This is a genomic window from Candidatus Krumholzibacteriia bacterium, from assembly GCA_035268685.1.
Lineage (GTDB): Bacteria > Krumholzibacteriota > Krumholzibacteriia > JAJRXK01 > JAJRXK01 > JAJRXK01.
In genome coordinates this window covers 1-97,244 of sequence record DATFKK010000036.1, presented here as the reverse complement: position 1 = coordinate 97,244, position 97,244 = coordinate 1, and the positions used below count along the sequence as shown (strand labels likewise).

General features: G+C 68.5%; 84 protein-coding genes and 1 riboswitch. Of the genes, 54 read left to right on the top strand and 30 right to left on the bottom strand.

The features are described from left to right. The 3 genes from VKA86_03980 to VKA86_03970 all read right to left on the bottom strand — a co-directional run. Positions 1-2,575: efflux RND transporter permease subunit (locus VKA86_03980; protein ID HKK70352.1), on the bottom strand; the 2,575-nt coding region annotated here is incomplete at its 3' end. Further along, positions 2,572-3,531, bottom strand: a complete 960-nt coding sequence (locus VKA86_03975) for an efflux RND transporter periplasmic adaptor subunit (GenBank protein ID HKK70351.1) — start codon at positions 3,529-3,531, stop codon at positions 2,572-2,574. The genes VKA86_03975 and VKA86_03980, both read right to left, overlap by 4 nt. A 357-nt stretch (positions 3,532-3,888) precedes the next feature. After that, positions 3,889-6,375, bottom strand: a complete 2,487-nt coding sequence (locus VKA86_03970; protein HKK70350.1) for a prolyl oligopeptidase family serine peptidase — start codon at positions 6,373-6,375, stop codon at positions 3,889-3,891. Positions 6,376-6,720: 345 nt separating this feature from the next. Between VKA86_03970 and VKA86_03965 the strand changes: the two genes are divergently transcribed. The 4 genes from VKA86_03965 to pyrC all read left to right on the top strand — a co-directional run bounded on the left by VKA86_03965 (position 6,721) and on the right by pyrC (position 10,050). Further along, on the top strand, positions 6,721-7,293 hold the full coding sequence (locus tag VKA86_03965; GenBank protein ID HKK70349.1) for a hypothetical protein: 573 nt from the start codon (positions 6,721-6,723) through the stop codon (positions 7,291-7,293). A gap of 39 nt (positions 7,294-7,332) precedes the next feature. Continuing rightward, positions 7,333-8,520, top strand: coding sequence for a THUMP domain-containing protein (locus tag VKA86_03960; protein HKK70348.1), 1,188 nt, complete (start codon positions 7,333-7,335; stop codon positions 8,518-8,520). Between the two features lie 88 nt (positions 8,521-8,608). Then, on the top strand, positions 8,609-9,019 hold the full coding sequence (locus VKA86_03955; protein ID HKK70347.1) for an NFACT RNA binding domain-containing protein: 411 nt from the start codon (positions 8,609-8,611) through the stop codon (positions 9,017-9,019). Further along, on the top strand, positions 9,016-10,050 hold the full coding sequence (gene pyrC, locus VKA86_03950; GenBank protein HKK70346.1) for a dihydroorotase: 1,035 nt from the start codon (positions 9,016-9,018) through the stop codon (positions 10,048-10,050). The genes VKA86_03955 and pyrC overlap by 4 nt, the downstream gene beginning before the upstream one ends. On the opposite strand, the gene VKA86_03945 is transcribed toward pyrC, so the two are convergent. Then, positions 10,047-10,502 (bottom strand): SRPBCC domain-containing protein, encoded by a 456-nt coding sequence (locus VKA86_03945; GenBank protein HKK70345.1) that lies wholly within the window; start codon positions 10,500-10,502, stop codon positions 10,047-10,049. The two genes, pyrC and VKA86_03945, sit on opposite strands and share 4 nt — an antisense overlap. A 303-nt stretch (positions 10,503-10,805) precedes the next feature. On the opposite strand from VKA86_03945, the gene VKA86_03940 reads away from it, so the two are divergent. Together VKA86_03940 and VKA86_03935 are read left to right on the top strand one after the other, a co-directional pair. Further along, on the top strand, positions 10,806-11,768 hold the full coding sequence (locus VKA86_03940) for a hypothetical protein (GenBank protein ID HKK70344.1): 963 nt from the start codon (positions 10,806-10,808) through the stop codon (positions 11,766-11,768). Positions 11,769-12,024: 256 nt separating this feature from the next. Then, complete coding sequence (locus VKA86_03935; protein HKK70343.1) at positions 12,025-12,450, top strand: bacteriohemerythrin; 426 nt, start codon at positions 12,025-12,027, stop codon at positions 12,448-12,450. Between the two features lies 1 nt (position 12,451). Here the strand turns inward: VKA86_03935 and VKA86_03930 are convergent, their stop codons facing one another. After that, entirely contained in the window at positions 12,452-13,810 is a 1,359-nt protein-coding gene (locus VKA86_03930; GenBank protein HKK70342.1) for a M23 family metallopeptidase, read from the bottom strand. Between the two features lie 100 nt (positions 13,811-13,910). Continuing rightward, positions 13,911-14,402, bottom strand: coding sequence for a DUF309 domain-containing protein (locus VKA86_03925; GenBank protein HKK70341.1), 492 nt, complete (start codon positions 14,400-14,402; stop codon positions 13,911-13,913). 65 nt (positions 14,403-14,467) lie between these two features. Here VKA86_03925 and VKA86_03920 point away from each other — a divergent pair, with 65 nt between their 5' ends. Then, complete coding sequence (locus tag VKA86_03920) at positions 14,468-15,304, top strand: NAD-dependent epimerase/dehydratase family protein (GenBank protein HKK70340.1); 837 nt, start codon at positions 14,468-14,470, stop codon at positions 15,302-15,304. 3 nt (positions 15,305-15,307) lie between these two features. On the opposite strand, the gene VKA86_03915 is transcribed toward VKA86_03920, so the two are convergent. From VKA86_03915 to VKA86_03905, 3 genes are all read right to left on the bottom strand, one after another. Beyond that, complete coding sequence (locus VKA86_03915; protein ID HKK70339.1) at positions 15,308-15,760, bottom strand: DMT family transporter; 453 nt, start codon at positions 15,758-15,760, stop codon at positions 15,308-15,310. Between the two features lie 44 nt (positions 15,761-15,804). Continuing rightward, positions 15,805-16,746 carry a hypothetical protein gene (locus VKA86_03910; protein ID HKK70338.1) on the bottom strand — a complete coding sequence of 314 codons (942 nt, stop codon included), beginning with the start codon at positions 16,744-16,746 and terminating at the stop codon, positions 15,805-15,807. Positions 16,747-16,816: 70 nt separating this feature from the next. Beyond that, positions 16,817-17,599, bottom strand: coding sequence for a DNA-formamidopyrimidine glycosylase family protein (locus VKA86_03905; GenBank protein ID HKK70337.1), 783 nt, complete (start codon positions 17,597-17,599; stop codon positions 16,817-16,819). 235 nt (positions 17,600-17,834) lie between these two features. On the opposite strand from VKA86_03905, the gene VKA86_03900 reads away from it, so the two are divergent. After that, the gene (locus VKA86_03900) at positions 17,835-18,434 is read left to right on the top strand and encodes an HdeD family acid-resistance protein (protein ID HKK70336.1); all 600 of its coding nucleotides are present in this window, start codon (positions 17,835-17,837) and stop codon (positions 18,432-18,434) included. A gap of 25 nt (positions 18,435-18,459) precedes the next feature. On the opposite strand, the gene VKA86_03895 is transcribed toward VKA86_03900, so the two are convergent. Then, positions 18,460-18,939: a YbhB/YbcL family Raf kinase inhibitor-like protein gene (locus tag VKA86_03895; GenBank protein ID HKK70335.1), complete on the bottom strand. Its 480-nt coding sequence runs from the start codon at positions 18,937-18,939 to the stop codon at positions 18,460-18,462. Between the two features lie 295 nt (positions 18,940-19,234). Here VKA86_03895 and VKA86_03890 point away from each other — a divergent pair, with 295 nt between their 5' ends. The 5 genes from VKA86_03890 (at position 19,235) to VKA86_03870 (ending at position 23,904) form a co-directional block, all read left to right on the top strand. After that, the gene (locus VKA86_03890) at positions 19,235-19,912 is read left to right on the top strand and encodes a hypothetical protein (protein HKK70334.1); all 678 of its coding nucleotides are present in this window, start codon (positions 19,235-19,237) and stop codon (positions 19,910-19,912) included. A 151-nt stretch (positions 19,913-20,063) separates the two neighbouring features. Then, complete coding sequence (locus tag VKA86_03885) at positions 20,064-20,372, top strand: MTH1187 family thiamine-binding protein (protein ID HKK70333.1); 309 nt, start codon at positions 20,064-20,066, stop codon at positions 20,370-20,372. Positions 20,373-20,382: 10 nt separating this feature from the next. Next, the gene (locus VKA86_03880) at positions 20,383-21,147 is read left to right on the top strand and encodes an ABC transporter ATP-binding protein (protein ID HKK70332.1); all 765 of its coding nucleotides are present in this window, start codon (positions 20,383-20,385) and stop codon (positions 21,145-21,147) included. Then, entirely contained in the window at positions 21,144-22,751 is a 1,608-nt protein-coding gene (locus VKA86_03875; protein ID HKK70331.1) for a hypothetical protein, read from the top strand. Before VKA86_03880 ends, VKA86_03875 begins: the two co-directional genes overlap by 4 nt. A 1-nt stretch (position 22,752) precedes the next feature. Then, positions 22,753-23,904, top strand: coding sequence for an alpha/beta hydrolase-fold protein (locus tag VKA86_03870; protein ID HKK70330.1), 1,152 nt, complete (start codon positions 22,753-22,755; stop codon positions 23,902-23,904). A gap of 9 nt (positions 23,905-23,913) precedes the next feature. On the opposite strand, the gene VKA86_03865 is transcribed toward VKA86_03870, so the two are convergent. Both VKA86_03865 and VKA86_03860 read right to left on the bottom strand, forming a co-directional pair. After that, positions 23,914-25,209 (bottom strand): ATP-binding protein, encoded by a 1,296-nt coding sequence (locus VKA86_03865; protein ID HKK70329.1) that lies wholly within the window; start codon positions 25,207-25,209, stop codon positions 23,914-23,916. 9 nt (positions 25,210-25,218) lie between these two features. Continuing rightward, the gene (locus VKA86_03860; protein HKK70328.1) at positions 25,219-25,920 is read right to left on the bottom strand and encodes a response regulator; all 702 of its coding nucleotides are present in this window, start codon (positions 25,918-25,920) and stop codon (positions 25,219-25,221) included. Between the two features lie 219 nt (positions 25,921-26,139). Here VKA86_03860 and VKA86_03855 point away from each other — a divergent pair, with 219 nt between their 5' ends. Next, positions 26,140-26,715, top strand: coding sequence for an outer membrane beta-barrel protein (locus VKA86_03855; GenBank protein HKK70327.1), 576 nt, complete (start codon positions 26,140-26,142; stop codon positions 26,713-26,715). 61 nt (positions 26,716-26,776) lie between these two features. On the opposite strand, the gene VKA86_03850 is transcribed toward VKA86_03855, so the two are convergent. Together VKA86_03850 and rnd are read right to left on the bottom strand one after the other, a co-directional pair. Further along, positions 26,777-27,517: a sulfotransferase domain-containing protein gene (locus tag VKA86_03850; GenBank protein ID HKK70326.1), complete on the bottom strand. Its 741-nt coding sequence runs from the start codon at positions 27,515-27,517 to the stop codon at positions 26,777-26,779. Beyond that, positions 27,514-28,692 (bottom strand): ribonuclease D, encoded by a 1,179-nt coding sequence (rnd, locus tag VKA86_03845; protein HKK70325.1) that lies wholly within the window; start codon positions 28,690-28,692, stop codon positions 27,514-27,516. Before rnd ends, VKA86_03850 begins: the two co-directional genes overlap by 4 nt. Before the next feature lie 250 nt (positions 28,693-28,942). Here rnd and VKA86_03840 point away from each other — a divergent pair, with 250 nt between their 5' ends. Further along, complete coding sequence (locus tag VKA86_03840; protein HKK70324.1) at positions 28,943-30,103, top strand: ATP-dependent 6-phosphofructokinase; 1,161 nt, start codon at positions 28,943-28,945, stop codon at positions 30,101-30,103. 7 nt (positions 30,104-30,110) lie between these two features. Here VKA86_03840 and VKA86_03835 read toward each other — a convergent pair whose 3' ends face one another. Continuing rightward, complete coding sequence (locus VKA86_03835; protein ID HKK70323.1) at positions 30,111-31,481, bottom strand: FlgD immunoglobulin-like domain containing protein; 1,371 nt, start codon at positions 31,479-31,481, stop codon at positions 30,111-30,113. Continuing rightward, on the bottom strand, positions 31,478-33,529 hold the full coding sequence (locus VKA86_03830) for a TonB-dependent receptor (GenBank protein ID HKK70322.1): 2,052 nt from the start codon (positions 33,527-33,529) through the stop codon (positions 31,478-31,480). The genes VKA86_03835 and VKA86_03830 overlap by 4 nt, the downstream gene beginning before the upstream one ends. Before the next feature lie 147 nt (positions 33,530-33,676). Continuing rightward, positions 33,677-33,805: riboswitch (cobalamin riboswitch) on the bottom strand. Positions 33,806-33,990: 185 nt separating this feature from the next. On the opposite strand from VKA86_03830, the gene VKA86_03825 reads away from it, so the two are divergent. Both VKA86_03825 and VKA86_03820 read left to right on the top strand, forming a co-directional pair. After that, positions 33,991-34,722, top strand: a complete 732-nt coding sequence (locus tag VKA86_03825) for a cytidylate kinase-like family protein (GenBank protein HKK70321.1) — start codon at positions 33,991-33,993, stop codon at positions 34,720-34,722. Positions 34,723-34,775: 53 nt separating this feature from the next. Further along, positions 34,776-36,392 (top strand): hypothetical protein, encoded by a 1,617-nt coding sequence (locus tag VKA86_03820; GenBank protein ID HKK70320.1) that lies wholly within the window; start codon positions 34,776-34,778, stop codon positions 36,390-36,392. On the opposite strand, the gene VKA86_03815 is transcribed toward VKA86_03820, so the two are convergent. Beyond that, positions 36,393-37,355, bottom strand: coding sequence for an L-lactate dehydrogenase (locus tag VKA86_03815; GenBank protein HKK70319.1), 963 nt, complete (start codon positions 37,353-37,355; stop codon positions 36,393-36,395). A 151-nt stretch (positions 37,356-37,506) separates the two neighbouring features. Here VKA86_03815 and VKA86_03810 point away from each other — a divergent pair, with 151 nt between their 5' ends. Beyond that, positions 37,507-38,100: a hypothetical protein gene (locus tag VKA86_03810; GenBank protein ID HKK70318.1), complete on the top strand. Its 594-nt coding sequence runs from the start codon at positions 37,507-37,509 to the stop codon at positions 38,098-38,100. Positions 38,101-38,146: 46 nt separating this feature from the next. On the opposite strand, the gene VKA86_03805 is transcribed toward VKA86_03810, so the two are convergent. From VKA86_03805 to VKA86_03780, 6 genes are all read right to left on the bottom strand, one after another. Next, complete coding sequence (locus VKA86_03805; GenBank protein HKK70317.1) at positions 38,147-38,725, bottom strand: tetratricopeptide repeat protein; 579 nt, start codon at positions 38,723-38,725, stop codon at positions 38,147-38,149. A gap of 13 nt (positions 38,726-38,738) precedes the next feature. Next, entirely contained in the window at positions 38,739-40,082 is a 1,344-nt protein-coding gene (locus VKA86_03800) for a PLP-dependent aminotransferase family protein (protein ID HKK70316.1), read from the bottom strand. A 175-nt stretch (positions 40,083-40,257) separates the two neighbouring features. After that, positions 40,258-40,923: a hypothetical protein gene (locus tag VKA86_03795; GenBank protein ID HKK70315.1), complete on the bottom strand. Its 666-nt coding sequence runs from the start codon at positions 40,921-40,923 to the stop codon at positions 40,258-40,260. A gap of 82 nt (positions 40,924-41,005) precedes the next feature. After that, the gene (locus VKA86_03790; protein ID HKK70314.1) at positions 41,006-41,611 is read right to left on the bottom strand and encodes a DinB family protein; all 606 of its coding nucleotides are present in this window, start codon (positions 41,609-41,611) and stop codon (positions 41,006-41,008) included. Then, on the bottom strand, positions 41,608-41,985 hold the full coding sequence (locus VKA86_03785) for a cupin domain-containing protein (protein HKK70313.1): 378 nt from the start codon (positions 41,983-41,985) through the stop codon (positions 41,608-41,610). The genes VKA86_03790 and VKA86_03785 overlap by 4 nt, the downstream gene beginning before the upstream one ends. Next, a complete protein-coding gene (locus tag VKA86_03780; GenBank protein ID HKK70312.1) occupies positions 41,982-42,752 on the bottom strand; it encodes a PRC-barrel domain-containing protein in 771 nt (256 codons plus the stop codon). Before VKA86_03780 ends, VKA86_03785 begins: the two co-directional genes overlap by 4 nt. 296 nt (positions 42,753-43,048) lie before the next feature. Here VKA86_03780 and VKA86_03775 point away from each other — a divergent pair, with 296 nt between their 5' ends. The 13 genes from VKA86_03775 (at position 43,049) to VKA86_03715 (ending at position 59,169) form a co-directional block, all read left to right on the top strand. Continuing rightward, positions 43,049-43,603, top strand: a complete 555-nt coding sequence (locus tag VKA86_03775) for an HD domain-containing protein (GenBank protein HKK70311.1) — start codon at positions 43,049-43,051, stop codon at positions 43,601-43,603. 134 nt (positions 43,604-43,737) lie between these two features. Continuing rightward, complete coding sequence (locus tag VKA86_03770) at positions 43,738-44,226, top strand: superoxide dismutase [Ni] (GenBank protein ID HKK70310.1); 489 nt, start codon at positions 43,738-43,740, stop codon at positions 44,224-44,226. 176 nt (positions 44,227-44,402) lie between these two features. After that, the gene (locus VKA86_03765; protein HKK70309.1) at positions 44,403-45,818 is read left to right on the top strand and encodes a NapC/NirT family cytochrome c; all 1,416 of its coding nucleotides are present in this window, start codon (positions 44,403-44,405) and stop codon (positions 45,816-45,818) included. Then, positions 45,818-47,005 carry a hypothetical protein gene (locus VKA86_03760; protein HKK70308.1) on the top strand — a complete coding sequence of 396 codons (1,188 nt, stop codon included), beginning with the start codon at positions 45,818-45,820 and terminating at the stop codon, positions 47,003-47,005. Before VKA86_03765 ends, VKA86_03760 begins: the two co-directional genes overlap by 1 nt. Positions 47,006-47,285: 280 nt before the next feature. Continuing rightward, positions 47,286-48,665 (top strand): MmgE/PrpD family protein, encoded by a 1,380-nt coding sequence (locus VKA86_03755; protein ID HKK70307.1) that lies wholly within the window; start codon positions 47,286-47,288, stop codon positions 48,663-48,665. Continuing rightward, on the top strand, positions 48,662-50,614 hold the full coding sequence (gene lysF, locus VKA86_03750) for a homoaconitase (protein ID HKK70306.1): 1,953 nt from the start codon (positions 48,662-48,664) through the stop codon (positions 50,612-50,614). The genes VKA86_03755 and lysF overlap by 4 nt, the downstream gene beginning before the upstream one ends. A 17-nt stretch (positions 50,615-50,631) precedes the next feature. Next, positions 50,632-51,819 carry an isocitrate/isopropylmalate family dehydrogenase gene (locus tag VKA86_03745; protein ID HKK70305.1) on the top strand — a complete coding sequence of 396 codons (1,188 nt, stop codon included), beginning with the start codon at positions 50,632-50,634 and terminating at the stop codon, positions 51,817-51,819. A gap of 217 nt (positions 51,820-52,036) precedes the next feature. Next, on the top strand, positions 52,037-52,489 hold the full coding sequence (locus VKA86_03740) for a cytochrome c3 family protein (protein HKK70304.1): 453 nt from the start codon (positions 52,037-52,039) through the stop codon (positions 52,487-52,489). 189 nt (positions 52,490-52,678) lie between these two features. Continuing rightward, positions 52,679-54,073 carry an efflux transporter outer membrane subunit gene (locus VKA86_03735; GenBank protein ID HKK70303.1) on the top strand — a complete coding sequence of 465 codons (1,395 nt, stop codon included), beginning with the start codon at positions 52,679-52,681 and terminating at the stop codon, positions 54,071-54,073. Further along, the gene (locus VKA86_03730; GenBank protein ID HKK70302.1) at positions 54,070-55,230 is read left to right on the top strand and encodes an efflux RND transporter periplasmic adaptor subunit; all 1,161 of its coding nucleotides are present in this window, start codon (positions 54,070-54,072) and stop codon (positions 55,228-55,230) included. The genes VKA86_03735 and VKA86_03730 overlap by 4 nt, the downstream gene beginning before the upstream one ends. Positions 55,231-55,265: 35 nt before the next feature. After that, on the top strand, positions 55,266-58,322 hold the full coding sequence (locus VKA86_03725; GenBank protein HKK70301.1) for an efflux RND transporter permease subunit: 3,057 nt from the start codon (positions 55,266-55,268) through the stop codon (positions 58,320-58,322). A 56-nt stretch (positions 58,323-58,378) separates the two neighbouring features. After that, complete coding sequence (locus tag VKA86_03720; protein HKK70300.1) at positions 58,379-58,888, top strand: hypothetical protein; 510 nt, start codon at positions 58,379-58,381, stop codon at positions 58,886-58,888. Beyond that, positions 58,873-59,169, top strand: coding sequence for a hypothetical protein (locus VKA86_03715; GenBank protein ID HKK70299.1), 297 nt, complete (start codon positions 58,873-58,875; stop codon positions 59,167-59,169). Before VKA86_03720 ends, VKA86_03715 begins: the two co-directional genes overlap by 16 nt. Positions 59,170-59,303: 134 nt before the next feature. Here VKA86_03715 and VKA86_03710 read toward each other — a convergent pair whose 3' ends face one another. Next, entirely contained in the window at positions 59,304-60,173 is an 870-nt protein-coding gene (locus tag VKA86_03710; protein ID HKK70298.1) for a hypothetical protein, read from the bottom strand. Positions 60,174-60,326: 153 nt separating this feature from the next. Next, the gene (locus VKA86_03705) at positions 60,327-60,848 is read right to left on the bottom strand and encodes a GNAT family N-acetyltransferase (GenBank protein HKK70297.1); all 522 of its coding nucleotides are present in this window, start codon (positions 60,846-60,848) and stop codon (positions 60,327-60,329) included. Positions 60,849-61,036: 188 nt separating this feature from the next. On the opposite strand from VKA86_03705, the gene VKA86_03700 reads away from it, so the two are divergent. The 3 genes from VKA86_03700 to VKA86_03690 all read left to right on the top strand — a co-directional run bounded on the left by VKA86_03700 (position 61,037) and on the right by VKA86_03690 (position 64,673). Then, a complete protein-coding gene (locus tag VKA86_03700) occupies positions 61,037-61,501 on the top strand; it encodes a hypothetical protein (protein ID HKK70296.1) in 465 nt (154 codons plus the stop codon). 327 nt (positions 61,502-61,828) lie between these two features. Continuing rightward, the gene (locus VKA86_03695) at positions 61,829-62,260 is read left to right on the top strand and encodes a peptidylprolyl isomerase (GenBank protein HKK70295.1); all 432 of its coding nucleotides are present in this window, start codon (positions 61,829-61,831) and stop codon (positions 62,258-62,260) included. Positions 62,261-62,402: 142 nt separating this feature from the next. After that, the gene (locus VKA86_03690) at positions 62,403-64,673 is read left to right on the top strand and encodes a CDC48 family AAA ATPase (GenBank protein ID HKK70294.1); all 2,271 of its coding nucleotides are present in this window, start codon (positions 62,403-62,405) and stop codon (positions 64,671-64,673) included. Between the two features lie 5 nt (positions 64,674-64,678). Here the strand turns inward: VKA86_03690 and VKA86_03685 are convergent, their stop codons facing one another. Then, positions 64,679-67,111 carry a hypothetical protein gene (locus VKA86_03685; protein ID HKK70293.1) on the bottom strand — a complete coding sequence of 811 codons (2,433 nt, stop codon included), beginning with the start codon at positions 67,109-67,111 and terminating at the stop codon, positions 64,679-64,681. A 377-nt stretch (positions 67,112-67,488) separates the two neighbouring features. Here VKA86_03685 and VKA86_03680 point away from each other — a divergent pair, with 377 nt between their 5' ends. Both VKA86_03680 and VKA86_03675 read left to right on the top strand, forming a co-directional pair. Continuing rightward, the gene (locus VKA86_03680) at positions 67,489-68,013 is read left to right on the top strand and encodes a cytochrome P460 family protein (protein HKK70292.1); all 525 of its coding nucleotides are present in this window, start codon (positions 67,489-67,491) and stop codon (positions 68,011-68,013) included. A gap of 79 nt (positions 68,014-68,092) precedes the next feature. Then, positions 68,093-69,052 (top strand): plastocyanin/azurin family copper-binding protein, encoded by a 960-nt coding sequence (locus VKA86_03675; GenBank protein ID HKK70291.1) that lies wholly within the window; start codon positions 68,093-68,095, stop codon positions 69,050-69,052. Positions 69,053-69,088: 36 nt separating this feature from the next. Here VKA86_03675 and VKA86_03670 read toward each other — a convergent pair whose 3' ends face one another. Continuing rightward, positions 69,089-70,054, bottom strand: coding sequence for a glycosyltransferase (locus tag VKA86_03670; protein HKK70290.1), 966 nt, complete (start codon positions 70,052-70,054; stop codon positions 69,089-69,091). A 229-nt stretch (positions 70,055-70,283) separates the two neighbouring features. Between VKA86_03670 and pepT the strand changes: the two genes are divergently transcribed. From pepT to VKA86_03640, 6 genes are all read left to right on the top strand, one after another. After that, positions 70,284-71,543, top strand: coding sequence for a peptidase T (gene pepT, locus VKA86_03665; GenBank protein ID HKK70289.1), 1,260 nt, complete (start codon positions 70,284-70,286; stop codon positions 71,541-71,543). An 87-nt stretch (positions 71,544-71,630) separates the two neighbouring features. Further along, entirely contained in the window at positions 71,631-72,152 is a 522-nt protein-coding gene (locus tag VKA86_03660; protein ID HKK70288.1) for a hypothetical protein, read from the top strand. Between the two features lie 157 nt (positions 72,153-72,309). Continuing rightward, the gene (locus VKA86_03655) at positions 72,310-73,680 is read left to right on the top strand and encodes a sulfatase (protein ID HKK70287.1); all 1,371 of its coding nucleotides are present in this window, start codon (positions 72,310-72,312) and stop codon (positions 73,678-73,680) included. 23 nt (positions 73,681-73,703) lie between these two features. After that, entirely contained in the window at positions 73,704-75,107 is a 1,404-nt protein-coding gene (locus tag VKA86_03650) for a sulfatase (protein HKK70286.1), read from the top strand. 36 nt (positions 75,108-75,143) lie between these two features. Beyond that, positions 75,144-76,967, top strand: a complete 1,824-nt coding sequence (locus tag VKA86_03645; GenBank protein HKK70285.1) for a cation:proton antiporter — start codon at positions 75,144-75,146, stop codon at positions 76,965-76,967. Positions 76,968-77,040: 73 nt separating this feature from the next. Further along, positions 77,041-77,697, top strand: coding sequence for a hypothetical protein (locus tag VKA86_03640; GenBank protein ID HKK70284.1), 657 nt, complete (start codon positions 77,041-77,043; stop codon positions 77,695-77,697). Positions 77,698-77,704: 7 nt separating this feature from the next. On the opposite strand, the gene VKA86_03635 is transcribed toward VKA86_03640, so the two are convergent. Next, positions 77,705-78,595 (bottom strand): hypothetical protein, encoded by an 891-nt coding sequence (locus VKA86_03635; GenBank protein ID HKK70283.1) that lies wholly within the window; start codon positions 78,593-78,595, stop codon positions 77,705-77,707. A 114-nt stretch (positions 78,596-78,709) separates the two neighbouring features. On the opposite strand from VKA86_03635, the gene VKA86_03630 reads away from it, so the two are divergent. Then, a complete protein-coding gene (locus VKA86_03630) occupies positions 78,710-80,230 on the top strand; it encodes an alkaline phosphatase (protein ID HKK70282.1) in 1,521 nt (506 codons plus the stop codon). Further along, positions 80,227-81,657: an FAD-binding oxidoreductase gene (locus VKA86_03625; GenBank protein ID HKK70281.1), complete on the top strand. Its 1,431-nt coding sequence runs from the start codon at positions 80,227-80,229 to the stop codon at positions 81,655-81,657. Before VKA86_03630 ends, VKA86_03625 begins: the two co-directional genes overlap by 4 nt. 7 nt (positions 81,658-81,664) lie before the next feature. Here the strand turns inward: VKA86_03625 and VKA86_03620 are convergent, their stop codons facing one another. Then, entirely contained in the window at positions 81,665-82,537 is an 873-nt protein-coding gene (locus VKA86_03620; protein HKK70280.1) for a hypothetical protein, read from the bottom strand. Continuing rightward, a complete protein-coding gene (locus tag VKA86_03615) occupies positions 82,537-83,313 on the bottom strand; it encodes a sulfite exporter TauE/SafE family protein (protein ID HKK70279.1) in 777 nt (258 codons plus the stop codon). The genes VKA86_03620 and VKA86_03615 overlap by 1 nt, the downstream gene beginning before the upstream one ends. A 151-nt stretch (positions 83,314-83,464) precedes the next feature. Between VKA86_03615 and lipA the strand changes: the two genes are divergently transcribed. The 10 genes from lipA (at position 83,465) to VKA86_03565 (ending at position 97,086) form a co-directional block, all read left to right on the top strand. Beyond that, positions 83,465-84,391: a lipoyl synthase gene (gene lipA / locus VKA86_03610; GenBank protein HKK70278.1), complete on the top strand. Its 927-nt coding sequence runs from the start codon at positions 83,465-83,467 to the stop codon at positions 84,389-84,391. Further along, on the top strand, positions 84,360-85,763 hold the full coding sequence (locus VKA86_03605) for an ATP-binding protein (protein ID HKK70277.1): 1,404 nt from the start codon (positions 84,360-84,362) through the stop codon (positions 85,761-85,763). The genes lipA and VKA86_03605 overlap by 32 nt, the downstream gene beginning before the upstream one ends. A 1-nt stretch (position 85,764) precedes the next feature. Then, on the top strand, positions 85,765-87,114 hold the full coding sequence (locus VKA86_03600) for a sigma-54 dependent transcriptional regulator (protein HKK70276.1): 1,350 nt from the start codon (positions 85,765-85,767) through the stop codon (positions 87,112-87,114). A 224-nt stretch (positions 87,115-87,338) separates the two neighbouring features. Continuing rightward, positions 87,339-88,451, top strand: coding sequence for a hypothetical protein (locus tag VKA86_03595; protein ID HKK70275.1), 1,113 nt, complete (start codon positions 87,339-87,341; stop codon positions 88,449-88,451). Positions 88,452-88,535: 84 nt separating this feature from the next. Beyond that, entirely contained in the window at positions 88,536-89,852 is a 1,317-nt protein-coding gene (locus VKA86_03590; protein ID HKK70274.1) for a hypothetical protein, read from the top strand. A gap of 167 nt (positions 89,853-90,019) precedes the next feature. Continuing rightward, entirely contained in the window at positions 90,020-92,596 is a 2,577-nt protein-coding gene (locus VKA86_03585) for a M6 family metalloprotease domain-containing protein (GenBank protein HKK70273.1), read from the top strand. 125 nt (positions 92,597-92,721) lie between these two features. Continuing rightward, entirely contained in the window at positions 92,722-93,009 is a 288-nt protein-coding gene (locus VKA86_03580; GenBank protein HKK70272.1) for a 4a-hydroxytetrahydrobiopterin dehydratase, read from the top strand. A 123-nt stretch (positions 93,010-93,132) separates the two neighbouring features. Then, the gene (proS, locus tag VKA86_03575) at positions 93,133-94,578 is read left to right on the top strand and encodes a proline--tRNA ligase (protein HKK70271.1); all 1,446 of its coding nucleotides are present in this window, start codon (positions 93,133-93,135) and stop codon (positions 94,576-94,578) included. A gap of 46 nt (positions 94,579-94,624) precedes the next feature. After that, positions 94,625-95,920 carry a hypothetical protein gene (locus VKA86_03570; protein ID HKK70270.1) on the top strand — a complete coding sequence of 432 codons (1,296 nt, stop codon included), beginning with the start codon at positions 94,625-94,627 and terminating at the stop codon, positions 95,918-95,920. A 44-nt stretch (positions 95,921-95,964) separates the two neighbouring features. After that, positions 95,965-97,086: a PQQ-dependent sugar dehydrogenase gene (locus VKA86_03565; protein ID HKK70269.1), complete on the top strand. Its 1,122-nt coding sequence runs from the start codon at positions 95,965-95,967 to the stop codon at positions 97,084-97,086. Positions 97,087-97,244 lie beyond the last annotated feature (158 nt).

Here is a 97,244-nt window from a genome sequence, read left to right as displayed (position 1 = left end):
CGATCGCGAAGCGAAGGCTCGAGAACGAGGTCTGCATCTCCTCGTCCTGGCCGGCGATCTCGGTGGTCAGCCCGGCTGGAAGTGCGGTCTCGTCGACCGCGGTGCGAACGTCGGCGATGGCGTCGCCCAGGCTTCGCGCCTCGATGTCGGCGCTGATCAGTGCGGCACGCTGCTGCTGGACGCGATGGATCTCGGCCGGACCTCGGTCGAGGTCGACGTCGGCCACCGCGAGCAAGCGGATGGGCCCGTCCGGACCGGGAACCACGAGCCGACGGACGTCTTCCCGCGAAGACTCGGTCACGCCGGCGTTGCGGATCCGCACGTCGATCTGGCGGTCCTCCTGCTTGAACGTGGTCGGGACCGCACCCTGGACGCGATCGCGCAGAGTCTGCGACAGCGCGCCCAGGTCCAGGCCGAGCGCGGCGAGGCGGTCGCGGTCGAAGACCACCTGCAGTTCGGGATTGCCCGCTTCGAGGGAACTGCGCACGTCACGCAGGCCGTCGACGGTTTCGAGTTCCCGGACCAGCTCGAGCGAGGTGTCGCGCAGCAGATCGAGGTCGTCGCCGAAGATCAGGACCTCGATCGGTGTCTTCATGGTGAAGTAGCTCGGTCGCCCGATCTCGACGCGGAGTTCGGGGATGTCGCGGAAGGTCTCGCGCAGCGTCTCGATCACCGCGGCCTCGGCGCGGTCGTTCCCGCGGTCGGCCATCACCACGTTCAGCTGGGCCAGGTTCTCGGCGCGGGTCTGCAGGGACATTCCGCCGCTGACCACGCGGCTGCCGACCGTGGTGTAGGCCATGCCGACGCGGTCGTCATCGGCGGCGGCCGACTCCATCGTCCGGACCACGTCGTCGGTCGCGGGCAGCGAGGTTCCCTCGGGCATGTTCACCTCGACGTAGAACTCGCCCTGGGTGAGCTGCGGGATCAGCTCCGTGCCCATGCGCCCGATCGCGAGGATCGAGGCGGCGAACAGGCCGAAGCCGATCAGCAGAGTGACGACGCGCGCGCGCAGCGCGCCGCGCAGAAGTCCGTCGTAGCCGCGCGAAACCGCACCCATCGTGAACAGAGGGCCTTCGAGTTCGCTCTTCGTGCCCACGGCCGCCCGCACCCGGCCGCCGATGGCGCTGGCCATCGGGATCACGGTGATCGCCACCACGAGCGAGGCGAGCAGCGAGAAGGTCACGGTCAGGGCCTGGTCCCGGAACAGCTGTCCCGCCACGCCCTCCACGAACACGATGGGAAGGAACACCGCGACGGTGGTGAGGGTCGAGGCCACGACGGCCGCACCGACTTCGCTGGTCCCCGCGACCGCAGCGCGGGCGAGGTCGAGGCCGCGCCCGCGCGCGCGATGGATCGACTCGAGCACCACGATGGAGTTGTCCACCAGCATCCCGATGCCGAGGGTCAGCCCACCCAGGGACATGATGTTCAAGGAGATGTCCATGCGGTACATCAGCACGAAAGTGGCCACGACCGACAGGGGAATGGACAGCGCGATGATCAGGGTGCTCCGTAGATCGCGCAGGAACAGCAGCAGGACGACGATCGCCAGCACACCGCCGATGAGCGCAGCGCTGCGGACCTCGGCGATGGAGTTCTCGATGAAGGTGCTCTGGTCGAAGAGCACGGTCATCTCCATGCCCGGTGGCAGCTTGCCGCCGTTCCAGTCCGCGATGCGGTCCTGCAGCGAGCGCGCCACGGTCACCGAGTTGGCGTCGCCCTCCTTGTAGATGGAGATCTCGACCGACTCCTCGCGATCGACGCGGGTGATCTCCTCGCGCTCCTTCGTGCCCATCCGCACGTCGGCCACGTCGCGAAGACGCACCGAGGCGGCCTCGTTCTGGAACACGACCAGATCGGCGATCTCCTCCACGGTGTCGAACTCGTTGACCGTGCGGACCAGGTACTGCGACTCGCGGCCGCGCAGCGCTCCGCCGGGCAGGTTCACGTTCGAGGCGCCGACCACACCGCGCACCCGATCCAGGGGAATGCCCAGGGCGGCCAGCCGCTCCTGGTCGATCTCGATCTGGATCTCGTCCTCGAGCCCGCCCTTGACCTCGGCGCTGGCGACGCCGCGAAGGGTCTCGAAGTCCTGCTTGATCTGGCGTTCGGACAGCCGACGCATGGCCACGAGGTCGTCGCTGCCGTGCACGGCCAGCCGCACCACGGGATCGAGCGACGGATCGAATCGCAGGACGATGGGATCGTCGGCGCCCTCCGGGAGGATCAACCGGTCGAGCTTCTCGCGGACCTCCATGGACAGCATGTCCATGTCGCTGCCCCATTCGAACTGCAACGTGACCTCGCTCACACCCGGCCGCGACACCGACCGCATGGTGGTGAGGCCGCGGAGCACGCCGACCGCCTCTTCGACGGGGCGCGTGACGAGGGTCTCGATCTCCTGGGGCGCGGTGTCGGGGAAGTCGGTCTGAACGGTGATGGAGGGATGGCTCATGTCGGGGAAGAGCTCGATCGCCAGGCGCTGGTAGCCCACCACACCGAACACGACGACGGCGAGCGCGGCCATGATCACGCTCACCCGGCGCCGGACGGCCAGAGCGATGAAGTTCCTCATCGAGCCCGGGCCTCGCCCGTAGTGTCCTCCTCGAGCACGCGCACTCTCTGCCCGTGGCGCAGCGAGCGTTGGCCCTTGATCACGACGTGTTCACCGGGATTCACGCCGTCGACGATCTCGACGTGTTCGTCGTCGGAGAAGCCCGTGCTCACCGCGCGGCGCTCGGCCTTCCCACCGGCCTCGACGAACACCACGGTCTCGCCCTTCTCCGTGACCACGGCGTTGCGCGGTACCAGCGTGCGGCCCTCACGGCGCTCGGTCACGATGTGCACTTCGGCGAAGTCGCCGGGACGGACCGAGGCCGGGTACTCGGGGATCTCGACGGTCACCTTGATCGTTCCGCTGTTGGGGTCGATCACGGGACTCACGCGGTCGATCCTGCCGTCGAGGCGGGTTCCGTCACTGTCGAGCACGAGCTCGACGGTCTGTTCGGTCTGCAGCCGCCGGAACTCCTTGCTCGGCACGTGGACTTCGGCCAGCAGGGGATCGAGGTCGGCCACACGGAACAGGGGAGTGCCCACGCTCACGTTCTGGCCGGGATCGACCAGACGCTCCACCACGCGTCCGCGGAACGGCGAGCGCACCGTCGTATAGCTCAGTTCCAGCGCGGCGAGTTCCTCGTCGGCCTCGGCGCTGGCCAGGTCGGCCTCGGCGGTGTCGAATTCCTCCTGGCTGACCAGACGCTTGTCGACCATGTCCTCGAGACGTTCGAAGCGGGCGCGCAGGTTCGCCGTGCGCGCCTTCGCCTGCTTCACGCGGAGCCGGTACTCGTCGTTCTCCACCTGCAGCAGCGGCGCGTTGGCGTCGACCGCGTCGCCCTCCTCGGCGCGCAGTCCCTGGACCACGCCGGACACGCGGGCCAGGATCTCGGCCTCGGCGTCGGCGCGAAGGGTTGCGGTGGCGGCGTAGGTGCTCGCGATGGGGCCCCTGATGGCCGGGACGATCGCGATCGGCACCGGAGGTTGCTCGGGTCTGCCTCCGCCCGGTCCTTCCGAGCCGCCCCGGCTCTGGCTCTGGGCGTTGCTGTCGTCGCCGCAGCCTGAGGCTCCCAGGGAGAGAGTGGCGATGGCGAGGAGGGACAGGGCGAGACGGGGGCTTCTGCGGGTGCGCATGGATTTCGATCGCCAGAGTTGGGGGGCGGAGGGCTCCGGCGCGGGCCGCCGGGCACGGTCTCGTGTTCGCGAGGTGGGGTCTCCTGGATCCAAACGGAAGCAGAACGAACCCGCGGGCGCATGGTCCCACCGTGAACTTTTCTTCACATGTCGACGTCCGGGGGCCGCCGGAACGTCGGCGGCCCCCGTGGAGGTCCGGACTCAGCGCTCGCCGGAGGCCTCACCGGCCCGCTGGAGGCCGTCCGGAAGAGGATCGCCCTTCACGTACGTCTCCAGCCACCGTTCGGTTTCCCACATCATGTGGAGCACGGACTCGCGGGCGCGGTATCCGTGGCTCTCGTGGGGCAGCATGACCAGTCGGGCGGTGCCTCCCAAGCCCTTCAGGGCGCCGTAGAAGCGCTCGCTCTGGATGGGGAAGGTGCCCGAGTTGTTGTCGGCCTCGCCGTGGATCAAGAGGATCGGCTCGTCGACCTGGTCGGCATGCATGAACGGAGACATGCTGAAGTAGACGTCGGGCGCCTCCCAGAACGTCCGTTCCTCGGCCTGGAATCCGAAGGGCGTCAGCGTGCGGTTGTAGGCTCCGCTGCGGGCCACGCCCGCCGCGAACAGGTCGCTGTGGGCGAGGAGGTTCGCGGTCATGAAGGCCCCGTAGCTGTGGCCGCCGATGGCCATGCGGTCACGGTCGCCGACACCGCGATCCACCAGGACGTCGACGGCCGCCGCGGCACTGGACACGAGCTGCTCGACATAGGTGTCGTTCGGTTCGTCTTCGCCCTCGCCGATGATCGGCATGCCCGGGTCGTCGAGCACGGCGTAACCGCGGGCCACCCACATGACCGGCGACCACCACCCGATCCGCACGAAGCGGTACGGGGAGTCGGTGACCTGACCGGCGGCGTCGGCGCTCTTGTACTCGGTCGGGTAGGCCCACAGCAGTGTGGGCAGGGGACCGTCCGCGTCGGGATCGTAGCCGGCGGGTGTGTACAGCGTGCCGGTCAGCATGACGCCGTCCTCGCGTTCGTAGCGGATCAGCTCCTTCTGCACGCCCCGCAGTTCCGGCGTGGGATGTTCGAAGAAGGTGACCTGCGTGGCCTCGTCGTCGTCGAGGTCGCGGACGACGTAGTTCGGCGGCTGGTCGGTGGTCTCGCGGCGGGTCAGGATCCGCTCGCCGCGATCGTCGAGCACGGCCATGGGCATCTCGTAGTACGGTGCCTCGCTGCGGAACAGACGCTCGGTGTCGCCGGTCTCGAGGTCGTAGCGGTCGAGGAAGGGGCGGTCGCCCTCCTCGCTGGCGCCGTCACCGCTCATGAAGAGGTAGCGGCCGTCGGTCTGCAGGACCTCGCGGCCGTACTCGTTCGTCACCACCAGCGGTTCGCCGGGATCGTTGTAGCGATCCTCCCAGTTGTGATCGATCACCAGCTGCGGATCGCGGTCGGGATCGCCCGGAGCCACGCGCCACGCGCGCTGCGAACGAGTGGGCCACCACCACGACACGACCATGGCCAGGTCGTCGTCGCCCCAGTAGATCCCGCCGAAGCGCTGCTCGAGGGCCGCCAGTTCCACCGGTTCGCCGGCGAAGGGAGCGTCGAGCGCGAAGACCTTGTCGCGCAGTTCGGCCTCGGCGCCGGCATCGCCGCCGTCCTGTGCCTCGACGAACACCAGGGTCGACGGGACGTCGTGGCGCCAGCGGTGACCGCGCGGCCCGGTCTCGGTGCTCCCGAAGGCGATGGGGATCGAGTCCTGCAGCGGTTTGTCGGCGAGCTCCCGCACCAGGTTCCCCTCGGCGTCCCAGACCTGGACCTTCCGCGGAAAGCGACTCGCGGGGACGAGATAGCTGTACGGCTGGTGCACGAACTCCACGAGCACGTACCGGCCGTCGGGCGAGGGGTCGATCTCACGGTAGACGGCCGGCTCCCCCAGCAACTCGATCCCCCCGTCGAGGTCGACCCGCGCCATCTGCGAGGTGAAGTAGTGGTCGAACAGGGCCTCGTCGTGAGCGTTCTGGAGAAGGTCCTGATAGGTACGTGCCGGTGTGGTGCGACCCAGGTTCTCCTGCACCGTCGGGCCCGTGGGAACGCGGGGTTGCTCGGGTGCCGATCCGCGATCGGCGGGAACGAGGGGCACGAGGACGGATCGACCGTCCGGGGCCCATCGGGGCGCGATTCCCGCGGCCATGTTCAGGCGCGGACCGACCAGACGGCGTGCGCGGGCCTCTTCGAGATCGGCGACCCAGAGCTCGATGCCGTCGCGGACCGTGTTGGTGAAGAGCACGCGGCGCCCGTCCGGGGACCAGCGCGTGTTGCGGATCCGCGGCTTCTCCGGGAGGCCCTGGATCGATCGCTCGTCTCCGCCCTCGATCGGCATCACACCGAGATCGGCGATCTCCCAGCCCCGGCTCGGCCCGTTGGTGGCCGGCTTGATGCGGTAGCCCGCCAGGCGGAGCTCCTCTTCGGCGAGTTCGGAGATCGACGGAAGGGCCGGAACGTGCAGCAGCAGCATGATCTCGCGATTCGGCGAGAGGCTCACCCACGGTGGATCGGACGCGTCGACCAGGTCGACCAGCACGTCGCTCGGCGTCCGGTAGGGCAGACCGTCCGTGCTCGCGTTCACAATTCCGTGATCTGCCGGTCCGGGGTGCGATCCGAGTGTCACCACGAGGGCGATCGTGAAGATTTTTCGAAAGGACATGCATTTCTCCGGGATCTCAGGGGCTGGAGCGCCTCGACGGCGCCGGCGGGGATCGCTTCGACCCGGCCGCAGCAAGAAGGTAGGGTGAAAGCGCGGCCAAAAGCTCGCGATGGCTCCGCATCGTTCGCAACAGGGCGTTGAACGCCGACGAACGTCCATGGTACGGTGCGTCGGGCGGAATTGGTGCTGGCTTTTTCGAGACGACCTCCGCAGCTCACCACACCGGCCGGCTTCTCCATCCGTCCACGGCTCCCGTCGCCCAGGCGTTCGCCTGTCTACGATACGCGTCAGGGCTTTCCACGTCCCGCGGAACGGCGGGGCCGATATCACGAAGGAGTGAGCTAAATGAGCAACAGGGTAACGTTCTTCCTGGCGCTGTTCGCCGTGGTGGCGTTCGCCAGCACTGCTTCGGCGCAGATCCCGCAGTCCGACTGCCAGCTCGGCGTCTATGCCGATGAGGGTGGAACGATTCAGACCTTCGAGCCGACCCAGGGCGAGCCGTTCACGGTGAACGTCGTGATGCGGGTCGAGGGCCTCGTGACCGCCGTCGCCTTCCAGCTGTTCATCCCCGGTCTCGATGACGAGGTCTTCCTGCTGGGAGAGTCGTTCGGGATCCCGGGCAAGGGCCTCAACATCCCGACGCCGGGTGGCTACAACGTTGGAATCGGCGAGTGTGCCATCGGCTTCAACGGTTTGCCGATCGTGATCTCGCGGCACACCCTCCTCATTCCGGGGGAGCCCACCAACGCACGCACGATCTCCCTGGGTCCGAACATCGATTCCGATCCGGAGGCTCCGCTGTTCAGTGTGTGCACGGGTGACATCTTCGCGTGCACCATCACCGACAACCTGCTGCTGGCGGCTCCGGTCGACACCGAGGATTCGAGCTTCGGTGCCGTGAAGAGCCTGTACAACTAGCCAGTCGTCACGGACCGTGCGATCGTGGGGGTGGAGGCCTTGGCTTCCACCCCTTCGTCGTTCCCGGTCGACCCCTTCCACGCCGCGGCTCGCTTGTTCCTGCACGCTTCCACCCATCGATACTTCGCCGTCGTCGGTGAGGGCCTCGAGGCCACCGCCGCGCGTGAACTGGAACGCCACGGTGCGACCGACGTGTCTCCGACGCGCCGAGGTCTGCACTTCGTGGCCACGCCCGACGTGTTGGCGCGAGTCGTCGTATGGGCACGAGTGGTGGGTCGGATCCTGGCTCCGCTGGAGAGCTTCGCCTGTCACAGCGACCGCTACCTCCGCCGCCGCGTGACGGCGATGCCCTGGGAAGAGCTGATGGATCCCGACACGAGCTTTGCCGTGTCGGCCACGCTGGTGCAGAGTACACTGCGTCACACCCAGTACGCGGTGCAACTGACCAAGGATGGGATCTGCGACCGTTTCCGCGACCGGACCGGTCGACGGCCCGATGTCGACCGACGTGCCCCCGATCTGCGGGTGCACGTGCACGTGCAGCGCAACAAGGCGACTGTGTCCCTGGACTGTGGAGCCGGTGCCCGACACCGGCGCGGGTATCGGACGGCGAGCGGTGACGCGCCGCTCCCCGAGACCGTTGCCGCCGCCTTGTTCGAGGTGGCGGGCGACGACGGACGTGCTCCTCTGCTCGACCCGATGTGCGGTAGCGGCACGCTGCTGGCCGAGGCACTCCTGCGTCGTCGCGAGGTCCCTCCGACCTTCGCGGTCGAACGCTTCGGTTGCGAGCGGTTGCCGGCGATCGGGGACGAACGCGTGGCCCGGGCCCGCGCCTCTGTCACCCCCCGCCACGGCAATCCGCCGACCCTGCAGGGAAACGACGTCGACCCCGACGTGCTCGAGACCGCGCGTGCCAATCTGCAGCGCGTGCCCTTCGGAGAGACGGTGTCGCTCACGCACGGCGACTTCCGGGATCATCCGGGTCTGACCGACGGACTCGTGGTCGCGAATCCCCCGTACGGTGTGCGTCTGGGCGATCGTCGCGTCGCCCAGGACACCGTACGGGCCCTCGGTGACTTCCTGAAGACGCGGTGCGCGGGATCGACGGCGTGGCTCGTCCTGGGCGACCGCGAGCTGCTGAAGCACGTGGGTCTGCGGACCGCTCGACGCATCCCCGTGCGCATCGGTGGTCTGGACGGCCGCTTCGCCCGCTACGATCTGTACTGACCGCGATCCACTCTCGTCGGACCCTACCGTTGGCCTACACTGTGGGTCGAGTCAGCGTGAGTCCGTTGCAGCCCTTCGAGGATCCACCGTGAACGACCGACGACCACGACCCCCGAAGGCCTGGGAGTACGAACTCCCCGGAGGATGGACGGTCCTCGCCGGCCGGACCGACGCCGACAACGACCGGTTGAGCCTGAAGGTCGCTCGCCCCGACGACTGGTGGTTCCACGTGCGCGGGATGCCCGGCAGCCACGTGATCCTGCAGGCGGGCAAGGGCGAACCCGACAAGGCGGCCCTGGAGGCCGCCGCAGCCGTGGCCGCGTGGCACAGCAAGGCGCGTCGCGGTGGCGTGGTCGCGGTGTCGTGCACCCGGGCCCGATTCGTGAAGAAGCCACGTGGCGCGAAGCCCGGCACGGTCACCATCCGCAAGGAGACCGTGCTCAAGGTGCGGCCGGCCCTTCCCGACGGCGCCGATTCCGAGGAGTCCTCATGGAGTTGACCCGAGAGATCACGCTGCGACGTCCCTTCGACGCCCACGTCCATCTGCGCGACGGTGCCGCGCTCCGGACCGTGGTGCCCCACGTGGCGCGTGACTTCGGGCGGGCCCTGGTCATGCCGAATCTGACACCGCCGGTGACGACCACCGACGCGGCCCTGGCCTACCGCCAGCGCATCCTGCAGCACGTGCCCGCGGGTGCGGACTTCGAACCGCTCATGGCCCTGTACCTCACCGACAGCACCTCGCCCGCGGAGATCGCCCGGGCGGCGGAGACCGACGGTGTCGTCGCGGTGAAATCGTACCCGGCGGGTGCGACCACCAATTCCGACGCCGGGGTCACCTCGATGGACCGCGTGGGCGACGCCCTGGCCGCGATGGAGGAGCACGGGTTGCTCCTGCTGGTGCACGGCGAGGTCACCGCTCCCGACGTCGACGTCTTCGATCGTGAGGTTCGTTATCTCGACGAGGTGCTCGCGCCCGTGGTCGAGGCCCACCCACGATTGCGCGTGGTGCTCGAGCACGTGACGACGCGGGAGGGCGTCGACTTCGTCCGCGCCGCGCGCGACGGCGTGGCGGCGACGATCACCGCACACCACCTGCTCTACCACCGCAACCACATGCTGGTCGGGAGGATCCGGCCACACCTCTACTGTCTGCCCATCCTGAAGGCGTCGCCGCATCGCGATGCGTTGATCGAGGCGGCGACCGGTGACGACCCGCGATTCTTCCTGGGCACCGACTCGGCGCCGCACGGTCGGTCGGCGAAGGAGTGCGCGAGCGGATGCGCCGGATGCTACACGTCGCCGCTCGCCCTGGCTCTGTACGCGGAGATCTTCGAGGACGCGGGTGCGCTCGAACGTCTCGAGGCCTTCGCCCACACACGGGCGACCGCCTTCTACGGTCTGTCCGAGCAGCCGGGGACCGTCACGCTGCGCCGGGAGGACTGGGTGTGCCCCGCGGCCTATCCCTTCGCCGACGAGGACGTCGTTCCCCTGCGTGCGGGGGAGACGCTCCGCTGGCGCGTGGTCTAGCCCGCCGCGGCTTCGCGACGACCGAGCTCCCGACCCGTCTCCAGCCAGGTCTTCAGCGCACTCAGGGCGCGGGGCCACCCGGCGAGGGTCTCGTGCCAGCTGTCGTTGCGTTCGTCGAAGCCCACGTGGGTCACGACCAGCCGGCAGAGACCGTCTTCCGGATCGATCCGGTAGCGCACGCGTGTCGCGGGGTCCTCGTGAGCGCTCAGCCGGAAGCTGTGCAGCAGACTGCGCTCGTCCTCGCGTTCGAGGATCTCACCCGACATCACGGCGCGCCGTTCCGGGTCCTCGGGCCGCACCCAGTGGATCGCGTCGCCGGGACGGCCGTCGGTGAGGACGCGCAGGCCGTGGGCCCAGTGTGGCGTGACGTCGGGGTCGAGCAGCGCGTTCCAGAGGTCCGCGGGCGTGGATTGCACGTAGAAGGTGAAGACGTGATCGAGGTCACCGGACACGTTGGATCTCCTGGAGCGTCAGGGACATACGGGACTCGACCCCTTCATACCAGAGCCGAGGGGTCGGAGCCAGCCCGGGCTGCAGGACGCCCCGGGCGTCATGCGCCGGTCGTGCAGAGTGCATCCGCGCAGGGGGGAACGTGCCGAGGGAGCGTGGTGTCCCGTGGTGGCGGACGGCGCCGGCGAAGCGCCGCTCGTGGTCGGCCCGTGCGGGAGGATCGGCTCTCCGGCGTTCGCACGGCCCTTGCTGTACGGACAGCGGGGAGGAATCCGAGGCGTGTCGTCGCGGAGCAACGAAAGACCATGATGATGACCCAGTCCCTGCTCCTGGCGGGCATCGGAGCAATCGGCGGCGTCGCCCTCGCGGCGACGGCCGGGTTCGTGCGGGCTCGCCGCCGACAGAGGCGGCGCAAGCGGCGCGAGCAGCTGAAGTCGCTCGGCAAGCGCGAGCACCTGGACCTGATCGGCGGCAACCTGCCGTCCGACCTCGTCGATCTCGCCGCCCGCTTCCGCGGCGAGGTGCACGGGATCGACCTCGACGACGTGATGATCGGGAGCGACCGCGAAGGTCGGCACTGGCTGGCGAGACGGAAGGTCGACGGAGCGCACCATCAGGTCTTCGGCTTCGAGATCCGCGGCGAGTTGAACGTCCGCGGACTCCACGTGGAGCCGGTGCCGCAGACCATCCCGGTGTCCCGGTGGCAGCGATTGCTGCGGCGTCGGCCCACGACCGGTCGCCTGAATCTGCGTGTGCAATGGACCTGCGAGGCCCGCCGCGTGGCCGACGAGCTGACGCGCCGTTCGGTCGACCGTTGGTTGAAGGAGGTCGCCGCGAGTTGTGGCCCTGACGGGAAGACCCCGGTGGGGCTGGAGATCCACGCCGATCACGCGTGGGTCCACTCGCTCGTCCCGCTCGAGGGCGTGGCCTTGATCGAGTTCATGCGCCGCGCGCGTGAGATGCGCCGTCTGGTGCTGGACGAGGTGATGCGCCGTCCTGCCACCCTGGCGACTCCCGCGCGACGGAGTACGGCCGAGCAGGCCGACCACGACCGTGCTGCGAAGGAGGACACGCGTCCCGTGTTCACGGTGCCGGCGGCCGAGGGTGCCGAGGCCGGCCCGGGGGCGGAGACGGTCCAGCTCAGTGCGGTCGATCTACTGCGCGAGAGTCCCGATCCACGGGGACGCTCCGGGAGACGCCGCGCGGTGAACGACGATTTCGAGATCCCCGAACCCGAGGAGCGGGTGACGCTGATCCGACCCCGGTAGGCCGCCGGAGAGCGTCTCGGCTTCCTCCCCGCCGACACCGGCGGTGGACCGGAGTCGCCCGGCGCACCGGCCCGAGGACTCGGGGATCTCGAGACTTCTGGCGCGACGGACTACACGGTCGTGCCGGGCGGCGGCGGGAGCGCGAGGACGCGATCCCGCCGCTGTCACGTCCGGGCCTCAAGGTTTCGCCACCGCCACCGAAACCCAGAGGACGAGGCGGTGGCCGTCGCAGTGGCGGCTGGCGAGGAGGGGAACCGTGCAGATCGAGTTCGACGAGCGGATCCGTACCGGCATCCCGGAGATCGACGAGCAGCACCAGCGCCTGGTGCAGATCTACAACGAGCTCGACGACGCCTTCCGGGAGGGCCGGGCCAATCGGCAGATGAGCGAGATCCTGGCGCGCCTGTACGACTACACGAAGACGCACTTCGAGCACGAGGAGAGACTGCTCGAGGAGTGCGCGTGGCCCGATCTCGCCCAGCACCAGTTCGAACACCGGCGGCTGGCCGAGAGGCTCCGGTCCTTCGTCGTGCGTCATCGGCGGAGTGGCGAACGGGTCTCGGCGGAAGTCGTCGAGTTCGTCCGGCGATGGGTGGTCGGTCACATCATGGACTGCGACCTGCGCTACGCCGACCACGTCAAGGAGCGACTGGCGCAGGTGTCCACCTCGACCGTCGACTGATTCAGCGTCCGGCGCCCTCGCTGCCCTCCGCGGCCTCCTGCAGGGGGGCCTCGATGTGATCGCGGATCCATGCCGTGTCCCACCACTGCAGCGGCGTGACCGGCTGGCCGCCCACGACGACCTCGAAGTGCAGGTGATCGCCGCCGGCCAGACCCGTGGCCCCGGTCCGGGCGATGATCTTGCCCTTCTCGACCTGTTCGCCGATCTCGACGTCGAGCGACGAGCAGTGCCCGTACAGGGTGAGCAGGCCCTGTCCGTGATCGAGGACCACCGTCTCTCCATAGAGCGTCAGGGGACCGGCGTGGACCACGGTCCCGGTGTTCGCGGCGGGGATCGGGGCCCGCGCGGTCGAGGCCAGGTCGTAACCCTGGTGCACCTGCGTGTCGAGACCTTCGCCGTCGATGCGGTAGGTGCGCCGGATCCCGAACACCGAGGTGCTCCGGCTGTTGGGTAGCTGGAGGAAGGGACCTTCCCACTGTCGTAAGGGTCCGCTGGCCGCCGCGAGCCGGTCGCGTTCGGCGGCGGCCTCGGCGCGGAGGTCGCGACTCACGTACAGGAAACCCTCGAGCAGGGCCTGGTCATCGGTGGTGTCCACGTCGGGGAGCAGCACGGGAAGTTTCTCGCGGAGCCAGCGGTGGCTCAGGTCCACCGAGCCCGTGCGGACGTCCGGTGCGCGGAGCACCACGGGCAGTTCCCGCACGGCGCGGTTGCCCGCCGCGTCCACGGCCACCGCGACGGGGAACTCGTCGGCGGGGTGATCGATCGGCAGGGCGTAGAGCGCCAGGAACTGGTGCGGAAGTTCCTGGCGGGCGTAGGCCCGGTAGTCGCGCTCACCGGCCTCGACGCGCACCTCGGTGGCGCCGCGACTCCGCAGGACGGCGATCGCCGAACCACCGGGCCGCGGGTACCGGGTGGCCGCCTCGATCTCGAGCCGCGGTGGAGTGAGGTCGATCATCACGGGCATTCGAGCGCTCGGCGTGTCGGCGTCGCCGCGCGGGCGCCAGACGTCGTCGCCGGCATGCACCTCGAGGAGGGCTTCTCCTTCGCGCAGGCCGTGGCCCTCGAGCCGGAACGCCACGTCCAGTCGGCCGGCGGCGGTGTTCAGGGAGTCCTCGAACACCAGGGCGTCGACGTCGCCCTGGAGGATCCGCACCTGCACATCGCGCACGCTTCCCCGCGCAGCCTGCAGCTCGAGTCCGAACTCCAGTCGGCGTCCGACCTCGAAAACGGAGCGGTCGAGTTCGGCCGTCGGGAGCGGAGTCGACTGCTGCCACCACAGCAGGCCGGCTCCGCCGACGAACAGGACGAGGACGACGACGACGGTCGTGATCAGCCCACGCGGGCTCGTATTGGTAGCCATGGCGGCAGCATGTCCCCGGTTCGGGAGGTCGTCAACGGCGGGCGTCGGGTTCTCACGCAACGGTGTGCGGCGAGTTCCCGTCGAGGCACCCCGGAGGGCGTCATAGGAGATAGATCCGTGGGGGCCGGTCTCCACCGAACGCGAAGCGTCCCAGTTCGGTGGCCAGACGTGAGACCTGGACGCCCATGTACACCCGCCCGGCCTCGCGTTCCACGGTGCGCAGGCGTTCGGACGCGCGACGCGCCAGACGCGAGCGCCCCTTGTCGCGTCCCAGACGGTGCTGGACCCCGGCCGCCGCTGCCTGGATCAGGGCCTGCAGGTGTTCGCGCTGGACGGAATCGCCGGAAGCGTGCCACAGGGCCTCCCAGACCTCGTGGGCTTCCCAGTGGTAGTCGTGGTTGTAGAGGTCGATGCCGTAGAGATAGTCCTCGCACTCGGCGTAGAGCCCGGGGTTCGGCGCGACGACCTCGATCTCCTCGACACCGTGGGAATGGCCGTCGGGGTGCCGCGTCGGATGCGGGTCTCGCCCCGGTAGGTAGGCGTAGGCCGGAAACGGGCGCCGAGGCGCGTAGCGGTCGCCGGAGGCGGGCACGTGGGTCTCCCGGAGAACGGTCGGCGCAGGGTGTCGGGACGATGGATCCTGGGTACCTTGCCCCCATGCGACACACCGATCAAGACCGACCGATCGAAGACCTGGTGATCGTGGGCAGCGGATTCGTGGGAACCGCCCTCGCCGAGCGCCTGCGCGAGAAGGGCCTGGTCGAGCGCCTGCGGGTGACGACGCGCTCCGACGAGCGCCGGGCCGCACTCGCCGACCGCGGTCTCGACGCCCATGCGGTGGATCTCGCCGACCGCGACGCGCTGCGCAGCGTGGTCGACGGAGCCACGCACGTGGTGTTCAGCGCGGCTGCCGGTCGCGGGGGCGACTACGGGGCCGTCTACGACCGCGGAAGTGCGCACCTCGTCGACGCGCTCGGCGGTGCCCATCTCGTCTACACCTCGTCGACCGGCGTGTACGCCGCCAGCGATGGCTCCTGGGTCGACGAGGACTCACCACGGGTGCCCCGCGAAGGTCGCGGCGGCGCCCTCCGCGCCGGCGAGGACCACGTACTGGCCGCCGGCGGCGCCGTCCTGCGACTGAGCGGCTTGATCGGGGCGACACGCGGTCCGCACCGTCGGGTCGGGGCGCTGGCCGGCACCGAACGCGACGACGGCGACGCCTGGCTGAACCTCGCTCCACTTCCCACGGTGCTCGACGCGCTCGAGACCGCTCTCCTGCGTCTGCACCGGGGAGTGGTGAACGTCAGCGCGGCCGCACCGTTGCGGCGACGCGACTTCTACGATCGTGTCCTCGCCCGCGCCGGGGCCGAGCCGATCCGTTGGTCGGAGACGCCGGCCGATGCACCGCGTGGTCGACGCGTCCGCGTCGATCGGTTGCGGACGGTTCTCGACGTCGAGCCCCTCCCGCTGGACCTGGACCTCCTCTTGGGCTGAGCCTCAGCGTTTCCAGCTGGCGAGTGCCGTCCCGGCCAGTGCGATCATCGCTCCGACCACCCGCAGTGGGTGGGCCGGGATCCGCTCCACCAGTGCGTCCCAGAACAGGCTGGCCACCACTTGTGCGACGAGGACGCTCAGGATCACCTCGAGCGCACCCAGTCGGGAGAAGGCCCACGGGAGCCCGGCCACGATGGTGATGCCGAGCACCCCCGGAACGAAGCCACGCCACCAGGCGAAGTGGCCCGGAGCATCGGGCCAGCGCAGGAACTCGGGGAAGAGCTCGGGTCGCCACCGCACCAGCGCGTAGAAGACGATCGCCAGCCCCAGCACCACGGCGCTGTTCAACAGCACGGAACCGGCCAGGCCCCAGTGGTCGGCGATCTGACGGTTCATGCCTGCCTGCACCACGACGGCGAAGCCCACGAGGACGGGCAACAGGAACATGGGACTCATGCGCGATCTCCAGTGCGTCGACGTGATGCGTCGCGGGTCCTCGGTCAGGGAGTCCGGGCGGGACGGGGCTCGAGGCCCAGATCCTCGAGGCGCGCGCGTCCGGCCGGCTCGTTGAGCTGCCAGTAGGGCATCCGTCGACTGGCGACCATCTCGGCGGCCTGACCGTACGCGTTCTCCCAGCGCACGATCCGATGCGGCGCGGTGGCTTCCACCCAGATCCTCCAGATCTCGCGGCCGTTGACGGTGATCCACCGCTCCTCGACCTCGAAACTTCCGGCCGGGACCTCGATCGTCGTCGGGGATCCGGCGCGATGGAACGTGGCATTGGTCCACGAAGGATCGGTGTGCGTCAAGCGCGCACGTTTCGCCGCGGTCAACATCGGGCGCTCGGTGGAGCCACCGGGAGCGAGGAAGGGTCCGGCGAGTTCACGCGCCCACAGCAGGACTGCGTCCTCGGTGAATCCGTTCTCCGGCAGGTCCAGACGCCGCTGCTGGTCGGCTTCGCCGTCGAAGTAGCTGTGCAGTGTGTAGTCGAGGTGGTCCTCGTGGGCGATCCATTGGATCCACGCATGGCCGCACCACTCCTGCATGCTGTGACTGAGCTTGGTCACGTGTCCGCGCGGATGGCCGTCGCGCTCGACGAGCGAGACGAAGGTGCTGGTCATGAGGTTGTAGTCGTAGACACCGGTCGGGAAGTCCTCGACCAGGTTCAGCTTCATCACGGGGTAGGTGTCGGACTCCGGATGGTTGCCCGGGTCGGCCTTCACGCGCAACGAGTGGCTGAAGGTCTCGGTGACGAAGATCGCCACCGCGGTTCCCGAGCGCTCGTGTCCGTAGCGTTCGAAGGTCAGGTCGTAGCTGGCGAGCTCGGCCCGGCCGTCTCCCCAGTGCGACCAGAACGCGTCGGCGAAGCGGGAGGTCGGATCGAGTTCGGCCCGCGCGATGACGGGCACCAGCAGAAGGACGACGAAGACGACGTGACGCATGACGGCTCCCCCGGGGGCTTGGTGGTGCGCTCGGAGAAGGTAGACGGAAGAGGATCGGCGCGCAGCGTGCTCAGGGAGCGGGTTGACATCGAGGACACACGTAGCTCGTGCGGCCGGATACGCTGCAGGTCTCGATCGGTCCGTCGCAGCGAGGACATTCCGCGCCCTCCTCGCGACGCGGGGTCAGGTAACCGCGGGGGAACTCTCCGGGGTCGGCCCCGTGATCGGTGGTCACGCGCAGCACGCGACGCATCACACGGTGGAGAGCGTGCAGTTCGTCGGTGTCGAAGGTGTCGGTCGCGCGACGCGGGTGCACACCGGCCTGGAAGAGGATCTCGTCGGTGTAGACGTTCCCCAGGCCGGCGATCCGCGACTGGTCCATGAGCTTCGACTTGATCATGCCGGAACGGCCCCGGATCCGCGCGACGAAGGTTTCTGCATCCAGGTCGTCACTCATGGCGTCGGGGCCGAGATCGTGGTCCTCGACGAAACGGTCGACGTCCTCGGTGAACCCCACGCGGCCGAGCATGCGGCGGCTCGTGTACAGCAGGCGGTGGTCGCGGTCGAGATCGAGGACCAGCCGGGCGTCGTCGGAATCGCTGTCGTAGATCAACTCGCCGGTCATTCCGAAGTGCAGCACCAGCCATCCCGCGTCGCCGCCGCGCAGGAACAGGTACTTGCCGTGCCGGCGCGAGTCGTCGAGACGCTGGCCGTGGAGGCGTTGGGCGAGCCGCTGCCTCGTGACGTCCTCCAGGATCCGTGTGTCGCTCACCGAGGTGTGCTCCACGCGGTGCCCGCGGGCGGTGGTGTCGAATCGGTGCCGGAAGGTGTCGACGTCGGGGAGTTCGGGCACGGCGGACCTCCGGGGTGCGAGGGAACGCCGAAGCGTGGGTGCTCCGGCCCGGACGATCCACCCGAGGGGGTGCGGACGGATGCCTGGGGAGATCGCCCAGGGAAAGGTCCCCATCGCGGACCGGGGAGGCGGTCCCATGGGAAGAAGCGTGCCGGCGTGCTGAGCTGTGGTCGTCGGCGCTCGGGAGCGTCGTACCTCCGTTCCGGCTCCCACGACGAGACGAGGAGATCACTCCATGACTTCCCTGCACGGTCCGAGCCCGCTGCCCGAGTCGAGTTTCCGGTTCTACGGCGAGTTGGCGCGCCACTGGAAGTGGATGGCGGGACTCGGCGCCCTGGCCATCGTGCTGGGCCTGATCGGACTCATGGTCACGGTCACCCTCACCCTCGCCAGTGTCCTGTTCTTCGGAGCCCTCTTGATCTTGGGGGGAATCTTCCAGGCGCTGCACACGGCCAAGTGCGACGGATGGAGGAGCAAGGCCCTGCACGCCACGATCGCGTTGCTCTACGTGGCCGCGGGTGCCGTCGTCTTGATCGATCCCGTGTTCTCGTCGGCCTTCCTCACGCTGCTGCTCGCCGCTGCCGTGTTCCTCGTCGGTGCGCTGCGTTTCGCCATGGGGCTGCAGATGCGCGGCCGGCCGGGATGGGGATGGCCCGTCTTCGGCGGGATCCTGGCCATGTTGCTCGGAATCCTGATCTTCGCCCAGTGGCCATCGTCTGCGCTGTGGGTGATCGGGGTGTTCATCTCGGTCGAGCTCCTGGTGCACGGCTGGTCGATGATCGCCGTGTCGCTCGCCGCCCGCGAGGCTCACCGGAGCGCCGACGAGGGCGCCTGAGCGCCGCTCGCCGGCGGGAAGGATCTCAGGATCGGCGTTCGAAGGTCCCGACCAGTTCGCCGTAGTCGATCACATGATCCAGCATGACCTCGAGCACGGTCTGCGGATCGGCCCCCGGTTCGAGATCGAGGGTCTGGTCGAGGGCGTAGGCCTTGAAGTGGAGTTCGTGCACGCCGTCGCCGACCGGAGGCGCGGGTCCCTCGTAGCCGGCGTCTCCCGAAGTGTTCAGCCCCTGACGCGCACCCGGCGGCCGTTCCGGTCGGGGGGAGACGCGGATTCCCTCGGGCAGCGAACGCACGCCGGGCGGGATTCCGTAGACGAGCCAGTGGACCCACGGGTGCGGAGTCGGCGCATCGGGGTCGTAGGCCAGCAGGACGATCTCCTCGGCCCCTTCGGGCACCCCCTCGATCTCCAGCGGTGGCGAGAGGTTGTCGCCGTCCTGGGAGTACTCCACGGGAATCCGATCCCCGTGGTCGAAGGCTTCGCTCGAAACTCGCATGTTCATGGAGGCTCGTCTCCTTGCTCGCTCCGTCGGTCGGAGGGTGGGATCCGGAACTCGGGGAGGTTCTCCGCGTAGGCTCGTGCCGACCGCCGCCTCCCACCCGTGTCGGTCCCGACCCTACGCGGAGCCCTCGTCGGTGACGCATGGGGGCAGGGCTGAATCGCGGATGGTGGCACCGGCCGACGTTGACACGGCCCCGACGTGCCCTGTTAGTGTCGTGGATCCAGTATTTCCAGGGTGTTGACTGTTCCTTTTCCGCTTGTCCAGTGGCATCCGATCCAAGGAGCGTATCCGAGACATGTTCGATCCGAACCTTTCGACGAAGACGATTTCCCGCGCTGGGCGCCCGCTCGCCGCGGGTCTGTTCGCCCTGGTCGTCGCGCTGGGTGTCCTCGCGTCGTCCGCGGTCGCCCAATCGGAGGCCCAGGGCGAGGGCGAGTCCCGCCCGCCCATGCAGATGCAGATGCCGCAGGGCGAGAACCCCATGCAGCAGCTCCAGCAGATGCGGCAGCAGATCCAGCAGCTGAACATGGAGCTGATCGACATCCAGGAGAACACGCTCGAGAACGAGCCGGCGCTGGCCGAGCGCCGTGACGAACTCGTGGAAATGGTCGACGAGAAGATGAAGCAAGCCGGTCACCAGCCCGAGGCCACGCGCGAGTCCATGGACGAACTCCAGGCGCAGCTCGAGAGCGGCGATCTCTCGCAGGCCGAGCAGCAATCGGTGGCGGAGGAGCTCCAGCAGGAGCAGCAGGCCTTCCAGCAGGCCCAGCAGCAGGCCATGCAGAACGAAGAGGTCGCCCAGCTGCGCGAGTCGCTGAACCAGGACCTCGTGACGGCCATGAAGGAGCAGAACCCGCGCACCGAGGAGCTGATCACCGAGCTCCAGCAGACCCAGCAGCGCTTCCAGGCCATGCTGCAGGAGGCGATGCAGGAGCGCATGGGCGGTGGCGGAGGCATGCCCGAGGGCCAGTGACCGACCGCGGTGGAACGATCGTTCCGATTTCGAGAACGGCCTCGTCCGGCGGGACGGGGCCGTTCGTGCGTCGTGTCGCCGGTGGTGATTCCGGGTCGGCGGTCTGCTATCCTGCCCCGGCTCCGACGATCCCCGCGTGAGGGAGGACGGCATGAAGGTCATCGCCGACCTGTGTGTGGTGCCGGTGGGTGCCGGGACGAGTGTGTCGCGCCACGTGGCCGCCTGCGAGCGCGTGCTGGCCGAGGCCGGGCTCGAGCACCGCATGCACGCCTACGGCACGAACATCGAGGGCGAGTGGGACGCGGTCATGGCCGCGATCAAGCGCTGCCACGAGGTCGTGCACGAGATGGGGGCGCCGCGCATCTCCACCACGCTTCGCCTGGGCACGCGCACGGATCGCGACCAGACCATGGGCGACAAGATCCGCAGCGTCGAAGAGAAACTCGCCTCCCGCGAGTGAGTCCGACACGATGATCGAGACCCGCGGTCTGAGCCGCGTGTACGGCGCGGTGCGCGCGCTGGACTCCGTCGATCTCGACCTTCCCTCCGGCCGGGTCGTGGGTCTGCTCGGCCCCAACGGTGCAGGCAAGACCACCCTGCTGAACATCGTGACCACGCTGCTCGCACCGAGTGCGGGGCGGGTGCACGTCGACGGGATCGACGCGACCCGCGACCCGCTCGAGGTGCGGCGACGGATCGGCTACGTGCCCGAGCACGGCGCGGTCTACGAGGGGCTGACCGCCGACGAGTTCGTCGAGATGGCCGGGGTGGCACACGGACTCGACCTCGATCTGATCCGAGCGCGGGTCGATCGTCTGTTCGATCACTTCGAACTGCACGAGGCACGGCACCGTCGCCTGGGGACCTTCTCCAAGGGCATGCGCCGCAAGGTGCTGGTGTCCACCGCGGTTCTGCACGATCCGCGCGTGGTACTGCTCGACGAGCCCCTCGACGGCCTCGACGTCCCCAGCCAGGACCGGGTGATCGCGCTGCTGCGCGATCTGGCGGCCGACGGGCGCGGCGTCCTGCTGTCGAGCCACGTGCTCGAACAGGTGAGCGAGATCTGCGACCACCTGGTGGTGCTCGCCGAGGGGCGCGTGGTCTGGCAGGGGGACCTGGTCGACCTGCGGGCGCGCTACGAGGGGCTGTCGGTGCGTGAGATCTTTCGCGAACTCACCGTGGGCGGCGAATCGCGGGCCAGACGCCTGGCCGACCTGCTCGGAGACGCGGTATGAACGTGGCGGCCTGGTTCGGGGCCGATCCCGGGCGGGTCGGCGCGCTGATCGGCTTCCTCGACCGTGCGCGCGAAGGCCGTCTCGCGCTGCTGGTGGAGCGCGAGAAGTCCAGCGTGTTCGGTCCGGCGCTCGTGCGGACGCTCTCGCTGGTCGGTGCGGCCCTGCTCGGACTGTTCGTGGGCGGGATGCTGGTCCTGGCCACCGGACTGCCCGGCATCGGTCTGGTCGTCACCGTGCTCGGCCTCCTGGTGTCGAGCGCGGTGGTCTTGATCCACGGGATCCCCCTGCTGCTCGACACCGACGACGCGCAGGTGATCGGGCACTGGCCGGTGACCGCGCGGGACGTGGGGGCCGCGCGCATGCTCTTGCTGCTGCGCGGCGTGCTGGAGGCCACGCTGGCCTTCGCCACCGTTCCCTGTGCGGTGCTGCTCTTCGTGGGAGCCCCACGCGTCCTGGTGGGAGTGGTCACCGCCGGTGCGGTCGTGGCCCAGGCGGTGCTGGTCACCGCGTTGCTCGCGCTCGCGCTCCTGCTGCTGCGCCGGACGTTCGGGCGCCGCCGCGCGCAGAAGATCGTCGGTGCCGCGTTCTTCGTCGTGTTCTTCCTCGGCGCGACCGTGATGCCCACGCTCGCCGACCGGGCCGAAGCCTCGGGGGCGGGGCCGCCGGCGTGGGGTTGGGCGCTGCTGCCGCTGTTCTGGTGCATGGTCTGGCCGGTGCTGTTCGAGACGTCGTGGGCGGTCGGTGCCGGGGTCGCACTCGGCAGTACGTTCGGAACCGCGGCGCTCGTGCTGCTGACCGTGCGCTCCATCGCCGGCGGGGGCCGGGCCGACCGCGTCGAGGCACGGCGGTCCTCGGACACGCGCGGACGGATCCGTTGGCTGGAGATCCTGCTGTGGCCGTGGATGCCGGGGATCCGGGGGCTGGTGCCGCGGCGCCTGGTCGTGGCGCACCTGCGCGACGACTGGCGCGTGCTCCTGCGATTGTTCCACGCGCCGTTGATGTTCGTCGTGGTGATCGTGGGGCCGCTGCACGACGTCGGTCCACTGGCGATCGTGGCCGATCGCGACGGCTTCCGCTGGTTCCACCTCTTCGTGATCGTGATGGCCTCGGTCGGCGTGGCCAACATGGTGGCCCTCGTCAGCAGTTCGCAGCGGCGGGCCTCGTGGGTCCTCGTGGCCTCCCCCGTCGCGCACGGACCGTGGGCGGCGTGGCAGCGCGGCATGGCGCGGGCGACCTCCGTGCCCTGGGCGGTGCTGATCGTTCTCGGACTGCACGTGGCCGCGGGATCGACGCCCTGGCGCGTCGTCGACGACCTCGTCGTCGTCCTGTTGACCCTCGAGGTGGCGGTGCGGGGGATCCAGCGCGTGCAGTGGCGCGCGCCGTTCTCCCTCGATCCGAGCTTCGTCGACGGTCGCTTCGTCGCCGCATCGGTGTTGTCGTCGATGACGGTGCTCCCCGCCACCGTGGCCTACCTGGCCTTCGTACACGCGAAGTTCGCCTGGGCTCCGCCTCTGACGTGGGCCATGCTCCTGCTGGCCGTGGTGCTGCTGGACCGATCCGCGCGACGGGCCGAACCCATGACCCCGACCTGGGCCGATGCATGACATGCGGATACTGCTCGCGTTCGTCCTGGTGTTCCTCGCGGTGGAGGCCGGGGCCGTGACCGTCACCCTGCGGGTCACGGTCCCCGAGACCACACCGCTGGACGCCACCGTCTTCGTCACGGGCAACTTCCAGGACTGGGATCCCGGCGATCCCGACTTCGCCCTGACGCCGGTCGACGACCGGGTCCACGCGATCGATCTGGAGTTCCAGCCCGGCACACGGATCGAGTTCCGGTTCACGCGCGGTTCGTGGGGCACGGCCGAACGCGATCCTGCCGGCGGGGAGATCACGAGCCGGCGGATCACCGTGGACGAGGGCCGTGTCCACGAGCTCGCCGTGCCGCGCTGGGCCGACACCGAGATCGTGCGCACGCTCACCGGCGACGTCACCGAGCACACCGTCGACGATCTGCTCGACGGTCGTCGCGTGTGGGTCTACCTGCCCCCGGGCTACCGCGAGTCCGATCGCACGTATCCCGTGCTGTACATGCTCGACGGGCAGAACGTCTTCGACGTGTCGACCAGCTTCGCCGGCGAGTGGCGGGTCGACGAGACCTGCGAAGAGCAGATCGCCGCCGGGGCGATGCAGCCGATCGTCGTGGTGGCCCTCGACAACGGCGGCGCCCGGCGGGTGTTCGAGTACACGCCCTCGACCGACGCCCGGCGCGGGATCGGCGGCGGGGCCGACGCGCACTTCACGGCGATCGTCGACACCCTGATGCCCTGGGTCGAGCGCAGCTACCGCGTGCGGACCGGCCCCGCCGCGACCGGTTTCGCGGGGTCGTCGCTCGGCGGACTCATGGCGTTGGTGGCCGCGCTCGAGCACGACGACCATTTCGGCCGCATCGGGGCGATCTCGCCGAGCCTGTGGTGGGACGAGGGCGTGATCCTCGATCGCTTCGAGCAGGCCCCGAAACCCGACGTCCGCCTGTGGGCCGACATGGGCACCGAGGAGGGCAGCGACGTCCAGGGTAGCGGGGCCTACGTCAGGGATCTGCGGGAACTCCGGGCGACGCTCCTGGACGAGGGCTTCGTCGAGGGCGAGGACCTGATCGTCCACGTCGACGAGGGCGGCCGGCACCACGAGGAGGCGTGGGCCCGGCGCTTCGGGGACGTGCTGCGCTTCCTGTTCCCTCCGGACGACGGTCGCTGATCCGGCGGCTCAGGCGGTTCTCGGCCAGCGCACGGTGAAGCGGCATCCGCCGAGGTCCGAATCGGTCAGCTCGACCCGGCCTCCGTGGGCTTCGGCCACGCGGCGCACGATCGCCAGGCCCAGCCCGAAACCTCCCGAGTCGCGGCTGCGGCTCGTGTCGAGGCGGGCGAAGGCCTCGAACACGCGCTCGCGCTCGTCGACCGGAATGCCGGGGCCGTCGTCGTCGACCGCGACCACCACGTCATCGCCGTCGGTCCGCGCCGCGATCCGCACGTGGTGGCCGCCGTGACGATCGGCGTTGTGGACGAGGTTCTCGAGGGCCCGTGCGAGGTGGCGGGGGTCGAAGCGGACCGGTCGGCCGTCCTCGATCGCGCAGTCGAGTTCGACCTGCGCGGCGGTCTCGGCCACGAGAGTGGCGTGGAGTTCTTCGATCCACGGCCTGAACGCGTGGGGCTCCAGCTCGAGATCGGGCGCCGTGCGGTCGAAGCGCGCGTAGACCAGCAGTTCCTCGACCAGCGCCTCGAGGTCGTCGAGGTCGCGGCGGAGTTCTCGGGCCGAGCGTTCGCGGGTGGACTCGTCACCGGCCGACTCGACCATCTCCAACCCGAAGCGCAGGCGCGAGATCGGGGTCCGCAGTTCGTGCGCCACCGCGTTCGTGAGTTCGCGGTGCGAGGTGATCAGTTGCTCGATGCGATCGGCCATGCGGTTGAAGCTGGTGGCCAGCGGAGCGAGCGGGGAGTGGCGTCGGGTCGTCGCGCGGGATTCGAAGCGTCCCTCGCCGAACGCCGCGGCGGTCCGTCGGAAGCCGCGAAGTTCACGGGCGAAGGGAAGCGCCCAGAGCGTCGTGGCCACGCCCAGGAAGCCCAGCACGAGCGCCCAGGTGAGGAAGTCCACCGAACGACCGACCTGCGGTGCCGGGAACGGACCCATGACCAGCACCCGGTCGGTGTCGCCGATGCGCCGCCAGAACTGGTCGTAGCCGGTGCCCACGACCAGCGTGCCGGCGCGTAGTTGCTCGCGCTGGGCCGCCGAGACGCCGGCTTCGTCGATCGTGGCCAGCTCCAGCGGATAGCCGAAGTCGGGCTGCAGCTCCTCGATCCGCTGCGACCATTCGGCCGGCGGGATCGAGCCCAGGTCCTCGGTCACCAACTCGAAGGTGCCTCGCATCAGTTCCCGGTAGTAGCGGTCGTAGTCCTCGCGGAAGGGTGCCGACGCGAAGTACTCGACCAATGGCACGGCCGCGAACCACACCAGCACCAGGACGAAGACGAGGAACAGGTAGTAGTTGAGGAACAGACGACGCACGGGACGGCCCTACCAGGCGTCGGGGACGAAGAGGTAGCCCCGGCGCCACACGGTGCGGATGCGCTGCGGGTGCGACGGCTTCGTTTCGAGCTTCTTCCGCAGGCGCGAGATCGCGATGTCGACCGAGCGATCGACCCCGTCGTACTCGAGGCCACGGAGTTCGCGGAACAGCCAGTCGCGCGAGACCACCTCGCCGGCGCGGGCGGCCAGGAGGTGCAGGAGTTCGTACTCGTTCGTCGTCAGCTCGACGTGTCGTCCGGCGAGTTCGACCGTCCGTGAGGTGGGCACGATCCGCAGCGATCCGAACTCGAGGGTGCCGTCGTGGGCCGCCTCGGCCCGGGGACTCGATGCGGTCCGTCGCAGGAGGGCGCGGACGCGCGCGAGCAGGACGCGCGGCTCGACCGGCTTCTTCACGTAGTCGTCCGCACCCACTTCGAGGCCGGCGACCTCGTCGACGTCGTCCTCGCGGGCCGTCAGGATGAGGATCGGGCCGTCGTGGTCGGGGCGGATCTCACGGCAGACCTCCAGGCCGTCGCGGCCGGGGAGCATGAGATCGAGGATCAGCAGGTCCGGACGCTCGGCCCGGATGCGTTCGGCCGCCGTGTCGCCGCGGGCCTCGACGGCGACCTCGAAACCCTGTCGGCCGAGGTAGTCGCCGATGAGCGAGGCCAGGCGGTGATCGTCTTCGACGAGCAGTATGCGGTGTCGCACGGGTCCTCGGAGTGGATGGATCGCAGGATCGTCGGCGCGGGGACCGGAGCCGAGGGCGACGCCCCCGTCGTCGGGCTACAGAACGATACAGTTTCGAACAGTTCCACAACAGCATCGAAGGTCCGTGCTGCCTAGCCTTCGCATCGGATCGGCGAGGCCGCAGCGATGGTCGCCGGCGGCTCCGATCCCCGGACACCATCCCGTGCTGGAGGGACAGCCATGACACGCCTCGTCACGATCCTTCTCGTCGCCCTCGCCGGAATCACGGCCGGGCAATCCCACGCCTCCGATCGCTGGAGCTGGGAGCTCCGAACCGGCCTCGACCCCGTCGCGGGCGATCTCGGCGGCTCCGACCTCGGGACGGGCGCCGGTTTCGAGGCCACCCTGGCCTATCGGATCCAGCCGCACCTCGCGGCCTACGCGGGTTGGGGCTGGCACCACTTCGGCACCGGGGACCGGCTCACCGACGGCTCGCTGGAGCAGACGGGGTACAGCTTTGGCCTGCAGTTCGTTCATCCGGTCGGCGGGGGCCGCCTCGGGTACTTCGTCCGCGGTGGGGCGGTGCTCCGGCACTTCGAACTCGAGAACGCCGACGGCGACGTCGTCGACGACTCGGGACACGGCTGGGGTTGGGAGCTCGGTGCCGGGCTGGACATCGCCCTGGGCGGTGCGTGGAGTCTGCGTCCCGGCCTGACGTACCGCTCCCTCGCGCGGGACGTCACGATCGAGGGGGAGGGCCTCGGCGTCGAGGTCGGAGGCGTCGACCTCGAGATCGGGCTGGCCCGCTCCTTCTGAGTGCCTTGCCCGCAGCCGGATCCTTCCCGGTGGGGCCCGGTCGTCGGACGACGGCCGGGCCTCAGGCCGAGAAGCCGTACCGCGCGGCGACTTCGCGGCATCGTGCCACCGTCTCGTCCGACAGGTACTCGCGATACCCACCGATCCGTCCGCGGCGTACCTTGCGGCTCTCCGGATCGTCGCCGCTCTTCTGCGAGAGCATCATGTGCTGGAAACGACCGGTCGATTCCAGTGCGCGCATGCGGTCGAAGGACGACTGCTCGACCACGGTCTCGATGTCGTCGACGTCGAGACCGTGGGACTCGAAGAGGGTCGAAAAGGCCTCGACGGGATCCCTCCGTGCATGCTCGTAGGTCAGAACGACCGTGTCGTCCCGGCCCTCCAGCGCGTCGAGCCACCCGCGGTTGAAGGCACAGATCTTGGGCACGCCCAGTCCCTCGTGCAGGACGAAGTCCTCGATGTCGCGGTCGGGCATGCGTCCCGAGAGCTTGAAGGGGATCCAGCGCTTCCACCAGCGGAGGCTGCCCGCGGGCATGTCCTTGCGCAGCACCTGGAAATAGAACGACACCGCGGTGTCGATCGGATTGCGGTGCATGAAGACGGTCGAGCGTCCCTCGACGAGACCCAGGTCGGCGCCCTCGAAGCGACGACCCAGCTCACGACTCGTGGTCCCCGAGCCCGCATGGGTGAAGTGCGCTTCGAGTCCGACCAGATGGAAGACGTAGCGCAGCCAGGTGCGGCCCGACTTCGGGTGCGAGACGAAGATCGGCGGGCGGGGGCCCGTGGTGTCGTGTGCGGTCAAGGCTTTCCCACGGGGATGAGGCGGAGCCGCCCTCGGCCCTCCTCCACGGAAAGCGCGAGTCGGCCGTCGAGGAACTGCTCGAGGTCACGGCCGACCATCTCGTAGCGCCAGCCGGATCCCAGCGGGTGGCCGTCGCGCGAGCGCTTCTGGCGGTGGGCCAGGGCGAAGGCGGCGATCTGCTTCTTGTTGCCCAGGTAGCTGGGCGCGATGCTCTTCTCGCGGGCGCGGTACTTCACGAAGGTCGCCAACAGGTCGACGGTCACGTTGAGCTCGGGGTCGTCGTCGTGGACCTTGGGCAACTTCGGATGCTCGTCGGGAGGACAGGCCAGGCCCCGGGCGACGGCGGCCAGGATCTCGTCGGCGCCGCGCTCGATCTCGCGGTGGTGCAGACGGCGCAGTTGCTGGAGGTCTTCCACGGTCTGCGGATTGCGGCGGGCGAGGTCGACGAGGACGTCGTCGGCGACCACGCGCATCCGGGGTACGTTGCGGGCCGCGGCCGCTTCCTCGCGCCAGATCGCCAACTCGCGTAGTACGGCGAGCTGCTTGCCCTTGAGGGACCGATGGCGCGAGACGCGGAGCCAGAGCTGGCCGGGATCCCTCTCGTAGTTCTCCCGCTGCTCGTAGAATCCGAGCTCCTCGTCGAGCCAGGGCCGTCGTCCGCGGTTCTCGAGTTCGGAGTCGATCTCGTCGTAGAGCTGGTGCAGGTACAGGACGTCGTCCAGCGCGTACTGCGCCTGGGCCTTGCTCAGCGGTCGTCGCGACCAGTCGGTCGTGCGCTCGCCCTTCTTGAGGTGGACGCCCGTGATCCGGCGTACGACGTCGGCGTAGCCCGGTTGCTCGCCCATGCCCAGCAGTGCGGCGGCGATCTGGGTGTCGAACACGTTCGCCGGCACCAGGCCACCGCTCTCGGCGAAGGCGATCTCCATGTCCTGCATGCCGGCGTGGACGATCAGCTCGACGGCCGGATCGGCGATCAACTCCCAGAGGGGTGAGAGGTCGTCGATGGCGAGTGGATCGATCAGGACGGCCCGCTCGCGGGTGGCCGCCTGGACGAGCTGGAGCACGGGCCGGTAGGTCCGTTCCCGCTCGAACTCCATGTCGAGGCCCACAAGGCCCTCGGCGCGGGCCTGGCGGCAGAATCCGGTCACTTCGTCGGTGTGTGCGAGCAGTTCCATGGAATCGAGGGGCGGGAAGGGGAACGCGGCGGGCGGACGACTCAGGGTAATGCGTCGGCGCGGGAACGTCACGCCGGGGCTTGCGGTCGCAGCGAACTTGTGAGATCGACAGGGGACCCGGTGGGCGCCGCGCCGAGCCTCCCGTAGGCTCTCGCGGCCCCCCTCGCCGGCGCGCCCGGGCGCGGCCGGAAACCCTCGCAGACCCAGCCTGACGGCGGCGGACCCGGTCCGCCGCGAATGGGAGGACGCCATGAAGCGGATCGGGATCCTGACCGGAGGCGGCGACGTCCCGGGCCTGAACGTCGTCATCAAGACCGTCGCCGACCACGCCTTCGCGAACGGACAGGAGGTCCTGGGAATCCGCAACGGCTGGAAGGGAATCGTCCACGTCGACCCCGACGACCCCGTCTCGGTCCAGCGGTACACCGCTTCCCTGAACTCACGCGACGTGCGTCCGATCGACCGCTCGGGCGGGACCATTCTCCACAGCGCGAGGACCAACCCGGGCGACATGCGCGAGAAGGACCTCCCGGCCGGCTTCGACGCCACGGACTACCCCCAGAACGACAAGGGGCGGCGCGACCTCACACCCGTCGTGATGCGCAATCTCGAGAAGCTCGGCGTGGACGCCCTGGTGGTGACGGGCGGGGATGACACACTCGGCTACGCCGCCAAGCTGCACGCGGCGGGCTTCCCGATCGTCGGCGTGCCCAAGACCATGGACAACGACGTTCGGGGCACCGAGTACTGCCTGGGTTTCTCGACGGCGATCACACGATCGGTCGATCTGATCCACCAGGTCCGCACACCGGCCGGGAGTCACGAGCGTATCGCGATCATCGAGCTCTTCGGTCGCAACAGCGGGGCCACCGCGCTGTACGTCGGAATGCTCTCGGCCGCCGACCGCGTGTTGTTGAGCGAGGTTCCCTTCGAGCCCGAGAAGGCCGCCGACCTGCTCGCAGCGGACCAGGACGCCAGTCCGAGCGACTACGCCGTGTGCGTGATCAGCGAGGGCGCCTACCCGAAGGCCGGTGCTCCCTTCGAAGGGGGCGAGGAGGACGCCTATGGTCACAAGAAACTGGGTGGTATCGGCGAGTGGTTCGCCAAGCAGGTGAGGGCCCACACCGGGCGCGAGACCCTGCAGCAGAAGCTGGCCTACCTCATGCGGTCGGGCTCACCCGACTCGCTCGACCGCATGGTCGGCCGGGCCTACGCCACGCTCGCCTACGATCTCCTGAAGAACGACCGCAGTGGTCACATGACCGCGCTCGTCGACGGTCAGTACCGTGCCGTGCCGCTCGAGGTGGTGCGGGGTGGGGCACGGCCCTGCAACATCGGTGATTACTACGACGGTGCCGAGTACCGCGTGCGCATGGAGAAGGTCGAGGGCCGCTCGATCATGCTGCCCTAGCGGGAGCTCAACGCACCAGTGTGAGCGGGACGGCCGTCACGTCGTCCCGTCCGCGCAGGCGGGCCCGGTAGATCCCACTGGCCGCGGGCCGTCCCTCGGAATCCATGCCGTTCCAGATCGCGGTCCCGGCTTCCAGCGCCAGTGTCCGAACTCTTCGCCCCCGCGCGTCGACGATCTCGACCACCCCGTCGTGCTCGGCGCCGTCGAGTCCGATCGTCACCCGCGGATTGAAGGGATTCGGGTGGGCCGCGAGCCGGGCAGGGCGCGTGGGAACGGGTGCGCCGGTCGGGACCCCTTCGATCAGCGTGGCGTCGAAGGGTGGCAGCCCGACGTCCAACGGACCGCTCAACAATTGGGCCGTGGAGGCGTCGTACACCCGGATTCCCGGATTCGACGGCGTGCGGTCGCCCACGAAGATCCGACCGTCGCGCGACAGCTCCAGATCGCTCAGGAGGAAGCCGCTCGTGCACAGCACGGTGTCGGTGCGCTCGCCGGTCGTGGGATCGAAGCGCACCAGACAGGTGTTGAAGGTCGGGTCGTTGATCAGGGCCCATCCCGTGGCGTCGTCCACCAGCGCGACGTCCAGCAGGTCGCCGTCGAGGCCGGCCTCGGTCAGCACCGGTCCTTCCGAGCGCAGGGTGAAGGGATGGATCCGTTCGAGTCCGCCGTCGCTCTGTTGGAACGAGCCCGCGCCGATCATGAACAGGCGCTGTCGGCCCGGATCGTACTCGAAGCGCCAGTAGGGATTCTGGATCTGTAGTTCGATGCCCTGTACGCCGGGGGCCCCCGGATCGGCGTCGACCAGGGTGTCGGTGTTCGTGTCGATCACCGCGATCGTCGACGCGCCGGTCACCGCCCACGGCGTCACGCGCCGATCCACGTTCTGCAGGGTGACGAACACGCGATCGCCGACGCGGGCGATCTGATCCATTTCGACCAGACCGTCGGCCACGGCGAAGGCGGACAGGTCGATCGTCCCGAGCGTCGTTCCGGTGAAGGGGTTGCAGATCAGGAGTTCGTTGCTCTCGTACAGCGTGACGTAGGCACGATCGTCGCCGACCAGTTCGAGGTCGCGCGGGTTGAGGCCCGTTCCGCTCACGCCGAACTGCGTGACCACGCCGTAGTCGTCGGCGGCGTCGAGCACGAGCACGTTGTCGGCGAACAGGCGGTTGATCACGAACACGAAGCCGTTCTGCTGGCGGACGACGGCATCGCTGTGGACCTGGAACTCGTCGGCCACCGTCGGATAGCCGCCGTCGATTCCGATCCGTCCGGTGCTTCCCACGACCTCGAAGGTGGTGGTGACCACGAAGAGTTCTTCGGTCGCCCCTGCCCGGGAGCTCAGGAGGAGGGCGAACGCGATCAACAGGATCTTCATCGTCCACCCGCCTGCAGGCTCAGCGAGACCTGACGTCCGGGCAGGGGATCACCCAGGAAGTCGTGGACCTCGGCGTCGGAGACGTTGTCGACCCGCCCGTGCAGGGCCCAGTCGGAGCTCAGTCTCCAGCGGAGTCCGATCGAGCCGATCACACGTGCGGGGACGGCCAGGCGCTCGCCGGTCTGCTGGTAGTTCTCGCCCATCGCGAACAGGTCGAAGTCGGCACGCAGGTGTCCCACGTGCAGGCTCTGTTGCAACTCCACCTCGATCCCGGGCCGGAAGGGCAACTGCTTCCCGCCGGCGACGGTGTCGTCGGTCCGGTCCTCACTCCAGAGGCGGGTGATGGCCGCACGGAATCCGAAGGGCCCGAATCGACCGAAGTCGGCCTCGAATTCGAGGCCGCGGATCTCGGCGCGACCCAGGTTCCGGGCCCGGGCGGTGACCGGCGAGGTCTTCACGAAGGTGATCAGGTCGAAGGCGTCGTTGGCGAAGGCACTCAGGGCGAAGCGCCGCCCCTCGAGTGGGCGTGACCAGACCAGGCCCACGTCGCGGTTCACACCCTCTTCGGGACGCAGGTCGGGGTTCGCGGTGGTCGTTCCCCGGTCGCCGAAGAGCTCGAGCAGCGTGGGGACACGACGGTAGACTCCCAGGTTCGCCTTCAGCGACACCTCGTCGCTGATCGCGTAGCGCGTCCCGAACTGGGCGGTGTAGGCGAACAGTCCCGTCCTCTGTTCGTCGCCACGCGGCAGGGACTCGAGCGACGAACTCTCGTTCCACCACTGCTCGTGGTGCTCCACGCGGACTCCGGGCGACAGCAAGAGGCGGTCGCCGAGGACGCGCCACTTCGGTTCGAGGGCAGCGGTGGTGGTCCAGCGCCACTGGGGTTCGCCCTCGCCGTCGAGGAGGGCTTCGTCGACGCTGCGGAGCCGCGCGACCCGGCTCTGGACGTTCCAGACGGTCGGCCCGAAGGGTCTCGCGGCGCCGCTCGCGTTCAGGCCCACGGCGTGCAGCACGTCGACGCGGTCGCGCGGGGTCCCCGACAGGTCGCCGCCGAGGTCGCGGACGGCCTGTCGTTCGGTCCGCTGGTGGAGGGAGACCTCCCGGAGGACGCCGCGGGCACGCCGTTCACTGCGCCAGGCGATCTGCGCGTGGTGCGTCAGCGACCGGCTCCGTGCGGTCTCCGACTGGAGTACCCCACGTCCGGGCAGGCCCTGTTCGCGCGTGTCGAGGATCTCGCTCAGCCGTAGCGTGCCTCCGAAGGCGGGACGGCTGAGCTGCAGTTGTCCGCCGAAGCCGGTGGCATCGTTGTTGACGCGGCCGACGACGCGATCGTCGTCGGGGTTGTAGGGCGTGCGGCGGTCGTCGAGGTAGTCCCAGTCGTTCTCGCTGCGCACGAATCGACCGCGTGCCGCGACCGACCAGTCTGCCAGTCGCCACGCACCACCCCCCTCCGCGTTCCACGTGTCGAAGGAACCACGCGTGAGCGAACCGTTCCAGCTCTCGCGTCCGTCGAGGCTGTACAGGTGGATGGCGCCTCCGAGCGAGCCACCGCCGAGCACGAGGGGAGCGCTTCCACGGTAGACCTCGATCCGTTCGAGGTGGGCCAGGTGGAGGTCGGCCAGGTCCACGGCTCCGCTGTCGGGTCCGTTCAGGAGCACTCCGTCGAGGTAGATCGGGACCTGCGCCGGTGTCGATCCGCGCAGGCTGACGGTCGCGTGTCCGCCCACGCCTCCGCTGTCGCGCACGTGCACACCGACCGCGCGCGAGAGGACCTCGGCGGTGTCGTAGGACTCGCCGCGCCAGCTCGAGGCTTCGAGCACGCTGGCGAAGCCGGTGTCGCGATCCACGCGACCCTGGGCCGTGATCCGACGTCCACGCACCTCGAGCACGGGTGCCACGAGATCGCCCGTCGAGTCGGCGTCGACGGTGGTCGGGGATGCTCCGGTCGTGGAATCGGCGTCGGCGGCTCTCGCCGCCGGGATCGTCGTTCCTCCGCACGCCAGTGCGAACAGACCGAGGAGCAGCCCCCGTGCGCGCGTGTTGGGCATGGCCCATCACCGCCGGAGGTTGCGTCCCGGTAGGTCGGTACGGTCGGTCGCGCGCAGCAGGGGTGACGGCCGGTGGGAGTGCCCACCTCCGCGTGCGCGAAACCCACCCTTCCTTCCCCCGAAGGACCAGGTGGAAACGCCCGGGGTCGGTCTCCTGGCTTCCGGCTCGAGCCGGCTCTCCGCGCCTTCCCAGAACCCGTGTTCCAGTGGCGTGTGCGGAGGCCGTCGCCGGTCACAGTGGCGGGGCCGCGCTGGAATCGCACCAGCTTCCCGGTTGGACCCGCCGGGCGTCGGTTTCGAGTGGCAGGACCATAACGGCTCCGCCGGCGGCGGGCAAGCCGCGGCACGGGGTTGGTGCAGGTTGATCAGAGCGGGAAGGCCCCGCGGCGGTGCTACACTGGAGGTGCAGCCGGACTCCACGCTCCGCGCTGTGGCGCGGGGCCCCGAACGGAGGCTTCGCCATGGACGACTCGCTCGAGATCCCCGCCGTGCAGCGCATCGTTTCACGGCAGTTGAACAAATGGGCCATCGAGGCTCGCGCCGCCGACGAACGCCGGGACTTCGGTCCTCGTCGGCGTGTACCGCCCGTCTCCCCCTGGATCACCATTTCCCGTGAGCCGGGATCGGGAGCGCGAGAACTGGCCGAAGTCCTTTCCCGGCGCCTCGGATACGACGTCTACGGCCGCGAGTTGCTCGAGCGCATGGCCGAGGGCGGTCCGATCGCCCGGGCCGCGTTCGAGCGGGTCGAGCGCGGTCCCCACGATTCGCTCCGCGAAGCCGTGTTCCTCTCGTTGGACCGCGCCTATCCGGGTCACTACACCTACCTCAAGCGTCTGGTGGCGATCGGGACCGCGCTGGCGGCCCGTGGCAACGTGATCCTGATCGGCCGTGGTCTGCACTTCGTCCTGCCGAGAGACCACGGGCTCTGTCTCCGTCTCGTCGCCTCGCCGGAGCGCCGGATCGAGAACGTGGCGAAACGGCGGAAGTGCACGGCGCGCGAGGCGGAACTGTGGATCGAGCAGGCCGACCGCAGTCAGAACGAGCTCGTGCGCCACATCCTGCACCAGGACCTGCGGGACGTGCACGCCTACGACATGGTGCTCGACACCGAGACGCTCGGCGTCGGCACCTGCGCGGATCTGATCGGGATCGCGCTGAAGTCGATTCCGCGGACGATGACGGTGGAGGCCTGACGGCGGCCCAGGTTGCCCCTTCCGGGAGGGCCGGCTTGTGCTAGCCTTCCGGCATGATGGTCCCGGAATTCCTCGCGGCCTCGCGCCGAGCGCCGGTCGCACTGGTGTGTCTTCTCCTCGTCGTCTTCGTGATCGTGGTCTGGCGCAACGCCTGGCTGGGAGACGACGCCTTCATCTCCTTCCGCGTGGCCGAGAACCTCGTCGAGGGCTACGGCCTGCGTTGGAACGTGGCCGAGAGGGTGCAGGCCTTCACGAATCCGCTGTGGACCCTCGTGGTGGCCGGCGGGGCATTCTTCACTCGCGAGTTCTACTACACCTCGCTCGTGCTGAGTCTGGTCGCGACGATCGGTGCGGTGCTGCTCGTGGTGCTGCAGGCCCGTGGTGCCTGGGCGGCGGCGGCGGCGGTCGGCCTGCTGCTCTCGTCCCGTGCGTTCGTGGACTATTCGACCTCGGGGCTGGAGAACGCTCTCGGACATCTCCTGCTGGCCGCGTTCCTGGTCGCGGTGTTGCGCGGTGAGCCGGTCGGACGGCGGTTGCTGCTGGCCTCGGTGCTGGCGGCGTTGCTGATGGTCAACCGCATGGACATGCTCCTGATCGTCGCGCCGCCGCTGGTGTGGAGCGTGGTCCGTGCGCCGTCGCGTCGGCGGGCGCTGGCGACGGTGGCCCTCGGAATGACGCCCTTCGTGGCGTGGATGGTGTTCGCCACTCTCTATTACGGGTTCCCGTTCCCGAACACCGCCTATGCCAAGCTCGGCGCCGGGATCCCGCGCGCCGAGCTCTGGGCCCAGGGCCTGCGCTATGTCGCCAACTTCGCGCGGCACGACACGTTGGCCCTCGTGACCCTGATCGGGGGAATCGTCGTCGCGGTCCGGGCGCGCCGCGGCATGCCGATCGCGATCGCGTTGGGTGTCGTCGCCTACGTCGTGTACGTGGTCAACGTCGGCGGTGACTTCATGCGGGGTCGTTTCTTCACGCTGCCGATCCTGGCCTCCGTGGTCCTGGTCCTGCACGTCGGGGCCGCCTTTCGACCGCGATGGGCGATGGTGGTGCTCGCCGTGGCCCTGGGCTGGTCGGTGCTGGTCCCCTCGAGTCCACTGCGAACCGACCCCAGGTCCTACCTCGACCTGCCCGAAGACGCGCGGTTCCTGGACGGGCACGGCATCGCCGACGAGCGTAGCTTCTACTTCCGTGGCACCAGCCCGATGCTGGCCGGCGGCCGCGGAGAGATGCCGGCACACGAATGGGCCGACTGGGGCCGACGTGCGCGCGACCAGCGAGCCACGGGGATCGCCGTGGTCAGCGCGGCCGGCATGCGTGCCTTCTTCGCCGGGCCACGTGTGCACTTCATCGATCGCTACGGCCTGGGCGATCCTCTCATGTCGCGGCTTCCGCCGGATCCCGCGCGCCCCTGGCGGATCGGGCACATCCATCGCGAACCGCCCGAGGGTTATCGGGAGACCCTGAAGAGCGGCGTGAACCAGATGCAGGACGATGCCCTGGTGGACCTGGTGGGGATCCTGCACGTCATCACCCGGCATCCGGTGTGGTCCTGGGAGCGCCTGCGCACGATCTGGGACTTCAACACCGGACGCCACGCACGACTCGTCGACATCGTCGGTGCGCGGCATGTCGAGCGCAGGCGCATGGCGGAACGCCGGAGCCCGAACTGATCAGGCCTCGGCCGCGTCCTCGGCATGGAGATCGTCGATCGCGCGGCGCACGGTCCGTGCCGACGCCTCCAGTGCGTGCTGCTCGTCTTCCTGGAGCTGCAGTGGATGCGGCGCTCCGATCACGCCGTCGCCGCCGATCACGTGGGGCATGGAGATGGTGACGTCTTCGACCCCGGCGATCTTCGCCCGAGGTGTGCACACGGTGGCGATCGCCCGGCGATCGTTCAGGACGACTTCCGTCAGATGCGCGAGTGCACTCGCGACCCCGTAGTAGGTGGCGCCCTTTCCCGCGATGATCCGATAGGCGGCGTTGCGAACGGCGTCTTCGACGTGACGTCGGTCGTCGTCGCCGAGCTCCGGTCCGCGGCGCTTCACGAACTCGTCGAGCGCGATTCCGCCGACGCGTGCCGTCGACCACGCCAGGACCTCGCTGTCGCCGTGTTCGCCCACCACGTAGGCGTGCACGTGCCGGGAGTCGATGCCCAGGTGTCGGCCGAGCAGTGCCCGGAAGCGTGCGGTGTCGAGCATGGTTCCCGATCCGATCACACGTCGCGACGGAACTCCGAAATCGGCCGCGAACTCCGATGCCACGTGGGTCATCACGTCGACCGGATTGCTGGCGATGATCAGCAGCGCGTCGGGGGCTGCGCTCAGGACCGAGGGCACGACGTCGCGGAAGACCCGGGCGTTGCGGGCGAGCAGGTGCAGGCGGGTCTCGCCCGGTTTCTGTCCCACGCCGGCTCCGATGACGACGACGCGGCTGCCCCGCAGGTCGTCGTAGTCGCCGGCGCGGACCTGCAGGGGTTCGGCGAAGGGTACGGCGTGCAGGATGTCGTCGGCCTCGGCTTCGGCGCGCTCTCGGTTCACGTCGACCAGGACGACCTCTCGGCCCACGCCGCGCGCGACGAGAGCGAAAGCCACGGTCGAGCCGACGAATCCGGTTCCTACGATTCCGACCTTCATGGGCGTCTCCTCGAGGGGGAGCTCCAGATGAAGAGCAACGACGAATCTGCGTCGTTGGCAAGGCATGGGTTTTCGTTGTCGTGAGCGGTTCGGGGTGGGACCATCGGCTGGTATCCGTTCCGGCCGCGATCTCTCACCGGAAGATGAAGCGATGCTCCGAGTCGCCCGGGCCCTCCTCGTCCTGTGGACGCTGGCGCTCCCGTCGTCCTCTCTCGCCTTCGACGGCCAGCGCGAAGGGTTCGTGCTCGGCGGTGGCCTCGGTGCAGGTCTGGTCAGTTTCGAGCAGGAGATCTCCGGAGGGGGACTGACGGTCAGCACCGAGCGTCAGGAGGAGGGGGCCCTCGCCACCGGGTTCGTCATCGGGGCCGGATTGAACGAGACCACCGTGCTCGCCTACAGCGCCCGCGTCAGTTGGTTCTCGATCGTGAACCTCCGCGGTGACGACGTCACCGTGACGCACGCTCTCGGAACCGTGGCCCTGACCCAGTACCGGCGACCGGTCGCACCGTCCTTCTACTACTCCATGGGGGTGGGCTTCTCGACCTGGGACCTGCCCTTCGAGGAGGACTCGGGCGATCCCTGGATCGGGCTCGGTCTGCGCGGCGGCGTGGGCTACGAGTTCCACTCGCACTTCGCGGTGGAGCTCTCGCTCGGTTGGGGCGAGCCGAGTACCGAAGAAGGTGGCTTCGACGTCTCGTCGAACGCGATCAGCGTGAACGTCGTTCTGGTGGGGCTGGCCTACTGAGGCCGACGCCGGGCGGGTGCGCGGACACCCGCCCGCATCGCGTGGCTCAGGACGACCCGTCGTTGCCGTTGACGTAGTGCTGGGCCGCGGCGTCGTCGGGATTCTTCAACAGCACGGTCTGGAACTGCTCCTGGGCTTCGTCTTCCTTGCCTTGTCGCTGGTAGATCACGCCCAGGTGGAAGTTGCCGATGGTGAAGTTCGGGTAGCGATCGAGGAGTTCCTGGAAGGTGGCCGCGGCGTCGCCGAGGTCGCCCCGATGGTACAGAGCATTGCCCAGCCAGAAGTAGCTGAGCTGCAGGTCGCCGTCGATCTCCAGGGCCTTGCGCATGCACTGCACGCACTGGTCGAAGTCGGCCAGGTAGTAGTGGGCCACACCGAGGTCGTGCCAGAACGTGGCGTTGTCCGGCTCGAGTTCGCAGGCGACGTTGAGGTGTTCCCGTGCCCGTCGCAGATGGCCCTGCCGCAGGTGCAGGTTGCCGAGGTGCTTGCGTACCAGGGCTTCGTTCTCGCCCTTGTCGCCCGCCTCGACGATGTCCTCGAAGGCCTGCACGGCCTTGTCGAACTCACCGCGCAGCTCGAGTCCCATGGCGAACGCCAGCCGTCCTTCGGCGTCATAGTCGGTCATCGTACGGCCTCCTCTACTCGAGCACTTCGTGCAGCGCGAGATTCAGTGGAAGATGCGTGAGGGCGTGATCGCTGCCGGTGGTCAGACCTTCGCTGAATCCACGCACCTCGGCGGTGTCGGCCTTCGGGGCCGGGTTGTCGGTGATCAACTGGTCGATGGCGTCGCTCAGTCGCTTGACCGCGATCACGAGCTGGTCCTCGCTCGGGTACGAGAAGTTCAGCCGTAGCGTGTTGTGGCCGCCGCTGTCGCAGTAGAAAGCGTTGCCGATCACGAAGGCCACGTTGCGCTCGAGCGCGAGGCGGAACAGATCTCGCGCGTCGAGGTGCTTGGGAAGCGTCATCCACAGGAACATGCCACCCTCGGGGTTGGTCCAGCGGACGCCCCAGTCGGGATCGACGTGCTCGGACAGCGCGGTCAGCATGATCTCGCGCTTGCGGGCGTAGAGTTCGCGTGTGCGTTCCAGACGCGGCCACAGGTGCCCGCCCTTCACGTACTCGCGGGCGATGATCTGATTGAAGCTGCTCGTGCACAGGTCCACCGGTTGTTTGGCCATGACCAGGCGTTGGATCACCTCGGGGTGGGCCAGCACGTATCCCAGGCGCAGTCCGGGGCAGAAGACCTTGGAGAAGCTGTAGAGCGTGATCACACGCCCGTCGCGGTCGAGTGCCCCGAGGGCCGGGGGCGTTTCGCCGATGTAGCGCAACTGCCGGTACGGATTGTCCTCGACGATGAGCAGGTCGAACTCGCGGGCGATGGAAAGGACCTCGTGGCGTCGTTCGACGCTCAGCGTGACCCCCGCCGGGTTCTGGAAGTCCGGCACCAGGTACAGGAACTTCGGATGCACGCCCTCACGCCGAAGTGTGAGGAGACGGTGCTCGAGCAGGTCGGTGCGCATCCCCTCGTCGTCGAGAGGGACACCGCTGAGGCGCGCGCCGCAGGCGACGAAGGCACCGAGTGCGCCCAGGTAACTGGGCAATCCGCACACGACCGTGTCTCCCGGCGCGATGAACACACGTGAACACAGGTCGAGCGCCTGCTGGCTGGCCGTGGTCACCAGCACGTTCTCGAGCGCGACGTTCTCGCAGCCGTCGGCCTCCATCAGACCGATGAGCTCTTCGCGGAGTCCGACGTCGCCCTCCGTGGGCCCGTACTGCAGGGCCGCCGGACCGAACTCGTCGAGGACACGCTGGGTGACCTCCTTCAGCTCCGGCACGGGAAAACTCGCCGGGGCGGGCAACCCGCCGGCGAGGCTGATCATGTCGGGTTTGGCGATCAGCTTGAGGAGTTCGCGGATCTCGTTGCGCGTGGCCGTCCGCGCGGAGTCGGACAAGAACTTCTGCAGCCGTGTCGCGTCCATGGCGCCGTCCTCGGTGGTAGGTCGCCGGTCGCTGATGCGAACGGATCAGGGCGTACGTCGACACCCTGGGAGAAAGGACACCGACAGGATATTCCCTCGCTCCGGGGCGAGGGAGGGTGATTCACGAATTCGATGTACCGCGCGAGTCGACCTCACGGCTTTGGAGCCGCAGCGGTCAGTGGACCACGACGACCAGACCGGCCGACCCGTACAGCCCCTCGTGATCCCACGTGGCCGCGGCCGGCCCGCCGGTGATCCGTTGCAGCACCGCGGTGCCCAACGTTCGCTCGTCGCCGAAGGTGTAGCCCGCGCGCAGGATCAGTCCCAGTCGATCGGTGAGGTCGACCCCCCCGACCCCGTACAACCGTGCCAGGTCGATCGAGACGTCGAGAGGGTCGGTGGAGGTGATCCGTGACGTGAAACGGAGGCGTCCGTCGGTGACCAGGCGCACGTAGCCGAGGCCGATCCCGACGAAGGGATCCTCCCACGACCACGGGGCCAGTCTCAGGTGGGCCTCGGCGAAGACACCGAACTCGTCGGCGTCGAGATCGAACTCCACGTCTCCCGCTCCGAACGCGCTGTCGTAGATTCCGCCGACGGTCCGTCGGTGGTGGGCGTAGTGGCCCCCGACGCGCAGACCATAGGGGAGTCGCACGCGGAGCTCGGTGCCCAGTGCGGGCACCGTGGTGTCGATCTCTTCGGTCGCCACGTTGGCGGAGGTGGCCGCGCTGCTGCTCGCGTGGACGGAGCCGGTCAGTCCGAGACGCACCTCGACCGCACGCGCTCCGTCCGGTGTGGCCAGGAGAAGGCCGACGACGAGCGACAGGCACAGTCGGAACACGACGACTCCGGAGGTTCGAGGGCCGTTCATGATGCGACTGTACGACGATCGTTCGTCTCCTGACCAGCTCGAAGAGTGGCGATCAGTTTCCTTCGAGCGCCTTCTCCGCCTGCTCCAGGTGCCGGCGCTCGTGGCCGCACACGATCCGGAAGGCGGTGTCCAACGAGATACGGACGACCGGAACGAAGGGAGACCGGACATCGACCGCACCGAGGTCGAGTCCCTCCGCCGCCTCGAGTCGGCGGGCGTAGTCCTGCCGTTTCTCCTGGAACCGTACGCGCGGGTCGGTGGGGTCGTCGTTCTCGGATCGGGCCGGTTCGACCGCGGAGTGGGGTCGCCGAGGGCGGATCCGGGCCGGTGCCGGGATCCGCAGCCGGGCCGGGGGCTCCAGCCCGTGCAGGAGGATCCGCTCGAGGACGTTCGGTTGAGGCTTCCGTGCGGCGTCGGCGTGTTCGGCGGGGCGCGCGTGGGTGACCGCTTCGTCGATCACCTCCAGGTAGGCGTCGCCGGCGCGGACGAGATGGTCGAGACACTCGCCGACCGACCATCGTTTCGGCCGGGGGCGTTCCCACAACTGCGAGGGGGTGAGCGATCCCGCGATCGCGACGGCGCGGTCGCCATTCGCCTTCAGTTCGTCCCAGCGCTCCCGCAGCGTGGGGTGGTCGACGTCGGGTGCGGGATCGATCACGATCCACGCGGCCCCGTGTCGGGGTCCTCGTCACGGGCGTGGATCTCGGCCGGCGGAGACGTCGCCTCGACCGCGGTGAAGGTCTCGAGGACCCGGTAGGTGTGCTCGGCACCGGCCGGGATCACCCAGCTGTCGCCCGGCTCGAGGATCGCGACCTGTCCTTCGATCTCGAGTTCGGCGCGCCCAGCGACCACGAAGCCGACGGTCTCGTAGTCGCGGCGGCGTGGCTCCTTCGACGTGGTGGGAGGCAGCTCGTCCCACAGCCGCATCGACATGGACTTGCCCGTGACCAGGTGGCGCTGTCCCATCGTGCCCTGTGGCGAGTGCGAGGCGTCGACCTTCTTGATGCTCGTGTCGGTGCGCTCGGGGTTCATGGCGATCCCTCCGCGGGTCGGGTTTCGTGGAGTCGGGACGCGGTGCGTCCGTAGTGTTCGAGCAGCCGACGGCGGTACGCCTCGTCGACGCGGGTGGAGGCCTCGAAGCCCGGTGCCCGGCCCACTGCTTCGCAGTCGAGGTCCAGGCGGACCACCGGCTCGACCCAGTCGATCGCTTCCGTCCAGTCCGGGGCAATCAGGATCCGGCGTTCCTCGGCCGGGGCCACGGTGTCCACCACGAGGTACTGGATCTTCCAGGTCTCGTCGTCGTAGGCGAGATCCGACACTCTTCCGACCCGCTGTCCTTCGCATTCGACGGCGTACCCCAGCAGTTCCTGCGCGCTCCGCAGGTCGGCGCCGCTCCCGGTCTCGCCGGTCTTCTCCCCGGAGACCCCGGACCGCAGCGGGGTGATCGGCGCGGTGGCACCGAGCTGGCTCGAGGTCGTCAACCAGAAGGGCTGCCAGGTGGGATCCCCCACGTGTTCCATGTTGCGCTTCGAGACCGCGTCGTCCTCGATCGCCGTCGGGCTGTTCTGCATCTGCCGCCGATCGAAGCGGGTCCGCATGGTGCGGTGTTCACGGTCGACGGAGTCGAGTGCAGAAGGAGCCAGCAGGACGGTCAGTCCGGGCAACCATGCCGAGACGTCGGCGGTGAGGTAACGAACGACCCACTCCACATCTTCGAAGTACAGGTCCTGCAGCGGGCCCAGGGGGCCGTCGGCAGCTCGGAGTTCGAAGTCCGTGAGTTCGAGCATGGTGCGGATCATCGAGGCCTCCTGGCACGCGTCCGGGTCACCGGGCGGATTCACGTGGATCATGGCCGGGGTCCGGCCGCGGAACGTTCCACAGTTTGCGTCCGGCCGGTCGCGATGACGTCCCGGTGGACGGTGGCGGGAGCCCTGGGACGCACTCGTGGGTGGGGTGGGGGATTCCCCGAGACGCTCCCCTTTCCGGTCCGGAGTGGAACGGTGATCTCACGATTCCGGCGTGTCGTCGGCGCGTCCGCTATGCTTTGCTCTCGCAGTGGATTCCGGATGCTTTCCCGCCGCGATGGAGACACGCGATGACCGCCGTCACCCGGGCCGATCTCGAGGATCTCTGGCCGGAGCTGGGCTGGATCGAGAACGAGGATCTGCGCGAACGCGTCGCCCGTACCTGGGAACTCGCCTTCGAACGCAGTCCCCTGACCCCCGACGACCTCCGGCAGATCCCCTTCACGCTGCGCGTGCAGAACTGCACGGCGACGTTCATGGAACACAAACGGTGCGTGGTGCACATCGCTCGACGCAGCGCCGAATCGATGCAGGACTTCCTGGGGCGCGCGCTGCGGATCGACCTCGACACCGTCGTGGCGGGGGCGATCCTCGCCGACGTCGGAAAGCTCCTGGAGTACGATCGGATCGACGGAATCGCGGTGCAGAGCGATCGTGGCAAAGCCCTGAGGCACCCCTTCACCGGTGTGTCGCTGGCCATGGAGTGCGGGATCCCGGACGCGGTCTGCCACGTGATCGCCACGCATGCCGGCGAAGGGGACATGGTGGGTCGTTCTACCGAAGCCTGTATCGTCCACCACGCCGACTTCATGAGCTTCGAGCCCTTCGGCAACCCGCCGAACTGACGAGCCGGAGGACCCCCAGACGGCGTCCCGGGGAAGGAGGGGGCCACGGCGTGGTGCGCGTGGCGTCCCCTCGCGCCTCGGCCTAGACTGCATGGCACGCAACGAGAACCCGTCCCCCCACGAGAGGTACTCCCATGCGCCGTGCCCTGAGCGCCGCCCTGTTGCTCGTCCTTCTCGCTCCCGCCACCGTGCGCGCCCACTGCGAGATCCCGTGCGGGATCTACGGCGACGCCATGCGCATCGAGATGCTGCGCGAGCACGTGACCACGATCGAGAAAGCCATGAACCAGATCGACGCCCTGACCGCCGAGGGCGACAAGAACTACAATCAGATCGTGCGCTGGATCACCAACAAGGAACAGCACGCCGTCGAGTTCCAGCACATCGTCAGCCAGTACTTCCTGCACCAGCGGATCAAGCCGGCCGGTGCCGACGACTCGGACTACGTGAAGCAGCTCACACTGCTTCACGAGATGCTCGTGCACGCCATGAAGTCGAAGCAGACCACGGAAACGGCGCACACCGAGAAGCTCGACGAGCTGATCTCGGAGTTCAGTGCGGCGTACTTCGGCCCCGAGGAGCTCGAGCATCTACGTGATCATCGTCTCGGCGAGAGCGAGTGATCCCACCGATCTGATCCACATGCATCATGGGTTCGATCGGCCGAGGCTGGTATAGATGGAATGCCTCGCGCAGTGAATCGAGAGCGTGACGCCGGGAGCCACCTGTCCTCGACCAGGCTTCCGCGTCGCGCGATCCGGCGCCCATTCCGGTGGGTGCTCGACATATCGGAGGACTCATGCCCATCCCCGCGATCTCCCGCTTCGCCTCGTGCGTAGCGGGATTCCTCGTTCTGCTCCTGACCTGTCCGGTTCTCGCCCAGCCCGTGACGGGGGTCCTGCCCGAGGAGGAACTCCGGGCGATCCCCTCCGGGGACGACGCCCACGGTCAGTTCTCCTACGACGACTTCCAACCTGCCCAGCAGTGCACCGGCTGTCATCTGGACATCGCCGGGCAGTGGCGCCGCTCGCTCATGAGCCAGGCCTACACGCACCACTGGGACGAGATCGAATACTTCCGGCTCGCCGTACCCCACGCCGAGCGGAAGGAGAAGGTGGCCGAGGTGAAGCACGGCTGCAACGGCTGCCACGCGCCCGTCTCGTTCCTCGCGGGCGACACCCCGCCGCCGCGGCCCGGTGAGGGGAGCATGGCCGACGAGGCCGTGAACTGTGACATGTGCCATCAGGTCGTGGGTTTCGCCGGAGAGGTTCCCCACAACTACAACTACCTCGTGAAGCCCGGTCGCACGAAGTGGGGCGGGCGCGAGGGCATGGAGTCGCCGCACCACCTCACCGCCAAGAGCGAGTTCATCCAGAGTGCGGAGTTCTGCGGGACCTGCCACAACGAGAAGAGTCCCTACGACGTCTGGGTGAAGAGCACACAGCTCGAGTACGCCGAGGGTCCGTACCCGGACATGGGGATCACCTGTCACGACTGCCACATGCCGCCGGGGCACGGGCGCCTCGCGATCATGGGGGCCGAGGTGGTCGACGATCGGCGGAACCACCTCTTCCACGGTGCCCATCACCAGAGCAAGCTCGCCGGTGTGGTCGAGATGGTCATGTGGACCGAGCATCCTGAGTGTCTTCCCGGCGATCCGGTGACCCTGAAGCTGGCGCTGTTCAACGGCAAGGCCGGGCACAAGGTGCCTTCGGGCTCGGCCGAGGAGCGACAGCTGTGGGTGACCGTCCACGCCGTCGACGCCGATGGCAATCGGTATCACCTCCCGGTCGAGAAGAAGGGCTTCGAGGGCGAGGAGCAGACCATCACCAGCAACGAGCTGGCCTACCAGGACATGGGCGAACCTCTGGACGATCCGGACTTCGCCGGCCTGCCCCGGGACTCCACGGCCTACGAAGGCGACCGGATCTTCTGCCTGCCCTACTTCGACGAGCAGGGTCGCCGCACCATCATGCAGTGGAACACGGCGAGCCTGGGGACCGACTACCGGATCGCGCCCCGAGAGACCAAGACCGAAACCTATCTGTTCACGGTCCCGCAGGACGTGCCCTACGGGGAGCTGCGGTTCGAGGCCGTGCTCCGCTATCGCAAACTCGTGAAGTCCGTCGGTGACTTCCTCGACGTCCCCGCAGAGGAGACCGAGGCCGTCGTCGTCGGCGAAGCCGATACTTCCGTCGAGGTGGTGAACTGGTGATGAAGACGACGAAGAACCTTGTGTTCCCGATGATCGCGGCACTGGTGCTCGTGAGTACCTTCGTGTCCGAGGCGAACGCGATACCCGCCTTCGCCCGCAAGTACAATCTCTCGTGTACGACGTGCCACGCGCCGGCTCCGCGTCTGAAGGACTACGGTGACGAGTTCGCCGGCAACGGCTTCCGTCTTCCCGACGGCGAGGAACCACGTCGAGCCTACCAGGACACGGGCGACCCGGAGTTGTTGCTCCAACGCGACCTGCCCCTGGCCGTGCGTCTGGACGCCTACGGCGTCTACGAGACACGGGAGGACGACGAGAACGTCCCCGATCTGCAGGTTCCGTGGGGTATCAAGCTCCTGAGTGGTGGCAGTGTGATGGACGACGTGGGCTACTACGTCTACTTCTACATGGCCGAGGAGGGCGAGGTCGCCGGGGTGGAAGACGCCTACCTGCACTTCAACGATCTCGGGGGGCAACCTCTCGACGTGATGGTCGGTCAGTTCCAGATCTCCGACCCCATGATGAAGCGCGAGCTGCGCCTGACCTTCGAGGACTACGAGATCTACAAGGCGCAACCCGGAGGATCGGTCGCACGGCTCACCTACGATCGTGGAGTGCTGGTCACCTACGACACGCCGATCGGTCTGTCCCTCGTGGGTGAGGTGGTCAACGGCAACGGCCTGGCCGCCGCGGAAGACGGAGGAGACGACTTCTTCGATCGTGACCCAGACAAGGGCTACCTCGGGCGCCTGGTCTACGCGGCGGGTCCGGTCACCGCGGCCGGAACCTACTACGCCACGACCGAGGCCCTGAGCGCGAGCGGTACCGGCTTCGAGAACGATGTCGAAGTCTTCGGTCCCGACGTGCACGTGGGCTTCGACAAGGTCTCGGCGAGCGTGCAATACCTGCATCGAACCGACAGCGACGCCACGGGCTCGGGATCGGAGATCGAGACCGACGGCGTGATCGGCGAACTGACGATCATGCCGGCCGGTCCCGACGGCATGGATGCCGTCGTCCTCTTGTACAACTGGATCGACTCCGACGACGACGCCACCGACTACGAGACGGTGACCGCGTCGTGGTCGCATCTGCACGCCCGGAATCTGCGGATGATCGCCGAGCTGACCTACGACCTCGAGATCGAGGAGACACGCGCGGTCGTCGGCTTCACGGCTGCGTTCTAGCGTACTCCCCGTACGTGTGCCCCCCGGGGCGGAGGGACCCGGTCGGATCGTCCCTCCGCTCTGCCTGCCCGGTGCACGTGCATCACGGCGACGCGCGAGCTCACATTTTCGGCCCGACGGCCTGCGCGGTTCTCACAGTTCCACGCTGTCGACCGTGGTGGTGGCGGTGCCACGCTGGGTCTCATCTCCGAATCCGACGGACCGGGGGCGTCGTGGCGATCGCCTCCGTGTCCGGCTCCTCTGCGTACGTCCGGCCGCGTTCCGGACGGAAGGGTTCGCAATGTCCGACACCGTCACCGCGACCATGGCCCGGTGGGCTGCCGGCCTGCGCTTCGACGACATTCCACCCGAGGTCCTGCACCAGGCCAAGCGCTTCCTCCTGGATTCGGTGGGGTGCGCGTTCGGTGGATTCCTGCAGGAGGACTGCGGGATCGCATTGGATGTGCTCGCCGAGTGCGCGGGCACCGGTGAGTGCACCGTCCTGGCCAGTGGCGAGAAGGCCGATCCCGTGTCGGCCACACTCGCGAACGCGTTGATGATCCGTTCCATGGACTACAACGACATCTACTGGCGGCAGGATCCGGTGCATCCGAGCGACGTGATCCCGGCCGCCATGGCCGCCTGCGAACGTCAGGACCTCGATGCACGCGATCTGCTGCTGGGAGTGGTGCTGGGTCACGAGTTCGAGATGCGGCTGGCCGAGGCCGCCTTTCCCGGGATCAGGGAACGCGGTTGGCACCACGCCACCCTGACGGCCGTCGTCTCCCCGATCGTAGCGGGCCGGTTGCTGGGACTCGACACCGAGCGCATCCAGCACGCCATCGGCATCGCGGCGTCGCACAACGCGACCTTCGGAGCGGTCACGGCGGGCGAACTGACCATGACGAAGAATTCGGTCGACCCGATGGCCACCCAGTCGGGAATGACGGCCGCGCTGCTGGCCGAGCGGGGGTACACCGGCCCGCGGCACGTGATCGACGGCAAGGAGGGGTTGGTGCACTGCCTGGGACCGGAGTGGGATCTCGACGTGCTGACCGACGGACTGGGCGAGACCTGGCGGATCGAACGATGTGGCATGAAGGCCTTTCCGACCGAGGCGCTCACCCACGCGCCGATCTCGGCCACGCTCGACATCGTCCGCGACAACGATCTCGCACCCGACGAGATCGAGAGCGTTCTGGTCCGAACGACGGCGCGCGCCGCGGACATCCTCGCCGATCCCAGCAAGTACGATCCGCAGAGCAAGGAGACGGCCGACCACTCGTTGCCCTACGTGATCGCAGCCGTCCTCGTGGACCGGAACGTCACCCCGGCGCAGTTCACGCCCGAGAGGATCGCCGATCCGGTGTTGCGGGCGCAGCTGGGCAAGGTGGAGGTCATGCCCGATCCCGACGTCGAGGCCGTGTTCCCCGAGCTCCAGCAGGCGGTCGTGAGGATCCGGACCAAGGACGGGCGCGAGTTCTCCGAGAAGCTGGACCACCCGAAGGGTGATCCTCGCAATCCCCTGAGCGATCACGAGATCGAGGCCAAGTTCGACGCCCTGTCCGATCCCGTCCTCAGTGAGATCGCCCGGAAGCGAGTGAAGGAGACGGTCTGGATGCTCGACGACTTCGGCTCGGCGCGGAACTTCATGTCCCTTTGTCAGAGGGACCGGTCGTGAACACCGTCGGCGGCCAGACCCTGGCCGAGAAGATCGTCCAGGCGCACATGACGCGCGGACCGCGGCGCCGGATCCGTGCCGGCGACGTCGTCGGTCTGTGTCCCCGGCACGTCCTCACCCACGACAACACGGCCGCGGTCATCGAGAAGTTCCGTGCGATCGGCGTGGGCAGGATCCACGACCCGACCCAGCCCGTGTTCGCGCTCGACCACGACGTCCAGAACCGCAGCGAGGCCAACCAGCGCAGGTACGCTTCGATCGAGGGCTTCGCGCGCGGCCACGGCGTGGACTTCTACCCCGCCGGCACCGGCATCGGCCATCAGATCATGGTGTCGCGCGGCTACGTGGTTCCGGGATCGTTGTGTGTGGCCAGCGATTCCCACGCCACCACGTACGGTGCACTGGGTGCTCTGGGCACGCCGATCGTCCGCACCGACGCCGCGGCGGTCTGGAGCACCGGTACGTTCTGGTGGCAGGTGCCGCGGACCCTGCGGGTGGAACTTCGTGGAGAACTGGCCACGGGAGTGGCGGGCAAGGACGTGATCCTGGCCCTGTGCGGCATGTTCGCGGCCGGTGAGGTGCTGAACGCGGTCGTCGAGTTCACCGGCGACGGCGTCGCCTCGCTCGGCATGGACGCGCGGCTGAGCATCGCCAACATGACCACCGAGTGGGGTGGGCTGGCGGGAATCTTCCCCGTGGACGAGGTGACCGTCGACCACATGCGTCGAGTGCGCAACGCCCTGGCCGCGTGTGGGGAACAGCGTTTCTGCGAGGCCGATCTGATGCACTGGTCCACCGACCCTCCGGCTGCCGACCCCGATGCGGTCTACGCCGGTCGCATCGAGTTCGATCTCTCGACCCTGCGGCCCGTGGTCGCAGGTCCCGACAGCGTCCGCGCCCTGGCCACGGTGGCCGAGGTCGGTGCGCGACACACGAAGATCGACAAGGCCTATCTGCTGGGTTGCGTGAACGGGAGGCTCGAGGACCTGCAGGCCGCGGCACGTGTTCTGAGGGGGCGTCACGTGCACGACGGGGTGTCGTTCTACGTGGCGGCCGCGAGTGCCGACGTGCAGGCGGCGGCCGAGGCCGACGGGACCTGGCAGACGCTGCTCGACGCGGGCGCCCACGCGTTGCCGCCGGGTTGTGGGCCGTGCATCGGTCTGGGCGAGGGATCGCTCGAGCCGGGCGAGGTCGCGATCAGCGCGACCAATCGCAATTTTCCAGGACGCATGGGTTCGCGCGACGCGAGGGCCTTTCTGGCCGGTCCCGCCGTCGTGGCGGCCTCGGCGCTCGAGGGCGAGATCACCGCGCCGTCGGGCGTGCGGACCGAGGGGCCGGTGGCGACGGCCCGGTTCGAATGCGGTGTGGAGACCGACGCCGCGCTCGTCGAACCGGTCGAGATCCTCGAGGGCTTTCCCGAGCGCATCGAGGGTCGTGCGATCGTCGTGCCCGCCGACGACCTCGACACCGACGCCATGTACGGAAAGGACCACACCTACCGTGACCTGAGCGCCGGGGAGATGGCCCGTGTGGTCCTGGAGAACCACGACCCCGACTTCGCCTCGATCGTTCGCGAGGGCGACGTCCTGGTCGGTGGATTCGGCTTCGGCACCGGCAGCAGCCGCGAACAGGCCGCCACCGCACTCACCGCAGCCGGGATCCGGTTGGTCATCGCTGGGAGCTTTGCGCAGACCTTCCTGCGCAACGCGTACAACAACGGCCTTCCCTGCATCACGTGCCCCGAGTTCGTCGAGTCCATCCGCTCGGTGCGCTCCGCACAGGACCTCCGCACCGTCGTCGCCCCGGCGACGGTGACCGTCGACTTCGTGGCCGGCGTCGTCCGCTACGACGGTCGCGAGTATCCCTTCCCACCGATGGGCGAGCTTCCCCAGTCGCTGGTGGCAGCGGGAGGAATCGAATCCATGATCCGGCGCGAACTGAAGTTCTGACGAGGAGGTTCGCGGTCATGGCCAGGCACACCGTCGTCACCATGCCCGGGGACGGGATCGGTGCCATCGTCCTGCCCGAAGCGGTCCGCGTCCTCGAGAAAGTGGGCTTCGACGCCGACTACCTCCACGCCGACATCGGCTGGGAGTGCTGGAGGCGCACCGGCGATCCGCTGCCCGACGCGACGATCGCTCTCCTGGAACGCCACCGGCTCGGCCTCTTCGGTGCGATCACGAGCAAACCGAAGAAGGAAGCCGCCGAGGATCTCGACGCGGATCTGCGCGACCACGGCTTCGACTACTCCAGTCCGATCGTCGGCCTGCGGCAGCACTTCGACCTCGACGTCTGCATCCGCCCGTGCCGTAGCTTCGCCGGCAATCCACTGAACTTCGTCCGCCGCGGGAGTGCCGAGCCGATCGACGAACCCATGATCGACGTGGTGATCTTCCGTCAGAACACCGAGGGCCTGTACGCCGGCATCGAATGGACCGATCCCCCGCAGGCGGTGCGCGATGCCCTGTCCCTGCATCCGAATTGGCGACGCTTCGCCGAGACACCGGAAGAGGATCTGGCCGTCTCCGTTCGCCTGTTCACGCGCCGCGCCGTGCGCCGGATCCTGACCGCCGCCTTCGGCTACGCGCGTGAGCACGGGTACCGCTCGGTGACCGTGTGCGAGAAGCCGAACGTGCTGCGCGAGACCGGCGGCATGATGGTGGAAGAAGCCGGGAAGGTGCACGCCGACTTCCCCGAGATCGAGCTCCGGAGTACGAACGTCGACGCGCAGATGATGTGGCTGACCCGGAACCCCGAGGACTACGGGGTGGTCGTGGCCGGCAACCTTTTCGGCGACATCGTCAGCGATGCCTTTGCCGGGCTGGTGGGGGGGCTGGGCTTCGCGGGTTCGGGGAACATCGGCGACGACGTGGCGGTGTTCGAGCCCACGCACGGTTCGGCGCCCCGGTACGCCGAGCTCGAGCCGAGCATCGTGAATCCCATTGCCATGATCCTGTCGGCGGCGATGCTGCTCGACCACGTCGGCGAGACCAGACGGGCCGAGGCGGTGCGCCGCGCCGTCGGCGACGTCGTGGTCGAGGGCAGGGTCCGCACCTACGACATGATGCGTCTGCCGGGAGGCCCCGATGTGGTGGGACGGGGCGCGGCGACCACCCAGCAGGTCACCGACGCGATCCTGGCGCGACTCCGGTGACGATCGGAGACCGGGCGCACTTCACGGAATCCTGACGTTATGTCGGAATCTTCCCGTGTCACTTCCGTGCGGATCACCGAATCGGTACAGCCTCACTCTAGGAATTTCACGATCTGAGCGTAGGCTCAACGAGGATCGCGGCGTTGGTCGGGAAGATTTTGATCACCGTTTTCATCTCGCACCCGCGACCCTCTTTCCGAACTCGGAGGAACCAACCATGATCGATTCCAGAGGTATCCGCACCGCGGCTTTCGCATGTCTCGCCGTCGCCGCCGTGTTCGCCCTCGTCTGGGGCGCGACCTACGTGCCGGCCAATGCTGCCGAAGAAGAAGAGGGCGGTCTGCCGGACGTCATGACCCTCGACGGCTGTGGCGAGAAGAAGGGGCTCGTGGAGTTCCCGCACACGGCCCACTTCGAAGTCAGCGACTGCGTCACCTGCCACCACACGACCGAAGGCCTGACGCTCGAGAACGTCGCCGAGACCGAGGTCGAGACCTGCGTGTCGTGCCACTTCGAGCCCGCCGGGGACGGTGTGCCCGACTGCTCGTCGATGAGTCTCAAGAAGAACGCCTACCACATCAGCTGTGTGGGTTGCCACAAGGACATGGACACGGGCGAAGAGGCTTACGCCGCGCCGACGCGTTGCAACGACTGCCACGCGAAGGACTGAGTGAACGACGCGGTCCGGGCCGTCGCCCCGGTTCCGCCGAGTCCGAAAGAGACGCCCGGTCGCCGTGAGGTGGCCGGGTGTTCTCGTTGGCGGCGGGGTCACGGTCCGAGTCGTGTCGGATATGACGAACGCGCACTTCCCGCTATGATGTGCGGGTCGCACTCTCCCGTCCCCGGCCGAATGCCGACGATGCCTTCCCGCGCCCCGCGCCGCACCACCGCACTGCTGTGGATCGCCCTCCTGGCTGCGTGCGGACCCTCGCCGACGCCCGTCGACACCGGCGTGAGCGCCCCCGAGCGCTTCGCGCGGACCGGCGCGGAGCCCCCTTCCGCCCGCTGGTGGACCGACTTCGGAGCCACGGCCCTCGACTCGCTGGTCGACAGCGCTCTCGAATCGAACCTCGACGTCCGGACTGCACGGGAACGGATTCGCGAGGCCGATGCCGTTCTGGGAATCGAATCCGCCCGGCGTCTTCCCTCGCTGGACGCCACCGCGACGGGTGAGCTGCGCGAAGGCGAGGGATTCGTCTTCGGCGAGGAGATGTCGCTCGGTCTCCGATCGAGCTACGAACTCGATCTCTTCGGTGCGGTCGACGCCTCGGTCGAGGCCGATCGCTTCCGCGCGGCCGCCGTCCGGGCCGACCTGCGCGCGGTGGAACACGTCGTGGCGGCGGAGGTCGCGTCGACGTGGTGTCGCGTGGTGGAGGCCCGCAGTCAGGTGGATCTCCTGCGTCGGCAGGAGGAGACGAACGTCGCCGTGCTGGAGTTGCTCGGGGCTCGCTTCGGCAGCGGCCGGATCCGTAGCGTGGACGTCCTGCGCCAACGTCAGCTCGTGGAGTCCACGCGGGAGCGGATCCATGAGGCCGAGGGTCGCCTGCGCACGTCGGAGCATGCGCTCGCGGTGCTGCTCGGACGGCCGGCCGGCAGTGCGATGGCAACGGGAACGGTCGAGCTGCCGGCTCTGCCACCGCTCCCGGCCACGGGCGTTCCGGCCGCGCTGGTCGAGCGCCGGCCCGACGTGCGCCGCGCCTGGTTCGACGTGCAGGCGGCCGATCGCGATCTCGCCACGGCGATCCGTGAGCGGTATCCCCGGATCGATCTCACCGCTTCGATCACCACGACTGCATCGGAGCCGTCCGGTCTGTTCGAAGACTGGATCGCGCGGCTCGCGGGGGACCTGTTGGCGCCGATCTTCCGCGGTGGGGCGCTCCGAGCCGAGGTCGAGCGGACCGATGCCGTCCGCGCCCAACGCCTGTTCGACTACGTTCAGGCCGTTCTCGAGGCCTTCCGCGAGGTCGAGGACGCGCTGGTCCTCGAGCAGAAGCAGTCGGAGCGGATCCGCAGCCTCGACCGGCAGATCGAACTGGCCGTGCAGTCCTACGAGCAGCTGCGCAGCCAGTACCTGAACGGTCTCGGCGGCTATCTCGACGTCCTCACGGCCCTGACCGAGACGCAGGAGCTCCGCCGGGCCCGACTGGCCGTGCAGCGCGCACGTCTGGAGACGCGCATCGCCCTGTACCGCGCGCTCGCGGGGCCCATCCACGATCCACGAGTTCCCGACGCCCAGGAAGGGCAGAGCCGATGAAGAGGACCCTGATCATCTGCGTGGCGATCGTCGCGGCGGGGGCCGGTGCGATTGCCATCCTCTTCGCCACCGAACCCGAGGCGAAGCGCGAAGGAGCCACGAAGCAGACGGCGATGCTCGTCGATCTGCTCGAGGTCCGTCGGGGGACCTATCGCCCCACGGTCGTGGTCACCGGGGTGGTCGAGCCGGCGCGCGACGTCGTGGCGGCCCCGCGGATCGAGGGGCAGATCGTGGAGGTCGCACCGTCGTTCGAGCCCGGGGGCTTCATCGACGCGGGCGAGTTGCTCGTGCGCATCGATCCCAGCGACTACCGCAACCAGGTGCGGCAGCGGCGTAGCGATCTGGCGCAGGCCCAGGCGGACCTCGACGTCGAGATGGGGCGGCAGAACGTGGCGCGCCAGGACTACGAGCTGCTCGACACCGAACTCGAGCCCGGCAACGAGGCGCTGGTGCTGCGCGAGCCCCAGCTCGAGACCGCGCGCGCCCGGGTCGAGGCCGCGCGCGCGGCGCTGGAACAGGCCGAGCTGGAACTCGAGCGCACCACGGTGCTCGCGCCCTTCGACGCCCACGTGCTCGAGCGCACCGCCGACCTCGGGTCCCACGTGCGGCCGGGCGACACCCTGGCGCGGTTGGTGGGTGTCGACACCTACTGGGTCGTCGTGGCCGTTCCCGTGCCGAAGCTCGACTGGCTGCGCTTCCCCGAGGACGGCGAAGCCGGGGCGCGGGTACGGGTGCGCAATCGCACCGCGTGGCCCGAGGGCGCGTTCCGCGAAGGCCGTCTGCATCGGCTGATCGGCTCGCTGGAGGGCCGCACGCGTCTCGCGCGGGTGCTGGTGACGGTCGACGACCCACTCGTGCGCGAAGACGGCGACGCGGATCGTCGGCCGCTGATCCTCGGCTCCTTCGTCGAGGCACGGATCGAGGGCCGGCCCGTCGAGGGAGCGGTCCGTCTTCCGCGCGAGTACCTGCGCGCGGACGACACCGTGTGGGTGATGCAGGACGGAGCACTCGACGTCCGTGACGTCCGGATCGAGGTGCGCGACCAGCAGTACGTCTACGTGAGCGAAGGACTCGAGGACGGAGACCGGGTGGTCACCACGAATCTCACCACCGTCGTCGACGGGGCCCCGCTGCGCACCGCCGAGGAGTCGTCGTGAGCGACGACCGCATCGCGCCCGGGCCGATCGCGTGGATGGCGCGCAATTCCATCGCCGCCAACCTGCTCATGATCGTTCTCCTGGCCGGGGGGTTCTGGACCGCGCAGCGGATCCAGAAGGAGGTCTTCCCGCAGTTCCAGCTCGACGTGGTCGAGGTGAGCGTCGTGTATCCGGGTTCGGCGCCGGCCGAGGTCGAGCAGGGCATCCTGCAGCCGGTCGAGGAGGCCGTGCGCGGAGTGCAAGGGATCAAGGAGATCACCTCGACCGCGCGCGAGGGGTCGGGGTCGGTGTCGATCGAACTCGTGTCGGGCGCCGACCGCATGAAGGCCTTCCAGGACATCGACCAGGCCGTCACCCGGATCCGTACCTTCCCCGACGACATCGAGGAGCCGGAGGTCCGGCTGCAGGCCGAGCAGCGCGACGTCATGGAGATCGGTCTGTACGGCGACGTCGACATCTGGACGCTGCGCAAGCTCGCCGAGAGACTGCGCACGCTCCTGCTGAGCGACCCGGCGATCACGCAGGTCGAGATCGGCAACGTTCCCGACTACATGACGCACGTCGAGATCCCACTGCACACGCTGCGCGAGTACGGTCTCACGCTGGGCGACGTGGCGCGACTGATCGCCGAGTCGAGCGAGGACGTGCCGGCCGGCTCGGTGGAGACGGCGAGTGGCGAGATCCTGCTGCGCGTGAAGGAACGCAAGCAGTGGGCCGAGGAACTCGGACGCATCGAGGTGGTCACGGCGGCCGGCGGGGCGTCCGTCACGCTCGCCGATCTCGCTTCGATCCACGACGGCTTCGAGGAGACGGGCTTCCACGGCCAGTTCGACCAGCAGCCCTCGGTGGAACTGCAGATCTACCGGATCGGCCAGCAGTCGCCGCTGGACATCGCCGAGGCGGTCGAACGCGTCCTCGCCGACTTCGAGACCACGCTGCCGCCCGGTGTGGACACCCGGATCGACAGCAACGCCGCCGACGACTACCGCGAACGCCTGGGTCTGCTGATCGAGAACGGCATCCTGGCCGTGATCATCGTGGTCACGATCCTGGCCGTGTTCCTCGAGGTGCGGCTGGCCTTCTGGGTGATGATGGGCATGGTGATCTCGTTCGTCGGCGGGATCCTCTTCCTGCCGATGGTCGGGGTCAGCATCAACATGATCTCGATGTTCGCCTTCCTCGTGGTGCTCGGGATCGTCGTCGACGACGCGATCGTGGTGGGCGAGAACGTCTTCGAGTACCGGCGCCGTGGCATGGGCCACCTCGAGGCGGCCGTGGCCGGGGCCCGCGACATCGCCCGCCCGGTGACCTTCAGCATCATCACCACCGTGATCGCCTTCGTACCGCTGCTGTTCATCCCCGGAACCACGGGCAAGTTCTGGTGGCCGCTGCCGGCGGTGGTGATCACGGTCCTGCTGGTGTCGTTGTTCGAGGCCCTGTTCATCCTGCCCGCGCACCTGGCCCACACGCGCAGCGGGGGCCAGGACAATCCGGTCGCGCGCGGAGTCGGGCGCTGGCAGCGCGCCTTCGCCCAGTGGGCCGAGCGGATGGTCGACACGCACTTCCGCCGTGTCCTCGACGTGAGTCTTCGCAATCGCTACGTGACCTTCGTCACCGCGGTCACATTGCTGGCCGTGGTGGGCGGCTACGGCTACAGCGACCACATGGGCATCATCATGATGCCCGAGGTGGCCGCCGACGAGATCGAAGCGGGGGTCTCGCTACCGGTCGGCACGACCACGGACCAGGCCGCGCGTGTGGCCGAGGAAGTGACCGCGTCCACCCGCCGCATGTTCGACGAGCACGACCTGTACGAGGTGGCCGAGGGGATCAAGACGAACGTGCGCGGGCAGAACTTCATCGACGTGGAGATCGTGATGAAGCCGCCCGATCAGCGCGACATGACGGCGGGCGAGGTCATCGAACTGTGGCGCGAGGAGATCGGCGACATCGAAGGGGTGGACCAGATCACCTTCGAGGCCGAGCGCGGTCCCGGCGGATGGCAGCAGGACATCAGCGTGGACCTCAGCCACAACGACGTCGAGGTGCTCGCCGCCGCGAGCCAGGACTTCCTCGAGACCATGGAGGAGTTCGAGGCCACGCGCGACGTCAACGACAACTACGACAAGGGCAAGGAACAGTTCGACTTCCGGCTGCGGCCCGAGGCGCGGACCCTGGGCCTGACCTCGGCCGAGGTCGGACGCCAGGTGCGCGACGCCTTCTACGGGGCGCTCGCCATGCGGCAGTTACGCGAGACGAACGAGGTCGAGGTGCGCGTGAAGCTGCCCCAGGAGGAACGCAAGAAGCTCGAACGCCTCGAGGACTTCGTCGTGCGCACGGCGGACGGCACCGAGGTTCCGCTGCTCGACGTGGTCAGCGTGCGCCGGACCGAGGCCTTCACCAGCATCGATCGTCGCGACGGTCGGCGCATCGTGACCGTCGGCATGGACGTCGAGCCCAAGAGCGCGATCAGCCGCGTGATCTCGGCCATCGATCGCGACGTGTTGCCGGCGCTGCGGGCGGATCATCCGGGGATCACCTGGAGCTTCCAGGGCAGCCAGGCGGAGATGCGCGAGTCCACGCAGGCCCTGTGGGGAGGCTTCGGGCTGGCCATGTTCGTGGTGTACGCCCTGCTGGCCGTCGCCTTCGGCAGCTACCTGCAGCCTCTGATCGTGATGATCGCCATTCCCTTCGGGATCGTGGGCGCGGTGGTGGGCCACATCCTGCTCGGCTTCGACCTGTCGCTGATCAGCCTCATGGGAATCATCGCGCTGGCCGGCGTGGTGGTGAACGACTCGCTGATCATGATCGACTACGCGAACAAACAGCGGCGCGAGCACGGCGCCTTCGACGCCATCCATGCGGCGGGCATGCGGCGTTTCCGGCCGATCATGCTCACCACGGTGACCACCTTCGGAGGACTGACGCCGATCATCCTCGAGACCTCGCGGCAGGCGACGTACCTGATCCCGATGGCGATCTCGCTGGGCTTCGGGATCGTCTTCGCCACGGCGATCATCCTGGTGATCGTGCCGTGCCTGTACATGATCCTCGAGGACGTGATGCAGAAGGTGCGGCCCGTCGCGGGGTGACCTGGGTCGGATTCGTGGTAGGATCGTGTTCTGCTTCGTCCCCCGAGTGCTGTCACATGGTCTCGAGATTCGTGGTTCTGGCCCTCTGTGTCCTCGTCGGCGTGCCTGCGGGTGCGCAGGTCGAATACCTGGACAACGGTGTCGTCCGCGTGGGCGCCGACCTCTCGCGCGGGGGTGCCATCTCGCACCTCGGCGAGAGCGGATCGTCGCGCAACGTGGTGAACATCCGCGACCTGGGCCGTTACGTGCAGCAGTCCTACTACTCGGGGCCCGATCCCTACCTGCCCGACGGTACGCGCCAACATCCGGCCTACGCGGGATGGGGCTGGAATCCCGTGCAGGCGGGTTCGGTGTACCGGAACGCGTCGACCACGCTGGAGCCGTGGACCCGCAACGACACCCTGTACGTGAAGAGCGTGCCCAAGCAGTGGGCGCTCGACGACGTCGACACCGCCTGCACCATGGAACAGTGGATCACGCTCGAGGCCAACCGGGTGAACGTGCGCAACCGGTTGGTGAGCGCGCGGCCCGACACGACCGGCAGCACTGCGTGCCGCGCAACCTGAGCGACGACGCACCGCCCTACGGCGGGGCGTGGACCCTGCGTCTCGACGCGCCCGACCCGCAGGTGATCCTGCCGCCGGCGCACTGGAAGGCCGAGCTCGTTCCGGCGATCGAGATCCGGGCAGCGCACCGGACCGGCGACGATCGAGCGCAACTGTTCTTCGCCGCCCCGGGAGAGAGTTTCGGTAGTGGCCGGGCGATCGAGGTCCCGGTGATCGCCGATGGTGTCGCCCGCTCCTACACGGTCGACCTGTCGCGTCCGGGACCTATCTCGTGCGGGTAGGTGCGGACGAGGTCTCGCGGACGCGCAAGGTCGTGTTGCTGCGCTGAAGAGGATGCGTGAACGCGCGAAGGGCGCGTCCGCGGCCCGGGAATCGCCGATCCCGGGCCGCGTGACACGGGGCCGCGGCCCGGGGATCAGTCGATCGACGCCGAGGTGATCCCGCCACAGGGCAGCGTCTCGCTGCCGTCCGCCACGGGCACGCCGTTGTCGAGCATCTGCCACGACGCGCTGGGCGAGCCGTCGTAGGTGACGGCCACGGACCACTGGGCGAAGTCGAACGTGACGGTGCCGGTCGGGCAACCACCGGGCGTGGTGGGTGCATCCACGTTCATGTCCCAATCCATGGAGAAGTCGTAGGAGCTCGCTCCCTGTCCGGTGTCGGTCGACGTGCTCACGACCTGCGATCCGCTGCTGTCCACGCGGAGGATCGACGAGTCGAGGCCGGTCACGGTGGTCTGGGCGGTGTAGTCCATGTCGAGCGTGGTCGTCGTCGTGTTGCCACCCTGATCGGTGAAGCTGAGGTCGAAGCCGAACACGGCGTCGAGGTCGTAACTCATCGATGTGGTCGAGGCGTCGGGCTCCTGTTGGGGATTCGCCATGGCGTCGAGGAACCGAAGGGTCCCCGTCATGTCGATCGAGGACGACGACCCACCTTCGGCGAAGCTCTCGACGTAGGTGTAGTTCCACTGTCCGGACTGGTCGTCATAGGTCCTCGACTCGGTCGGGTCGTCGGCCGCTGCCTTCTCGAAGGGGAAGAAGCCTCCGCCGAATCCGGTGAGGGCGCTGCTCCCGTTGGTCGCCAGGTCCTGGACCGAGACGACCAGATCGGTCGCGAGCTCGACGGTGGTTCCGACCTGCTCCTCGGCGACACCCTGGGGGACGTCGGCGTCGTTGCCTCCGGTGGGACCGGTGCCACCGTCGTCGTCGTCACCGCAACCGGCGAGCAGGATCGTTCCACTCAGGAGAAGGGTCGCCGACAGCGACCCGAGCGTGCGCATGCGCATGGATTCCTCCGGGATCATGGGGTACGTCCACGGACCGGGACCGTCGTCGGGGCGCAAGGGTCCGTGGTGGTTCGGGAGCCTGGAACCTAGCACCAACCGTGCCGGGCGTCACCGCTCTGGATCCCGGCTCGGGATCGGTGGCAGCGGTACCCTTCAGGTGTGGATCTGGTCGGGGGTGGCCTCGAACACGACGAGATCGGCCCCGTAGACATGACGCATGCCGGCGCGGACGAAGCCGATCTTCTCGAGCACGCGGATCGAGGCTTCGTTGTCCTCGCGCGTGACCGCCACCAGGCGTTCGAGGCCGATCGTCTCGAATGCGTGCCGGGCGAGTGCACGGGCGCCCTCGGTGGCGTAGCCGCGGCCCCAGTGCTCGGGGAAGAGACGGTAGCCCAGTTCGATCTCCGGCCCGTTCTCGAGAGGGCTGAGCACGAACCATCCGACGACCTCGGACGTCCGTGTGGCCTCGGCGGGGAAGACGCCGAAGCGCGGATCCCTGGACTGCTCCTCGAGCAGCTCCGTGATTCTTCGTTCCGTCGCCTCACGGTCGTCGGGAGGGCGGATCTGACGCATGACCTTCGGATCGGCGTGTAGATGGACCATCCAGTCGACGTCGTCGGGCTGCAGACGGCGCAGACGCAAGCGGGATGTACGCAGGACGACGGACGGACGCATGGACACCACTCCCGACGCGGGCTGTCGAGCAGTCTAGCAGACGTTCGGCCGGAGCGAAGCCCCGCGATGGTCGTCCGCACCGGAGCCATTGACGAATTCGTTCGGTTCATCGGATGATCCCGTTCCGGGACTTCGATGTTCCCGAACGAAATCTCGCGCCCACCTGCGTGCTCGACCGGAGGTCTCCCGTGTCCGAAGCGAAGGAACCTCGTCCCGGAGCGGCCGGACCCGGCCGCCCGACTCCCGTGCACCTCTGGATCGTCGGTGTCCTCGCCCTGTTGTGGAACGGCTTCGGCGCCTACGACTACCTCATGATCCAGACCGGGAACGCGGCCTACACGGCCGAACTCACCGCGGAGCAACTCGCCTACTACGAGGGGTTCCCGGTCTGGGCCACGTCGGTCTGGGCGATCGCCATCTGGGGTGCCGTGCTCGGATCGGTGTTGTTGCTGCTTCGTAAGAAGCTCGCGGAGCCGGTGTTCCTGGTGGCATTGATCGCACTGCTGGTCAATACGGTCCGGACCTCGGTCAGCGGCGCATGGGAGCTCATGGGCGGATCCCAGATGATCGCCTTCAGCGCGGTGATCGTCGTGGTCGCGGTGTTCCTGTGGCTGTATGCACGGGCGATGCGGGTGCGTGGCGTGTTGCAGTGACACGATCGGAAGTCCGACACGGAGCACGCCGTCGGCCGGCTTCCCGGTCCGAGTTCCAGCTCCAGTCGCGTGGGCCGAACCGGAGAGCGCCGATGGCGGAGGTGTGATCTCGGGCTCGTTCGCGGATCCGACCACCGCCGCGCGAGTGCTCCCCGGCCTGGGGTCTTCCCCCATTCATCGCCCCCGGCCCTTCCGGACGAACTTCCGGGGTCGCCTTTACACGACGAACTCTCGTGTTACCCTGCCTGACCCGCAGCGGGTCCGTCCCCGGTCGATCCGCGGTCCCGGCGACCCGGACCCCCAGCACGCACGCGCATTGGAGACGCCATGGAACAGGTCAAGACGGGCGACACCGTCAGCATCCATTACACGGGAACGCTCGAGGACGGGACCGTCTTCGACAGCTCGCGCGAGCGCGACCCGCTGCAGTTCGAGGTGGGGTCGGGACAGATCATCCCGGGACTCGACAGCGCACTGCCGGGCATGAGCGAGGGCGAGACGAAGAAGGTCACGGTTCCGCCGGAGGAGGCCTACGGCCACATCAATCCGGACGCGAAGCAGGCCGTGCCGCGCAGCAACATCCCCGACGACATCCCGCTCGAGATCGGCACACCGCTCCAGGTGCAGACGCCCCAGGGGCAGACGGTGCCGGTGAAGGTCGACTCGGTCACCGACGACACGGTCGTGCTCGACGCCAACCATCCGCTGGCGGGCGAGACCTTGAACTTCGAGGTCGAAGTCGTGCAGATCGGGGAGTGACCGGGCGTCGCGCGCACCCCCCGGGGGGCCATGACGACAGAGGCGGGATTTCCCCGGACCCCTGATCCGGGTCGGATGGCGTACCTCTGCTGCGAAAGGTCGATGTTGTCGACCGTTACCGCGCAGCCCCAGGAGGTCCGCCATGTCCCCCCAGCAGACGCAGAACGCGATCCGTCTGAAGGTCGCGGAGATGCGCCAGAACGACGTCGGCAAGGGAATCGTCCGATTGGGACCCGAGAGCATGCGGGCACTCGGCCTCGAGCGCGGGGACGTGGTCGAGGTCGAGGGCAAGCATCTCACGGCCGCCACCGTCGTTCCGGTCGAGCAGGAGGACGTGGGACTCGAGATCGTGCGACTGGACGGTCTCACTCGGCACAACGTCGGTGTCGGCATCGGTGAGCATGTCGAGATCCGTGAGGCCGAGTGGAGTCCGGCTGCCCGTGTGGTCGTGGCGCCCGCCCAGAAGGGGCTGCGTGTGGCCGGCACGGGCGAGGCCCTACGCCCCACTCTGTTACACCGTCCCGTGCTGTCGGGCGACCTGGTGTCGACGAGCGTGTTCCGGCGACCACGGCAGAGCGTGGGCACCGACGGCTACCGGGACGACTTCTTCCGCGACTTCTTCGAATCGCCGGCCTTCGGTCTCATGGAGATCCGGCTGACCGTGGTTTCGACCAAGCCCCGCGGCGTGGTGCGCGTCACCCCGGAGACCGAGATCGAACTCGCGCCCGAGTACACCGAGGTGCGCGAGGACGAGGGCCACGTCATCACCTACGACGACATCGGCGGACTGGACCACGCCGTGGCCAAGGTCCGCGAGATGATCGAACTTCCGTTGCGGCACCCCGAGCTCTTCGACCGTCTCGGTATCGAACCTCCGCTGGGCGTTCTGCTGCACGGCCCACCCGGAACCGGCAAGACCCTGCTGGCCCGGGCCGTCGCCCACGAGACCGATTCCTACTTCGCCGTCGTCAACGGGCCCGAGATCATGGGCAAGCATTACGGCGAGTCGGAGGAACGACTGCGGCAGGTCTTCGAAGAGGCCGAGAAGAACGCCCCGGCGATCATCTTCATCGACGAACTGGACTCGATCGCCCCGAAACGGGGTGACGTGAGCGGGGAGACCGAGCGCCGGATCGTCGCCCAGCTGCTCACGCTGATGGACGGACTGAAGGCTCGACGCAACGTCGTGGTGATCGGGGCCACGAACCGCATCGACGCGGTCGACGAGGCCCTGCGTCGCCCGGGTCGCTTCGATCGTGAGATCGTGGCCGGGATTCCCGACCAGGACGGCCGATTCCAGATCCTGCAGATCCACACGCGCGGCATGCCTCTGCACGAGGACGTCGACCTCGAGGGGATCGCAGCCCGCACCCACGGTTACACGGGGTCGGATCTCAGCGCATTGGCCCGCGAGTCCGCCGTGGAGACGCTGCGCCGGATGCTTCCCGAACTCGATCTCGAGCAGAACACCATTCCGAGCGAGAAGCTCGAGCAGCTCGAGGTGACCAACGCCGATGTCGACGAGGCCTTCAAGGAGATCCAGCCCTCGGCGCTGCGCGAGGTCATGGTGGAGATCCCGCGTGTCACCTGGGAGGACGTCGGCGGGCTCGAGAACGTCAAGCGGGCGCTGAGCGAGATGGTCGAGCTGCCGCTGCAGGATCCGGGTGCGTTCCTGCGGTTGGGGATTCGCGCGCCGAAGGGGATCCTGTTGTACGGGCCGCCGGGCACGGGCAAGACGCTGGTGGCGAAGGCCGTCGCCAACCAGGCGGGGGCGAATTTCCTCGCCGCACGCGGCAGTTCGCTGCTGTCGAAGTGGTACGGCGAGTCCGAGAAGAAGATCGCAGAGCTCTTCCAGCGTGCGCGGCACGTGGCGCCAGCCGTGATCTTCTTCGACGAGCTCGACTCGCTGGCGCCGGTGCGTGGCGGGTCCTTGGGGGAGCCCGCGGTGACCGAGCGCGTGGTCAACCAGATTCTCAGCGAGCTCGACGGTGTCGAGGAACTTCAGGGCGTGTGCATCCTCGGCGCGACCAACCGCCCCGACCGGGTCGATCCGGCTCTGCTGCGCCCCGGCCGACTCGACGAGATGGTCTACGTTCCGATGCCCGACGCCGAGCAACGGCGCAAGATCTTCGAGGCGCAGCTGCGTGGCATGCACGTCGGCGACGACGTCGACCTGGATGATCTGACCACCCGTACGGCACGATTCAGTGGGGCCGACATCGCAGGCGTGTGCACCCGTGCCGGCATGCTGGCACTTCGTACCGATCCACGGGCCGAGCGTGTCGGCCACGAGGAATTCCTCGCCGCGATCGAGGAGACCGTGCCCTCGGTCACGGCCGAGACCGAGGCCCAGTACGAGCAGATGGCCAAACGGCTGAAACAGGACACGCTGCGGATCGGTTTCGAGCGCTAGGACGGCTACTCGTCGTTCAGTCCCCATCGCGTGAGCAGGATCCAATCCATGACCGCGTCGAACTCCGCACGCTCGAAGGTGAGGGGATTGAAGCCCCAGATGTAGTCCTCGGTGAGCAGCGTGCCGCCCTGCTTGGTGCGTTCGCGGAGGTACTGGGTGCTGGCGATGGCCACGGGAGCATGGGTGATCGTCGAAGTCGACCGGCGCGCGAGCGTCACCGCGGGGCAGTCGTCGACCAGCTGTCCCGATCCCGGGGGCGACTCGGTCAGGTTCACCAGTCGTTCCTGCACACCGACTCGATAGCGCTCGGGAAGGTCCTCCGGCTCCATCACCTCGGCATTGTCGACGTCCATCCGGGCCACGGCCAGGAACATCGGCGTCTGGCACTCGCGGGGACTCACCAGGACCGGCCGGTTGGCCGCGTTCACGTTGTAGAACTCCTCGGCGCCGAGCGCGGCGAGGTTCTGACGGTCGAGGAGCTGCGGGTCGACCGTCGTGTCGCCGGCGCGCAGACGGATCTCGGTCGGGCGAAGGTGGGTCACCTCCTGGACCGTCGGACGGAACTCGGAGACGAAGTCCGGGGAGACGCGCGCGTACGTGTAGCTCTCACACCCGATCCGGCGACGGCGCGGCGCGCCGTCGCGTTCGCCGTACACCCTGAACGGGCGCACCCAGTCGATCGTGTCGAGGCACCACGAGGTGTACGCATAGCGGAGTGTTCCCACGTTCACCGTGCGGCCCTCTGCATCGACGATCGTGCCCAGTCCGTTGTTGCCCCCGTCGGAGGTGTTCAGCACGAGCGGCATGGGGAAGTCGGTGAAGTCCGAGGTGTTCGTCTGCACCGATTGCATTGCTGCCGCCGGCCCGGCCAGCATGACGTTCCCCACGAACTTCTGGTAGACCTGCAACCAGTTGAAGCGGGCACCGCGTGGGTTCGGCGGTGCGAATCGGGTCGTCATGAACGATGACTGTCCCGTTCGGACCAACCAGATCACCGCGCGGTAGTCGTTGAGCAGCGAGAAGGTCAGACGGTTCGCGTCGGTGGCGGTGTCGATCATGTCGCTGGCCGAGGCGAATCCCTGGACGCGCAAGAGCGTACGGCGCCACTCCTCGTCCCACTGCTGGTCGATGCGGCGGATCGGGGTCGGGATCTCGCCGCCTCCGGTGTCGTCGTCCACCACCAGGAGCGGTCTCTGGTCCTTGCGGGCCTTGATCTGGATCACCTGGAACTGATAGCTGATCCGCGAGACCGATCCGGAGTTGTCGCGTACCTGCAGGACGAAGTTCGGAGATCCCTGCGAGAATCCGGTCGGCCGCCGCGCGGTGCGCCAGCTCGGTCCCCAGGGAACGGACCAGTTCGGGTCTTCCTCGTCGTTCGGGTCGACGACCCCGAACCCGTAGCGGAAGGCTTCGATCACGCCGCCGTAGCTCTCGGCTTCGGCTCGCCAGGAGAAGTCGAGGGGCTGGCCGGCCACGATGTCGAAGCGCAGCAGTGTCGAAGTTCCGGCGCCCACCGTGGTTCCCAGGTTGCTCTCGGTGACCGTGAGCAGGGGAAACTTGTTCCGTGTCGTCTTCACGTGGCGGACGTTCACGCCCCAGTCGAAGGTGGGGGTGACGGCTCCGGCCACGTCCCGGGCCTGCACCGCGAAGATGTACGAAGTGCCCACGGGTTGTTCGAGGATGCGATAGCGTTTGACCCGTCCGCTGTCCTGGCCGGCTTCGTAGGGAATCCACTCGCTCCAGGCGGTCTCGGGCGCCGAGGCCACTGGATTCGAGTCGCGGAACTGTGTGTCGGTGAGGCAGCGGTCGTCGGGTCCGCCGATCTCGATCAGCAGGTAACGCACCTCGGCCACTCCGCCGCGGGTGTCGTCCGGATCCTCGGCCGTCCAGCCGAACGACAGGGCCAGCGGGCCCTCGACGCACGACGGTGTCGCGGGGACGGTGGGCCGATCGATCTCGATCTTCGGGGCCAGCGTGGTGGCCGTGAAGCTGACGTGCGCAGGGCTGGGGTCCCGGCGACCGCGGTCGTCGACGGCGCGAACGAGGAAGGTGTGCGTCTGCCAGTAGCGGACGTCCTCGACGTCGTCGATACCGGGATTCTCGACGTCCGGTCCGAAGTCCGGGATGTCGGCTGACACGACGAAGGTCGAGTCGGTGGACTCGGTGTAGTTCCAGGTCCCGGTGGTGTCGCTGGGTGAGAGGATCCCGTCGGATCCGTTGTCGGTGATGATCCACTCGTAGCCGTCGACGGTGCCGTCGAGGTCGCTGCCCGACCAGAACAGGGTGATGCGGAAGGTCGATGCGCCGAGGTTGGGTGGCGTGGCCTCGACCTGCGTGTCGGGCGCGGAGTTCGGCACGCGTTCGCCGATGAGCGCTTCGTCGGCGCAGCCGGCCGCGAACAGCACGAGGGCGAGGGTGGAGGCGATGGCTCGGTGCATGGTGGCCGCCGGAGCGGGACGTCGATTCGGATCCGGGAACGGCGTGAATGTGCGTCCGCGATCCAGCGGGTGTCAACGGGATCGCGGGTAGGGGCGGCGTCCGTGCCTCCGGCGACAGACGGAGCTGTACGACGGTCCCCGGAGCCGCTGGCTTCGCGCGAAGTTCGGACCCGGACACCCGATCCGGGTTGCTCCTCCCATGGGCCCTCCCCCAGACGGGGAAGGGCAGTCCCCATGGAGTCGTGGGTCGGGCCCCCGCGCCCGAACCCGGGCGCACTCCCGCTGTCGACGACCCTCCGTCACGTCGAGACTCCCGTTCCGATCCGGTCGGCGCTTGCGACGCCGGCCCGACCCCTTCGAACGTGGGAGTCACGAACATGCGCATCACGTCGATCACCGTCACCGTGGGCCTCGGCCTCCTGCTGGCCGGAACGCTCATCGCGGTCGAACCGGGAGCTTCGGCTTCGGAGAGCCACGGAGGCTCGAGCTCGATGGCCCCGGAGCCGGCCGAGTTATGGAGCTGGCTGGACGACGCCGAGTACGAGCACTGGGCACCGTATCCCGGGCTGCCGGCGGGCTTCTACGAAGGGAGCCGGCCCCACGGTGCCCTGCTCAAGACCTACGTGAATCGGGTGGGTGCGGCGAACCCCGATGACCCACCGCACGGCACGATCATCGTCAAGGAGAACTACTCGCCCGAAGAGGAACTCGCGGCGATCACGGTGATGAAGCGAGTCGAGGGCTACGACACCGAACATCGCGACTGGTGGTACGCCAAGTACACCGCCGCCGGCGAGGTCGCCGAGCAGGGTGGGAACGAGGTGGCGGGACGGGTTCCGTCGTGTCGCTCTTGCCACGCCAATGCCGGCGGGAACGACTACGTATTCGCCAACGATGAGTGATTCCCGGCGGCGGCAGTGCGGTGTCCCTCGGTGTCCACGTTCGTCCCCGTCTCCACGGCGTTCGTGGAGGACACCCACCGTGTGGGCGTTCGCACTGTCCGCCGCCGCGGTCGCATGCGTGCTCTGGCCCGTCTCCGCGCCCGCCCGTGATGCGGCTCCGCGGGACACGGTCGTCGTCGAGATGACCGACACCCTCGAGTACGCGCCGGAGCACGCCACGGTCGCGGTCGGCGGTACCGTCCGTTGGGTCAATCCCGGGTCGGTACCGCACACCGTGACGGCCGACTCCTCGAAGGCAGCCGACCCCTCGCACGTGTCCCGGCCGCGCAACGCGCCGCCCTTCGACTCGGGCAACGTCGGGCCGGGAGAGAGCTACACGCGGACCTTCGAGGTGCCGGGCGACTACACCTACTTCTGCATTCCGCACGAACGGGCGGGGATGGTGGGAACGATCCGTGTGCTCGCCGAGGGCGAGGTCGCGTCGGACGCTCCGGTGGAGGGCGAGGCCGGCCAGGCCGACGAGGAAGGGCCGGCCTTCCACCTGGGCGCGCACGTGCCTCCACGGCACGACGAGGTCCGTTCCCCCGACACCTTCGGGCTCCGGGTGATTTCGTGGCTGGGGACCTTCCACCCGCCCGTCGTGCATTTTCCGATCGGCCTGCTCGTGGCCGCGGCTCTGGCGGAATTGCTCGCGATGAGCGGTCGGTGGCACGAGACGAGCCTGCACGCCGCACGCTTCTGCCTCTGGCTGGGCGCTGCGAGCGCAGTGGTGGCGGCCGTGCTCGGATGGTTCTTCGCCGGCTTCCGGATCACCGACGGCGCGTGGATGCTGACCGCACACCGGTGGGCGGGGACAGCGCTCGCCGTCGGGGCCGTCGTGGTCGTCGCGATGGGGGAGCGTGCGCGGCTCGCACGAACCGGTCCACGGGCGTATCGCGTGGCGTTGTTCGTGCTCGCGGTCGTCGTCCTGGCCACGGGGTTCGTCGGTGGCGCCATGATCTACGGCCTGTCCGCCCACGCGTGGCCGGGGTCGAGTTGAGCGAGTCGGCGATCGTACGGTACCGGGTGGGTGAGGTCAGCCGCGAAGATGCGTGCGGATGCGCGCGACCAGACGGTCGACGATCGGGAGCGTGGTCACGAGAGCCTTCAGCGATCTCCAGCTGCGCTGGTGACGGAATGCGTGACGGTAGTGTGCCCGCGCCTCCGGGAAACGGTACTGGTTGCTGAACGCCCACCCCGCCGAGAAATGATTGCTGCCGATACGTTGCCCGAGGTCGCGCCGGCTTCCGGGATCTGCCACGCGGTTCCTCTCACGCTCGAGAACGACGATTCTCGCCAGGGGATGGCGGGCCGAACTCTCCTGCATCAGGCCGTTCCGGTGGACCCGGTACCTGTGGAGCGGTTCGTCGAGGTGAAGGCACTGTGTGACGGCGGCCACCCGGAGCCAGAGGTCGAAGTCCTCGCTCGAATCGAGGGATTCGTCGAAGCCGCCGGCGTCGCGCAGAACCGAGCGGCGGATCGCGACACCGGACATTCCCACGAAGTTCGCTCGATGCAGGCCTCGGAGCATGCGCCCGGGGTCATAGCCACCTCCTTCGCGCGTACCCCCCTCGGCGACCCAGCGGAGCGTCCGGAAGCGGGCCAGGAACGAAGGCCGGACCACGTTTCCCGACGCGTCGATCACCTCGAAGTCGGTGAACACCATGCCCACGAGAGGTCGGGCGTCGAGGACGGTCATCTGCTTCGCGATCTTTCCGGGAAGCATGACGTCGTCGGCATCGCAGAAGAACACCACGTCGCCGCGGGCGTCGGCGACCCCGACGTTCCGTGGGCGCGAGGGGGCGCCACTCCTCGGAATCCGGTGGTGACGGACTCGTGGGTCGGAGCGGGCCTCGACCACCGCCCGTGGATCGTCGTCGGATCCGTCATCGACGACGATCACCTCGAGATCGTCGAACGACTGCGACAGGACGCTGTCGAGCGCTTCCCCGAGCGTGTCCGCAGCATTGTAGCAGGGGATGACGACACTGACGCGGGGCACGGTGCCCTTTCCCGGACGACGACAGGAGCGCTGTTGGCAGAGCGTGGCTCGCGGCGTCCTCGCTCGTGTCCATGATCATAAGCGATCGGGACGGTGCGCACCAAGCGATCGGCCGATCCACGGATCGTGGGGACGTGTCCAACGGAAACGTGATCCCGCCCGTGGACCCTCTGGAGATGCCCTCGCCGTCTGTCTACACTTCGCTCCGACCCAAACCGGAGCGCGAACCATGAGCCGAGTCTTCGACGACCCACGAGCTGTCCTCGATTCCACGGATCTGCTCGATCGCTTCCTGCGCTACGTGCGCATCGACACGCAGAGCGACGAGTCCAGCGACTCGTGTCCGAGCACCGCGAAACAGTTCGATCTCGCGCGGCTGCTCGAGGAAGAACTGCGGAGCCTGGGGCTCGACGACGTCGTCCTCGACGACAACGGCTACGTCACGGCGCGACTCCCGGGGACACGCGAGGGCCGGATCGGCCTGGTCGCGCACATGGACACCGCGCCGCAGTTCACCGGAACCGGCGTGGATCCGCAGTTGCACGAGGACTACAGCGGCGGACCGATCGAGATCGGCAACGGGCTGCGGCTGGATCCCGAGGACAACCCCGAACTCGAGCAGTGCATCGGTGACACCATCGTCACCACCGACGGAACCACCCTGCTCGGCGCCGACGACAAGGCCGGCGTGGCCGCGATCATGAGTCTGCTCGAGGTGTTGCAACAGAACCCGGAGATCGAGCGGCCCACGATCCTGGTCGGGTTCACGCCCGACGAGGAGATCGGGCGAGGGGCACACCGCTTCCCCTTCGAGCGCTTCGGCGTTCCCGCCGCCTTCACGGTCGACGGGGGCTTCCCGGGGGAGATGAACGTCGAGACCTTCAGTGCCGACAAGGCACGACTGACCTTCGAAGGCGTATCGGTCCACCCGGGACGCGCGTACGGCAAGATGGTGAACGCACTCACGTGGGCCGGCAAGTTCCTGGCACGGCTACCGCTCACCGAGGCACCCGAAGGGACCCGCGACCGCGAGGGCTTCTACCACCCACTCGCCGTGAGCGGCGACGCCGCAGCCTGCCATGTCGATCTCATCGTGCGGGACTTCGACGACGACACCCTGGCGGAGCGGGGCCGCCGTCTCATGACGATGGCCGAGGGGCTACGGGCCGAGGAGCCTCGGCTGAAGGTCGAGGTCGAGATCAGCGAGCAGTACCGGAACATGGCGAACGACCTCCGCGACCGTCCGGAGATCGGCGAGGTGCTCGAGCGGGCGATCGCGGCGACCGGGCTGCAGCCGCGGGTGGTTCCCATCCGGGGCGGGACGGATGGCTCGCAGCTCACGGCGAAGGGGTTGCCGACTCCGAACCTCTTCGCCGGCGGTGTGAACTTCCACGGTCCCCAGGAATGGATCAGTACGCGGGCCCTGGGTCTCACGACCTGCGCCCTGCTCAACCTGGTCCAGATGTGGGGGCAGCCGGCAAGGGTCTAGCCGCGCTTCGGCGTTGCGCCGATCGGGGGCCGGACCTACACTTCGCCGTCTTGCCGTTCCCCCTCGATCTCTTCAAGGAGAGGTTCCATGCACCTGCGTACCCTCGTGGTCCTCGCCGTCGCCCTGGTCTGCACGACGGCCACCGTGGCTTCGGCCCAGACACCCGTGTCGTTCGGCGGCCAGCTGAACTACGCCGACGACTTCGATCTGGGCATCGGAGCCCGTGCGGTGATGGGGACCGGGGAGTTCGTGGAGAACACCCGTGCCATGGCCAGTTTCGACTTCTATTTCCCCGACGACGCCGGCAGCGCCGATGTGAGTTTCTGGGAGATCAACATCAATGGTCACTACATGATCCCGATCGAGAACTCCCCGGTGGGTGTGTACGCCGGGGGCGGACTGCACATCTACAACGTGTCGGTCGACTTCGACGAGAGCGAGTTCGGACCCTTCGCCGATTCGATCGACAACGACGACAGCGGGGTGGGCCTGAACATCCTCGGTGGCGTCGACTTCGACGCCGGCCCGTCGGTGACGCCCTTCGCCGAGCTGAAGATCGAACTCGGCGGAGCCGAGCAGTTCATCCTGACCGGTGGCGCACGCTTCTAGCCCCGGATCGGTTCGACCGCGTTCGACGGGACCCGTGGCCGGCCGGCCGCGGGTCCTCGTCGTGGGGGGTGACCTTGCGGGGGGAGCCGGGCCCGGGCTATCGTGACCGCCGCAGGGCGCGACGGCGCCCGATCCCGTCAACCCTCCGGAATCCGGCGTGGCTGTCCTTCGACGCACCTTCCTGCTCGTCGCTCTCGTGGCCCTTCTCGCATGTGGAGGGCCGAGCGACGACACGTCGCCGCCCGACGTCGTCCTGATCTGCCTCGACACCCTGCGCGCGGACCGGCTGGGCAGCTACGGTCGCAGTCCGAGCATCACCCCTCACCTCGATGCCTTCGCCGGCAGGTCCACGCGCCATGCCCGCACATGGGCGACCTCTCCGTGGACCCTGCCGTCGCACGCGTCGATGTTCACCGGACAGCACGCCTTCGAGCACGGAGCACGCACCGTGGCGCTCGAGGACACCGCAGCCGTGCAGAACAACAACGTGGTGCCGTTGAGCGAGAACGCGCTCACGCTGGCCGAGCGTCTGCAACGCATGGGGTACCGGACCGGGGCGATCGTCGCGAACGAGGCCTACGTCACGCCGCGTTACGGGATGGACCAGGGCTTCGAGCACTTCGACGTCTCGATGCGCTTCGCGCCCGCGCTGAACGCCGCCGCCGAGGCCTGGCTACGCCACGACGACGACCGGCCCGACTTCCTGTTCCTCAACTACATGGACACGCACCGACCCTACAACCTGACCCCGCGCGAGGGATTCGTGACCCCGAGGTCGCCGCAGGAAGGGGTGCGATTGTTGAAGTCGCTGTACCCCCGGGTCCTCGACGGCGACGACCCCGAGAAGAACCTTCGACGCCTGCGCGATCTGTACGACCTGTCCGTCGCGAACCTCGACGCGGGTCTCGGGGACTTGTTCGAACGACTGCGCCGGCTCGAGCGGTTCGATGACGCCCTGATCGTGGTGCTGAGCGATCACGGCGAGTTCCTGGGTGAGCACGATCTGATCGAGCACTCGAAGGACGTGTACGAACCGGTGCTGCGCGTGCCCCTGATGATCAAGGGACCGGGGCAGACCGAGGGGCGGGTGGAGTCCGGGGAGACGAGCCTGGTGCACGTGCCCCATCTCGTGGCGCGTCATCTCGAGGTGCTGCCGGCCGAGGCCTTCCCCTACGCATGGCCCGGGTCGGCCGTGCTCGCCGAGAACCACTTCACGCGGATCAAGGACCTGCGCTCGGCGTGGGCCGATCGCTTCGATCGCAGTCGCCGCGTGATGATCGAGTGGCCGCGGAAGTACATCCACTCGAGCGACGGCGACCACGAGGCCTACGATCTGGTCGAAGATCCGCACGAGCAGGTGGATCTGACCCGGATCGAACCCGACGCCGTGGACGATCTGGCCGAGGTGCTCGAGTTCCGACTGGAGAATCCGCGGGCCACCTTCGAGCAGATGAACGACCGGGCGGTCGCGCCACCGGAGCTCGACCCCGAGGAGATCGAGCGGCTCCGGTCGCTGGGCTACTTCTGATTCGTCTTCCCGAGAGGCCCGTCATGGTGCGTTCCCGGCTCGTCCTGGTCTTCGTCGTGCTGCTCGTGGCGTGCGCGCCGCGTGTCGAGTCGCCGTTGCCTCCGCTCGAAGATCTGAACGTACTGCTCATCTGCATCGACACGCTCGGTGCTGGTCACGTGGGGGCGCTGGCTCCCGAGGACGAGCCGGGTCTCGACACGACACCGAATCTCGACGCACTCGCACGAGGCGGCGTGTTGTTCACGCGGGCGCAGGCGCCGGCGCCCTGGACCCAGCCGAGCGTCGGTTCGCTCTTCACCGGGTTGACCCCTTCGCACCACGGCGCCATCCACCTGATGGATTCCCTGTCCGACGAGCACACGACACTGGCCGAGTGGATGAAGGCCCGTGGGAAGCGCACGGGCGGTGTGATCAGCCACTTCCTGATCGATCGCGAACTGGGGTACGCGCAGGGTTTCGACCGCTACGACGAGACCCCGATCGCCGGTCACCGGGGAGTGTCGTCGCGGGAGGTCACCGACCGTGCGATCGCCCAGCTCGAGGCCATGGCCGGCGACTCCTTCTTCCTCTTCGTGCACTACTTCGACCCACACAACGTCTACGTGCACCACCAGGACTTCTCGCGCAGCGACTGGTACGACGGTCCCGCGCGGCACTGGGATCCGCGGATCAACGAGCTGCGGCGCCGGCGCCACGACATGTCCCCCGACGATGTCCGCTACTTCCGCGACGTCTACCGCGAGGAGGTCGCCTTCACCGATCACCACGTCGGACGATTGCTCGACGCCGTCGAGCGCGCCGGTCTGCACGACGACACGTTGGTGATCGTGGTCGCGGACCACGGCGAGTCGTTCATGGAGCAGGGTTGGATCGGGCACACGCGCTATCTCTACGACACCTTCGTGCACGTCCCGATGATCATGAGCCTGCCTTCCCACCTCCCGCCCGACACGGTGAGGGCGCCGGTGTCCCTGGTGGATGTGCCGGTCACCCTGCTGGACCTGGGGGGTGAGGACGTCGGGTCGGGCTTCGACGGAGACTCGCTCGTGCCCCTCCTGGCCGGCGCCCCCGAATCCGAGTGGCAGCGCCGGCCGCTGTTCGCCGAGGTGTCGTTCCTGGTCGACGGCGACGAGCGCGACCCCCAGGTGATCGAGAAGGAAGCCTTCCTCACGGCCGTGACACGCGAAGACTGGAAACTGATCCACGATCTGGCCGCCGGGAGCTGGGAACTCTACGACCGATCGGACGACCCCTACGAGCGAGACGATCTCTACGACCCCGAACACCGAATGGTGCGCGAACTGCGCCCCCTTCTGCAGGAATGGGAAGAGGGAAAGACCGCGACCTGGGGCCGGGAGTTCGTCGATCTGGACGCCCTGAGTCCCGAGCAGCTCGAACGTCTGCGCAGTCTGGGCTACGTGGACTGACTTGACACCCTTCGGGGGTGGGCGGACGCTGCGGCCATGGAATCCATCGTACAGAGCCTGGCGGGGATCGTCGTGGCCGGCGTGCTGGCCCAGTGGATCGCGTGGCGAGCCGGCCTGCCGAGCATTCTTCTGCTCCTGGCGGTGGGGATCCTCGCCGGCCCGGTTCTCGGGTGGCTGGATCCCGACGCTCTCTTCGGCGACCTGCTGCTCCCACTGGTCTCGTTGTCGGTCGCGGTGATCCTGTACGAGGGTGGTCTGAGCCTGCGTCTGGGGGAACTCCGCCACGTCGGCACCATGGTCCGGAACCTGTGCACGATCGGAGTCGTCGTCACGTGGGCCGGGGGCACGCTCTTCGCGCGGTGGTGTTTCGACGTCCCCTGGAACATGGCGCTCCTCCTCGGTGCCCTGTTCATCGTCACCGGTCCCACGGTGATCGGCCCGATGCTGCGGCAGATCCGCCCCCACCGCAGCGTGGGAACCGCGCTGAAGTGGGAGGGGATCGTCACCGACCCGCTGGGTGTGATGGTCACCATTCTCGTGTTCGAAGTGATCCTGCACGGCCTCGAAGGGGCGAATCCGGTGCGGGGGGTTGCCTTCACGCTCGGAATGGGGAGCCTCTACGGAGTGCTGGCGGGTCTGGGCATGGGCTTCCTGCTGCGCCGTCACCTGCTTCCCGACCATCTGCAGAACCCGGTGTCGCTCATGCTCGTATTCGTGGTCTTCGGCGCGAGCGAGCAGTTGCAGCCCGAGTCGGGGCTGTTGGCCGTCACGGTCATGGGCGTGACCCTGGCCAACCAGCGTCGGGTCGACATCCGCCACATCGTCGAGTTCAAGGAGAGCCTTCAGGTCCTGTTGCTGGCGGTCCTGTTCGTCCTGCTGGCCGCGCGGATCGACCGCGAGATGCTGCTCGAGATCTCGTGGCGGCACGTGCTGTTCCTGGGGGCCCTGGTGGTCGTCGTGCGACCGGTTTCCGTCCTGCTGAGCGGCCTGGGCACGCCCATGGCATGGCGGGAGCGATTCTTCGTGGCGCTCGTCGCCCCGCGGGGGATCGTCTCGGCTGCTCTGGCATCGGTCATCGCGCTGGAGTTCGCCGAGCACGACGTCGCCGACGCGGCAATGATCGTGCCCCTGGCCTTCTTCGTGATCGTGGGGACCGTGCTCGTCTACGGAACCGGTGCGCCCTTCGTGGCACGGTGGTTGGGTGTGAGCTCCGCCGCCCACAAGGGCCTGTTGATCCTGGGCGCGCACGAGTGGGCGCGTGCCCTCGCCGAGACCTTGCAGCGTGTCGGCGGCGACGTCCTACTGGTCGACACGAACCGCAATCACGTGGGTGCGGCGCGGATGACCGGACTCGAAGCGGTGGGCGAGAACATCCTGACCGAGGGGGCGCTGGAGGACATCGATCTGTCGGACCGAGGGGTCTTCCTGGCGCTGACCCCGAACGACGAGGTGAATTCGCTGGCCTGTGTCCGTCTGGCCGAGGTCTTCGGGCGCGCGAACGTGTACCAGCTCGAGACGGCCGACGCGACGGAGGGCGAGGACGAGCTCGAGGTGGGAGGAAGGCGGCTGTTCGACGAGGACGTCACCTACCGATCCATCACGCGCCGGCACCGCGAGGGGTGGGTGTTCAAGTCCACGCGGCTCAGTCAGGACTTCACGATCGACGACTACCACGAGCTGTACGGGGCGGACGCGCTGCCGCTGTTCGTGGTGTCGGAGGACGAGTCGATCGTCCCCTTCGATTCGAAGCTGCCGTTGCAGGCGCGCGAGGGGCAGAAGCTCGTGGGACTGGTCCCGGGCGATGCCGATCCTCCCGGCCGGGCGCGACGGCGCGACGAGGCACCGACCGACGAAGGGTGACGCGTGGGGCTTGCCCTGGCGCGGGCGCTGTCGCTACCGTTCGTGGAACCGAACTCTGGCCACGAGGAACTCCATGCGCACACTCTGTTCAATCGGTCTCGTCGCGATCCTGTCGTGGTCCGTCGTGGGGTGCAGTGACGACGACGACGTGGTGGGGGTCGGTCCCGACGACGGCGACGGGCCGACGGTGCCGACTTCGCCCTCCGAGTGGCTCGATGCCTTCGAGGCGGCCTGGGGGCAGCGTGATGCGCAGGTCTACGCGGATCTCCTCCACCCGCTCTTCGTGTTCCGTCTCGCCCCGGCCGATGTCGATGCGATCGGACTCGCACCGACCTGGGATCGCACGACGGAACTCGAGGCCTTCGCCGGACTGTTCTCCGATTCCACGGGGACCGGCCCACCGGTGGAATTCTTCCGGATCCTCGAGATCGATCTCGATGGGCAATGGACCGAGGACCTGGCGCCGGACGTGGCGCCCCAGGCCGACGTACGCGCGGTGCTCGCGCTGCGGGCGACCGCCGATTTCGGCGCAGACTCACGCGACGTCGCCGGGCTGCAGCGCATGTACCTGGCGCGCGAGTCCACGATGGTCGACGGCCAGGCCGTCGATTCGTACCGCCTGGTCGCCTGGGACGACCTCGGGGTGCCGGGATCCCGAGGTCCCGCGGCGCGCGCGAACGACACGATCAGCTGGACCGCGCTGAAGGCGATGGTGCTTCCCGTCCGCTGAACTCGTCTCACTCCAGCCGCAGGTCGTCGACCCTCAGGACGAGTGGCCGAGGCGTGTTCGGCGTACCGAACAGGACCACCGTCTTCACCGCGCTCAGGTCCAGGTGTCGATCGCGCGGCCCCTCACGGATCGCACGGAGCGGGATCGTGACGTCCCGCCATTCCGCGTCCACGCGGACCCGTGTCTGGAAACGGTCGTGGTACGTCCCGTCGTGGAGCACGTCGTCCACCCGGATGGCGACATCGGTCGGGACGTCGCCCTCGGCTGCGATCCGGAAGGACAGTCGGTCGTAGCCGGACCAGTCCGAGGGGAACTCGCGCACGATGAGGGCGGGGTAGTTCCCCTCGATCAGCGTCAGCCGGGCGTGGCCCTCCGAATCGAAGCGCAGGTCGCCTCCGCGCGTGGCCAGGAAGAGGCGTTCCCACGCCTCTTCGAAGTCGTGCAGAACGGGGAAGCGCGCCTGCCGGGCGTCCAATGCGCGCAACGTGGAATACAGCGGCGACAAGGCCGCCCCGGTGCCGATGACGGCTGCGACCACCAGCAGCGTGCGTGCGGGCAGCGTCCGGACCCACGGCACCGCGGCGGCAGCGGTGCCGATGGCGATGCCGAGCAGATCGCGAGCGAAGTCGAAGGGATCGGAGTCCCGGGGCGTGAACTTCTGGATCCCCTCGGTGCCGACGGCCAGTGCGAGAGCGAAGGCCAGGGCGAGGCCGAGGTGGGTCCAGCGTCGCGTCGCGGGCGCCGAGCGTTCGATCGCGTGCAGCAGGACGAATGTGAACACGGCGAAGCCGATCGCGTGCAGGGCGTCCTGGAGTTCGCTGGTGAGGATGCCTTCACGTGGGAGTGGAGCCACGGCCAGACCGAAGGCGACGACCACGGCCGCGAGGCCTGCCGGCACGCGCGATGAATTCCACGTCAAGGGGGCCTCGATGGGTTGGGAAGGGCGAAGCGCTCGTGTAGACTACCGATTCGCGCCGTTCGGGTCGATCGTCGTCAGGAGAGGTACACGCGGATGCGCCTTCAACACCTCGCTCTCGTCCTCGGTTCCCTCGTGACCGCCGTCGGCTCGGCCTGGGCTCAGTCGCAGTCGCAGTCGCAGCCGGCCAACGTGATCTTCGTCCATCCCGACGGCGCGGCGCTCAACTCGTGGAACGCCGCGCGGACCTACTGGAAAGGTCCCGACGGGCGATTGGCGTGGGATCTCATGCCGGAGATGCTGGTCTACCGCGGGCACATGTCCGACCGTCTGGGGGCGACGTCCAACGGCGGAGCCACCGCCCATGCCTTCGGGCAGCGTGTGAAGGGGGGCGGCTCCTTCGGTCGCGACGGATCACGGGAGGAATCGGTCGAGATCACCGCGGCCTCGGGCTATCACGGCAGTGTTCTGCGGGAGGCGGCCAACACCGGTCACCCCGTGGGCCTGGTCAACGACGGTGACCTGCCCGAGCCCGGCACCGGAGTGTACTGGGCCGAGGCTTCGCACCGCGACGAGGCGAACGAGATCGCCCGACAGTTCGTCGACGGACGTCCCGGATTCGAGGACGTCGACGTGCGCCCGGTCGTCGCCCTGGGTGGGGGCGAGGCCTTCTTCCTTCCCGACGACGCCCCGCCGTGCGGTGACCGGATCACTCCGGACTGCTACCTGCACGTCGACCCGCTGAGCGGGGATCGGGCCGCGCGCGAAGACGGTCGCAACCTGGTCCGTGAACTCCTCGGCGACGGTTGGGTGGTCCTGCGGACCCGAGCCGGGTTCGAGGACTTCGCGCGGCGTCTGCGGGCCGAGCCCGGCTGGACGCCGCGCGTGCTCGGGCTGTTCGCGGCCGAGGACGTGTTCAACGACACGACCGAGGAACGCATGGTCGCAGCGGGTCTGGTACGCGACGAACCGTCGCGGCTCGATCCGCGCGCGGGTCGGTTGATCACGCACGGCTCGCCACCGGGGACGCCTGGCTACGACCCTCCGCGTGCCGAGGAGATGCACGACGTCGCGCTCGAGGTCCTGCGCCGGCACGCGGAAGCCGCGGGCAAGCCCTTCCTGCTGGTCAGCGAGGTCGAGAGCACCGACAACTTCGGCAACAAGAACAACGCTCTCGGCACGCTCGTCGGTCTTCGCAGCGCAGACCGGGTGATCGATGCCAGTCTGCGCTTCGTGCGGCGCAACCCACGGACCTTCGTCCTGACCGCGGCCGACAGCGACGGCAGCTCGCTGCAGGTGGTGTCGCCGCCGCGGTCGACCGTACGCGTGAATCCGACCGGACGGTCCGAGGACGACGTTCGGGTTCCGACCGACGGGATGCTCGGACGCGACACTGCACCCTTCGTGGCCAGCGCCGACGACAGCGGCCGCGAGATGGAATTCACCGTGGCCTGGATCGGCACCGTCGACGTCCACGGGGGCATCCTTTCGCGCCTGGCCGGATGGCGCGCGGAAGAAGTGCACGGACGGTATGCGTCGAGATTCACGAACACCGACGTGTACGCGGTGACACGCGCGATCCTGTTCGGTGAATCTCTGGGCGCGGGCACGCGATGAACGATTCCGCGCTGCTCGGAGCCCTGCGTGCCGACGTCGGCGAGTCGGCGGTCCTGACCGTCCCCGAAGACCGCGCGCCGTACGAGAAGGGCTGGCGCTACGGCGAAGGGCGGGCCCGGGCGGTGGTGTTGCCGTCGTCGACGGAAGGGGTCGCAGCCGTCATGCGCCGTTGCGCCGAGCACGGCGTGCGGCTCCAGCCGATGGGAGCGAACACCGGTCTGGTCGCAGCCTCCAATCCCGACGCCAGCGGCGAACAGCTCGTGATGGGATTGCAACGGCTCGACCGTATCGTCGGGATCGACCCGGTGGACCGCGTGGCCGTCGTCGAAGCGGGCGTCGGTCTGGGCACTCTGAACGAGGCGCTGCGCGAGTACGGCCTGTGGTATCCGATCGATCTCGGGGCCGATCCCCAGGTCGGGGGAATGGTCGCCACCAACACTGGCGGGACCCGCCTGGTCCGCTACGGTGACGTGCGCAGCAACCTGCTGGGCGTCGAGGTCGTCCTCGCCGACGGAACCGTGATGCGGCGTTTGCAACCGCTCCGCAAGAACAACACGGGTCTGGATCCCGCCCAGCTCTTCGTGGGCACCAGCGGCAGCTTCGGCGTCATCACTCGCGCAGCACTGGATCTCGCGCCCCTGCCCGTCCAGACCACCACGCTGTTGTTCGCGATCGACGAAGGGGCGGTGGCGCTCGACCTGCTTTCGCGTCTGGAACGCACCCTGGGTGACTTCCTGGCCGCATTCGAGGTGATCAGCCGCGAGGCGATCGAGGTGACGGTGCGCCGCGGTTCGCGCGTGCGCGATCCCTTCCCCGATCGCGACCCGTCCATGGTCGCCCTCGTCGAGTTCGCGACGAGTTGCACCCCCGAGCGACTCGATCTGCCGACGCTCGTGCTGGGCACCGTGTCCGGCGTCGCGGCGACGGTCGCCGGGGTCGACGACGACGCCATCCTGCTCGAACAGGACGACGCCTTCTGGCACCTGCGGCACTCCGTGACCGAGGCGATTCGTCTGGAGGGCGAGGTCCTGGCCTTCGACCTGTCGGTCCCGCGGTCGCGACTGGCCGAGTTCTCGGAGGCGATCCGCCGGCGCGTGGCGGAACGGTGGCCGAGCCTGCGGGTGTGCGACTACGGCCACTGGGGGGACGGGGGTACCCACGTGAATCTGCTGATCGATCCGAACGATCCCGCGACGCGCGATCTCCGTCCGGGCTCGGAGTCCTGGCTCTCGTTGCAGGACTCGATCTACGCCCTGTGCGTGGAGGACTTCGGGGGCAGCTACAGTGCCGAGCACGGTGTGGGGCCCCACAACCAGCGCGTGTACGATCGCTACGCCGATCCCGCGACCGTTGCCGTGAGCGACGTGTTGAAGAGGCACTTCGATCCCGACGATCGTCTGGGCACCGTGCGCTGGGGACGCCCCTGAGGCGGGATCACTCCGTCTTGCCGGTCCGGATGGCCTCGTGGGCGTCCACACCGGACTCCAGGGCTTCGTAGTCGAGCTGACTGCCGCGCAGACTGTGCGGGATCAGGTAGACGGCGAGCATGACGGCCGTCGCGACGAGGATCATCGCCCGTCCGGTCCAGCGCGGGCGCAACGACGGACGCACGGCGAGCGCGATCGCCGTCGCTGCCCAGACCACCCACATGAGCAGCGTCTTGTTGTCGGTGAGGTCGCCGCCGAGCGGCCAGCCCGTCCAGTAGGCACCGAATGCGTACTTCTGCACGACCGGGCCCAGGATCATTCCGCCCAGGGTGAGGCCGACGGCCGTCAGCGGGACCAGCCAGCGGGTCTCGTTCCGGCCGGCGACGGAAGCCAGGGCCGCGCGGACGCCCAGTAGCATGCTCAGGAACATCATGACCACGTGGGGGAGCAGGGCGGCGAGGGGAACCGGGTCCTTGTAGCGCAGCACGGGCGGGTCCTGACCCGGTGGCAGGAGCAGGTCCTGCCCTGCGTGGGTCCGGACCAGCAGGTGGTACTCGAGCTTGCCGGCGGCGGGTTGGACCGGGAGCTCGGCGGTCCCGTCGGGACCGAAGGCGACGCGGCTGGGAGGGTCCTCGGAGGGGTAGCGTTTCCAGACCAGCCACACGCGATCGACGTCGGCATGCGCCGGCCAGGTCACCGTGGCCGGAGCATCGGTGGTTGCCGAGCGCGGCAACTCGACCTCGACGGTTTGTCCCGCGACGTCGACCGTCACGTCCAGGGGGTAGGTCGGTCCCGTACGGCGTTGGTAGGTGGCCGCGGCCAGCATGATCAAGAGGGCGAGGATCCAGAGAACCACACCGGTCGAACGCTTCGAAGCCATCACACTCCCGCCACGAATCCTTCGTACACCAGGCGCAGGGTGAACAGTACCAGCAGGGCGACCACCACCCGGCGCACCCACAGCGCCCCCTGTGCGAGCTGGACGTGGGCAGCCGACCAGGCACCCGTGGTGCTGCCCAGGGCGAGCGCCGCCCCGGCGGCCCAGTCCACGGTCCCGGTCAGTCCGAAGACCGTCAAGGCCACCAGTTGGGCGATCAGCACGGTCGCGACCTTGATCGCGTTCGTCCGGATCAGGTCGAAGTGGCCGACCGAGGTGAGCACCGCGATGATCACGAAGCCCAGGCCCGCCTGGATGAAGCCCGCGTACAATCCCATGCCGAGGAAGCTGAGTACGAGTTGCCAGGTGACCCCGTCGGTCCGCGGCTTCCAGACCTCGCGCGCGGGCTTCCTGCGCAGGATCGCCCACAGCGAAACCAGCATGACACCGACGAGGATCCGACGGAAGAGGGTCTCGTCGATGTCGATCGCCAGCCAGGCGCCCAGGAGCGATCCCGGGATCACCACGAGCGACAATCTCAGCACCGTCCCCAGGGGCAGCACGTGTCCCTGATGGAAGGCGGTGGTGGCGGCGATGTTCTGGGTGATCAGACCGATGCGGTTGGTGGCATTGGCCACCGGCGCGGGCATTCCGAGCCACAGCATGATCGGCAGCGTCAGCAGCGAGCCCCCGCCGGCGAACACGTTCATGAAGCCGGCCACGAAGCCCACGACGGCCAGGACGACGATCTGACCCCATTCGGTCGCGAAGGAATCCATGGTGGCTCGGCGCTGCGGCCGCAGGGGCCGTCTTGTCAATGTCCAGGGCCTGGACTACCGTGCGCACCATCCACGATCGTCGGCCGGATTGCCAGGGTTCAGATGTGATCGTGGCCCCGGGCCGCCGATTCCGCCCCCGAACGAGGCCACCGTGCGTCGATCCACTGCCGAGTCCGATCCCGCCCCGCGCCCCCTTCGGCGCAAGCACCGCATGGGCGATCCGCGGCGGGGCAAGCCCTCGTGGCTGACCATGCGCTCGCGAACGGGCAAGGACTACTTCGAACTCAAGCGTCTGTTCCGCGAGCAGGGGCTGAACACGATCTGCGAAGAGGCCAGGTGTCCCAACATCGGCGAGTGCTGGAACGCACGGACCGCCACCTTCCTGATCCTGGGCCACCAGTGCACCCGGCGTTGCACCTTCTGTGACGTGGGTTACGGGTGGACGGGCGAGGTCGATCGTGACGAGCCGCGCCGCCTGGTCGACGCGGTGCAGGAGATCGGGCTGGACCACGTGGTGATCACCTCCGTCGATCGCGACGACCTGGACGACGGTGGGGCCGCGGTGTTCGTCGACCTCGTGGAGCGTCTGCGGGACCAGTGTCCCGACACGAAGATCGAACTGCTCGCGCCCGACTTCCGCGACAAGGTCGGCGCGCTCGAAGCGGTGCTGGCCGTCGGCGCCGACGTCTTCGCGCACAACCTCGAGACGGTCGAGGGCCTGTACGCCGGCGTGCGCCCCCGCTCGAGCTACCGCGGTTCCCTGGAGGTGCTTCGTCGGGCGCACATGCATCGCCCGCGGCCACTGGTGAAGACAGGAATCATGGTCGGTCTGGGAGAGACCGAAGACGAACTCGACCGCCTGTTCGACGACGTGGCCGGCGCGGGTGCGGACATCCTCACCGTGGGGCAGTACCTGCAGCCTTCGGCGAGACACCACCGCGTGGAGCGGTTCTACGATCCCGAGGACTTCGATCGCATCGCCGAGCGTGGTCGTCGCGCCGGCATCGCGTGGGTCGAGTCGGGTCCCTTCGTACGCAGCTCCTATCATGCCGCGGATCAGACCCAGGCGCTCGGCTGATCCGGGTGTGCCCGGGCGGCGGGCGCAGGTCCTGGGCGCCCTGACCCTGGGTGTGCTCGTGGCGATCGCTTCGGGCGCGGGGCTCTGGACCATCTACGAGCGCAGTCGCGAAGCACTCGACCGCGAGATGGGCGAGCGCCTCCTGCTGATCGCCGAGGAGGTCGCGGCCACGGCGGCGCCCGAGAGTCTGACGCAGTGGACTCTCGAGGGAGAGGACCTTGATCCCCTGCGGCCGGCCGGTCTCCGGGCGCACCTGACGGACCTGGCTCTGCGGCGTGACGTCAACTACGTCGTCGTGTATTCCTTCGAGGGCACGGTTCTCCTCGACACCTCCGGTCTGCGGACACCGGGCAGCCCCGACGACTTCCTGTTCGGCGAAGCCTTCCTGGCCCTGTCGTCGCTCGAACCGGTTCATCTGCCCACCCGCGCGACCGAGCAGGACGAGTACCTGAAGGCGGCGTTCTGGCCGATCCTGGATTCCGGTGGCTCCGAGGCGGAATTGCTCGGCCACGTCGCGGTCCACGCCGCTCCGGACTTCTTCGACACCCTGCGCACGCTGCGGGGAACCCTGGTGTTCGTCGGTGTCGCTCTCGTGGTGCTCCTGACGACGGCGGTCGCCGTGTATCTGTTCTACGCCCAGCGGCTCGCCCGTGCGCACGCGGCCCTGGCACGCAGCGAACAACTGGGTGCGATGGGCCGAATGGCGGCGGGAATCGCCCACGAGATCCGGAATCCCCTGGGGATCATCAAGAACACCGCGCAGTTGTTGCGCGAGGAACTCGACGATGCCGGCGTCGACAGCGACCTCGTCCGCTACATTCCCGAAGAGGTCGATCGACTGAACGAGACGCTGACCGGTTACCTCGAGTTCGCCAGGGACGCGCCCCTTCGCCCCGAGACCGTGGATCTGGTGCGGCTGGTACGACGGACGCTGAAGTTGGTCGAGCGCGACCTGCAGAGCGCGGGGGTGGCGGTGAGGTCCAACCTGGACTCCGTCGATCGGCTGGCGCTGTGGGCCGATCCACGCCGTCTGCAACAGGTCGTCCTGAACCTCGTACTGAACGCGGTGCAGGCCATGCCCGAGGGTGGTACGCTCGACCTGCGACTCGACTCGGTGGACGGTCGCGTCGCGCTGCATGTGCGGGACACCGGCACCGGCATGGACCCTGCACGGGCGCAGGATATCTTCGAGCCCTTCGTCACCAGCAAGGAGAAGGGTTCGGGACTCGGACTCCACGTGGTCCAGCGGATCGTCGAGGACCACGGGGGCCGGATCGAGCTCGAGACCGAACCCGGACGGGGCAGTACCTTCACGGTGGATCTTCCCGTCCCCGACGACGTCCGCTCGGTCGACGTCGCGCAGGAGGACTGACGTGGCCCGGATCCTGGTGGTGGACGACGAACAGCGCATGTGCGACGTGGTCGCGCGATCCCTCGGCCGACGCGGACACGACGTCCGCACCGCTGCGAACGGCCGCCAGGCCCTCGCGGAACTGGACGAAGCCCCCGCCGACATCGTGTTCACCGACCACCGGATGGACCCGATCGACGGCATGGAACTCCTGCAGCGCATCAAGGCCGGTCGGCCGCAGACGGCCGTGGTCATGATGACCGCCTACGGTGAGGTCGAGACCGCGGTCGCGGCGATGAAGGCCGGTGCGGCGCACTACCTGAACAAACCGGTCGACCTCGACGAGCTGAACCTGCTCGCCGATCGGCTCGTGCAGCAGAGCGAGATGAAGACGGCGCAGGCGCGTCAGCGCGAACTGCACACACGCACGGCCGAGAAGTGGGACATGGTCGGCGAGAGTCCGGCCATGCACCAGGTGAAGGAGTTGATCCTCCGCGTGGCGCCCACCGACGCCACGGTGCTCATCCGCGGCGAGAGCGGCACGGGCAAGGAGCTGTGCGCCAAGGCCATCCACCGGCACAGCCAGCGCGCCGGCGGGCCCTTCGTGCCGGTGAACTGCGCGGCGATCCCCGATTCGCTGCTCGAGAGCGAGTTGTTCGGTTACACCAAGGGGGCCTTCACGGGCGCCGACCAGGACAAGAAGGGGTTCTTCGAGCTCGCGCACGGTGGGACGATCTTCCTCGACGAGCTCGGCGAGGCGAATGCCGGCGTGCAGAGCAAGCTTCTGCGTGCGCTCGAGGAACGGAAGTTCATCCCCGTGGGGGGGCGCAGCGAGATCGAGGTCGACGTGCGGATCGTGGCGGCCACGAACAAGGACCTCGAGCGGTTGATCGACGACGGCGACTTCCGCGAGGATCTCTACTACCGCTTCAACGTGTTCCCGGTCGACCTGCCGGCGCTGCGCGATCGACTCGAAGACATCGAGATCGTCGCCGCGCGCCTGATGACCGATCTCGGCCGACGTGACGAGCGACTCTCGCCGGAAGTGCTCCGAGCGCTGCGGGCGCACTCGTGGCCCGGAAACGTCCGCGAGCTGCGCAACACGCTCGAGCGTGCGCACATCCTCGCCGGCGACACGGCGCTTCGGCCCGAACACGTGGTGCTCCCGCGTTCGCGCGGATCGGGTGCGAAGGTCGGCGACGAGCCCGTCGACCTGAACCTCGAGGAGCACGAGCGTCGTCTGATCCGTCTCGCCCTGCGGCGGGCCGCGGGAAACAAGACCCAGGCGGCCGAGATGCTCGGCCTGACCCGGCGTGCCCTCTACTCGAGGATGGAGCGGCTGAGGATTCCGATCGACGATCCGGGGACCTGATCCGCATCGGGGCGCCCCCCAGGGGACACGCTTGTACGCTGAGGGACACCGTGAGCCCGTCCGCTCGACCTTCCCCGACGTTGATCCCGGGCGGTGCATCCCGCAAACTGTTGCCGACGAAGGATTTGTCACCTCGGCCGGGCCGGGTCCGGACGCTTCCGGCGCCGGGAACGGACCGTGCATCCCCCTTCGATGTACCTGGGGATCACCCGACGAGGTTCATCATGGTCCGCCGACGACACCATCACCGCTGCCTCTCCTCCCGCCGGATCGCGTCCCGGACGCTGTCGCTGGTCGCGTGCGTCGTGGTCCTCGTGGGATCCGCGGGGTCGTCCGACGCGCAGAGCTTCGAGTTCCGGGGATTCCTGGAGCGCCACAGCAGGGTAGAGCGTGAACTCGAGCGCACCCAGGACCTGTGGGTCGAGATCAACGGGCGCGCCACGCAGTCGAACCTCCCTGCTGTCCGAGAGCTCGTGGACCAGGCGCGGCGGATCCAGGTGCGGGCCAAGGAGGCCCTGCGCGCGGCCGAGGACGCCTTCCGCGAGTCCGGCGACACCGCCCTGAGCCCGCAGGCGAACCTGCACCTGCGCAACAGTCTCACCTTCACGCTGCGTGCGCGGGACCTGACCACGCGGGCGGCTCGTCAGTTGAGGGAGGACCTGAGCCAGGAGGAGAACGCGCGGCGCACCCTGGAGCGCGCGCGGCAGCAGCTCGAACGCGCCGACGGTGGCGACGAGCGTCTCCGGGCGCAGGCTGCGCAACTCATCGATCGCGCGGGGTTCCAGTGGCGCGACGGTCGCTTCGAACAGGCGCTGCGGTTGGCCCAGAACGCGCTGACCGTGCTGCAGACGCTGCGCGAGCGTGAGGGCGATGCCCCGGACACCGAGCGGGTGGCGGCATCGCTGCAGCGGGCACGGGAGCGGTTCGAGCGCATGCGCGGTGGGGGACTCGTGGCCGAGGCCGAGGCGAAGATCCTCGAACGTCTGCTCGAACGCGCCGCGGTCGCCCTCCGCAACGGTCGCCCACGGGAGAGCGCGCAGCAGATCCTGACCGCCCGTCGCGTGATGGACGAAGCCGAGCGGTCCGGCTCGCGGGCCGGCAGCCGCACCGAGCGAGCCCTGGACCGCCTCGATGCCCAGATCGAACGGATCCGCGATCGCTTCGGGAACGACCTCCCCGATCCCGCCGTCCGTCTCCTGCGGCAGGCGGCCGAGGCGCGGGACAGGGCCCGACGGGCACTGGAGGACGACGACGAGTCACGTGCCCAGCAGCACATCCGCGCCGCCGCCGATCTGCTGGCCCGGCTGCAACGCCAGGTCGGCCGAGGCCGCGGCTAGACCTCGACGCGCCACGAGGTCGTGTCCACGGCTTCCCGCCGACCGGGGTTCGGCGGGAGGGCCCCCTTCCCGCCCCGTGTCGACGTGCGCCCGATCCTGCCCTTGTTCCTGCTGACCACGTTGGCCGCGTCGGAGGTCCCGGCCGAGGTGCGGTGGCAGCCCCGTGCGACCTTCGAGTTCGGCGTCGACAGCTTCGCCCAGATCTACCGCCTGACCGAGTTCGCCAGCGAGTCGCTGCTCAGCGACGAGAGCACGCTGCGCACCGAGACCGACGTGTTCACCGAGCTGCGCGGTGCCGCGGAGTTCGGACTGCGGGTGGGCGACCGTGATCGCGGCGCCGACCTCCGCACCCGTTTCTCGGCCGGCACCGACACCTGGCGTGGCGACGCGACCTTCGACGTGGATCTGCGCGACGAGGTCCAACGCCTCGACCTCCAGTTGGACTTCGAGGGGCGTCGCTTCCGCGACGACACCGACTACGCGCTGAGCTCGGACGTCGGCGAAGGACGGCTCCGTGCGCACTGGCGTTGGGCGGCCCACCAGGGCTGGGAAGTCGGTCTGCGCACTCGAGGCCGGGTGACGCGCTACGAGGATCCCGGTGAGTTCGAGATCGACAACGAACGCTTCGATCTCGCCCTCACGAGTCAGCTGCGGGGAGGCCTGGGCCAGTGGCTCGATCTGGAGATCGGTCTCGGTCGTCGATCGGTCGACGACTTCGCGTCGACCTCGGAAGAAGGACAGGAGGTGGGACCGGCGCTCTTCGCCTACGACCGGTGGTTCGGGCTCGCCGAATGGTCCCACGACACGGCCGGGCCCTGGCGACTGGCTCTGGTGCACTGGATCGAGCGCCGCGTGTACGACGACGAGGAACAGCGCAGCTCGCTGCTGAATCTGGTGGTCGAGCCCGAGGTGCGCCTGCGAGTCGACGAGGACTGGGAGCTGCGATGGCGCTCCGCCATGGAGTGGCTGGACTACGACGAGAGCCGCGATGCGTACTACGACCTCGCCCTGGGCCGGACGGGCGTCGCCGTCGCGCGCCGCTGGAGCACCTGGGAGTGGAGCGTGGAGCCTCGTCTGAGCTGGCTGAGTGCCCCCGCGCCCAACGAGGACGAGTACGTCCAGCCGAGCCTGGTGGTCTCGTTCGACGGCTTCGGCGGAGACCGTCTCTTCCTGTCGGTGAGCGAGGAACTGGGGCATCGGGACTACCGCGAGCCCCTCGGTGGCGGCCTGGACCTGTACAGTGACTACTGGTTCCTGAGAAGCACTGTACTGGCCAGCTACCGGATCAGCGCTTCGACATCGGTCGAACTGTTCCTGAGCGACGAGCCGGAATCACACCGGGACGAAGAGGACGACGCTCGACTGACACTGGTCACGGCCACCCTTCGTGTGCGAATCTAGACGCACGCCTGTTGGGACAGTAGAACCCCCATGGCCCCCGTCTCCGAAGCCCCGTTCCGTGTTCGACCGCGACCCGGAACGCGACGTGTGGCGCGCCGACTGCAGTTCTGTGCAGTGCCTCGGTCGGTGTGTGTTCGTCGTCAGGTCCCGAAGTTTCCGGAGGCTCCATGCGACGGCCCGTCATCGCCACCACATTCGCGGTTCTGCTGACGATCCTGACCCAGTCGTCGGGTTCGATGGCGCAGTTGTGCGCGCCTCGACCCGGTGTCGAGCTGCCTCCCGCCGCGCGGGAGCTCATGGAGCGGGACCCCCGCGCCTTCTCCTTCGGCCACGCCTGGATCGGGGTGGCCGAGCGCGCGGCGGCGGCGCGGGCAGCGCTGGCCGACGGCGCCCTGGCCCGTGGAGCGCAGACCGCGGTCAGCGGGAACTACTCGGTGCCCGTGTTCACCGTGAGCTTCGCGGACACCGACACCGTGCCCTGGAATCCCGCGGACCTCGAGCAGCGCCTGTTCGACGCCCAGGGGGCCAGCCTCACCGACTTCTACCATGAGATCAGCGGTGGTCGCGCGAGTGTCGGCGGACAGGTGATCGGCTGGACGCAGTTGAACGAGGACGAGAGCTACTACGCCGGCGCGTCGAACGGGCTGAGTCCGGCCGACGCGAAGATCGGAGAACTGATCGCCGAGACGATCACCGCGCACGATGCCACCGTGGACTTCGGTCAGTTCGACAACGACGGTCCCGACGGAATCCCCAACAGCGGTGACGACGACGGTCGGGTCGACTTCGTGGCCTTCGTGCACCCCGCCTTCGGGGGGGAGTGCGGTGGCGACAATCCGCACATCTGGAGCCATCGCTGGCGGTACCCGGCGTGGGCCCAGGTGCCCCTGCAGACCAACGACCTCTCACCGAGCGGCGAACCGATCGTCATCGACGACTACGTCATGCAGCCCGGGCTCGACTGCAACGGAGTCGACATGATCCAGATCGGCGTGTTCTGCCACGAGTTCGGCCACGCCTTCGGCCTTCCCGATCTCTACGACACGAACGGCGGTGGCGCCAACGGCGTGGGCCACTGGTGCCTGATGGCGTCGGGGAACTGGAACCGCCCCGAGTCTCCCGCGCACATGAGCGCGTGGACCAAGGCCGAGCTCGGCTGGGTGGACGTGATCGACATCGGCCCCGAGCCCGTCGTGACCGACGTCGCGCCGGTGTTCGATTCGGACACCGTGTACCGCTTGCCCTTCGACCACGACCGCTGGCGGGTCCGGACCGACTGCGCGATCGCCGGAGACGCATCCATGGCCCTGGGGGCGACTCTCGACGAGAGCACCGCTCGTGGATGGGTCGAGCCGAAGGGCTACGGCAATCGCTGGGTCGAGACGGTGGCGCGTGACTTCCACTACGACGGCAACGGCCCGGTGACGCTGAGCTACGACTACGCCGTCGACACCGAAGGAGGCTTCGACTTCGTCTTCGCGATCGTGGAGGTCGACGGTGTGGAGGCCCAGCTCGACGTCTACGACTGGACGAGCAGCGGAACCGCTACGCACGATCTCACCGCTCTGCTCGGCTCCGGCCCGGTCGACTACCGCGTGAAGTTCCGCTTCCGGTCGGACACGGCCTTCTCGAACGAGGACGGTGCCTACGCGTCGAGCTGCGCGGCCTTCGCCTTCGACGAGGTCTCGGTCGTCGGTGGGGGCGAGTCGTACGCGGCCGACTTCGAGGAACATCGCGAGGGGTGGTACTGCCCGCGCAACGAGACCGACAATCCGGTCGACGAGTACTGGCTCGTGGAGAACCGCCGCCGTCGTGGATTCGACGTGAATCTCAAGGCCGAGGGCCTGCTGATCTACCACGTGGACGACGCGGTGATGAAGTCGCGGTACGGCAACAGCGGTGGGACCGACGATGCCGCCGCCCGTGGCATCGTGGTGGAGGAGGCCGACGGTGCCTACAACCTGCTCGCCCTGGGATCCGCGAACCGCGGTGACGAGGGAGATCCGTGGCCGGGCCTGTTGTCGAGTTTCGACGGCTCGACCACTCCCGGCACCGGGTCGAACGACGGGATGCCCACGGCGATCTCCATCCTGAGCATGAACGACGTCGGCGATACCGTGCAGGTCGCGTGGCGGGCCGGAAATCCGGCACCGGTGTTCGCGGGCGTCCAGCCGGCCACGGCGCAGGCCGACGGCTCGACGATCACGGTCGCGCTCGAGGGAGCCGATCGGATCGCCCACGGTGCCACGGTACGGATGATCCGCTCGGGCGATCCGGCGATCGAGGCGACCGAGGTCGAGTGGCTCGACACCGATCGCGTGCTCGCCACCTTCACGGCCGAGCCCGCCGACCGCGGCACGTGGGACGTGGTCGTCGAGAACCCCGACGGTCAGAACGCCCTGGTCGCGGCCGGCTTCACGTGGAACGCGGTGGCGACCGATGTGCCGGCCGACCTGCGCGGACCCACCACCTTCGCGCTCGAGCGCAACGTGCCGAACCCCTTCAACCCGCGGACCCTGATCCGCTTCGCGGTGCCGCGTACCGCCCCGGTGCAATTGCGCGTGTACGACGCCCGCGGTCGGGCCGTGGTCACACTGGTCGACGAGCCCATGCCCGCGGGCCATCACGAGGTGGTCTGGGACGGACGCGACACCAGCGGACGGACCGTGGCCAGCGGGGTGTACTTCGCGCGTATGCGGTCCGAGGACTTCGCCTCGACCCAGAAGATGCTCATGGCACAGTAGACTCGGGAATCCCCCGTTGGTTGCCGGGGAGGGGCGGGTCCGTCGGGATCCGCCCCGTTCTCGTGGCGGGTCACCGCAGCACGGCTTAGGAAGTGCGCACGAACATCCCCCGCACGGAGGCCGCCATGCCCCGCCCGAGCAAGCTCGACGACGCCGCCATCGCGAAGGCCCTGGAGACCGTTCCCGAATGGTCCCGCGACGGCGACACCATCCGCCGGAGCTTCCGCTTCGACGATTTCACCGCTGCCTTCGGCTTCATGAGCCGCGTGGCCCTGCACGCCGAGAAGCGCGACCACCACCCGGACTGGAGCAACGTGTACAACGGCGTCGAGATCGCGCTGTCCACCCACGATGCCGGGGGGCTCACCGAGCTCGACTTCGACCTGGCCCGGGCCATCGACGGCTGCGTCTGACCCTCGTCGCGGGGCCGTTGCCGGGCCCCCGTCCGCGTGCTACCTTCGCCGTTCGCCGCGCGCCGGATCCGGCGTGCGGCGACGTTCCGTTCCCGCCTCTCCGTCCGACATCCCGAGGTCGCCATGGCCGACTGGCTCACCAAACAGTCCGCAGACTATCCTCGCTGGTACCAGGAGGTCGTCCAGCGCGGCGACCTGGCCGACTACGCGCCGGTGAAGGGCTGTATGATCATCAAGCCCTACGGCTATGCGCTGTGGGAGAACATGCAGGGCGAGCTCGATCGCATGTTCAAGGAGACGGGACACGTCAACGCCTACTTCCCACTGTTGATCCCGCAGAACTTCATCAACAAGGAAGCCGAGCACGTCGAGGGCTTCGCACCGGAGCTGGCCGTGGTCACACACGCCGGCGGCAAGGAACTCGAAGAGCCCTACGTGATCCGCCCGACCAGCGAAACCATCATCTGGGACTCCCTGCGCAAGTGGATCAGCAGCTACCGTGACCTGCCGATCCTGCTCAACCAGTGGGCGAACGTCATGCGCTGGGAGCTGCGCACGCGTCTGTTCCTGCGCACCACCGAGTTCCTCTGGCAGGAAGGTCACACGGCCCACGCCACGGCCGAGGAGGCGCAGGAGGAGACCCTACGCATGCTCGAGGTCTACCGTACCTTTGCCGAGGACTTCATGGCCATGCCCGTGCTCACCGGTCTGAAGACCGATCGCGAGAAGTTCGCAGGCGCGGTGCGCACCTACTGCATCGAAGCCCTCATGGGCGACAAGAAGGCCCTGCAGGCCGGCACGTCGCACAACCTCGGTCAGAACTTCGCGAAGGCCTTCGACGTGACCTTCAACAACGCCGAGGGCGAACGCGAGTTCGTGTGGGCCACGAGCTGGGGGGTGTCCACGCGCCTGATCGGCGCACTCGTGATGGCGCACGGCGACGACGCCGGCCTGGTGCTCCCGCCGCGGATCGCCCCGGTGCAGGCCGTGGTGGTGCCGATCTACAAGGGTGACGAGGAACGGTCGACCGTGGTCGAGGCAGCCGTTGCGATCGAGCAGCGCCTGAAGGACGTGGGCGTACGCACGAAGCTCGACGACCGCGACCAGATGCGCCCCGGCTTCAAGTTCGCCGAGTGGGAGCTGAAGGGCGTGCCCCTGCGCGTCGAGGTCGGCCCGAAGGACGTGGCGAAGGGCGAGGTGCGCCTGGCCAACCGGGCCACCGGGACCAAGGAACAGAAGAAGGTCGAAGTCCTCGTGGCCGAGGCGAAGGGCCTGCTCGAGACCGTGCAGCGTGACGTCTACCAGCGCGCGCTCGACTTCCGCAACGCCAACACCCACCGCGTGGACACCTACGACGAGTTCGAGGAGTGTCTCGACAGCGAGGGCGGATTCATCCTGGCCCACTGGGACGGCACCGGAGAGACCGAGGAACGGATCCAGCAGGAGACCAAGGCCACCATCCGGTGCATCCCGCTGCAGCCGCTCGATCCCGCGGACGCCGAGCCGGGCCGGTGCATGGTCACCGGCGAGCCCAGTGAACAGCGCGTGGTGTTCGCCCGGGCCTACTGATCGCAGCTCCCGGCAGGACCGGGAGCGACACCGACGAAAGGCGCCCATGCGCGCGCAGGAGCTCCAGGCCGGAGCCGTGTCGTCGAGCACGCGGGTCGTGACGACGCTCGCGCTCGTTCTGCTCGCGGGTGGACTCCGCGTTCTCACCCAGTTGCGTTCCGGCGAGTCGGCTCCCGACGCGCCGGTCTCTCTGCCCGACTTCCTCCTGTCGCCGCGGTGGCCGTGGATCGATCCACCTCTGCCCGATCTGATCCTCGCGATCAGCGAGGTCCTGAACCGGCAGTGGCTGTTCCTGCTCGTCGTCGAGCTGGTGGCCACGGCGATCGTGGTGATCACGCTCCTGCGGCTCGGCGAACGCTGGCTCGATTTCGACGCCGCGGTGCTGGGGGCCGGGCTGTGGGCGGTGGCCGCGCCCGCAGTGGCCGTGTTCGAGGTGCCCGGCGTCGAGGGATGGCAGGCGGCGTTGGCGATCCTGGTGGCCGGCGCGATGATGCGCACCGCGCGTCGGCGCGAGCCGAAGCTCGCCCTGCGGATCGGTCTGTACGCCGGACTGCTCACCCTGTTCAGCGGGGGTGGTCTGCTCTGGGCGATCGCTGCCGTCGCATGGCTTCCCGCCACCAGCAACCGGTTCCGGCGCCGGGGCTTCGCGTGGACCCTGTTGTGGGTGGTGGTCGGCTGGACCGTGATCGTCACGCCCGTCGCGGTGCGCAACGCGGTCGTGGGCAACGGCGATCCGCAGTTGCCGGTGATCGGCGACCTGGCCCGGATGCACGCGGCCGCTCGCACGGGAACCGTGGCGGCGCCCCCGCTTCCGGCGCCGACGGATTCCGTCCGTGCCCGTCCGGCGAGCGCGCGCTACGCCGAGCGGGTGCTGGAGCGAGACGGCCGATCGACCGATGCCAGCGCCTGGAGCCGGGGCACCGATCTGGTGGCGCTGACCCTCGAGGAGGCCACCGACGACGGCGGCCGGGGTTGGGCGGCGGCCCTGAAGCGCTTCGTCGCCGCGGCCGGAGGGTGGACGCCACCGGCCCGCTTCGAGGTGCTGGCCCTGCCCTGGCTGATCGTGGTGCTGTTCGCCTGGTGCGGGGTCGTGGCCATGCTGCCGTCCGCCCGTCAGTTCTTCCCGCTGTTGCTCGGCGGTGCCGTTCCGATCCTGCAGGGCATGGTCCTGGGGATCGACACCGGGACCCTGCTGGCCGCATCGCCCTTCGTCTCGCTGTACGCCGGCTACGCGATGTGGCGGGTCTGGACCGGTCGTCGTTGGATGCTGACATGGGTCGTCGTCCCGGCCGTCCTGGCCGTCGCCTTGGCCGTGCACTTCGTCGTGCGCGACTGGAGCTGAACGACGTCCGACTTCCGAGTACCGACTTTCGACGGAGGTGAGAGATGCGTCGACGCGATGTCCTCCTGGTCGCGATCCTCGTTGCTCTCGTGTGGAACGGTCTGCCGGCGATCGGCGCGGGCCGGAGCGAGGAACACCGTTTCGAGGTCGTGCGGGTGGTCGACGGTCTGCGCCACCCCTGGGGACTGACCTTTCTGCCCAACGGTGACATGCTCGTCACCGAACGTCCGGGCTTCCTGCGGCGTGTGCGCGACGGGGTGCTCGTGGACGAACCGATCGACGGCGTGCCCGCGGTGAATTCGCGGCGCCAGGGTGGATTGCTCGACGTGGTCCTGCATCCCGACTTCGCGGAGAACCGCTGGGTGTATCTGTCCTACGCCGGCGACGGCGAGGGTGGTGTGAACACCGAGGTCGCGCGCGGGCGTCTCGCGGGCGATGCCCTGACCGAAGTCGAGGTGATCTTCCGCGCGCGTCCCAAGACGCCGGGGTCCCTTCACTACGGATCGCGCCTGGTCTTCGCCCGCGACGGCACGCTCTTCGTCACCCTCGGCGAGCGCTACACCGAGATGGACGAGGCACAGGATCCGTCGAACCATCTGGGCACGGTCGTGCGCTTGAACCCCGACGGATCGATTCCCGCCGACAACCCGTTCGTCGACGGGCAGGAGGGAGCCCCCGAGGTCTTCAGCTACGGCCACCGGAACGGCCAGGGCATCGACGTGCGGCCGAGCGACGGATCGATCTGGATGCACGAGCACGGGCCGAAGGGTGGCGACGAGATCAACGTGCTGCGCGCCGGCGCGAACTACGGATGGCCGGCGATCACCTACGGCATCGACTACTCGGGCGCGATCATCAGCGAGAAGACCCACGCACCGGGCATGGAGCAACCCGTTCTGCAGTGGACCCCGTCGATCGCACCGAGTGGGATGGCGTTCTACGACGGCACGGCGTTCCCCCGGTGGGAGGGCGACCTGTTCGTCGGCGCCCTGGCCGGCACGCACCTGCGACGCGTCGTGCTCGAGGGCGACGAGGTGGTGCACCAGGAGGAACTGCTGGCCGATCGCGCGCGGCGGATCCGCGACGTGCGCGTGGGGCCCGACGGCTTCCTCTACCTGCTGACCGATCACTCCGACGGCGAGATCCTGCGATTGGAGCCCCGATGAAGCCCGTGTCGATCCTGGTGGCGTTGTTGCTGGCTGCGTGCGGCGGAGGCGAAACCGACGAGGCGGGATCCGACGCCGGACGTGCATCGGATGCCGGCACGAAGAACGAGACCGCTACGGCCTGGGTCTCGGCCTTCGACGGCGACGCCGAACGGGGG

Excerpts from the sequence above, each read along its gene's own strand:
- VKA86_03930 (HKK70342.1), bottom strand. The coding sequence starts at position 13,810 with ATGGCTACCAATACGAGCCCGCGTGGGCTGATCACGACCGTCGTCGTC.
- VKA86_03620 (HKK70280.1), bottom strand. The coding sequence starts at position 82,537 with ATGGCTTCGAAGCGTTCGACCGGTGTGGTTCTCTGGATCCTCGCCCTC.
- VKA86_03605 (HKK70277.1), top strand. The coding sequence starts at position 84,360 with ATGCCGCGGATCAGACCCAGGCGCTCGGCTGATCCGGGTGTGCCCGGG.
- VKA86_03710 (HKK70298.1), bottom strand. The coding sequence starts at position 60,173 with ATGCGCATGCGCACGCTCGGGTCGCTGTCGGCGACCCTTCTCCTGAGT.
- VKA86_03810 (HKK70318.1), top strand. The coding sequence starts at position 37,507 with ATGCTCCGAGTCGCCCGGGCCCTCCTCGTCCTGTGGACGCTGGCGCTC.
- rnd (HKK70325.1), bottom strand. The coding sequence starts at position 28,692 with ATGGAACTGCTCGCACACACCGACGAAGTGACCGGATTCTGCCGCCAG.
- VKA86_03735 (HKK70303.1), top strand. The coding sequence starts at position 52,679 with ATGCCTTCCCGCGCCCCGCGCCGCACCACCGCACTGCTGTGGATCGCC.
- VKA86_03890 (HKK70334.1), top strand. The coding sequence starts at position 19,235 with ATGTTCGATCCGAACCTTTCGACGAAGACGATTTCCCGCGCTGGGCGC.
- VKA86_03645 (HKK70285.1), top strand. The coding sequence starts at position 75,144 with ATGGAATCCATCGTACAGAGCCTGGCGGGGATCGTCGTGGCCGGCGTG.
- VKA86_03940 (HKK70344.1), top strand. The coding sequence starts at position 10,806 with ATGATGATGACCCAGTCCCTGCTCCTGGCGGGCATCGGAGCAATCGGC.
- VKA86_03900 (HKK70336.1), top strand. The coding sequence starts at position 17,835 with ATGACTTCCCTGCACGGTCCGAGCCCGCTGCCCGAGTCGAGTTTCCGG.
- VKA86_03830 (HKK70322.1), bottom strand. The coding sequence starts at position 33,529 with ATGCCCAACACGCGCGCACGGGGGCTGCTCCTCGGTCTGTTCGCACTG.
- VKA86_03720 (HKK70300.1), top strand. The coding sequence starts at position 58,379 with ATGGTCTCGAGATTCGTGGTTCTGGCCCTCTGTGTCCTCGTCGGCGTG.
- VKA86_03815 (HKK70319.1), bottom strand. The coding sequence starts at position 37,355 with ATGAAGGTCGGAATCGTAGGAACCGGATTCGTCGGCTCGACCGTGGCT.
- VKA86_03650 (HKK70286.1), top strand. The coding sequence starts at position 73,704 with ATGGTGCGTTCCCGGCTCGTCCTGGTCTTCGTCGTGCTGCTCGTGGCG.
- VKA86_03880 (HKK70332.1), top strand. The coding sequence starts at position 20,383 with ATGATCGAGACCCGCGGTCTGAGCCGCGTGTACGGCGCGGTGCGCGCG.
- VKA86_03690 (HKK70294.1), top strand. The coding sequence starts at position 62,403 with ATGTCCCCCCAGCAGACGCAGAACGCGATCCGTCTGAAGGTCGCGGAG.
- VKA86_03705 (HKK70297.1), bottom strand. The coding sequence starts at position 60,848 with ATGCGTCCGTCCGTCGTCCTGCGTACATCCCGCTTGCGTCTGCGCCGT.
- VKA86_03965 (HKK70349.1), top strand. The coding sequence starts at position 6,721 with ATGAGCAACAGGGTAACGTTCTTCCTGGCGCTGTTCGCCGTGGTGGCG.
- VKA86_03875 (HKK70331.1), top strand. The coding sequence starts at position 21,144 with ATGAACGTGGCGGCCTGGTTCGGGGCCGATCCCGGGCGGGTCGGCGCG.
- VKA86_03740 (HKK70304.1), top strand. The coding sequence starts at position 52,037 with ATGATCGATTCCAGAGGTATCCGCACCGCGGCTTTCGCATGTCTCGCC.
- VKA86_03580 (HKK70272.1), top strand. The coding sequence starts at position 92,722 with ATGCCCCGCCCGAGCAAGCTCGACGACGCCGCCATCGCGAAGGCCCTG.
- proS (HKK70271.1), top strand. The coding sequence starts at position 93,133 with ATGGCCGACTGGCTCACCAAACAGTCCGCAGACTATCCTCGCTGGTAC.
- VKA86_03745 (HKK70305.1), top strand. The coding sequence starts at position 50,632 with ATGGCCAGGCACACCGTCGTCACCATGCCCGGGGACGGGATCGGTGCC.
- VKA86_03805 (HKK70317.1), bottom strand. The coding sequence starts at position 38,725 with ATGACCGACTATGACGCCGAAGGACGGCTGGCGTTCGCCATGGGACTC.
- VKA86_03915 (HKK70339.1), bottom strand. The coding sequence starts at position 15,760 with ATGAGTCCCATGTTCCTGTTGCCCGTCCTCGTGGGCTTCGCCGTCGTG.
- VKA86_03825 (HKK70321.1), top strand. The coding sequence starts at position 33,991 with ATGGACGACTCGCTCGAGATCCCCGCCGTGCAGCGCATCGTTTCACGG.
- VKA86_03885 (HKK70333.1), top strand. The coding sequence starts at position 20,064 with ATGAAGGTCATCGCCGACCTGTGTGTGGTGCCGGTGGGTGCCGGGACG.
- VKA86_03765 (HKK70309.1), top strand. The coding sequence starts at position 44,403 with ATGCCCATCCCCGCGATCTCCCGCTTCGCCTCGTGCGTAGCGGGATTC.
- VKA86_03800 (HKK70316.1), bottom strand. The coding sequence starts at position 40,082 with ATGGACGCGACACGGCTGCAGAAGTTCTTGTCCGACTCCGCGCGGACG.
- VKA86_03870 (HKK70330.1), top strand. The coding sequence starts at position 22,753 with ATGCGGATACTGCTCGCGTTCGTCCTGGTGTTCCTCGCGGTGGAGGCC.
- VKA86_03680 (HKK70292.1), top strand. The coding sequence starts at position 67,489 with ATGCGCATCACGTCGATCACCGTCACCGTGGGCCTCGGCCTCCTGCTG.
- VKA86_03630 (HKK70282.1), top strand. The coding sequence starts at position 78,710 with ATGCGCCTTCAACACCTCGCTCTCGTCCTCGGTTCCCTCGTGACCGCC.
- VKA86_03855 (HKK70327.1), top strand. The coding sequence starts at position 26,140 with ATGACACGCCTCGTCACGATCCTTCTCGTCGCCCTCGCCGGAATCACG.
- VKA86_03615 (HKK70279.1), bottom strand. The coding sequence starts at position 83,313 with ATGGATTCCTTCGCGACCGAATGGGGTCAGATCGTCGTCCTGGCCGTC.
- VKA86_03835 (HKK70323.1), bottom strand. The coding sequence starts at position 31,481 with ATGAAGATCCTGTTGATCGCGTTCGCCCTCCTCCTGAGCTCCCGGGCA.
- VKA86_03695 (HKK70295.1), top strand. The coding sequence starts at position 61,829 with ATGGAACAGGTCAAGACGGGCGACACCGTCAGCATCCATTACACGGGA.
- VKA86_03760 (HKK70308.1), top strand. The coding sequence starts at position 45,818 with ATGAAGACGACGAAGAACCTTGTGTTCCCGATGATCGCGGCACTGGTG.
- VKA86_03775 (HKK70311.1), top strand. The coding sequence starts at position 43,049 with ATGACCGCCGTCACCCGGGCCGATCTCGAGGATCTCTGGCCGGAGCTG.
- VKA86_03725 (HKK70301.1), top strand. The coding sequence starts at position 55,266 with ATGGCGCGCAATTCCATCGCCGCCAACCTGCTCATGATCGTTCTCCTG.
- VKA86_03970 (HKK70350.1), bottom strand. The coding sequence starts at position 6,375 with ATGTCCTTTCGAAAAATCTTCACGATCGCCCTCGTGGTGACACTCGGA.
- VKA86_03585 (HKK70273.1), top strand. The coding sequence starts at position 90,020 with ATGCGACGGCCCGTCATCGCCACCACATTCGCGGTTCTGCTGACGATC.
- VKA86_03820 (HKK70320.1), top strand. The coding sequence starts at position 34,776 with ATGATGGTCCCGGAATTCCTCGCGGCCTCGCGCCGAGCGCCGGTCGCA.
- VKA86_03840 (HKK70324.1), top strand. The coding sequence starts at position 28,943 with ATGAAGCGGATCGGGATCCTGACCGGAGGCGGCGACGTCCCGGGCCTG.
- VKA86_03780 (HKK70312.1), bottom strand. The coding sequence starts at position 42,752 with ATGATCCGCACCATGCTCGAACTCACGGACTTCGAACTCCGAGCTGCC.
- VKA86_03570 (HKK70270.1), top strand. The coding sequence starts at position 94,625 with ATGCGCGCGCAGGAGCTCCAGGCCGGAGCCGTGTCGTCGAGCACGCGG.
- VKA86_03920 (HKK70340.1), top strand. The coding sequence starts at position 14,468 with ATGCGACACACCGATCAAGACCGACCGATCGAAGACCTGGTGATCGTG.
- VKA86_03595 (HKK70275.1), top strand. The coding sequence starts at position 87,339 with ATGGTCCGCCGACGACACCATCACCGCTGCCTCTCCTCCCGCCGGATC.
- VKA86_03770 (HKK70310.1), top strand. The coding sequence starts at position 43,738 with ATGCGCCGTGCCCTGAGCGCCGCCCTGTTGCTCGTCCTTCTCGCTCCC.
- VKA86_03895 (HKK70335.1), bottom strand. The coding sequence starts at position 18,939 with ATGAACATGCGAGTTTCGAGCGAAGCCTTCGACCACGGGGATCGGATT.
- VKA86_03730 (HKK70302.1), top strand. The coding sequence starts at position 54,070 with ATGAAGAGGACCCTGATCATCTGCGTGGCGATCGTCGCGGCGGGGGCC.
- VKA86_03660 (HKK70288.1), top strand. The coding sequence starts at position 71,631 with ATGCACCTGCGTACCCTCGTGGTCCTCGCCGTCGCCCTGGTCTGCACG.
- VKA86_03685 (HKK70293.1), bottom strand. The coding sequence starts at position 67,111 with ATGCACCGAGCCATCGCCTCCACCCTCGCCCTCGTGCTGTTCGCGGCC.
- VKA86_03625 (HKK70281.1), top strand. The coding sequence starts at position 80,227 with ATGAACGATTCCGCGCTGCTCGGAGCCCTGCGTGCCGACGTCGGCGAG.
- VKA86_03755 (HKK70307.1), top strand. The coding sequence starts at position 47,286 with ATGTCCGACACCGTCACCGCGACCATGGCCCGGTGGGCTGCCGGCCTG.
- pepT (HKK70289.1), top strand. The coding sequence starts at position 70,284 with ATGAGCCGAGTCTTCGACGACCCACGAGCTGTCCTCGATTCCACGGAT.
- VKA86_03785 (HKK70313.1), bottom strand. The coding sequence starts at position 41,985 with ATGAACCCCGAGCGCACCGACACGAGCATCAAGAAGGTCGACGCCTCG.
- VKA86_03640 (HKK70284.1), top strand. The coding sequence starts at position 77,041 with ATGCGCACACTCTGTTCAATCGGTCTCGTCGCGATCCTGTCGTGGTCC.
- VKA86_03565 (HKK70269.1), top strand. The coding sequence starts at position 95,965 with ATGCGTCGACGCGATGTCCTCCTGGTCGCGATCCTCGTTGCTCTCGTG.
- VKA86_03910 (HKK70338.1), bottom strand. The coding sequence starts at position 16,746 with ATGCGTCACGTCGTCTTCGTCGTCCTTCTGCTGGTGCCCGTCATCGCG.